We start from the raw sequence: 111,517 nt of genomic DNA, 5'->3' as shown, positions 1-111,517 counted from the left end.
AGCCGCCGTTGCCGTAGGCCCGGCCGTCGTCACCGAGGGTGATGGTCAGGTGGCTGTAATCCATCAACGGACGTTCGCCGATCCACTCCAGAATGTAGCTGCGGTTGTGTTGCAATTGCACCGGCTCGGCGGCGCAGCCCAGCAGGCTGGCGCCAACCATCGCGGACAGAGCGAGGCGTTTCATCACGCAGGCTCCTGGCATTTCGGGCACAGGTGCTTCTCGCTGACCGTGGACCAGCCCAATTCGGCAATCCGAGCAGTGGCAGCAGGCTTTTCAGCCTTGTTGCCCAGCTTGGCGTCGACCGCGAACTCGAAGCTCAGCTCTTTGGCGCAGCTGTCGCAGTTGACTTTCCAGGTGTGGATCGCCAGTTCACCGAACACCGGACCACTGGCCACCGCGACCCATTGGCCGGGCGGGTTGATCAAGTGGCGAACCGTTTCGACGGTCAGGCGCATGGACAAGTCCTTGGCGCCTTTCAGGGTCACTACCAGCACGTCGTTGTTACGAATCGAGCCGCCGTTGCCGGTGACTTGATAACGCCCCGGCACAAGGGCGCGGCATTCGGTGAGGGTGTGTTGCGGGTTCATCAGGCTATAGCGGAAATCGTGTTCGACCATGGGTCCTCCAAATATGCGCGGCATGCTAGCACGGACATCAGCGCAGCATGGAGCGGGCGTATGACCTTCGATCTGGTTCAGTCAGCCGTTACCAGATTCGCAGGCGCGCCTGCTGCCCAGGCGGCGATGTTCTGCAGGGTAGTCGCGGCAATCGCGCCTAGGGCTTCGCGGGTGAGGAAGGCCTGGTGAGCGGTGATGATCACGTTCGGAAAGGTCAGCAGCCGCGCCAGCACATCGTCCTGCAGCGGCAGGTCGGAACGGTCCTCGAAGAACAGCTGCGCCTCCTCTTCATACACATCCAGCCCCAGATAACCCAGTTGACCGTCCTTCAACGCGTCGATCAGCGCCGGCGTGTCCACCAGGCCACCGCGGCCGGTGTTGATCAGCATCGCACCCGCTTGCATATGCGCCAGGGACTCGCGATTGATCAAGTGTTTGCTTTGTTCGTTGAGCGGGCAGTGCAGGCTGATGATCTGCGACTCGGCCAGCAGTTGCGGCAGGCTCAGGTAACGGGCGCCGAGCGCTTCGACTTGCGGGTTGGGGAAAGGGTCGTACGCCAGCAATTGGCAGCCAAAGCCGTTCATGATTTTCGCGAAGGTCGCGCCGATCTGCCCGGTGCCGACCACGCCGACGGTCTTGCCCACAAGGTCGAAGCCGGTCAGCCCGTGCAGGCTGAAATCCCCTTCGCGCGTGCGGTTGTAGGCGCGGTGCAGGCGTCGGTTTAGCGCCAGGATCAGCGCCACCGCATGTTCCGCCACTGCGTGGGGCGAGTAGGCCGGGACGCGCACAATCGCCAGCCCCAAACGTTTTGCCACTGCCAGGTCGACATGGTTGTAGCCAGCCGAACGCAGGGCGATCAGGCGTGTGCCGCCCGCGGCCAGGCGTTCGAGCACCGGCGCACTGAGGTCATCATTAATGAAGGCACAGACCACGTCGTGATGCTCCGCCAGCGCCACCGTATCAAGGCTCAGTCGCGCTGATTGAAAGTGCAGTTCAATGCCGGCGGGCAGGTCGGCACTCAGAAAACTGTCGCGATCGTAGGTCTGGCTACTGAAAAGAATCGTACGCATGCGGTCCTCCTGGAAAATTTCACGCTTTTCACGCTTTTCACGCTTTTCACGCTTTTGTAGCAGCTGGCGAAGCCTGCGTTCGGCGACGTAGTCGTCGTAAATCCGGCAAACGCGGTTTACCTGAAAGACCGTAGCGCCTGATTTTACGACGACTACGTCGCCGAACGCAGGCTTCGCCAGCTGCTACAGAGTCCGGTGAGCTTAGCGCTGATGGTGGTCGGCGCCATTGCGTTGCATCAGGCATTTATACGGGCATGGGCGGCCAGGCGATTGATGGCCCGGTCGAGGTCTTCCAGCGCGCTGGGGGCTTTGGGGTCCTGTTGCTTGAGCAGGGTTTCGCTGCGCTGGCAGGCGGCGCGCAGTTGCGGGACGCCGCAATAACGGGTCGCGCCGTGCAGGCGATGGACGCGCTCGATCAGGGCGTTGTGGTCGTTGTTTTCCCGGGCGAAGCGAATCGCCTCGCGATCGGCTTCCAGCGACGCCAGCAGCATCGCCAGCATGTCCGCTGCCAGATCAGCCTTGCCGGCAGCGAGACGCAAACCTTCTTCGTGATCGAGCACCTGCAACTCATGACCGCCACCGTGGCTGTCGCTGGAGCGCTCCGGCCCATGATTGCGCAGCGCCAGGCCGGTCCACTTCAGCACCACTTGGGCCAGTTGCCGTTCGCTGATCGGTTTGGTCAGGTAATCGTCCATGCCGCTTTGCAGCAGCGCGCGTTTTTCGTTGGCCATGGCGTGAGCGGTGAGGGCAACGATCGGCAGCGGCGTGCAATGCCGTTCACTTTCCCACTGGCGAATCGCTTCGGTGCTTTGCCGCCCGTCCATGCCGGGCATCTGAACATCCATCAGCACCAGGTCGAAGGTTTCGGTCTGCACCGCCTTGACCGCCGCGTAGCCGCTTTCCACCGCGAGGACTTTGGCGCCCAAGTCTTCGAGCAGGGTTTGCACCAGCAGCAGGTTGGCCGGGTTGTCGTCGACACACAGCACTTTTGGCGCGCGGCTGGACACCGGTTCGCCGGGTTCGCTGCGGTGCTGACGCGGGTTGACCAGGTCGGACAAGGCCCGCCGCAGCTTGCGGGTACAGGCCGGTTTGGCCTGGAGCTGGCTGTGCGGGTTGGGCACCGAGAGGTGGAACAGCGTCTGTTCGGTGGTCGGGCACAACACCAGCACCTTGCAGCCCAGGTGTTCGAGGTCCCAGATGTGCTGGTTGAGGCGCTCGGGTGGCATGTCGTTGCTGGTGATGCCGAGCACCGCCAGGTCGATCGCCTGATCGGTCTGATGCGCGCCGGTCACGCCATTGGTCAGGCTTTCCAAGGTATTGAACGGAGTGACTTCGAGGCCACAGTCTTCCAGTTGATGCTGCAATGCCTGGCGGGCCAGTTCGTGGTTCTCCAGCACGGCCACGCGACGCCCGAGCAACGGCGGACCGGGCAGGTCTTCGGCGTCGTCGCGGGTTTTGGGCAGGCTCAGGCTGATCCAGAATTCCGAGCCTTCGCCCGGCGTACTGTCGACACCGATCTCGCCGCCCATCTGTTCGATCAGGCGTTTGGAAATCACCAGCCCCAGACCGGTGCCACCCGGTTGCCGGGACAGCGAGTTGTCCGCCTGGCTGAAGGCCTGGAACAAGGCGCGCACGTCCTGGTTCGACAGCCCGATGCCGGTGTCCTGGATGCTGATGCGCAGTTGCACGCTGTCTTCGTGCTCTTCCTCAAGCATGGCGCGGGCGACGATGGTGCCTTCGCGGGTGAACTTGATCGCATTGCTGACCAGGTTGGTGAGGATCTGCTTGAGCCGTAGCGGATCGCCTACCAATGACAGCGGCGTATCGCGATAAACCAGGCTCACCAGCTCCAGTTGCTTGGCGTGGGCGGCCGGGGCGAGGATGGTCAGCGTGTCCTGGAGCAGGTCGCGCAAGTTGAACGGGATATTGTCGAGCACCAGTTTGCCGGCCTCGATTTTCGAGAAGTCGAGAATCTCGTTGATGATTCCCAGCAGGCTGTCGGCGGATTTTTCGATAGTGCCCAGATAGTCGAGCTGGCGCGGGGTCAGTTCGCTTTTTTGCAGCAGATGCGTGAAGCCGAGAATGCCATTGAGCGGCGTGCGGATTTCATGGCTCATGTTGGCCAGGAACTCGGATTTGATCCGGCTGGCTTCAAGGGCTTCCTTGCGCGCCAGGTCCAGTTCGATGTTCTGGATCTCGATGGTTTCCAGGTTCTGGCGCACGTCTTCGGTGGCCTGGTCGATGCTGTGTTGCAATTCTTCCTGCGCGTTCTGCAGGGTGCCGGCCATGCGGTTGATGCCGGACGCCAGTGTGTCCAGCTCCTGGCTGCCGAGGGGCGGCAGGCGGGTTTCCAGATGACCGTCCTTGAGTTGCGCTACCGCTTGCTTGATCTGGCTCAGCGGCCGATTGATGCTCCGGCCCATGCGCAACGCCAGCAGCGCCGCACCGGCCAGGCCTGCGCCGATCAGCAACAGGCTGGCGAACAGGCTGCGGTAACCGCGCAGCAGCATGCCGTTGTGGGACAGTTCGAGCTCGACCCAGCCCAGCAGGCGATCGGCTTCGTCGGGAATCAGGTCGCCGGCCAGATTGCGGTGCTTGCCGAACACCGGCAGCAAGTAACGCGTCGCGTCATTGCCGCTGCGGCGCAGCATCTGCGCACCGTTGCCGACCGGCGCCTGATTGAGCATGGTCGGCCCGGCATGGGCCAACAAAGAGCGGTCGGGGGCGAGGAACGAAACGGCGCGAACGTCCGATTGTTCCAGCGATTGGGTGGCAATGCGTTCCAAAAGCTCGGTGTTCTTGTGGCCCATGGCCGGGGCCACCAGCGGCGCCAGTTGTTCGGCGATCATCTCGCCACGCTGCATGAGCTGGGTTTGCAGGTCGGATTGCTGCATCCAGGTGAAATAACCGCCCAGAACCAAGGCCATCAGGCTGGTCGGCAACAGGGTCAGCAATAACACGCGGCCTTTAATTCCAAGTTTTTTGAGCACGCATCTCTCCTGCATCCAGCGATTTAACGACCTGCACGTACGTCCAGCACGCGCCATTTGCGCAGTGTAGCGATTTGCAGGCGGGCAATCTTCGTAAAATTGATGTCGGCATTCGTCGGCTGGATCAACACTTTTACCTTACGGGCAAACCTTGTGTTGCCCGCAGCGAGGCAATCTTTAATAATCGCCAACTGAGAATTATTTGCAGATAGTCATGACTCCCATCACTGCTGGCCATCCTCGTATCCTGTCTATAGAAGACGACCTCGTACTCGGTGCTTATGTTCATGAGCATCTGGGACGTTGCGGTTTTCAGGTGACGTGGTGCCAGAACGGACTGGAAGGCTTGACCATCGCTCGCCAGCAAGCTTTCGACGTGGTGCTGATGGATATTCTGCTGCCGGGCCTGGATGGGCTGAACGTACTGACGCAGTTGCGCCAGAGCCATTCCACCCCGGTGGTACTGATGTCGGCGCTCGGTGCCGAGGCGGATCGCATCAGTGGTTTTCGCCTGGGCGCCGATGATTACCTGCCCAAGCCCTTCAGCATGGTCGAGTTGCGGGTGCGCATCGAAGCGATCCTGCGACGGGTCGCGCTCGACCGCCGGCCAGCGCCGGCACCGATTACCCCTTCGGCGGACAGCCTGCGTTTCGACGATGAATGCTGTGATGTCTTTTACGGCGAACACGCCGCCGGCCTGACCCGCAGCGAATACCGGCTGCTGGAAACGCTGAACCGCAATGGCGATGAAGTCCTGAGCAAAGCCTTCCTCTACCAGCATGTGCTGCAGCGCGGTTACGCGCCCCATGACCGCAGCCTCGACATGCACATCAGTCAGATCCGCCGCAAGCTCAAGGCTGTCGGCTACCTCGAGCGCGAAGTGCGCACGGTGTGGGGCAAGGGTTACGTATTGAGTGCTGTCGATGAAGTGGACTGAGCTGCCGGGCAGGCATTCGCTGTTCTGGAAACTGGCGTGTTTGTTGGTGGCGTTCTGTCTGCTGATGATCTGGCTCAGTTGGTCCTGGGGCCGCTACATGGAAAAGAAAAACCTGTTCCTGTCCGACGAGGCACGGGGCACGCTGATGCGCTACGCCGCCGAGGCGGAGCAGGCGTGGAATAAGCGCCAGAGTGCAGGCGTCGATGAATGGTTGCACGGCGTGGGCCATCGCGAGTCGACATGGGTCGGTGTGATTGGCGGCGATTTGCAGTCATTGAGCAGTTACCCGCTGACGGAAAAAGAAACCCGGCGCCTGACCTTTTTGCGCGGTCTGGATTGGCCGACGAGTCGCCATACCAAAGGATTGCCATGGTTGAGAGTGCCTTTCCCCAAGGATCCGTCCGCTGGCAGTCTGGTGATCGAACTGCCCCAGCGTTTCGTGCCCGGCCGTTACCGGGTGATCTGGCGGGTGATCACCAACGGGGTGATTCCCGGCTTGTTCACCTTGCTGCTGTGCGTCGGACTGTATCGGTTGCTGGTTGTGCCTTTGAACAGTCTGCGCGAACAGGCCAATGCCTGGCGTGCCGACCAGTTGAACGTGCGGTTGTCGAGCCGTATCACCAATCGCCCGGATGAGTTGGGTGAACTGGGTCGAGCCTTCGATCACATGTCCGAGCGTCTGCAAAGCACAGTGGCCCTGCAACAACAACTGCTGCGCGACTTGTCCCACGAACTGCGCACGCCACTGAGTCGCCTGCGGGTGGCCAGCGAAAGCGAGCAGGGGCTGACGCAATTGCGCGAACGCATTGGCCGAGAGGTCGATGGCATGCAGCGACTGGTCGAAGACACCCTGCAACTGGCCTGGCTCGACACCGAGCGCACTCGGTTGCCCGACGAATCGATCCAGGTTCAGGCGTTGTGGGAAATGCTCACGGAAAATGCCTGCTATGAAAGTGGCTGGCCGGCGAGCCAGTTGCAGTGCGCGGTGGATTCTTCCTGCTGGGTGCGCGGCCATCTCAATACGTTGGCTCAAGCGCTGGAAAACATCCTGCGCAATGCCATTCGTCATTCACCGCAGGGCGGCGTTGTGCGTTTGGGTGGGCGGCGCGATGGCGACTTCTGGCACGTGTGGCTGGAGGATGAGGGTGGCGGGGTGGCTGATGAAGATCTGGAACGGATCTTCTCGCCGTTCATCCGACTCGACGGATCGCGGCCGGGGGATGGTGGATTTGGCTTGGGGTTGAGCATTGCGAGGAATGCGGTGCAGCGGCAGGGTGGGCTGCTTTGGGCTGAGAATTCTGGGGCGGGGTTGCGGCTGAATATGCGGTTGGTGGCGGATGACGGTGGAGTCAGTGACGACGCTATCGCGAGCAGGCTCACTCCCACATTGGATGGGTGTCGGCCGCAAATGGTGTGATCACCCCCCTAACCCTGTAGGAGCGAGCCTGCTCGCGATGAGGCCCTCCCAGCTACAACCGTTCTAACTTTGCCGGAGCGTTCCCGTTATTTTGTACGACCTTTCCTAAAGGTCATTGCCGACACCTTAAGCCTGATTTGACGGAATAGACTCGCGTTTTCCTTCGTCCTCCAGGAGTTCGGCATGACTGCACCCAGCGTCCCCGGCAGCACAACCGAAGACCGTTTCAATGAAGTGCTTGCGCTGATTCAAAGTGCCAAGCAGCAGGCCATGCAGGCGGTGAATACCCAGTTGATCGAGCTGTATTGGCAGGTGGGTGCTTACATCAGTCGCAAGCTGGAAAAAGCCGAATGGGGCGATTCTGTGGTCAGCCAGTTGGCCGAGCATCTGGCTCAGACTCAACCGGGGTTGCGTGGGTTTACCCGCCCCAATCTGTTTCGCATGCGTCAATTCTACGAAACTTATCGCGGCGACGAGAAAGTCTCACCGCTGGTGAGACAAATATCCTGGACTCATAATCTAGTCATCTTCAGCCTGGGCAAACTGCCGGAGGAGCGGGAGTTCTACCTGCGTATGGCAGTTAAGGAAAAATGGTCGAAGCGTGAACTGGAGCGTCAGTTCAAAGCTGCACTGTTCGAGCGAAGCGTGACCCAACCAGCAAAAGCCTCTGCAGTGCTGAGACAAACTCACCCTGAGGCACTGAACGTGTTCCGCGACGCCTATATGCTCGAGTTTCTCGACTTGCCCTCCGGCCATGGCGAAACCGATCTGCATAAAGGGTTGCTGGCGCGCCTCAAGGAGTTTCTGATCGAACTGGGTCGCGACTTTTGTTTTGTCGGCTCTGAACACCCGATGCAAGTCGGCGGGCGTGATTTCGCCCTGGATCTGCTGTTCTTCCACCGTGGGCTCAACTGCCTGGTGGCCATTGAGCTTAAGGTCGGCCGTTTTGAGCCGGAGTATTTGGGCAAGCTGAACTTCTATCTGGAAGCGCTGGATCGCAAAGAGCGCAAACCCCACGAAAACCCGGCCATTGGTGTGTTGCTGTGTGCCAGCAAGGATGACGAGGTGGTCGAGTACGCCCTTAACCGCAGCTTGTCGCCAGCGCTGATCGCTGAATACCAGGTGCAGCTACCGGACAAACAGTTGTTGCAAGCCAAGTTGCATGAGTTCTATGCATTGAATGTCGCGCAAGGCGAAGAGTACTGATCCAGCCCCTTATTCCCATAAACCATAAGCACCGTACTTTGCGTGATATGGCCTTCGAAGGTTTGCCGGTATGATAGGCGCCCCCGCAGTCTGGATTGCGAATACGCCATGACCTTGCAGTACCCAACCATCGCCGATTGCGTCGGCAACACTCCGCTGGTCCGTTTGCAGCGCCTGCCTGGCGCCACCAGCAATACCCTTTTGCTCAAGCTCGAAGGGAATAACCCGGCGGGTTCGGTCAAGGACCGTCCGGCGCTGTCGATGATCACCCGCGCTGAATTGCGCGGGCAGATCCACGTCGGCGATACGCTGATCGAAGCGACCTCGGGTAACACCGGGATCGCCCTGGCGATGGCCGCCGCGATCAAGGGTTACAAGATGATCCTGATCATGCCGGACAACTCCAGCGCCGAGCGTAAAGCCGCGATGACGGCGTATGGCGCCGAGCTGATTTTGGTGACCCAGGAAGAGGGCATGGAAGGCGCCCGCGACCTCGCCCAGCGCATGGAAGCCGAAGGCCGCGGCAAGGTGCTGGATCAGTTCGCCAACGGGGACAACCCCGAAGCGCACTACACCACCACCGGCCCGGAAATCTGGCGTCAGACCGAAGGCACCATCACCCATTTCGTCAGCTCCATGGGCACCACCGGTACCATCATGGGCGTCTCGCGCTACTTGAAAGAGCAGAACGAGAGCGTGCAGATCATCGGTCTGCAACCAATGGAAGGCTCGGCGATCCCGGGCATTCGTCGCTGGCCGCAGGAATACCTGCCGAAGATCTACCAGGCCGAGCGCGTGGACCGGATCGTCGACATGGCGCAAAGCGAAGCCGAAGACGTGACCCGTCGTCTGGCCCGCGAAGAAGGCATCTTCTGCGGCGTGTCCTCAGGCGGTGCGGTGGCAGCGATGCTGCGCCTGTCCAAAGAAGTTGAAAACGCGGTGATCGTCGCGATCATCTGCGACCGTGGCGACCGTTACTTGTCGACCGGCATTTTCGACGCGCCCAACTGATGGCCAAGCAAGAGAGAGGCCTGCGCTTCCAGCCCACCGGCGGCAGCAAGGCCCCGCAAATTCCGACTGGCAAAAAGCAGCGCTTGAGTATCGAGCGCCTGGCTAATGACGGTCGCGGTATCGCGTTTTTTGAAGGTCGCACCTGGTTCGTCATCGGTGCATTGGCCGGTGAAGAAGTCGAAGCACGCGTGTTGGGTGCCCACGGCAAAGTGGTCGAGGCGCGCACTGAGCGGGTGTTCCAGGCCAGCGAACTGCGCCGCCCGGCACCATGTCCGCATGCCGGTCGCTGTGGCGGTTGCAGCGTGCAACATTTGCCGCACAACGAACAACTCGCCCTGAAACAGCGCATGCTCGCCGAGCAATTGTCCAAGGTCGCCGGTGTTGAACCCGAAGAGTGGGCCGCGCCGTTGAGCGGTGCGGAATTCGGTTATCGGCGTCGCGCCCGAGTGGCGGTGCGCTGGGACATGAAGGCGAAAAAACTCGAAGTCGGTTTCCGCGCCGCTGGCAGTCAGGACATCGTTGCGATCAACGAATGCACGGTGCTGGTACAGCCCTTGCAACCAATCATGACCCGCTTGCCGGAAATGCTTCGGCGCTTGAGCAAACCTCAGGCGCTGGGGCATGTGGAGTTGTTCAGCGGTTCGTCGTTGGCGGTGCTGCTGCGGCACATGGCGCCGCTGTCCGACGCCGACATGACGATCCTCAAGGATTTCTGCGCGTTCCATGAAGCCCAGTTGTGGCTGCACGGTGACGGTGAACCGCAACCGGTCGAGGCTGACCAGTCGTTGGGTTATCGACTGGAACAGTGGGATTTGGACCTGGCATACCGACCGGGAGATTTCATCCAGGTCAACGCCGGGGTCAACGAAACGATGATCGCCCAGGCGTTGGAGTGGCTGAAGCCGACGGCGGATGAACGCGTTCTCGATCTATTCTGTGGCTTGGGTAACTTTGCCTTGCCGCTGGCCAAGGTCGTTCGCGAAGTGGTGGCGGTGGAAGGTGTGCAGGCGATGGTCGAGCGGGCAGCCGCGAACGCTGCTAGCAACAATCTTCATAATGCGCAGTTTTTTCAGGCCGATTTATCCCAGCCTTTGACCGATGCCGAATGGGCGCGCGAAGGCTTTTGTGCGGTACTCTTGGACCCACCGCGTGACGGTGCTTTCGAGGCAGTGCGCAAGCTTGCGTCCCTGGGCGCCAAACGGTTGGTGTATGTGTCGTGCAATCCGGCAACGCTGGCGCGCGATACGGTCGAATTGATCAAGCAGGGCTACCGGTTAAAACGTGCCGGGATTCTCGATATGTTTCCTCAGACGGCACATGTCGAGGCCATGGCGTTATTTGAAGCGAGCTAGGACGGCTCGTCTGGTCCGACTGGCCCGCCCGTGCAGCCGCGTATTAGCCCTTACGTGGGCACACGGGCAACGAAGGTCAGCGATTTGACGCATTGAATCTGCGTCGTAGGGAAGGTAAGCAAGATGGTACAGGTGAGAGCACACCAGCCGATCAACACCGACGGCAGTATCAATCTCGAGGCTTGGCTCGATCATGCGGTCAGTGTCGATCCGGCACTGGATCGCGAAGCCTTGAAGGAAGCGTGCGAGTTTGCTCGTGCGTCTGAACAACAAGCCAATGCGGCGAAAAACCTGTGGTCCGAAGGGACCTCGAGTTTCCGTACGGGCCTTGAGATCGCCGAGATTCTCGCCGACCTCAAACTCGATCAGGATTCGTTGGTGGCCGCGATCCTGTATCGCGGCGTGCGCGAAGGCCAGATCGAGTTGCCGGCGATCAGCCAGCGCTTCGGCCCGGTGGTCGCCAAACTCATCGACGGCGTGTTGCGCATGGCGGCGATCAGCGCCAGCCTCAGCCCCCGCCAATCCCTGGTGCTGGGCACGCAGGGCCAGGTTGAAAACCTGCGCAAGATGCTGGTCGCCATGGTCGACGACGTTCGCGTTGCGCTGATCAAACTGGCCGAACGCACCTGCGCCATCCGTGCGGTGAAAACCGCCGATGACGAAAAACGCAACCGCGTCGCCCGTGAAGTCTTCGACATCTACGCACCTTTGGCTCATCGTCTCGGTATCGGTCACATCAAGTGGGAACTGGAGGATTTGTCCTTCCGCTACCTTGAGCCCGATCAGTACAAGCAGATCGCCAAGTTGCTCCACGAGCGACGTCTGGATCGCGAGCGCTTCATCAGCGATGTGATGAGCCAGTTGAAGAATGAGCTGACCGCCACCGGCGTCGATGCCGACATCAGCGGCCGGGCCAAACACATCTATTCGATCTGGCGCAAAATGCAGCGCAAGGGTCTGGAATTCAGCCAGATCTACGATGTGCGCGCCGTTCGCGTGCTGGTGCCGGAAATGCGCGATTGCTACACCGCGCTCGGTATCGTCCACACCCTGTGGCGGCACATCCCGAAAGAATTTGACGACTACATCGCCAACCCGAAAGAGAACGGCTATCGCTCGCTGCACACCGCAGTGATCGGCCCCGAGGGCAAGGTGCTGGAAGTGCAGATCCGCACCCATGCCATGCACGAAGAAGCCGAACTGGGCGTGTGCGCGCACTGGAAGTACAAGGGCACCGACGTCAAGTCCGGCTCCAACCACTACGAAGAGAAAATCTCCTGGCTGCGTCAGGTCCTCGAGTGGCATGAAGAGTTGGGCGATATCGGCGGCCTGGCTGAACAGCTGCGGGTCGATATCGAGCCGGACCGGGTCTACATCTTTACCCCGGACGGTCACGCCATCGACTTGCCGAAGGGCGCGACGCCACTGGACTTCGCCTACCGCGTACACACCGAAATCGGTCACAACTGCCGTGGCGCGAAGATCAACGGGCGCATCGTGCCGCTCAACTACAGCCTGCAAACCGGTGAACAGGTCGAGATCATCACCAGCAAGCACGGCACCCCGAGCCGCGACTGGCTGAACCCGAACCTGGGTTACATCACCACCTCGCGGGCGCGGGCGAAGATCGTTCACTGGTTCAAGTTGCAGGCGCGCGACCAGAACGTCGCCGCTGGTAAAACCTTGCTGGAGCGTGAACTCAGTCGCCTCGGTCTGCCAGCAGTGGATTTCGACAAGCTGGCCGAAAAGGCCAACATGAAGGTGGCCGAAGACATGTTCGCCGCGTTGGGCGCAGGCGATTTGCGTCTGGCGCAACTGGTGAACCTGGCGCAACAACTGGTCGAGCCGGAACGGGGAAACGAACAGCTGGAACTGATTCCGCGCAAGGCCACCGGCTACAAACCGGGCAAGCGCGGCGACATCCAGATCCAGGGCGTCGGCAACCTCATGACCCAGATGGCCGGCTGCTGCCAGCCGCTGCCGGGGGATGCGATCGTCGGTTACATCACCGTGGGCCGCGGCGTGAGCATTCACCGTCAGGACTGCGCCTCGGTGCTGCAACTGGGCAGCCGCGAACCCGAGCGGATCATCCAGGTCAGCTGGGGGCCGGTGCCGGTACTCACCTATCCGGTGGACATCATCATCCGCGCCTACGACCGGTCCGGCCTGCTGCGTGACGTTTCGCAAGTGCTGCTCAACGAGCGGATCAACGTGCTGGCGGTCAACACCCGCTCGAACAAAGAGGACAACACCGCGTTGATGTCCCTGACCATCGAGATTCCGGGGCTGGATGCATTGGGACGGTTGCTGGGGCGGATTTCCCAGTTGCCGAACATCATCGAAACCCGCCGTAACCGGACGCCTTGAAGATGACCAATGTGGTAGCGAGCCTGCTCGCGATGGCGGTATTTCAGTCGACATCTGTGTTGTCTGCCAGTCCGCTATCATCGCGAGCTGGCTCGCTCCCACAGGTTTTTGTGATGAGACATGATTGATGTACAGCCTTGAAGACTTGCTGCACCTGATGAGCCGTCTGCGCGACCCGCAATATGGCTGCCCGTGGGACATCAAGCAAACCTACGAAACCATCGTCCCGCACACCCTTGAAGAAGCCTACGAAGTCGCCGACGCCATCGAGCGCGGTGACTTCGATCACTTGCAGGGTGAGTTGGGGGATTTGCTGTTCCAGGTGGTTTATTACAGCCAGCTGGCGCGGGAAGAAGGGCGCTTCGAATTCGCCGGCGTCATCGACAGCATCACCCGCAAATTGATTCGTCGTCATCCGCACGTGTTTCCTACCGGTGATCTGTACGCGCCGCTGGATGTTCCGCGGCTGAATGAAGATCAGGTCAAGCAGCGCTGGGAAGAGATCAAGGCCGAAGAGCGCGCCGAGAAATCATCCACGCCAATGCAGCTGTCCTTGCTTGACGACGTACCCGCAGCACTGCCGGCATTGTCCCGTTCGGCGAAGCTGCAGAAGCGCGCGGGGCAGGTCGGGTTCGACTGGCCGGACGCCTTGCCGGTGCTCGACAAAGTGCGCGAAGAGCTCGATGAAGTGCTCGAAGCCATGGCCGACAATGACTCGGCAGCGATTGCCGATGAAGTCGGTGATTTGTTGTTTTCCGTGGTCAATCTGGCGCGTCATCTCAAGGTCGATCCCGAAACTGCACTGCGTGGCGCCAACAGCAAGTTCGAAAGACGCTTCCGTTTTATCGAACAGGCATTGCGCGACACCCACCGTCCCATAGAAGATTGCACCCTCGAAGAGTTGGACGCCTTGTGGGGCGAAGCCAAACGTCAGGAAAAGAATTTGCCCAGCTGCGGTTGAGCAGTTGCCTAAGTGAGTAATAAGCACCATGAGCATTTCCCTTCGCGACCAGTTGCTCAAAGCAGGGCTGGTCAACCAGAAGCAGGCCAAACAGGTCGGCAAAGAGAAGCAGAAACAGCAGCGTCTGGCCCACAAAGGTCAGATCGAACTTGATGACTCGCAGCAGCGGGCGGCTCAGGAAGCCATGGCCGAGAAGGTCAAGCGCGATCAGGAGCTGAACCGTCAGCAACAGGAGAAGGCCGAGGCCAAGGCTCGCGCAGCCCAGGTCAAACAGTTGATCGAAGTCTCGCGTCTGCCGAAGCTGACGACCGAGGACTACTACAACTTCGTCGACGACAAGAAGGTCAAGCGCATCTGCGTCAACACGCTGATGCGCAACAAGCTCAGCAGCGGTTCGCTGGCCATCGTGCACCATGCCGGCGGTTATGAAGTGATCCCGCGTGAGGCGGCCCTGAAGATCCAGGAGCGCGATCCACAGCGTATCGTGCAGATGAACGTGAAGACCGAAGAAGTCGCTGCCGAAGACGATCCGTACGCGGCCTATCAGATCCCGGACGATCTGATGTGGTAAGTCGATAAAGGCTGCAACAACGACAAACCCCGCTCATGGCGGGGTTTGTCGTTTTTAATGCTGTCATTGCTTATGCGGATTGGAGCGCTCGTTGCTGCTCCAGTTTTTCCAGCTCGGCCTTGTAGCTGTGGGCATCGGTTTCGGAGTGGAACATCCCCACCAGCATGTCTTGTTGATGCACGTCCCAGATCCGGAGACCGGCGGCTATGCCTTCGTGGGATTTATGTGAATCGTCGCGTTCAGTTACTTTTACAGTCATCTGCTAGCTCCAATCTCTGTTATCTGCAGCAAGGCGTGTGCAGGACTCCGTTATAGGTTTGGTTAGCCTGCTAAGTAAATGGCCGAGTCTGGTAACGGTTTTTTGCAAAATCAGAGAAAATCCTGCAGCCCTTGAAACACGTGGCATTTGGTCGCAGGCCGCTGGGTTTCATGACAAAAGCTTCATGTTCGCATTGACGAAAATGTCTGGCTTCACACAAAACCTGTGGGAGTGAGCCTGCTCGCGATAGCGGTCTCATTCATACAGAAATGTTGAATGTGGTGCCGTCATCGCGAGCAGGCTCGCTCCCACAGGATTGCGGTGTTCAATCTTTCAGGCACAAAAAAACGCCCCGAACCAGTCGGGGCGTTTTTGTGTGCAGCTTAGAAGGGCGGGGTATTACTTACCGGCCCAGCGCTTCAGTACCAGCGTGGCATTGGTGCCACCGAAGCCGAAGCTGTTGCTCATCACGGTGTTGATGGTGGCGTCTTCACGAGTCTTGGTCAGGATCGGCATGTCAGCCACTTCCGGGTCCAGTTCGTCGATGTTGGCGGAACCCGCCATGAAGTTGCCTTCCATCATCAGCATGCAGTAGATCGCTTCGTGAACGCCGGCGGCGCCCAGGGAGTGACCCGACAGGCTCTTGGTGGAGCTGATGGCCGGAGCCTTGTCACCGAACACTTCACGCACACCTTTCATTTCCATGACGTCGCCGACCGGAGTCGAGGTGCCGTGGGTGTTCAGGTAGTCGATCGGAGCGTCAACGGTGGACATGGCCATCTGCATGCAGCGGATGGCGCCTTCGCCGCTTGGAGCGACCATGTCGTAGCCGTCGGAGGTCGCGCCGTAGCCAACGATTTCCGCGTAGATCTTCGCGCCACGGGCCAGAGCGTGTTCCAGCTCTTCGACCACGACCATGCCGCCACCGCCGGCGATGACGAAACCGTCACGCTTGGCGTCGTAGGCACGGGAAGCTTTTTCCGGGGTTTCGTTGTACTGGCTGGACAGTGCGCCCATGGCGTCGAACAGGAACGATTGGCTCCAATGCTCTTCTTCACCGCCACCGGCGAACACGATGTCCTGCTTGCCCATCTGGATCTGTTCCATGGCGTTACCGATGCAGTGAGCACTGGTGGCGCAGGCAGATGCGATGGAGTAGTTCAGGCCCTTGATCTTGAACGGCGTGGCCAGGCAAGCGGAAACGGTGCTGCTCATGGTCCGCGTTACACGGTATGGGCCAACGCGTTTCACGCCTTTCTCGCGCAGGATGTCCAGCGCTTCCATCTGGTTCAGCGTGGAGGCACCACCGGAACCGGCGATCAGGCCGGTACGCGGATTGGAGACTTGCTCATCGGTCAGACCGGAGTCGGCGATGGCGTCTTTCATGGCCAGGTAGGCGTAAGCCGCCGCGTGGCCGACGAAGCGAAAGATCTTGCGATCGATCAGCTCTTCGAGGGGAAGGTCAATGGAGCCGGAAACCTGGCTACGCAGACCCATTTCGGCATATTCCGGGTTGAACCGGATGCCAGGGCGGCTTGCACGCAGGTTAGCGGAGACGGTCTCTTTGTCATTGCCCAGGCACGAAACGATGCCCAGACCAGTGATAACGACGCGGCGCATGCGGATAACCCTTAGAAGTTGTCAGTGGAGGTGAAAACGCCGACCCGAAGGCCTTCGGCGGTGTAGATCTCGCGGCCGTCGACGCTGACCGAACCATCGGCGATGGCCAGGTTCAGCTTGCCTTTCAGTACACGCTTGATCTGAATGTTATAGGTTACTTTCTTGGCGGTCGGCAGAACCTGACCAAAGAATTTCACTTCGCCCGAACCCAGGGCGCGACCGCGGCCCGGCAGACCTTGCCAGCCGAGGAAGAAACCGACCAGTTGCCACATGGCGTCGAGGCCCAGGCAGCCTGGCATCACCGGATCGCCTTCGAAATGGCAGGCGAAGAACCACAGGTCCGGAGTGATATCCAGCTCGGCGACCAATTCACCTTTGCCGTACTTGCCACCCTCGGCGCTGATATGGGTGATGCGATCCACCATCAACATGTTCGGGGCGGGCAGTTGTGCGTTACCTGGGCCGAACAGCTCACCGCGACTGCAGCGCAGCAGGTCTTCCCGAGTAAAGGCGTTTTGTTGGGTCATGCGAGCTCCTCAATAGTCCCATGCGGCAGGTGGGGCAAATCTTCCCGGCCGATCGAAGCGTTCATGCCTCGAGTCAGCAGCCTACTCATAGACTATTGCGTTGTGGTGAAAGTCACAGCACCAAGGACATGAATGTACACTTGTGCACTGAAATTATTATTCAAGCCCCTTTTCGGGCCTGTTCGGGTGCCTAAGACTGCCGCACTTTCGCCTTTCACGCCAGTCGCAGATAGCCGAAAGGCCTGCACTACTGCACCCAGCGCTGCAGAATTTGCTGCAAATCTGTGCGTTTGAAGGGCTTGGCCAGGTAATCGTTCATTCCCGCCGATAAACAGGCTTCGCGGTCGCCCTGCAAGGCGTTGGCGGTCAGCGCGATGATCGGCAAGTCTGTGCAGCCGGGTAATTGGCGAATCTGTCGGGTGGCCTCGTAGCCGTCGATGATCGGTAGCCGGCAATCCATCAGAATTGCTTCGAAAATCAGACTCTCCGCACTGCGCACGGCCTGCGCGCCATCGGTGACGACGCTGACAGTAAAGCCCAGACTGCGCAACATTGCTTCGATGACCGTCTGATTGACCGGATTGTCTTCCACCAGCAACACGTTGCGCCCTTCGCCATCACCGCTGCCCGTCGGTGTACGTGGCGCCAGCACGGGTGGCGTCTGTTTATAGAGCGCCAGCGGGATTTCCAGGGTGAATACCGAGCCGCGACCTTCCTCGCTCTGGGCGCGCAACGTGCCGCCCATGCGTTCAGCCAGCGTGCGAGCAATCGGCAGGCCCAGCCCGGTGCCACCGTATCGCCTGGAAATAGAGCTGTCGGCCTGTTGGAAGGCGTTGAACATCAATTCCAGGCTTTCAGCCGAGATCCCAATCCCGCTGTCGCGCACAGTGCAGGTGAACCACAGCAGTTCGTGGTCCAGCGATTGCCATTGCGGTTCGATGCTGACGCGGCCCTGTTCGGTGAATTTCAGTGCATTGCCGATCAGGTTGACCAGGATCTGCCGGATCCGCGTCGGGTCGCCCTGCACCTGCAACGCGCGCATGTCGTCCGGGATCGACAGCGCCAGGTCGAGCCCGCGTTGCGCTGCGCTGTGCGAGAACGACTGGGCACAACTGCCGATCAGGTCTGCGAGGTTGAATGGAATGTGCTCCAGCTCCAGTTCCGAACGCTCGATGCGCGAGAAATCGAGAATGTCGTTGATGACTTTGAGCAGGTGTTCGGTGGACTCCGAGGCGAGCGCCGCGTATTCGACCTGCTCCTCGGTCATCTCGGTGGTTTCCAGCAGTTGCAGCATGCCCAGCACGCCATTCATCGGCGTGCGCAGTTCGTGGCTCATCATCGCTAGGAAATCGGATTTGGCGTTGTTGGCCTTTTCCGCTTCCTCGCGCGTCTGGATCAACTGCGCCATCGCTTGATGCTGTTCGCGGCTGGCTTGTTCGAGCCCGTTGGCGAGGTTGTTGATGTGTTGCGACAGCGCGCCCAGTTCAGTGTCGTCGACGATCGGAAGCGGGGTTTTGTAGTCGCCGTCCTGAATCGCCTTGACCGCGTTGCCGATGTCGCGGATCGGTTGCGACAGGCTGCCGGCCAGGCGCCGGGCCAGCAGAAAGGTGAACAGCAGGGCGAACAGCGCCAGGATCCCGGCCTTGAGCAGGATTTCCTGTTGACGCTGGCTGAAGGCGTCATTGGACAGGCCGACGATCACCCGACCCAGATAATCCTCGGTGGGCGCCGCGTTGGCGACGCGGCTGCCCTGCAGGAAATCATTGTGCAGCTGGATGCGTTGCAGCCGCACGGGGGCCTGGAACACTTCGACCTGGTGTGAGCGGTTGTGAGTTTGCGACGGTTGCTCGACGTACACCAGAATCCGGTTGGCGCTGTCCTGGACTTCCAGAAAGCGCACATTGGGCGTGGCCAGGGTCGCCTTGAGCAAACTGTCGAGCACCTCGTTGTTGCCCGAGATCACCCCGTATTCGGTAGCCGGCGCCAGTTGGTTGGCGATCAGTTGCCCGGTGTGATTGAGCTCCTGACGCAGGTCCTGGATCCGCACGAAGGTAAAGAAGCTGATCAACAGCAACGTCAGCAACAGGGCAGGGCCGAGGCTGATGATTTGTGTGCGGGTGTTGATGTCCCAACGGCGACGGAAGGTCATGGGCGATTTTCTCCTTCGGCCAACTGTGTTGCGACAGACGCGTCGTCCATCTGTTCAATACCTAATGAACGAGCCACTTGCGCGTTACTCAAGACTTTGAAGCGTTGCGGGTAGTGCGCGCGAGGCCAGGTGGCCGGTGGCCGGTCGAGCAGTTCGTCGAGCATTGCCAGCCAATCGCTCTGATCGCTGTAGGTGCTGGCCAGGCTCCCGGCCCTGACGAACCCGGCGTTAGGTCCGATCAGCGCCATTTGCCGTGCATAGCTGCTGAGCAACAGGTTTTTCACGGTTTTCGGGTTGTACAGGTCGGGATCGTCGAGGCCCAGCAACACGTCGCTGTTCTTCAGCAAGTTCTGCAACGGCCGACTGTCGTTGGTGTTGTCCCAGCGCTCGGTGACCACCTCAAGGCCCAGGGAGTGGGCGGCCTGATGCAATTCCTGCAAAAGGAATTCGCTGTGGCTGTCAAAGAGCACGCCGACCCGTTTGACCTGCGGCAGCAGCAATCGGGTAAGGCGCAATTGGCGGTCCAGCGGCGGGTCGCTCCAGAGTAGGCTGAGGCGCGGGGGCAGGGTGGTCCCCAGACGCTGGCGGGCTTGCAGGCGGCTGATGCGCAGCACCAGCGTCGCCGGGCCTTGGGCGTCTTGCAGACGCCAGTCGAGGCTCGGCAGATCGAGCAGAATCAAACGGGTCCCGGCGGGCAGCTTGCCTGGCGCCGGCAGACTGGCCAGCGGCTGGAAGCGCACGTTATCGGCAGACCGCAAGGTGCTCAGGGCCTGGGTGAAGGATTGCATGGCCGGGCTGTCCTCCGCCCCGGTCAGCAAAATGTCCGCGGCGCTGGCCGGCAGGCTGCTCAGCAGTCCGGTAAACACCAGGCACAACCCGGCCAGCAGGCGGCCAAGGATTGGCGTTTTGCGTGACGGGCTACACAGCACCTTAGAACGCCAACTCTGCGCTGAAGTAAAGCACTCGGCGCTCGTCGTAGTTGTTGTCGAGGAAGGTTGTGGGCTGGTTGTCGAGGCGTTGCTGGAGCACCCCGGCCAGTTCCAGGCTGGCCTTGCCCAGGCCGATGCGTTTGGCGATGCGCGTGTCGACCCGTTCGAAGCGGTAGCCGTTCAGGGCATCGTCCCCATAGTAGAAGAGCGCGCTGTTCCAGCCATGGCCCCAGGTGCGCAGCCAACCGGCGGAACCGCTGTTTCGCGCGGTTTGTTGTGCATCCTGAGGGTTGCTCGCCTCGGCATCGACGTAGGCATAGGTCAGACGCAGGCGATCGGCGCTGCTGATTTGCCAGTCGAGTTGGGTTTCTGCCCCGGAGAAGCGTGCGCTGTTCGAGTTGCTGGCGATGTACTGATTGTTGCGCAACGGTTCGCTGATCATCCCGGTGATTTCGTCGTAGAACAGTTTTACATCGACCGCCAGCCCCGCTTCGGCAAAGTAGCCGTTGTAGCCCAGCTCCCGGGAGCGCATGTGTTCCTGTTCGAGGTCGCCGGGGCCACGGGTCTTGACGAAATAACGGGCACTGGACTGGCCATAGGCGCCGGGGCGCAGGCTCTTCACCTGATAGCTCCAGTTGACGTTGTTCTCGAACATGTCCGGCGAGCGGATGGCTTCCGAGTACACCGCGCGCAGGCCATGGCGCGGGTTGATCAGGTAGTTGACCGCCACCCGCGGGGTGAGCGAACTGCCGATCAATTGCGTGTCTTCGAACATCGCACCACCCTGCAGCAACCAATGCTCGGTGGCGCGCCACTCGAGTTGGCCGAACGCCCGCCAGGTGGTGTCGTCGAGGGTGCCATTGAAGTAGGTCTCGGAATTTGCCCGGTCGTAACGATAGTTCATGCCGCTGACCAGCCGCAGACTGTCGGACAGGCTGAGGGTGTCCTGCAATTCAAGGTCGTAGCGCGATTCCCGGGTGCTCTGGTCAATATCGCCACAGAGGGTTTGCCGGGCGCCGTTGCGCCATTGGTCGAGCACTTGATTGGCCAGTGCGCGCTGGGTCGGATCACCTGCGGGTGCGCCGGGACCGGTGTAGCGCTCCATGTTGCGCGCCAGGCGTTCGGTGTAATTCGGGTTGAGCTGCCAGAGTTCGGTCAACTGCGGGCTGAACGAAACCTCGGCATCGCAGGCACGCCAGGTCTGCTGGCGATCCCAGTGCTGTGCCGAGCCCTGAACGTAAAGGCTGTGATCGGGATTGATGTCGAGGTTCCAGCGCAGCGAACCGGCATAGTCCTTGGCGATGACGTCGGAATTGTTCCCGGCATCGGTAATCCCAGAGAAGACCGGGCGGTAGGTATACGGCCGCTGGTTGCTCCCCTCTTTGGCATTCAATTGCCAGTCGATACTCTGGTTTTCCGTGAGCGTCTGGCTGACGGCGAGGTTGAAGCGGTTCAAGCGGCGGCTGTCGCGGTAATCGGTGCCGTTGCGGTCCGAGTCGAAGCCGTTGTCTTGCTGGCCGGACAGCGACAGGCGCAAGTCGCCGCCGTCCCAGCCCACGCCCTGGCTGGCGTAAAAGTCGTCGATGCCGCGCTGCCCACGGCTGACTTTCATCCGCGTGCCGTGGCTGTCGGCCGGGTTACGCGTGAGGATATTGACCACCGCCATCAGCGCATTGGCGCCATAGCTGACGGTGTTCGGGCCACGAAAAACTTCGATGCGTTCGATGTCTTCCAGGGCCACCGGAATGTCACTCCAGTCCACCGTGGCCAGGCCTGCGCGGTATACCGAGCGGCCGTCGATCAACACTTGCAGGCGTCGCGCTTCGCTCGCATTGGTGCCGTGATAGTTCACCGCCGCCTGGTTGCCGTTGATGTTGCCGACCATCATTCCCGGTACCAGTCGCAGCAACTCGCTGATGTCCCGGGCGCCACTGGCGTTGATCAGTTCGCTGTCGATCACCGTCATGCTTCCCGGTACCGCGGCCGGCGACTGCTTGAGCCGCGTGGCGGTCAATACTTGCGGCAGCGGCTCGCTGTCGAGGAACAAGTCGTCGGCCAGCAATGGCGAACTGAAGAGCAGTGCCAGTACCAACGGCGAGCGCGGTGATGGAGAGCCAAACGACACAACACATCCTTGATAGCGAACAATTGGCGCGCATGTTAACTGAGCGCAATGACTTTTCCAGTCACGTTGTGGGCATTTTCCTCGGTTTTCTTAGTCTTCTTCCTACAAGTGTCGGTAATTGATGTGGGGGCTGGCCGCCACTGGGGCGCTCCGTATAATGCCGACATCGCCACTGGTATGGATTAACGGATTGCATATGACTGAACAGCGCCCAATTGCGGTCCTGGGAGGCGGAAGTTTTGGTACCGCCGTGGCTAATCTGCTGGCCGAGAACGGGCATCAGGTCCGGCTGTGGATGCGTGACCCCGAACAGGCCGAGGCCATTCGGGTCAATCGCGAGAACCCGCGTTACCTCAAAGGCATCAAGATTCTGCCGGCCGTGGAAGCGGTCACCGACCTGCTGGCCACCCTGCAAGCCTGCGACCTGTGCTTCGTCGCACTGCCGTCCAGCGCGCTGCGCTCGGTATTGATGCCGCACGCCGAAGTTTTGAACGGCAAATTGTTGGTGAGCCTAACCAAAGGCATCGAAGCCCACACCTTCAAACTGATGAGCGAAATCCTCGAAGAGATCGCCCCGCAAGCGCGCATCGGCGTGCTGTCCGGGCCGAACCTGGCCCGTGAAATCGCCGAGCATGCGCTGACCGCCACGGTGGTCGCCAGCGAAGATGAAGAACTCTGCCAACGGGTCCAGGAAGCGCTGCACGGCAAGACCTTTCGCGTATACGCCAGCGCCGACCGCTATGGCGTGGAGCTGGGCGGGGCGTTGAAAAACGTCTACGCGATCATTGCCGGCATGGCCGTGGCGATGGGCATGGGCGAAAACACCAAGAGCATGCTGATCACCCGGGCGTTGGCGGAAATGACCCGCTTTGCGGTGAATCAGGGCGCCAACCCGATGACCTTCCTCGGTTTGGCGGGCGTGGGCGATCTGATCGTCACCTGCTCGTCGCCCAAAAGCCGTAACTACCAGGTCGGGTTCGCCCTCGGCCAGGGCCTGAGCCTTGAAGAAGCGGTGACGCGCCTGGGCGAAGTCGCTGAAGGGGTGAACACCCTCAAGGTACTCAAGACCAAGGCTCAGGAGGTGGGCGTGTACATGCCGCTGGTCGCCGGGCTGCATGCCATCCTGTTCGAAGGGCGCACGCTGGAGCAGGTGATCGGTCTACTGATGCGTGCCGAGCCGAAAACCGACGTCGACTTTATTTCCACCAGTGGTTTCAACTGAGCATCAGGGAGAGCGAGACATGAACGATCCGAAAACAGAGGACAAGTACGAATCCATCCTGCTGCGGGTGTTGTGGATGATCGTCTATGTGCTGGTCTGGCAAGTGGCGCAGTTCATCCTTGGCGCCGTGGTGCTGGTGCAGTTGATCTATCGTTTGATATATGGCGCCCCGAGCGCCAGCCTGATGAACTTCGGCGACAGCCTGAGCCAGTTCCTGGCGCAGATCGGTCGATTCGGCAGTTTCCACAGTGACCAGAAACCGTGGCCGTTCGCCGACTGGCCGACGCCGCGTACACCGGAAGGTGAAGCGCCGCACACTGTGGCGCCGGCACCACACCCGGCCCGAGATGAGGAGCCCAAGCTATGAAACTCTGGATACTGCGTCATGGTGAAGCCGAGCCACACGGCAAGCGTCCTGATTCGGAGCGGGCACTGACTGCCCATGGTCGTGAAGAAGTGCTGCGCACTGCCGCCGAGTTGGCCGGCCAGCCGCTCACCGCCATTTACGCCAGTCCTTTCCTGCGAGCGCAGGAGACTGCGGAAATTGTGCGCACGGCGCTGAATTTCGCACCGGAGATCCGCACGGTCGATTGGCTGACCCCGGATACCGACCCGGACAAGGTGGCAGAACAGCTGGTGTCGGTGAGTAACGTCCTGCTGGTCAGTCACAATCCGCTGGTGGGCAATTTGCTGAGCTATCTGCAGCACGGCGCCGGCTATCCACCGGAAAAAGTCAGTACCGCCGGCTTGGCCGAGCTTGAGCACAACGAACTACTGATCGGGTCGATGAAGCTTAACGGCATCAAACATCCTTGAAAGTCAAAAGACCGCAGCCTGTAGGAGCCGCCGAAGGCTGCGGTCTTTTGATCTGGCTCTCCCCTCAAATAATTTAACCAAGCACTTGCTTGGTTGACTACGCTTGCTCCAGACCAAAAATAAAGGAGCGAGTCGCATGCCTGCTGCTTTTCGTTTGCCGCTGGACGTTTTCTACGAGCGTGAGGCCCGTCATCCCCGCCAGCGCTTTCTGGTCCAGCCCACGGGCGGTGGCCAGGTCGAAACCCTGAGCTGGGGCGACGTCGGGCATCAGGCGCGCTGCGCTGCGCATTGGTTGCGCGCGCGCGAACTGCCCCAAGGCAGCCACATCGCCCTGATTTCGAAAAACTGCGCGCACTGGATCATCGCCGACCTGGCGATCTGGATGGCCGGGCACGTGTCGGTGCCGCTCTACCCGAACCTCACCGCCGAGACCGTGGCCCAGGTCCTTGAACACTCCGAAGCGGCGCTGGCGTTCATCGGCAAACTCGATGACTGGCCCGGCATGTCTCGCGGAGTCAGTGCCGACCTGCCGACCATCAGTCTGCCATTGCATCCGCCTGGAACGTTCGACTACAGCTGGGCCGACCTGCAAAAGAGTTCACCGATCCAGGACGATCCCAAGCCGTCCGGCGACCAGTTGGCGACCATCATTTACACCTCCGGCACCACCGGCATGCCCAAAGGCGTGATGCACAGTTTCGCCAACCTGGGGTTTGCCACCACTCGCGGCACGCAGTTGTTTGGCTTGAATGAGTCGGATCGGTTGCTGTCCTACCTGCCGCTGTGCCATGTCGCCGAACGGATGTTCGTCGAACTGGCGTCGATCTATACCGGACAAACGGTGTTTTTTGCCGAGAGCCTCGACACCTTCCTCACCGATTTGCGCCGTGCTCGACCGACCGCGCTGTTCGGCGTACCGAGGATCTGGACCAAATTCCAGATGGGCGTGTACAGCAAGATCCCGGCAAAGCGCCTCGACTTCCTGCTCGGGCTGCCGATTATCGGCAAGCGGGTCGGCCACAAAATCCTGGTCGGGCTCGGGCTGGATGCCTTGCACATCGCCTTGTCCGGCGCCGCGCCCGTGCCGCAGACCTTGCTGCTGTGGTACCGCAAGCTGGGGCTGGATGTGCTGGAGGTGTACGGCATGACCGAAAGCTGTGGTTATTCGCACATTTGCCTGCCGGGCCAGAACAAACCCGGCTGGATCGGCAAGCCCTGCCCGGAGGTCGAGGTGCGGATCGCCGAGTCGGGCGAGGTCATGGTGCGCAGCGGCGCGACCATGCTCGGGTATTTCAAGGAACCCGAGAAAACCGCCGACACCATCACTGAAGACGGCTTCCTGCGCACCGGTGACAAGGGCGAAGAGGACGCCGAAGGCAACCTGCGCCTGACCGGGCGACTGAAGGAAATCTTCAAGACCAGCAAAGGCAAATACGTCGCCCCGGCACCGATCGAGAATCGTCTGGCGGAGCATTCGCGCATCGAGCAAGTGTGCGTGGTGGGCGATGGCCTGAGCGCGCCGCTGGGGTTGTGCGTGCTCTCGGCGGTCGGGCAACAGGACGCCAGCGGAACGGCGCGGGCGGGCCTGCATTCAAGCCTGGAAAAACTTCTGGAAGAGGTCAACGGCGTCCTCGACAAACACGAACGCTTGCATCGATTGGTGGTGGTCAAGGACAGCTGGGCGGTGGAAAACGGTTTTCTGACGCCGACCCTGAAGATCAAGCGCAACGTGATCGAAGCCGCCTACGGTGCCCGCTTCGAAGAATGGAGCGAGCGCAGTGAAGCGGTGCTGTGGCAGGATTGAGTCACGAATAAAACCTACAAAGGAAAGTAACTATGAGTTTGTGGCGTACTACTCCCAGCATCGAACATTTGAACGAAACCCGGAAAAATACCATCGGTGAAGTGCTGGATATTCGCTTCGAAGCCTTCGACGACGAGTCCCTGACCGCGAGCATGGTCATCGACCATCGCACTCACCAGCCTTACGGCTTGCTGCACGGCGGCGCCTCGGTGGTGCTGGCCGAAACGGTCGGCTCGATGGCCAGTTACCTGTGCATCGACGCCAGCAAGTTTTACTGCGTGGGCCTGGAAATCAACGCCAACCATTTGCGCGGCTTGCGCAGTGGGCGGGTCACGGCGGTGGCCAAGCCAATTCACATTGGTCGCACGACGCATGTCTGGGATATCCGTTTGACCAGCGATGAGGGCAAGGCCAGTTGTGTGTCGCGGTTGACCATGGCGGTGGTGCCATTGGGTGAGAATCCACCCTCCCGCTGAAACGCTTTCCATGTAGCAGCCGAACGCCGCCTCCTTGACCGGACTGTCATCATTCATGGCACTTACGGTCATTGCTGTAGGACGTCGTCTTACGGACAATCAACCCTCGTTTTCGTTGATGGATCACCGGTATGTCGCAACAGATATTTTTCGCCCACGCCAACGGGTTTCCCTCGGGCACCTACGGCAAGTTATTCGCGGCGCTGGCGCCCGAGTACCAGGTGACGCATCTGCAGCAGCACGCCCACGACCCGCGTTTTCCGGCGGATGACAACTGGTACAACCTGGTCGACGAGTTGATTCATCACCTCGAGCAACAACCGGAACCGGTGTGGGGCGTAGGCCATTCCTTCGGTGGCGTGTTGCATCTGCACGCGGCGTTGCGGTGCCCCGAGCTCTATCGCGGCGTGGTGATGCTTGATTCGCCGGTGCTGACCCGCGCTGATCAATGGGTGATCCGCGCTGCCAAACGCTTCGGTTTCATCGATCGACTCACCCCGGCCGGCCGTACGTTGGGACGGCGGGAAGAGTTCACCGATCTGGAAGCGGCTCGACACTATTTCGCGGGCAAAACCCTGTTTCGCGGCTTCGACCCGGAATGCTTCGACGCTTACCTGCAACATGGCTTGCACAAGGTGGGCGACCGGTTGCGCCTGCGCTTCGACCCGGCCACGGAAATCAGTATCTACCGCGGCGTGCCGCACACCAGTCCCGGCCGCACACGGCAACTGAAAGTGCCGCTGGCGGTGGTTCGCGGGCACAAGAGCCGGGTGGTGATGCGTCATCACGCAAGCCTCGTGGGGCGCTTGCCGCTGGGCGAGTCCCTGACCATGCCTGGCGGCCACATGTTTCCCCTCGAACGTCCCCAGGACACGGCCACGCTGCTGAAGAACCTGCTCAGCCGGTGGGACGGTCGCCACCAACAGGATTGCGCATGAGCAATGTCGTTGAAGAAGTTCGCCTGAGCCTGCCGCACATCGAGTTGGCGGCGCATTTGTTTGGCCCCGAAGACGGCATGCCGGTGATCGCCTTGCATGGCTGGCTGGACAACGCCAACAGCTTCGCCCGGCTGGCGCCGAAGCTCAAAGGCTTGCGCATCATCGCACTGGACATGGCCGGTCACGGTCATTCCGGGCATCGGCCGAGCGGTGCCGGTTACGCGCTGTGGGACTATGCCCATGACGTGTTGCAAGTGGCTGAGCAATTGGGCTGGAAGCGCTTTGGGCTGCTGGGGCATTCCATGGGCGCGATCGTTTCGCTGGTGCTGGCCGGTTCGTTACCGCAACGCGTGACCCATCTGGCGTTGATCGACGGCGTCATTCCTCCTACAGACAAGGGCGAAAACGCTGCCGAACGGATGGGCATGGCCTTGCAAGCGCAGCTGGATTTGCGCGAGAAGCGCAAACCGGTCTACCACACCCTCGACCGGGCCATCGAGGCGCGCATGAAAGGCTTGGTCGCTGTCAGTCGCGAAGCCGCAGAACTGCTGGCCCAACGTGGATTGATGCCGGTGCCGGGCGGTTATACCTGGCGCACCGATAACCGCCTGACCCTACCATCGCCGCTGCGTCTGACCTCTGAACAGGCGATGGCCTTCGTCCAGCGGGTCAGTTGTCCTGCAAAACTGCTGGTGGCTGCCGACGGCATGCTCGCCAAACATCCCGAGTTGCTGGAGCGTCTACCCTTTAGCCGGGAACAGCTGCCTGGCGGCCATCATTTGCACCTGAATGACGAACCCGGTGCCGAGCTTGTCGCAGACTGTTTCAATCGGTTCTTCGCCGTTCCTTGACTTGCGCCGGGCAACTGTCGAGGCTGGGCGGGTTGAAATGGGAGACAACCATGATAGATCTCTACACCGCTGCGACCCCGAATGGCCACAAGGTCTCTATCGTGCTCGAGGAACTCGGCCTGCCCTACACGGTGCACGCCTTGAGTTTCGACAAAAAGGAACAGAAGTCCGAGGGCTTCCTCAAGATCAATCCCAATGGCCGGATTCCGGCGATTGTCGATCGCGCCAACGGCGATTTCGCCGTGTTCGAATCCGGTGCGATCCTGATTTACCTGGCGGAACTGAGCGGCAAACTGCTGCCAAAAGACCCCAAGGGGCGTTCAGTGGCATTGCAATGGCTGATGTTCCAGATGGGGGGGATCGGCCCGATGCAAGGTCAGGCCAACGTGTTTTTCCGTTACTTCCCCGAGAAGCTCCAGGGCGCCATCGATCGCTATCAGCATGAAACCCGCCGCCTCTATGAAGTGCTCGACACGCGTCTGCAAGCCGTGGAGTTTCTGGCCGGTGAATACAGCATTGCCGACATCGCCACTTATCCGTGGGTCCGTGGCCATGAATGGTCGGGTGTAGAGGTCGAAGGTTTGCCGGCCCTGCAGCGCTGGATGGCAACCATGGAGGCGCGTCCGGCGGTACAGCGCGGTTTGCTGGTGCCTGAGCGCATCGATGACGCCAGTATCATCAAGGGTGCCCAGGCCATGCTGATCCGATGAGTCTATCCATGCGTTCATTCAGTCTGCTGGCGCTGTGTTGCTTCAGTCCGCTGTTATTTGCCGCCGATGTCCCGGGCAGTCAGGACCTGCCGGTCGTGCCGCGTATGGCCGATGCGCAGATCGTTGACTATCGTCCGGTCGCCGAACTCGAGCGGATCTATCCACTGGGCTCAATCCGCAAAATCAGCGGCCAGTTGCGCTTTGACGGCCAGGTGGCTGCCCGAGGGCAAGCCACTTCGGTAACCTACGAGTTGCCACCGGAGCATTCCTCCACCGAGGCCTTCACCGCCGCTCGTGAAGCCTTGCAGAAGCAGGATGCCCAGTTGCTGTTCTGGTGCCAGGCCCGAGATTGCGGCGAAAGCAGCCTGTGGGCCAATGATGTCTTCGGCAATGCCAAGCTTTATGGTGCCGATGATCAGCAAGCCTATTTGCTGTTGCGCCTGGCGGCCCCGCAGGACAACACGCTGGTAGCGCTTTACAGCATCACGCGCGGCAATCGCAAAGCTTATCTGCACGTCGAACAGTTTGACGCCGCCGCGCCGCTGGGCGATTTGCTGCCGACTTCTGCAACCTTGCTGCGAGAGCTCAAAAGCACCGGTGAACTCGATTTCCCCAAACTGACCGGCGATCCTGACGAAACCTGGCTGCGCCTGATCTCGCGCGGGTTGAATCTGGACACCACATTGCGGGTCAGTATTTCCGGGCCGAAGGCTGAAGCCTGGCGTCAGGCACTGATCGGGCAGGGTGTGCGTACCGCCAGGATGGAAGCGGGTAGTGTCGAAGGTGCTGGCTTGCACATCCAACTGTTGCGATAAGCTTTATCCGGCGAACGCACACGCTGCGTTCGCCTACTCTTTTGCGGACTGACTTTTTTCGAGATTTAGATGATCAATAACGATCGGCTGTTGGTGCAGATCCTGCTCCTGGTGCTGTTTGGCGCGAGCTTCTGGGTGATGGCGCCGTTCTGGTCGGCGCTTTTCTGGGGCGCGGTGCTGGCGTTTGCCAGTTGGCCGCTGATGCGTTTGCTCACGCGGTTGCTCAATGGTCGCGAATCTCTGGCGGCCGCGGTGCTGACGCTGGGCTGGATGTTGCTGGTGGCGTTGCCGTTGGTCTGGCTGGGGTTCAACCTCGCGGACCATGTGCGTGATGCCACGGCGCTCATCAAGGATGTGCAGGTCGACGGACTGCCGGAAGCGCCGACCTGGCTGGGTAGTATTCCCCTAGTGGGCGAGCGGCTGGTGGGGCTCTGGAACAGCATCGATCAACAAGGCGCGGCGATGATGCTGGCGGTCAAGCCTTATCTGGGCCAGGTCGGCAATTGGCTGCTGGCGCGCAGTGCACAAATTGGCGGCGGGATACTTGAGCTGACGTTGAGTATCGTCTTCGTGTTCTTTTTCTACCGTGACGGGCCGCGTCTGGCGGCATTTGTTCACGGGTTGCTGGAACGTCTGATTGGTGACCGTGCCGGGTATTACATTGAGTTGGTGGCAGGCACAGTGCAGCGGGTAGTGAACGGCGTGATCGGGACGGCGGCGGCCCAGGCGGTTCTGGCGTTGATCGGGTTTTTGATTGCTGGGGTTCCCGGGGCGCTGGTGCTGGGGATCGTCACGTTTTTGTTGAGCCTGATTCCAATGGGGCCGCCACTGGTGTGGATTCCGGCCACGGCCTGGCTGGCCTGGAAGGGCGAGTACGGGATGGCGGTGTTTCTCGGGGTTTGGGGGATGTTCATCATCAGCGGCGTCGACAACGTGCTCAAGCCGTACCTGATCAGCCGGGGCGGTAATTTGCCGCTGGTGATTGTCCTGCTCGGGGTGTTTGGCGGGCTGATTGCCTTCGGGTTTATTGGCTTGTTCATCGGCCCGACGTTGTTGGCGGTGGCCTACAGCCTGCTGAACGACTGGAGCAAGAGTCAGGCTCGGGTCGAGGATCGCCGACCTTGAGATCAGGCCCACAGAACCTGCGCCATTGCTGTCGCTATCCTGCGTTCGGTAACGCTCTGACTCGACACAATGGGGGCAAGGGCTAGTCTTGCTTGAGCCGCCTCGACGAATTACCGATCATCGGGTCCCGCAGAGGCGCTGGTTCCGCTACAATGCGCGCCGATTTCGACCTGCCTGAGAGCCCACTCATGTCCGCCTGCCAGACTCCTATCATCGTCGCCCTGGATTTTCCCACTCGTGACGCCGCACTGAAGCTGGCCGATCAGTTGGACCCGAAGCTGTGCCGGGTCAAAGTCGGTAAAGAACTGTTCACCAGCTGTGCTTCGGAAATCGTTGGCACCTTGCGTGACAAGGGCTTCGAAGTGTTCCTGGACCTCAAGTTCCATGACATCCCGAACACCACCGCCATGGCCGTCAAGGCGGCTGCGGAGATGGGCGTGTGGATGGTCAATGTGCACTGCTCCGGTGGTTTGCGCATGATGGCCGCGTGCCGCGAAGTGCTTGACCAGCGCACCGGTCCGAAACCCTTGCTGATCGGCGTGACCGTGCTGACCAGCATGGAGCGTGAAGACCTGGCGGGTATCGGTCTGGATATCGAGCCGCAGGAGCAAGTGTTGCGCCTGGCCGCGTTGGCGGAAAAAGCCGGGCTGGACGGTCTGGTGTGTTCGGCCCTGGAAGCCCAGGCCCTGAAATCGGCGCACCCGTCGTTGCAACTGGTCACTCCGGGGATTCGTCCCGCGGGCAGCGCCCAGGACGATCAGCGCCGCATTCTGACGCCGCGTCAGGCGCTGGATGCCGGTTCCGATTACCTGGTGATCGGCCGTCCGATCAGCCAGGCCGCGGATCCGGCCAAGGCGTTGGCTGCCGTAGTGGCCGAACTCGCTTAACCAAACGCTGAAGATCCCATGTGGGAGCGAGCCTGCTCGCGATGAGGGAGTGTCAGTCGACATCAATGTTGGCTGATCCACCGCTATCGCGAGCAGGCTCGCTCCCACATTTGTTTGGGGTTAAACCTTCAACACCAACTTCCCGAAATTCTCGCCGCTGAACAATTTCATCAGCGTCTCCGGGAACGTCTCCAGTCCTTCAACAATATCTTCCTTGCTCTTGAGTTGCCCCTTGGCCATCCAACCGGCCATTTCCTGTCCGGCTGCGGCGAACTGCGCGGCATAGTCCATCACCACAAATCCTTCCATCCGCGCGCGGTTGACCAGCAGCGACAGGTAGTTGGCCGGGCCTTTGACCGCTTCCTTGTTGTTGTACTGGCTGATGGCGCCACAGATCACCACCCGGGCCTTCATGGCCAGGCGACTCAACACCGCGTCGAGGATATCGCCGCCGACGTTATCGAAATACACATCGACACCTTTCGGGCATTCGCGCTTGAGACCGGCCTGGACGTCTTCGTTTTTGTAATCGATGGCGCCGTCAAAACCCAGTTCGTCGATCAGGAACCGGCACTTGTCCGCGCCCCCGGCAATGCCGATTACCCGGCAACCTTTGATCTTGGCGATCTGCCCGGCAATGCTGCCCACTGCACCGGCCGCGCCCGACAGCACCACGGTGTCGCCAGCCTTCGGCGCGCCGACATCGAGCAGGGCGAAATAGGCGGTCATCCCGGTCATGCCCAGCGCCGACAGATAGCGCGGCAGAGGCGCCAGTTTCGGATCGACCTTGTAGAAACCTCGTGGCTCGCCTAGGAAGTAATCTTGCACACCCAAGGCACCATTGACGTAGTCCCCGACTGCGAAGCCCGGATTATTCGACGCAACGACTTTGCCTACGCCCAATGCGCGCATCACTTCGCCGATACCGACCGGCGGGATGTAGGACTTGCCCTCGTTCATCCAGCCACGCATGGCCGGGTCCAGGGACAGGTATTCGTTTTTGACCAGGATCTGACCCGCAGCCGGTTCGCCGACCGGTACTTCCTGATAGGTGAAGGTCTCGCGGGTCGCCGCGCCCACCGGACGTTTGGCGAGCAGGAACTGGCGATTGATCTGGGTAGTCATGACAGGCACTCAAGATGAATGAAGACTTGTTGATAGACCTTCATGAACGATGCCGCAAGTTTGGCTGATGCGGCGAATGCACATCGATCCAGTGCAGTGATAGTCGCCCCGGCGGTTTTATCACTGGCACTCATGGACACCCAACCGGCCTTTTGATAGTGCTGCCGCGCCGCAGGTCCTTGTGGCTAGATTGCCAACACGCAATCCCCCGCATCTTCTCTTCGAGGACATAACAATGAGCATGACGTTTACTGGCCGGGTCGCCGTTGTGACGGGCGCTGCCAATGGCATTGGCCGCGCGACCGCCCAGGCATTTGCCGCTGAAGGCTTGAAAGTGGTAGTGGCCGACCTGGACGTGGCGGGTGGTGAGGACACCGTGGCGCTGATTCGTACTGCTGGCGGTGAAGCCACCTTCGTGCGCTGCAACGTAACGCAGGAGAGCGAGGTAAAAAATCTGATGGACGAGGTGGTCAATACCTACGGCCGTCTCGACTACGCCTTCAACAATGCCGGCATCGAGATCGAGAAAGGCAAACTGGCCGAAGGTACGGTCGACGAGTTCGACGCGATCATGGGCGTCAACGTCAAAGGCGTCTGGTTGTGTATGAAGTACCAGTTGCCATTACTGCTGGCCCAGGGCGGCGGTGCGATCGTCAACACCGCATCGGTAGCCGGCCTCGGGGCTGCGCCGAAGATGAGTATTTACGCGGCGTCGAAACATGCAGTGATCGGCCTGACCAAATCGGCAGCCATCGAATACGCCAAGAAAAAGATTCGGGTGAACGCGGTGTGTCCGGCAGTCATCGACACCGACATGTTCCGCCGTGCCTATGAAGCCGACCCGAAGAAAGGCGAGTTCGCCAATGCGATGCACCCGGTCGGGCGCATCGGCAAGGTCGAGGAAATCGCCAGCGCGGTGCTGTACCTGTGCAGCGACGGCGCAGCGTTCACCACAGGGCATTCGCTTGCGGTGGACGGTGGTGTTACGGCGTTCTGAATACAGGCAGTGAAACGTAGGAAAAAACCCGCATGTGTGCGGGTTTTTTTTCGGTTCCTTAAAGGGGGCGGACAATGTGTTTCAAATGGTTAGAACCGAGGGTTTTGGCGGTTTTGTCGCACAACTGATCGACCGCTCTTGTGATTAACTGTTTCCCGCAAAACGGACAGGAGTTTGCTTGCTCATGGAGTTGAGAATCGATCGACAGGCATTGGTGCCGGTCGTACAGCAAATCGTCGACGCGCTAGCCTGCTGGCTGTGCCGTGGCGAGGTGCCACCGGGGACGCGTTTGCCTTCTGTGCGGCAAATCGCCCGGATCAATTTGCTCAGTCAGTCCAGCGTCGCTGAGGCCTGTGAGCGTCTGGTGGCTCAAGGGGTGCTGGCTCCGCGTCATGGCGCCGGTTTCATTGTTGCCATCCCAGCGTTGGCCGCCCAGGGGCAACAGGATTGTCCCTGGTTCGAGGGGGCAGAAAGGACACAGGGCGGCACCTCGGGCCGACTCAAGCTGGGATGTGGCGGACTGCCCGAGAGCTGGCGTGAAACTGACGACCTGAGCTACGCGATCCGCCAGGTCAGTCGCACCGACATGGCCGGCCTGTTCAACTACAGCACGCCGCTGGGCCTGCCAGCCTTGCGTCTGCAGATCCACAAACGCCTGAAACAGCTGGATATCGTGGTGGAGGAAAGCCGAATCCTGACAACGGCGGGGGCCAGTCAGGGGCTGGACCTGATCGTGCGGACCTTGTTCAAGCCGGGTGATTGCGTGGTGGTGGAAAGTCCCGGTTATTGCTTGCTGTTCGACCTGCTCAAATTGCACGGGGTCAACATGATCGAGGTCCCGCGAACCCCGCGCGGGCCGGACATTGACGCGCTCGAGGCGCTGCTGGTCCAGTACCGGCCCTGCGGGATCTTTATCAATAGCTTCTATCAAAATCCCACTGGCAGCAGCCTGGCGCCGGTGGTGGCGCAACGGGTTGTGCAACTGGCCAAAGCCCATGGCCTTCTGGTAATCGAAGACGACGTCTATGCGGATTTGCACAGCGGCCCCGGTACGCGCCTCGCTGCGTTGGGTATCGATGACAACGTGATCTACGTCGGCAGCTACTCCAAAACCCTCAGCAGTTCGTTGCGGGTCGGTTTTGTAGTGGCCGGCGCCGGGGTTATATCGCGGCTGGCCGAGGTCAAGATGATCAGCAGCATGGGCGCTTCACGGTTTTGCGAGTCGGTGCTGGCAAGCCTTTTGGCCAGCGGTGCCTACGGCAAACTGGTCCAGCGCCAGCGCCAGCGTTTAAGCAATGACAGGGAAGCTGCGCTGCAAGTGCTGGAAGACGCCGAATGGGAGGTTTTCGGCAAACCGGCCGGGGGATTGTTCATCTGGGCGCGATCACGGATGTCCGACTACGCTCAGGTGCGCAAACAAGCCCAGCGCTTCGGTGTCCTGTTGTCTTCTGCGACGGCATTCAGTCCCGCCGCAGAGGCCGGTGACTGGCAGCGTATCAATGTGGCCTATGCCTGTGATCCGCGAGCGCGAGCGTTTTTTAAGGCCACCGCTCTGGATCGACCTCAAGCGTTCTGAAAACGACGCAAGCGTAGCTTTTTGCCATTATTCAGACGCCAGAGACTTGTGTTGATACAGGCCCGTTGCGAATCTGCGTCAACAGACTATGTCAGGGGACTAAGTGCAATGATTTCGGCCGTGCAAGGACGTTTTGCCAACCTCGGTATGGCGAAAAAACTGGGTGTCGGTTTTGTACTGGTGCTGCTGTTGACCGCCTTGGTGGCGGCCATCGGCGTTTGGTCACTGCAAACCATCAGCCAGCGCTTCGACGGGCTCAAGCAGATGTCGTCGCTCAACAGCGGTTTGCTCAAGGTGAGACTGCTCGAGCAGGAATACGCTTTGCACGGCAACCCGAAAACCGCTGATGCGCTACGCAAGGGCGTTGACGGCTTGATCGCCCTGGCAACCCAACTGAAAGCGGCGTCTGCGGCCAACGTGCCGGTGATGAATGATGTGGAGCAGTCGTTGGGGGCTTATCGCAAGGCCTTCGACGAGTTCGTCTCGCTCAGCCAGGGCAAGGACCTGGCGCTGGAGATGGCCAGTTGGTCGGTGTCCAGCGTGGCCAATAACCTCGACGTGCTGCAGGCCGGGCTGGCCGATGACGGCGCTTATACCTTGAAGGAATCCGAAGGCAAGGACGGAGGGCAGTTCATCGAACAGGCCAATCAAGTCAGCCAGGTGTCGCGGTTGATGTTGCAGGCCATGAACGAAGCGCGCGTGCGCCTGGACCTGAGTCGCAAAGGCGATGACAGCGCAGGGCAGGGCAAGATCGAGCAGGCCGACCAGGCGCTGACCCAGGCCGAGCAGTTGAAAACCACGGTCAAGGATGAGGGTTACCAGACGGTCCTCAATGAAGTGGTCGGGCACATTGGCGGATTCAGCGAAAAACTCGCCGAATACACCGGCCTGCTGGCGCAGGAAAAAACCGTCTATGAGCAACTCCATCAGCGCGCTGCTCAGGTGATGGAGCGGGTGGACCAGGCCTATGTCGCCGAAGACCAGTCGATGCAGGCGGAGCTGAAAAAGAATTCTATGCTGATCATCGGTTCCTCGGCGCTGGCGCTGCTGGTCGGGCTGATTGCGGCCTGGGTGATTACCCGGTTGATCGTGGCACCGCTGCGCAGCGTGATCCGGGTTGCTCAACAGATTGCCTCTGGCGATTTGAGTGCAACGGTTGAAGTGACCCGTCGTGATGAGATCGGGCAGTTGATGCAGGCCATGCAGCAGATGGGCGCAGGGCTCAGCAGTATTGTCAGCGGTTTGCAGGCGGGTATCGAGCAGTTGGCCAGTTCAGCGCAGTCGCTGTCGGCGGTGACCGAGCAGACCAATCTTGAAGTCAGCAGCCAGAAGGAAGAAACCGAACAGGTTGCTACTGCGATGAACCAGATGACCGCCACCGTGCACGACGTTGCGCGTAATGCTGAGGAGGCCGCTCAGGCAGCGCAGACGGCAGACGACAAGGTTGAAAGTGGCCAGCAGGTGGTGCGCCAGAGCATGGCGCGGATCGAACAGTTGGCGGATTCAGCCACCTCGGCCAGTTCGAGCATCGAAAGCTTGAGTGCCGAAATCCAGAACATCGGTACGGTGCTGAGCGTCATCAAGAGTGTGGCCGAGCAAACCAACCTGTTGGCCCTCAACGCCGCGATCGAAGCGGCTCGAGCCGGCGAGCAGGGCAGGGGCTTTGCGGTCGTCGCCGATGAAGTGCGGGCCTTGGCCAAGCGTACCCAGCAATCGACCGAGGAGATTGAACGACTGGTGAGCGCCTTGCGTTCGGCGGCTCAGTCTTCTGTTCAGCAGATTCAGAACAGCGGCGAACTGGTGAAGCTGGCGGTGAGTGATGCGTTGCAGACGGAGAGTGCGCTGGGGAGTATTGCAGCGGCGGTGTCTTTGATTCAGCAGATGAACCAGCAGATCGCAGCAGCTGCCGAGGAGCAGAGTTCGGTGGCGGAGGAGATCAATCGCAGTGTCACGAGTATTCGCGCCAGTGCGGATCAGTCTTCGTTGGCGATGCAGGGGAATGCGGCTTCCAGTATCGAGTTGGCGCAGTTGGGGGTTGAGTTGAAGGGGATGGTGGGGCACTTTCGGCTCTGAGGCGAGCTAACGCTCGGCCTGTTGAGCGGTGAGGGGCGGCGGGTGTATGCCGCTCTGCTTTTGGCTCTGTAGGAGCAAAGCTTGCTCGCGATGGCGGCCTTGCGGTTGTACATCGTCCAATTGTGGGAGCGAGCCTGCTCGCGATGGCGACCGATAGTCGACCTTACTGTCGCGGCTGTACCCGTCCATCAAACTCAACGCAAAAAAAAGCCACCTGCTCAGGTGGCTTTTCTTCTTTCTGTGATCAGTCGTAGATCACTTTTTTCTTCCAGTCTGCATCGGCCTCGACGTCTTTGAGGCCTTCGGTCAGCTGGTTCACTTCGCCTTCTACCGGGGCGATGTTGTCCATGACTTGTGCGTTGGCGCGAGCCAGGAGTTTTTCCAGGTATTCCAGCTGTTCGGCATAGACCTTGGGTTCTTGTTGTTTGCGCAGGTATTGCACGCCGCGTTCGAATGCCAGGCGGGCCTGGCCGGGCTGGTTCTGTTGCAGGGCGTGCTGGCCGAGGTTGTTGAAGAATTCAATGTGCAGCAGGACCAGGATGTGGCGAACTTCGCGGATCCAGCGTTTGGCTTCGTTGGTCGGCAAGAAGCCGTCCTGGGCGGCGCGGGTGATTTGGCCGTGCAGGGCTTCGAGCAGGAAACGTACGTCTTTGGCTTTGGCTTCGGTCTGGATCGGTGCCGGCGGGTTGTTGACCGGGATCGATTCACCCTGGCCGACCAGGGCGCTCAGTTCGCCAATCCGTGCCTTGAGGTTGGCGTTGGTTTTTTCCAGAGTGAGCAGGCGTTGGCAGACGTTCAATTCCAGGCGGGTCAATAGCAATTTGAGGCCCGGTGTCATCAATTGGCCGGGAAAGGTCTCGGTGATTTCGCCGCAACGACGCAGACGATCGTTGAGCTCAACTTTGGCGCGGGCCTTTTCCAGCTTATTGTTTTCCACCACATGGTTCATGTAGCCAATGGCGATCAATAGTGCGATCCCGGCTACGACTAGCAGGGTGATCATGAGTGGTGTCACCGGTAAGACCTCTTTATGGGGTTCGCGTGCGAGTGTAGTGGCTTGGCATTGAGGCGCATAGCGCCGCTCGGCGAGTTGAATCGGCTACTGCACTGTCTGTATCGGCCGCGTTCCTGCTTATATAAGTAATAGCGTGCGAGGTGCACATTGCCATCATCTTTGGCGTGGGTGGACTATAACGTCTTGGCGGGTGTCAGAATATAGGCGTCAAACCCCGAGCGACGGAAAAGCCCGATTAGTGTCTCAAAGCAGGGCGAAGTCATTGATTTAAATAAATTTATATCTGGGGGTTGACGACCCCTCAATCCATCCATAGAATGCGCGCCACTTACAGCGTAAAGCACACAGCGAAACGCGGTAGGCAGTGAATGTTGTACGTGTGTCCCCTTCGTCTAGTGGCCTAGGACACCGCCCTTTCACGGCGGTAACAGGGGTTCGAGTCCCCTAGGGGACGCCATATGCGGGAATAGCTCAGTTGGTAGAGCACGACCTTGCCAAGGTCGGGGTCGCGAGTTCGAGTCTCGTTTCCCGCTCCAATTTTAAACAGCGTTGCTTTCGGGCAGGGCTGAGTGAAACCAGAACCAGCATCTTCGGATGCGGATTTGGGCACTGAAATACACACCATGTGTTTCAGTTAGCGTGTCCCCTTCGTCTAGTGGCCTAGGACACCGCCCTTTCACGGCGGTAACAGGGGTTCGAGTCCCCTAGGGGACGCCATTTGCGGGAATAGCTCAGTTGGTAGAGCACGACCTTGCCAAGGTCGGGGTCGCGAGTTCGAGTCTCGTTTCCCGCTCCATATTTAACAAAAACGCCGCTCAATGAGCGGCGTTTTTGTGTGCGCGTATAAAAACGCCTCAACCGCTAAGGCTTTGCACCAGGCTTTCGAGCGCTTCAGTGGTTTTTTCATCTTGCGCCATTTGCGCAGATGCAGTTGCTCTGAGTTGGCGTGCCAAGCGGTATTCGCTGGGCGTGCAGTTTGCGAACTGCTTGAAGGCACGAGCGAAATAGGAAGGATCCTTGAATCCGGCCTCATAGCCGATGCTGGTAATAGGCATCTGGCTGTTGTCGAGTAGTTCTTTGGCGAAGTTCATGCGTTTGTTCAAGATGTAATCCGTGAAGCCAAGGCCATTGGCTTCCTTGAACAGACGGCTGAAGCGAAAGGTCGTCATGCCGCAGCGCTGCGCCAAATCCCTCTGGTCAATGCTGTCCCGAAAGTGCTGCTCGATGTACAGCATGATGCTGCTCAGGGCCTGATGTTTTTGGTGTCCGGAGGTCAGCCGGATGCTGTCCGGCAGGGTCGGGGAGTGGTCGATCAGCTGTGTCTTGCGGTGGTCGATAACATTCCGGCGCAGCTCGCAGAGCTGAACTACAGCAGTCAGGTAGCGATTCCTCTCACTGACCGAGAGGGGGAGCACTATGTATTCCCAGACGCTGGAACGCATGGCCCAGACGGCCAGTTCTTCCGAGTGCTGCACGGTGAACATGGTGATCGGGATGGCCGGTGCGCTGCGTTTGATGTCCAGCAACAGCCTCAGGCCTGGTGTATCGGGGCGATCGAAATGGATGCAGATCATGTCTGCGTTTACCCCGATGGGCAGCACGGAGTTTTTCGCCAGTTTGCCGTCGCAGGTACCCTCGAACTGCGCGATGAGTTCTTTCGTGGATCGATCATGAGTCAGATCGAACCATAGGAGCGTTGGCCTTCTGGTCAAGTTGGACGTCATGTCTCTACTCTTGGATTCTTAGTGACTCGCTAAGCAGTATCGTCAATGTGCCATCACTTTGCAGATTTAATCTCGATAGGAAAGACGAGTTTTAGTTCTGTTCGTTCTATGGGGGCCTGGAAAGCGACTGTTTGCTTGTGTGTCTTCGATGAGCACGGGTTGAACCGCTTATCGCTTGTGAATCAATGAAAATCGCATTTGCCCTGCCATGCCCTGTTTACCCCTCCCGTTACTTCTGCAAAGGCTAATTATCCCTATTTGGCCGCTCCGCAAAAAAGTCCTAGCGATGTGCAAAATCCTCCTAACGGCTATGCCTTCACCCTGACTAAGGTTGCATCAGGCAGGACAGAAAGTACTGCTTCCAGAAAAAAACATTCGAGTGAGGTGGGCAAAATGAACATGCAAACAATCAAGGCTTCGGTAATGAAGTTCGTCAAAGACGAAGACGGCCTGACCATCGTGGAATACGCGGTGGCCGGTGGTTTGATTACGGTGGCTGTCGCCGCAATGTTCGTGAAACTTGGGGGCGCGGTGAATACCCAAATCACAGGACTGTGCGCTGCGGTCAAAGGTGCTGCTTGCTGATAACGGTAATTTCCATTGGCTGACATGGCGATGCCCATGGAGTAGACAGCTGCTTCTATTTTGCTGATGAGGCTGCCGGACTACTTACTTAATGGGCTTCGCGTTTTCTCTAGCAAAGTATGTTCTGAGCGGTTTGACCGCTAGAACGGGAGTACATCATGACTCTGCAAACAATCAAGGCTTCGGTACTGAAGTTCGTCAAAGATGAAAACGGCCTGACCATCGTGGAGTACGCGGTGGCGGGTGGGCTGATTACGGTCGCTGTTGCCGCCATGTTCGTGAAACTTGGAGGCGAGGTGAATACCCAAATCACATCGCTGTGTAAGGCCGCCAATAGCAACGTTGCGTGCTAACGACTAATCCCAGTAGGGAGACACGCCATGTCCACGGAACTGATGGTATCGACTGTTTTACTGATAGGACTTTTGGGCGTGGCGGTGGTGAGTGATCTGCGTCGCCACCGTATTCCCAACATGCTGGTCCTGTTGGGACTTGCCCTGGGATTGGTCGGTCAAATGTATTCAAGTGGTGTCAGCGGATTGGGTGACAGCCTGCTGGGTATCCTGATCTGTTTTGGGCTGTTTCTGCCGATGTACGCCTTGGGGGGCATGGCCGCCGGCGACGTCAAGTTGATGGCCATGGTCGGCAGTTTTCTACCCATCCATTTCGCGTTGTGGGCTGCCTTTTTCAGCCTGATCGCCGGTGGCGTGTGCGGTCTTTTGATCGTACTGGTTCGAGGTCAATTGCTTCAGACCCTGGAGCGCTATTGGTTGATTCTAAGAGCGCACGCCTATTATGCGCCGACTTCAGATGAAGTAGCCGGCAAGCCTTTCCCTTATTCGATTGCAATCCTGATCGGGACTTTAAACAGCGTCTACTGGCAACTCGTTGCCGGTGGATTGGGAGCTTAGTCATGCACGTCATCGTCGATAGTGATGCCTACCCCTGCGACCGGGAGGCGGTGCAACGACTGGCACCTCAGCCCTGCACTATTCGCGAGACGGGTCTGACCGACAGTTTTCTCGGTGAGTTGGTGTGCAAACATTTGTTTGATGCCGGTGTGCTGGACATGTCGCGGCTGGTGGAACGCCTGGCGCTGACCGGCGCGGTACTTGAAGAGGTCCTGGCGTTTCTGCGCAAGGATGGTCGTGTCGAAGTGCTTGGCCAGGGGAGCCAAACGGGCGGGCAGATGTTGCGTTATGGCTTGACCGAGCGCGGTCGCAGTGCCGCCCGCGATGCCCTGTCGCGCAGCGGCTATATCGGTGCGGCGCCCTTCCCGGTGAGCACCTACCGGTCCCTGATCAAACTTCAAACCATTCACCATGGTCGCATCAACGCCAACGATATGCGCAATGCCCTCGCGGGTGTGGTGCTCACGGAAGGGATGCTCGATCAGTTGGGGGTGGCGATGAACTCCGGGCGCGCGATCATGATTTATGGCCCTGCGGGTACTGGCAAGACCTATGTCAGCAGTCGGCTGATTCGTCTGTTTGCCGAAGCCATCTGGGTGCCTCACGCCATCGTCATCAACGAATCGGTGATCGAGATTTATGACCCGCAGGTGCATCAGCGTCTGAATGACAACAGTCAAATGAACAATCTGATGCTCAACGAAGGGATCGACCGTCGACTGCTGTGCTGCAAACGCCCGATCGTCATTACCGGCGGTGAATTGAGCATGGAGCAACTGGACGTTCGCTATGACCCTTCCACCCGTCAATACCAGGCGGCCTTGCAGCTCAAGGCCAGTAATGGCCTGTTCATCATCGATGACATGGGACGCCAGCGCATGGCACCCGCCGAGCTGTTGAATCGCTGGATCGTCCCGATGGAAGAGAAGCGTGACTTCATCAACCTGGGCGGCGGCCGGCATTGCGAACTGCCGTTCGATCTGATTCTGGTGTTTTCCACCAACCTCAATCCTCTGGAGCTGGCCGATGAGGCCTTTCTTCGCCGGATTGGCTACAAGCTGCAGTTTGGTTACCTGAAGCCTGAGGAGTACGAAAAGATCTGGCGTCAGGAAAGCGAGCGCCTGGGCATTCCTTTTGACCAGCTGCTGGTGCGGTATGTGCTGCAAAGGCTCTATGCCAGTGAAGGCATGCCCCTGGTGCCTTGCCATCCCCGCGATCTCCTGAACATGGCCCTCGATCGTCAGCGTTATATGGGCGGTTCCGGATCACTGTCACCGCAAGATTTGGAATGGGCCTGGCACAACTACTTCGTCCAGCTCAACTTTCTTTGATACGGAGATACTGACATGAGCTCTCGTACTCTTACCCTGATAGGCGTTTCCCTGGTCATGGGCCTTGGCGCTGCATGGATGGCCGACTCCTGGCTGAGCGCACGACTCAGCGCCAGCCCGGATGACAACCTTCGAAGCGTGGTGGTCGCCACGGTAGAGATTCCATTCGGGCAGATGGTCGAAGCCCAGCAGGTCACGACCGTACGCATGCCCAGGGACACGGTCCCGGACGACGCCTTCGACTCCAGCGAAAAAGCAGTGGGCAAGATCGCTACGTTCGACATTTTGCAGGGCGACATTGTGCGCGGAGCACGTCTGAGTGAGCACCTGGGTGGCAGCACTCTGGCCTCTTTGATTGACCCCGACAAACGCGCCATATCGGTACGGGTGGACGATGTGGTCGGTGTCGGCGGATTCCTGTTGCCGGGTAATCGGGTCGATGTACTGGCGACTAAAACCACCGGTGCCGGCAGTAACAGTGCCGTGTCCAGAACCATCCTCGAGAACTTGCGGGTATTGGCGGTGGATCAGACGGCGGGTACCGACAAGACCCAACCCGTGGTGGTACGCGCAGTGACGCTGGAGATGTCGGCCTCTGAAGCGGAAGCACTGGTCACGGCGCAGACGGAAGGCAAGTTGCAACTGGCGCTGCGTAACCCACTGAACCTGGAGAAGAAAATCGCAGCCGTTGCGCCTGTTGTGCCAGCCGTGGCGGTGGCCGCCGTCGCGGCGCCAAAACGCGTGGTACAGCGCCGCAGTAGCGAGGGTGGCGGGGCTATTACCGTTATCCGCGGGACCGAAGCCAGTGTAGTCAAACGTTGACAGGGCGGTAGTGGTGCCCAGGCACCAGGTATTGGCGGAGCCGATCCGGATCAGTATCGGCAAACGAGGGCTTGATGATGAATATTCGTGTTCAGCGGCCGTTCACTTCGACGCCAAGGCGCCAGGAAGGATCGGTGAGTGTATTGATGGTGATGGTGTTGGCGGTGATTGGCATGGTAGCGGCGCTGGCTTTGGACGGCGGGCATATGATGCTGAACAAAACGCGCTTGCAGAATGCGGTGGACGCCGCCGCGCTGAGTGGTGCCAAAACCCTGAGTCAGGTGGAGGGTGGCAGCAATATTGCCAGCACGACGCGCGCCGCCGCGCTCAATACGCTGATACAGAACGCCAATGCCACGGGCAACAACGAATTGGCCACGGCTGTCGGCGGCAACGCAGGCACATTTGCAGTGGTGGAACTGGCCGCGAGCGTCTATGGCCCTTTCTCCTATCCCGGGCCTTCGGATGCCAAGTACGTTCGGGTATCGGTGCCGAACTATAGCCTGACGGGATTTTTCTGGAACTTCGCTCAGGTGTTCGGCGCTGGCGGCCTGGGGGCCAAAGCGGTGGCGGCGATCGCTACCGCGGGACCCAGCCCTACCAGTCCTTGTGATCTCTCACCTTTGATGGTCTGTGGCGACCCGACTCAATACGACCCGGACGCTGGCATGTTCTGGGGCTTCCAGTTTGGTGATTTGAAGGTATTGAAGACCGCTGCCGGCAATTCGTCGCCCATTGGCCCAGGCAACTTTCAGTTGCTCGATTTTGGCTCGGGCGGCAGTACCGTCAGGGAGGACCTGGCCGGAGGCGGCAGCGTCTGCCGCACGGCGGGGGACACTGTCCAGACCGCCCCCGGCAACAAAGTCGGCCCTACCTCTCAAGGCCTGAATACGCGCTTCGGCATCTACAACGGCCCGGTCAGTGCCTCGGACTATCCGCCGGACCTTGTGACCACGTCCAGCAACCCCGCAATCACGTACGACGACTCAGTCTCCCCGCCACAAGCGAAGTACCAGGGGCAAGTCGTCACCTCGAGCAACGGCAATCTCACCGCGGGCAGCAACGCGATATTTGACTACAACGACTGGCGTGCGAGCACTGCCGCGTGTGTGGCAGGGGCCAGTGGCTGTCAGAGCAATGGAGTGTTCGAGCGCCGGATGATGAAAATCGTGGTGGGCAACTGCACCGGGATGCAGGGCGGTTCAACCTCTATCCCCGTCCTGGGTTTCGGCTGCTATTACGTGGTGCAGCCAATGGATGGCGGTGGTGGGGACGCGCAGATCTTCGGACAGTTCGTGAAGGAGTGCGAAGGCGACAACGTGGCAGGTCCTTCGCCGTCAACCGATTCCGGGCCGCAGATCATCCAGCTCTACAAAACCTATCTCGGCAGCGGCACTGGCATTCCGAGCACTGACTCGTAGGAGGCGTCATGAGACTTCACGGGTTTAAACATTCGAAGCGCCAGCAAGGTCTGGCCATGGTGGAATTCACCCTCGTCCTGCCGGTGTTGCTGTTGCTGTTGCTGGCCTTCGGTGAGTTCGGTCGCATGCTCTATCAATACAACGTGCTGCTACAGGCCAGCCGCGATGCCGACCGTTTCGTTGCTAGCCGGGCCTGGGATTCGACGCTTGGTAAGGTCGCTCTGAGCAATACGCTACTGACCCAGACGAAAAACGTTGCGGTCTATGGTGTGCCTGCCAATACCGGGACCGCGGTAGTGTCAGGGCTGACGACTGGCAACGTGGACGTCGCCGCAGTGGGTATCGACCATGTGCGGGTCACCATCACTTACACGTTCTGTCCAGTGATTGGCGGTGGCAATTGCGGCGGCTCGCTTCCCGGTTTCTTTGGTACTCAGATTGCGCTGAGCATTCCGCTGGTTGCCACTACCGTGATGAGGGCACTGTGATGAAAAGAAAACACATGCGCGGTACCTACACGGTGGAGTTCGCCTTCATTGGCCTGCTGATGTTCACGCTGTTGTTCGGCGTGTTGGAAATGGGCCGCCTGTACTTCACGGTCAATGCACTGGATGAAGCCGTACGGCGTGGTACTCGCCTGGCGTCGGTGTGCAATATCAGCGATCCGGTGGTTCTGCGGCGGGCGATCTTCAATGCCGCGACCGATGCAGGTACGAGCCAACTGATCGGCAATCTGGCCACCACCCACCTGACGCTGACTTATCTGGACGTCAATGGTGCTCTGGTGGCCAACCCCGCTGACCTGGTCAGCGTCAATGGTTTTCGTGCCATCCGCTATGTCCAGTTGAGTCTGCAAAACTTCGTTTTCAATCTGTTTATTCCCGGGTTCGCCGTGCCCATTACCTTGCCTGCATTCAGGGCAACGTTGCCACGCGAAAGCCTCGGGCGTCATTCCGATTCCGGGGAGATCACACCATGCTGAATACCAAGGAAACTCCAGTCTCTACCTCGACCGGCAAAGCCGGGCTACGGTTGCTGATCAGCAGCCGTGATGCCACGTCGTTGCGCGACCTGCAAGGCGTCTGCCAACGCATGCCCAGCCTGGAGGTGAGTACGCGGCTGGTGAGCAACGGGCATGTCGACCCGCTCTACGGTCTGGACCGGATGCCCGATCTGCTGCTGTTGCGCGTTAGCCACCTGTGGCGTGAAGAGCTGTCGGCGTTGTTGCAGCGTCCGGCCCATGAGCGTCCGCCGATGTTGGTGTGCGGACTGCTGAGCGAACAGGAAGCTATGCGCCTGGCGATGCAGGCCGGCGCCCGGGACGTGCTGCCGGAGCCCATCGCCGAGACCGAACTGGCCGCCGCCTTGAATCGTCTGGTCACGGAAGTTCGGACCGGCAGTGGGGCAGAAGGAAAACTGATCGCCGTAATGAGCGCCAAGGGCGGCTCTGGCGGAACCCTGCTGGCCTGCAACCTGGCTCAGCAACTCAGCATCATGGGTGGCAGTACCCTGTTGCTGGACATGGACCTGCAATTTGGCAGCGTGACGCATTATCTGGATGTAGCGCAGACGCACAGCCATTTGGAGGTGTTGCACCAGATCGATGGGATGGACAGCGTCGCGTTACGCGGTTTTTGCAGTCACTTCAGCCCGACCTTGCATGTGCTGGGCGGTCGGGCCGGTGAGCTGTGTTTGCCGCAGGATACCCAACCTGAGCAACTCGACACCCTGTTGCAGTTGGCCCGCGCCAGCTATGGCTGGGTGGTGATCGACCTGCCGCGGCAAATCGATCACCTCACCGGCTCTGTGCTGGAGCAGGTGGATCGGGTGTACGTGGTGGTGCAACAGAGCGTCAGCCATCTGCGCGATGCCAGCTCCCTGGTGCGGATTCTTCGCGAAGACCTGGGCGTGCGTGGGGATCAATTGCAGATAGTGGTCAACCGCTATGACAAGGCGGCAGCGGTCAGCCTCAAAGATATCGGCGAGGCGCTGCGCTGCACCAATGTGTCGAAGTTACCCAACGACTTCAATCTGGTCAGCCAGAGTCAGAACACTGGCGTGCCGTTGGGGCTGCATGCGCCGAGGGCGGCGATCACGGCTGCACTGCGCAACATGACCGAGGACCTGATCGGTCAACAGGTGGCCGGCAACCAAGGCTTGCTCAAACGTGCCTTCAACCGTTTTTTCGGGGGATGACCCATGATCAGCGACTTTCGTAACCGCTTGCGCAAACAGTCCGGTAAACCCGCCGCTGCCCAACTGGGCGACGACCTGTTGGATCCGGTAGAGGAAATAATGGCCTGGGAGCGTGCAGCGCCGGACGTTCTTTACGAAACCAGAAGCCAGGTCACCCCGGTGGAGGCGGAATGGCGGGAAAAGATCTACCAACAGTTGCTCAAGGTCATGGACCTGTCCTTGCTGGATTCCCTTGAGCAGGCCGAGGCTACTCGGCAGATTCGCGATATTTGCCAGCGTCTGCTCGATGAACATACAGCACCGGTGAGTACCGCCAGCCGCCAGTTGATCATCAAGCAGATCACCGACGAGGTGCTCGGTCTGGGGCCTCTGGAACCGCTGCTGGCCGATCACACGGTGTCCGACATTTTGGTCAACCGGCATGACTCAGTGTATGTCGAGCGCTTCGGCAAGCTGCAACGCACCGATGTGCGCTTTCGCGATGATCAGCATTTGCTGAACATCATTGACCGCATCGTCTCCAGCCTGGGTCGGCGTATCGACGAGTCTTCGCCGTTGGTGGATGCGCGGCTCAAGGACGGTTCGCGGGTCAACGCGATTATTCCGCCGCTGGCCATCGACGGCCCGAGCATGTCGATCCGGCGTTTTTCCGTGGATCTGCTCAATACCGATAGCCTTATCCAGGTGGGGGCGTTAAACCCGGCCATTGCCCTGCTGCTCAAGGCGATTGTCCGCGGGCGCTTGAACGTGCTGATTTCCGGCGGTACCGGCAGCGGCAAGACCACCATGCTCAATGTGCTGTCCAGTTTCATCCCGCACAACGAGCGGATCGTTACCATCGAAGACTCAGCCGAACTGCAGTTGCAACAGCCCCACGTGGTACGCCTGGAAACCCGGCCTTCGAATATCGAGGGGCGTGGCGAGGTGAGCCAGCGGGAGTTGGTGCGCAACAGCTTGCGGATGCGTCCGGACCGCATTGTGATCGGCGAAGTGCGCGGCGCCGAGGCGCTGGACATGCTGACGGCGATGAACACCGGTCATGACGGCTCGTTGACCACGATCCACGCCAACACCGCACGCGATGCGCTGGGGCGGATCGAGAACATGGTGTCGATGACCGGGGCGACCTTCCCGATCAAGGCCATGCGCCAGCAAATCGCTTCGGCCATCGGAGTGGTCATCCAGCTGGAACGCCAGGAGGACGGCAAGCGTCGCCTGGTCAGTGTGCAGGAGATCAACGGCATGGAGGGCGAGATCATCACCATGACCGAAATCTTCTCCTTCGTCCGCCAGGGCATTGGTGAAAACGGCGAAGTACTGGGTGATTTTCGGCCCAGCGGCATGATCCCCGCCTTCCGCGATGTGCTGGCCAAGCGCGGTATCGAGTTGCCGCTGACGATGTTCAGGCCCGAGTGGATGGAGGCGCGGCAGTCATGAACAATATTCCTGGTGAGTTCATTCTGATGTTCCTGGGCATGGTGTTTATCGCTGTGTTCCTCCTGTCCCAGGGTGTGGTGGTGCCGGTGTTCGGCGAGGCCGGCAAGATGCGCAAACGCATCCGCGGCCGTTTGCATGTGCTGGAGAAAGCCAACAATCAGCCCAACATGCAAACGGTGTTGCGGCAGAAATACCTGACGCGCTTATCGCCACTGGAGGCCATGCTTGAGCAGTTGCCTTTTATGGCGAACCTGACACAGCTGATCGAGCAGTCCGGTCATGAATATCGTGCTTATCGGGTGCTGTTGCTTGGGCTGTTCCTGGGCGCCTGTGCAGGCGTCTCGATCCTGATGATCTCGTCAGTCTGGTGGATGGCGCTGCTGGCGGGCTTCGGAGTGTTCTGGGTACCCCTGCTGAAAATTTCGCGTGACCGTGGCAAACGCTTCGCTGCGTTTGAGGAAGGCCTGCCGGATGCACTGGATGCCATGTGCCGTGCCCTGCGCGCCGGACACCCGTTCAACGAAACCCTGCGCCTGGTCGCCGAAGAGCACAAGGGGCCGGTTGCACATGAGTTCGGTCTGGCCTTCGCCGACATCAACTATGGCAACGATGTACGCCGCGCCATGCTTGGTCTGCTGGAGCGTATGCCGAGCATGACGGTGATGATGCTGGTGACCTCGATCCTCATCCATCGCGAGACAGGCGGTAATCTGACCGAGGTGCTGGAGCGTCTGAGTCGGCTGATTCGCGGGCGCTTTCGCTTTCAGCGCAAGATCAAGACCCTGTCGGCGGAAGGGCGGATGTCGGCCTGGGTGTTGGTGGCGATTCCCTTCCTGCTGGCGATCGCTATCGTCGTCACCAGCCCCAGTTACTTGCCTGTGCTGCTCAATGATCCCATAGGCCATAAGCTGATCATCGGGGCGTTCTGCGCCATGTTGCTCGGGATTTTCTGGATACGCAAAATCATCCGGATTCAGGTTTAAGTGGTATTCGCTACCGGGAGGTAGAGATCATGGACTTTTTGCTCGGGTTGTTCAGTCGGGTCACGGGGAACGAGGAGCTGGGGCGCCTGTTGTTCATCGGCTCGATCGGTTTGAGTACAGTGCTTGCGGTCGTCGCTGTGATCTTGCTGATGATGGGGCTTCAAGATCCGGTGCAGCGTCGTCTGGCGCTGATCAAGCGTGGTCATTTAGGCAACACCGCAGGGCAGGAGGCTCCGGGTAATCTGCAACTGTTGCTGGAACGGGTCGGACAGCGCTTTGCCTCGGCCGAATCTGCTCAGACGTCCGTCACCCAGACCCTGTTGATACATGCGGGGTACCGTTCCTCGTCGGCGGTGCAGATGTACTGGGCCGTGCGCTTGATGTTGCCGCTGTTACTGATCGGTGTTGCGTTGCTGCTGTTGCCGATAATTCCCAAGATGTCCCTGATCATGGGGCTGCTGCTGGTGGTCATGGTGGCCGGTATCGGCTGGTTGGTGCCAGGGCTCTATGTCTCCAAGCGCAAGCAGTTGCGACAAGGTCGGTTGCGTGCCGCGTTTCCGGATGCGCTGGATCTGATGGTGGTGTGCGTGGAGTCGGGCCTGGCCCTGCCCGCGACCATCGAGCGGGTGGCTGAGGAGATGTCGGTCAGTCAGGTCGAGCTGGCTGAAGAACTGGCCCTGGTCAATGCGCAAATCCGCGCGGGCATTTCCAGTACCGAGGCGCTCAAGCAACTGGCCCTGCGCACGGGTCTGGATGATGTACAAGGATTGGTCAGCCTGTTGGCGCAGAGCATCCGCTTTGGTACCAGCGTGGCCGATACCCTGCGTATCTATGCCGACGAGTTCCGTGACCGGCGTATGCAGGCCGCCGAAGAGATGGGAGCGAAAATCGGCACCAAGCTGATATTCCCACTGATTTTCTGTCTGTGGCCGAGCTTCTTTCTGGTCGCTATCGGCCCTGCCATGATCGGGGTGTTTAGAGCATTCGGGTGAAGTAAACGGCCGGAGGCTGTCGAGCGCGATGGCCTTGCCCCCAAGCCTGATCTGCACTTTCCTGTCATAGATCTACACATTTCCCGCAGGCTGCGATCTTTTGATTTTTCTGGCAGGCAATTCGTTGCCTGGTCCTCTGAATCAAATGATCGCAGCCTGCGTCAGTTCCGGGGTAATCCGGCCAGGGTTGAAAAATGTATAGAGACCACTGCTTTCCTGCACACGACATTAAGCCCGGCTTTGCAGCCAGGCTACTCCGGACGATGCCAGAGGCTGATCATCCATTGACATGCCTCAGTTGCCGCTAGTGATCTCTCCCGCTACATCCTGGTCATAAAACTCCGGAATCGGGTAGTTGAAGCTATTCAGCCAGCGCTGCATGGCCAGGTCACGTTCAGTGGCCGAAGCGGTTTGCAGGTGAGGGGAGGCAACCACACCGCGAATCTGCAGTTGCAACCACTGCTCGGTGCCTTGTTGATACGGCGAAGAGGGGCCCGGCTCAATGGCCCAGGCAGTGGTGGACAGGCACGCCATGCACACGATCAAAAGTCTTTTGGTCTTCATCTCGACTCCTCGTACGTTCTACTTGATCGCACTGGAAGAGGCATCGGCTACCTCGGTCCGGCGATTCCTCTCGGAAGCCACCACTTTGTTGGCGGAGGCCTTGAGTTTTTCCGCGCGGGCCTGAGCCTCGGCAAATTGCTTGGGGCTCAAGTCGGCGCGGGTCACGAGTTCGGAAGCCGCCTTCCAGTTGTCCTGGTAGATCAGCAACGTCACCATATTGAGTGCCGCCAGTGTGTTTGCCTGCTTGAGTTCCATGGCGGTCATGAACTCAAAACGCGCTTCCGGGATCCGTCGCTGATTGAGGTAGACGACCCCCAGGTCATTGCGCATCTTGTCGTCGGTGGGGGCCATCTTCACCGCACGCTCAAGGTGAAGGGTCGCGGCGGCGTTATCATTTCTGGCTGCGGCCAACTGGCCCAGACCATGTTCCCCATCAGCCGCCAGGCAGGTGCGAAGCAAGCTTTCGTACAACGGCGCCGCCTCGCTACGCCCCATCAAGCGCAACACCCGGGCCTTGCGCAGGCGAACCTGGACCAGACTGTCAGGCAATCCTTCCAGATTCGCCAGGCTGGCATACAAACGACCTTCGTTGGCCATGTTGTCGGCCAGGCTCAGGGCCAGCTCTTGCTCCGAAGCGGGCTTGGCACATTCAGGTGGCCGCGAAGTCACGCCGTTGGACGCACAGCCCGCGAGCATCAATGTCGCTGTAATTGCAATGACTGCTTTCATCGAATGTCCTCTGGCTACAACACGTTGAACCCTTGGCCATTGGCAATAAGGCTGGCCCGGCAAGCGTTCAAGGTCACCGTTACGAGTGAGGGCGAGACACGTCTTGTTCAGGTCATGGCTCATTGCGAGAGCCCGCTCATACTGTCGAAGTCGCCACGTTCGAGGAAGAACATGCGGTAGAAGTTCGGGTCGTAATTACGCAGTTGCTCTCCTGGCAACGACGGCAGTTTTGCGTTGACAGCCAGTGGCTGGACCAGGTGAGGGGTGACGATCATCAACAGTTCACGCTCTTCACGGTTGATGGAGTTGTCGCGAAAGAACGCCCCCAGAATCGGGATATCACCCAACCCCGGAAACTTGTTTATCTGAGAACTGTTGCGGGTGCTGATCAGGCCGCTGATGACGAAGCTTTCGCCATCGGCCAGGGAGATGCTGGTGTCGGTACGGCGTATGGTCAGCGCCGGAACGATGGTGCCGGCGATGCTTACAGCGTTGGTGAAGTCCAGTTCACTGACTTCTGGTGCCACCTTCAGCGCGATGCGGTTTTTCCCGATGATGGTCGGTGTCAGGGTCAGGCGGATCCCGAATTCCTTGTACTCGATGGACACGTTATCGCTGCCTGAACTGGGCACCGGAATCGGCACTTCACCACCCGCCAGGAAGCTCGCACTCTGCCCACTGAGCGCTACCAGGCTTGGTCGTGCCAGGGTGTAGGCGAAACCGCTGCCTTCCAGCGCGTTGATCGACACTAGCGTATCGCTGGACAAAAAGGAGAGGTTGAACATGTCGTTGTTCACCGGCAACGACGGCCTGACAATGCCGTCGATGGTGGGCAAGGTTCTCGGCGAGCCGAACAGGAAGTTGCCCTGGCGACCAAAAATCGAGGCATTGGCTTCCTTGAGTTTGGTCCGGCTGACTTCAACGAAGCGGATGTCGGTTTGCACCTGGATCGGTAATAGCGGGTCTTCGGAAGGTATGGTCGAGACGCTGGTCAGCGCCGCGGTGGCCTTACCCTTGACGAACACCATGCTTTGGCGCGGCGTTTTCGAACAGGCGGTCCAGACCATCAGACTGGTGGTCCCCGGTGCAACGCCCGTGAGTATGAACGCGTTGTCGCCACTGTTGGCACTGGATTGCACGTCGGCAATTTTCGGGTCACCCACCGCCAGTTGTGTTACCGGAACGGGGCTGCGCAGTTCACTTTGCAGCCCCTGGCCGACCTCATACGTTGTCGGCCAATTGTCCAGTTGCGAACAATTGTTCGGTGCGGCTTGAGCCGCATTCACGCTGAGGCCCATCCAGAACAGGCCATGGAAAATTCGCTTGAAAGCGGGCACGGGACGAAGGCTCATTTAATACATCCTCACTGGATAGGCCATCTTTAGGCTGACTGATTTGTCCGGATCACTTCACGGGGACCGGACTATCCCCCCCAATGCGTCAGGCCACCTGTCCATGGCCTTGGTGTTTCCTTACGTGCTACAGACGAGCGGGTGCAATTCGCTGATCTGCCTGGACCGCGAGCGACCTTTGCTAAAACGGTTTTTAATGATCCGGTTCTCTGGACTGCCCGCCAGAGTGAACTTTGCGGCTATGGACGAGACTGTCCGCCGACCTGGCTCCCCCGGAAAGTAATCGGCAATGTAGGTACAAAGCCGCAAAGCGCCTGACAGGATCATAGAAAGGTAACTCCTTTTGCCAATTCACCATCTGATCACTGAAGCTAACGTGAAAACTCGAGCCGTTATGACTTCTTATTGCTTGACGTTAGTTCAATCAAACCAAAGTGCCATGATTTTAGAAAAAACCATGGGGGCAAAGACTGGAGAAAGGCGGGCGGGCGAATGGTGCGGGCAGGGGCGTAGCGCAGTGCGATTGCCTGATATTGACGGGGATGCTGAATGTCTAGTCAGCGGGGTAAGGCACGGAACGTTGTGACGCAGAATCTTGCGTACGGCGGTGTGAGAGGGCGGCTGTGAAGCCGCCTCCTGCTCGATTCGCGTGTATTTACATCGACAAAATCAACCGACCAGCAAACAGGATCAGGATCACCCCCATGCTCCGCTCGAACCAGTGCCCCAAGCGCAAGAACAGCAATCGCACTCTGCTGCTTGAAAAGAACAGCGCGACGATCACAAACCACAGCGCATTGACAAAACACATCCACATTCCGTAAAGCGCCTGGATCTTCATCGGCGTTGTGGCGCTGATGATAGTGGTGAAGATTGCCAGGAAAAACAGAGTGGCTTTCGGGTTGGTCGCGTTGGTCAGGAAGCCGGTGGTAAATGCCTTCCACAACGTTTGTTCTACAACCGGTTCATCAGGCTTATCGCCTTCCAGTACGGTCTTGGGCTTGCTGCGCAACAGGCTGACACCGAGGTACAAAATGTAAGCGCCACCCACAACCTTGGCCGCCGTCAGCAGCCAGGGTGTCGTGTGCATCAGCGCGCCGACCCCGAACAAGGTGTAAAGCACGTGCACGGAAATGCCCGCGCCGATGCCCAGTGCCGTGCAAATCCCGACCAGTCGGCCGAAACGCACGCTTTGCCGGATAGTCACTGCGAAGTCCGGTCCGGGTGCAACCACGGCCAGAAAGTGAATAGTCGCCAGCGCCAGAAACTCGCCCAGGTAATTCGAAAGCATCTCAACTCCAAAAAGTAAGGGGTGAAGCATTGCCGCGATAGCCGACAAAGAACGAAAGGCTCAAGCGCGGATCAGCCACACCCGGAGTCACCGAATGCATGCAGCGCGAGTTGAACATGATGAAATCACCCGGCTCGGGAAGAATCTCCAGGGTCGGCGTCCCGAGCAGAGCCGGGTCGATGCCATAACTGTCGCCACGCATTTCGTCGAACTGGTCCGGGGAGATGTCGTGGTCCCACATCTGCAGGGCACCGCCCTCGAGGGGCATGTTCAGGTAAACATTGCAGGCGAACTGCGCTTCCAGGCTTTTGGCCTGATAGCTGTCCGGGGCGTCCTTGGCGAAAATGTCGTGGTGGGCCAGAAAGCAGATCCCGGGTTTCACCACCCGGGACAGCCCCACATACATCTTGCGACCGTAGAGATTTTCCAGATGCGCACCCGCCGGCCAGGACTCATCGAGCATGCAGCGCAGGGTGTCGACGGGGGACGAATAGGGCGCACAGCGGTTGCGTAATTCCGCAATGTTGCGGGTGGCGCGTTCAAAATAATCTTCGATCAGCAGCGGCTGGTTTTCCGCTTCATAAAACGCCATGCCGATGCGACCGATGCTCGGCGCATTGATATAGCCTTCGAAGCCCGGGGCGAGGATCTTGTCGCCGATCTGAATCGCCAGCGGTTTGGGCAACAAACCTTTGACGCGGATGGCGAGGATCTCTTCATTGGCCAGTTTTTTTATGCACGTCTCATCGAGACGCTCGACGTCAAGCATCATGTCTTAGGTCCATCTATCAAATAGTCAACAGAACCCGCGACCGCAGGTTCCTCCGGCGTCAGGCGATGACAGGAACGGCATCGCCCACATGCTCAATCCACGCTGTAGTGGACAGACAGCGTTCCCTTCTTCAGTGAAAGGGAAGCGATCGTGACCGTGCCCAAATCCTTCAGGCTGCGTACATGGGTGCCACCGCAGCCATAGGCGGGCAGATCACCGAAACCGATTTCCCGGGCGCCTTCACGCATCGATGTCAGGCGCGGCAGATCATTGGCGATCCACTGCTCGATGCCGTGCTGAATCATCTCGGCATCAACCTCTTTTGCCGACTCTGCCGGTTTGAATTGCACGCGTCCTTCGCCCGGCCAGTGATGAGCCTTGATCGGCATCCAGCCCATGGCCTGGACGAAGTGGCCGATCAGATGACCGGCGGAATGCATACGTGAATTGAACTGACGGCGTTGTTCGTCGACCCGAATCTGAGTCATGCCTGGTTTTACCGGATGGTCGACGAAATGAATGATCCGGTCCGGATCCTGAACAACCCGCAGGACCCGGCTTTCGCCAATCCAGCCGGTGTCAAAGGGCTGTCCACCGCCCTGGGGGTGAAACAACGTGGCGCGCAGCACCACGGCAAATTCGTTCTCGTGGGGCGTGCAATCCAGGACTTCCACATTGGCCTTGAGGTCATCACTATGGAAAAAGAGGCGAAGCGTCATATTCCATGCCCTTATTAACAATTCTATTTTTTATTATATGAAGCGTGGAATTGCGTGATAATCCGTTCAAACATCAAAGGACTGTTGCGCTGTGAGCATAAATCTTCCACTACCGCTGCTCGGTGAAATGGCGATTTTCGTCAAGGTTGTCGAGACCGGCAGCTTCTCTGAGGCTGCTCGCCAGTTGGGTTCTTCACCTTCGGCGGTCAGCCGCAGCATTTCGCGTCTGGAAAAGGCGCTCGCCACTCGTTTGCTGCAGCGAACCACGCGCAAGCTGCGTTTGAGCGACGGTGGCGAAGAGGTGTTCAAGCGTTGCCAGGAAATGGTCAGCGCCGCCAAATCGGTGATGGAAATCAGCGGCCAATTCACCCATGAAGCGGAAGGACTGGTGCGCGTCAGTGTGCCGAAGGCGGTGGGGCGTTTCGTGATTCATCCGCATATGCCGGAATTCTTGCGTCGCTATCCCAAAGTGGATGTGGAGCTGTTGCTTGAGGACCGCCAGGTGGATTTGATCGACGACAACGTTGATCTGGCGATTCGTATTACAGATCGGCCACCTGCCGGACTGGTCGGGCGGCAATTGCTCACCATCGATCATTTGCTCTGTGCGACGCCGCAATACCTGGCCAAACACGGCACACCGACCCATCCCCACGACTTGCTCAACCACAGCTGCATCTACCTGGGCGAAACCCCGAGCGATGCACGTTGGAAATTCAAGAAAGGCACCAAGGCTGTCACCGTTGGCGTGCGCGGACGGTATGCGGCCAATCACACCGGCGTGCGCTTGGGCGCGGTGTTGCAGCACATCGGGATTGGCAGCCTGCCGTACTTCACCGCGCGTTATGCGCTGGAGCAGGGGCTGATCGTGCAGGTGCTGCCGGACTGGACCTTTCTGGCGTCATACCACGGCGGTGCCTGGTTGTTGCATTCGCCGACTCGTTATCTGCCACCGAAATTACGGGTGCTGATCGACTATCTGGTGGAATGCCTGGAGAAGGAGCCGACCCTGGGCAAGCCGGGTAAGCCAAATGCATTGGGCAAGGGCGCGGCAGAGTATGAGTTGCCCGAGAGTGATGGGTTGCTTTGACAGACGCCTTCGCGGGCAAGTCGAAGGGGCCCGATCAGCCACTGCATCACTCGAAGCAAGGCACAAAAAAGGCCCGCATGAATCACCATGCGGGCCTTTTGCATTTCTGAGCGAGGATCAGTGCTTGCTGTCGTCTTTCGACATCGCCAGCAGCTGTTTTTCCTGGTTCCAGTCGAAAGGTTCGTCGTTTTGTTCAGCTTCGAAACGACGTTCTTCCAGCGCCTGATACAAGTCGATTTCATCGTCGGGCATGTAATGCAGGCAGTCACCGGCGAAGTACCACAACAGGTCGCGCGGGACCAGGTGGGCGATTTGCGGGTAGCGGGTGATCACCTGGCACAGAATGTCCTGGCCCAGGTATTGGCTTTCGATCGGGTCGACCGGCAGCAACGCACGCAGTTCGTCGAAGCGCTCCAGGAACAAGGCATGGCTTTCTTCGGGAACCTGTTCGGCCTCACCTACGGCGACCAGGATGCTGCGCAGGTGGTCGAGCAAGACAAGATGATCGGCAACGACATTGGACACGAGATAAGTCCTCAAGAGCAAAACGGGCGCGGGAGTATAAAGCGCCCGCGTCCATTTTTACAGGTAGAAGGCACAGGGTCAGCGGAATCAGCGGACCTTTCCTTCACCCAGTGTCAGTTCAACTTTGTCGAAATCATCGACATCAATCACCTTGCGCCGGGCAGCTTCGGCGTCACGCAGGGTCTGCGCTTCCCTGGGTTGCAACACGCCAGCTTCAAGCGCTGCATCGATGACGTGTTCCCCGGCGACCGGTTTGACCTGGCCGCTTTTGAGCGCGACATGCAGCTTTTTGCGCAGCGGTTGCGCGGCATTCAGCAGGTTGCACGCCTGTTGCAGGGCGCCGACCGGGTCATCAGTGGATTGCGGCCGGTAGCAACCACCGAGTAACTCTTCCAGGGTCGGATCACCCTTGGCGCGGCCGATCACCGCCGCCACTTCGGCGCCGAGTTTGTCCGATGGCCCTTTGTGACGACGACCGAACGGAAACACGATCACCCGCAACAGGCAACCCAACACCTTGTTCGGGAAGTTGCTCAGCAGTTCATCCAGCGCTCGTTCCGACTGCCCCAGGCTTTCTTCCATGGCCCAGGTAAACAGAGGAGCCATGTGCTGCGGTGAATCGAGGTCGTGGTAACGCTTGAGTGCGGCGGAGGCGAGGTACATGTTGCTGAGCACATCCCCCAGACGTGCCGACAGACGTTCGCGTCGTTTCAATTCGCCGCCCAGCAGCATCATGCTCAGGTCGGCGAGCAGGGCGAACGCAGCAGCCTGGCGATTGAGGGCGCGGAAGTAACCCTGGCTGAGCTTGTCGCCTGGCGCGTGTTCAAAGTGACCGAAACCAAGGTTCAGCACCAGCGTGCTGGCGGCGTTGCTCACGGCGAAACCGATGTGTTTGAGCAGCAGGCCATCAAATTCGGTGAGGGCCTGGTCTTTGTCTTCACGACTGGCGAGAGCCATTTCCTTAAGTACGAAGGGATGGCAGCGAATCGCACCCTGACCGAAGATCATCAAGTTGCGCGAGAGTATGTTCGCGCCTTCCACCGTGATGAAAATCGGCGCGCCGTTCCAGCTGCGACCGAGGTAGTTGTTCGGCCCCATGATGATCGCCTTGCCGCCATGAACATCCATGGCGTGGCTGATGCACTCGCGGCCGCGTTCGGTGAGGTGGTACTTGAGAATCGCTGACAGCACCGATGGCTTCTCGCCCAAATCCACCGCATTAGCGGTGAGCATCCGTGCCGCGTCCATCATCCAGGCGTTGCCGCCGATGCGCGCCATCGCTTCCTGAATACCTTCGAAGGCCGACAGAGGAACATTGAATTGTTCACGGACTTGAGCGTACTGGCCGGTCACCAGACTGGTGAACTTGGCGGCGCCAGTGCCGACCGCTGGCAACGAAATCGAACGCCCAACCGACAGGCAGTTCATCAGCATCATCCAGCCTTTGCCGAGCATTTCCCGGCCGCCGATGAGGAACTCCAGCGGTACGAACACATCTTTGCCGGAGTTCGGGCCGTTCATGAATGACGCGCCCAACGGCAGGTGGCGGCGGCCGATTTCGACACCGGCGATATCGGTCGGGATCAACGCCAGGCTGATCCCCAGGTCTTCCTCCTCACCCAATAGGTGATCCGGGTCGTAGGCCTTGAACGCGAGGCCGAGCAGGGTGGCGACCGGACCCAGTGTGATGTAACGCTTTTCCCAGTTCAGGCGCAGGCCCAGGGTTTCCTTGCCTTCCCATTCACCTTTGCAGATCACCCCGGTGTCGGGCATCGAGCCGGCGTCAGAACCGGCCAGTGGTCCGGTCAGTGCGAAGCACGGTATTTCATCGCCGCGAGCCAGTCGTGGCAGGTAGTGGTTGCGTTGCTCGTCGGTGCCGTAATGCAACAGCAATTCGGCCGGGCCGAGGGAGTTGGGGACCATCACGGTAGAGGCAAGGTCGCCGCTGCGGGTCGCCAGTTTCATCGCCACCTGGGAGTGGGCATAGGCGGAGAAACCTTTGCCGCCGAACTCCTTGGGAATGATCAGGGCGAAGAAGCCGTTTTCCTTGATGTAGGCCCAAGCTTCGGGAGGCAGGTCCATGTCTTGACCGATCTGCCAGTCGCTGACCATGGCGCAGAGTTCTTCGGTCGGGCCGTCGATAAAGGCCTGTTCCTCTTCGCTCAGCTGCGCTTTTGGATAGGCCAGCAGTGTGTTCCAGTCCGGGCGACCGCTGAACAGTTCGCCATCCCACCACACCGTTCCGGCATCGATCGCATCGCGTTCGGTTTGCGACATCGGTGGCAGGGTTTTCTGGAACCAGCTGAACATCGGCGCGCTGAAGTATTTGCGGCGCAGGTCGGGCAACAACAAGGGCGCTGCGACAGCCGCGATCAATATCCACAGAACCAGCAGTAACCAGCCAGGTGCGCGGCTGAAAGCACCCATCGCCACCACGTAAACGGCAACGACGCACAGGGCGGGCAGCGGGGCGATGCGACGGTGGGCTAAATACGCAATCCCGACAACCAGAACCAGTATCCACAACAGCAGCATATTTAATCCTCCGTGAAACCAGGGCAAAAGCAACCTTCAGAGCTTAGACGGCATCCGTAAAACAGGGTGGTCAGAGCGATGTGATTGAAATCGTGGGAAACCTTCGATGAGTTTTGTAGGACCCGGTTGGCACCAGGACGCGCAAATCGTTCGATGGGCGGGCGGCAAAGCGTCCATGTTTGGCCGAAACGTCGTTATCTCTGTGCTGAACGTGTCGCTAGACTCGTGGCTTCCCCCAGGAGATTGTTCTCATGCACGAGTATCTGAGTCCCGGCCGCTTCATCGATAGTGACCACTCGTCGGTGGTGGAGTTCGCCGAAAAACATCGCGGCAACAGTCGCGATCCTCTAGAGCAGGCGATCAATCTCTATTACGCCGTGCGCGAAGCCGTGCGTTACAACCCTTATACCTTCAGTCGCGACCCGAATACGTTGCGCGGCAGTTATGCGCTGGCAGCGGGGGAGAGTTATTGCGTACCCAAAGCCACGTTGTTGGCAGGTGCCGCCCGGCATTGCGGGATTCCCGCGCGGATCGGCCTGGCGGATGTGCGCAATCATTTGTCGACGCCGCGGTTGTTCGAGTTGCTCAAGAGCGATGTGTTCGCCATGCACGGTTATACAGAGCTTCACCTGAACGGCCGCTGGGTCAAAGCCACGCCAGCGTTCAATCAGGGCTTGTGTGAATTGTTCAATGTCGCGCCGCTGGAATTCGACGGCATCAACGACAGCGTTTTCCATCCGTTCAATCGCGACGGCGAGCTATTGATGGAATACCTGATTGACCACGGCCAGTTCAGCGACGTGCCTGAAGCGTTCTTTTTCGAACACCTGGAAAAGTGCTATCCGCATCTGTTCAGCGACCAATCGCCCGTGCTGCTGGGTGACATGCAGGGCGATTTGAGTCGCGCCTGATCCGGCGTATGCTGCCTGCGCATTCATCCATAAAGAGGCGGTCATGCTGAAGATCTGGGGTCGGAAAAACTCGTCGAATGTCAGGAAACCTTTGTGGGCCGCCGAGGAACTGGGCCTGGCTTATGAAGCCATCGATGCCGGCGGCGCCTTTGGTGTCGTCGATACGCCGCAGTACCGCGCGATGAACCCCAATGGCCGCGTGCCGGTGATTGAAGACGAGGGTTTCGTACTGTGGGAATCCAACGCCATCGTGCGTTACCTGATGGCTCGCCACGCCAACGGCACGGCCTGGTATCCAGAGGATCTGCAGGCCCGCGCTTCTGCCGACAAGTGGATGGACTGGACCACTTCAAATTTTGCCGGGCCGTTCCGCACAGTGTTCTGGGGCGTATTGCGTACCCCGGCAGACCAGCAGGACTGGCCTGCAATCAACGCCGCGATCAAGGAGTGCGATGGCCTGCTGGCCATGGCCGACCAGACGCTGGCAACCCAACCGTACCTGTCCGGCAATGAGATCGGCATGGGCGACATTCCTCTGGGCAGTTTCATTTATGCCTGGTTCGAGATGCCGATCGAGCGCGCACCGCAGCCTCATCTGCAAGCCTGGTATGCACGCCTGAAACAGCGTCCGGCGTATCAGAAAGCGGTTATGACCGCGTTGACTTAATACTCACTATCGACACGCTTGACTGTACTTGTGTGGCGGTGACAAGCACCATTGCGCTCGTGCGCCGTGGTTGTAATAGTCGCCGCCCGCCCTTATTTGTCCCTTTCTTCCCTTCTTGGTGCGTAAATCCGATATGAGTTCCGCTCTGTCCATCCGGCAGCTAACCAAAACCTACGGCAACGGTTTCCAGGCCTTGAGTGGTATCGATCTGGACGTCGCCGAAGGTGACTTTTTCGCCTTGCTCGGCCCCAACGGCGCCGGCAAATCCACGACCATCGGCATTCTCTCGACCCTGGTGAACAAGACCAGCGGGACGGTAAATGTTTTCGGTCACGACCTGGACAAGAATCCTGCGCAGCTCAAGCGCTGCATCGGCGTGGTGCCCCAGGAATTCAACTTCAACCAGTTCGAAAAAACCTTCGACATCGTGGTGACCCAGGCCGGTTATTACGGCATTCCGCCGAAAATCGCCAAGGAACGCGCCGAGCAGTACCTGACCCAACTGGGTCTGTGGGACAAGCGCGATACGCCGTCGCGTTCACTGTCCGGCGGCATGAAGCGTCGACTGATGATTGCCCGTGCGCTGGTTCACGAACCGCGCCTGTTGATCCTCGACGAACCGACGGCGGGTGTGGACATCGAACTGCGTCGTTCGATGTGGACGTTCCTCACCGAGCTGAACAAGAAAGGCATCACCATCATCCTCACCACCCACTACCTGGAAGAGGCTGAGCAGTTGTGCCGCAACATCGGCATCATCGATCACGGCACCATCGTCGAGAACACCAGCATGAAACAGTTGCTCAGCCAACTGCATGTGGAAACGTTCCTGCTCGACCTCAAAAACACGCTGCAAACTGCGCCGCAGTTGCTCGGTTACCCAACCAAGCTGCTCGACAGCCACACCCTTGAAGTTCAGGTCGACAAGGCCATGGGCATCACTGCGCTGTTCACCCAATTGGCGCAGCAGAACATCGAAGTGTTGAGCCTGCGTAACAAAACCAATCGCCTCGAGGAGTTGTTCGTGTCCCTGGTGGAGAAAAATCTGTCGAAGGTGGCGGTATGAGTTCCGAGCTGCAACCCAACCTCGTTGCCCTCAACACCATCGTTTACCGAGAGGTCAGGCGCTTTACCCGGATCTGGCCGCAGACGCTGCTGCCGCCAGCCATCACCATGGTTCTGTACTTCGTGATCTTCGGCAATCTGATCGGCCGGCAGATCGGTGACATGGGTGGTTTCACCTACATGGAGTACATCGTGCCGGGGCTGATCATGATGTCGGTGATCACCAACTCCTACGGCAACGTGGTCTCGAGTTTCTTCGGCAGCAAGTTCCAGCGTTCCATCGAAGAATTGATGGTGTCGCCGGTGTCGCCGCATACGATTCTGATCGGCTACACCCTGGGCGGTGTGCTGCGCGGCTTGATGGTCGGGCTCATCGTGACGTTGCTGTCGCTGTTCTTCACCGAGTTGCAGGTGCATCACCTGGGCGTGACCATTCTGGTGGTGGTGCTGACGGCGACGATCTTCTCGCTGCTGGGCTTCATCAACGCCGTGTTTGCGCGAAACTTCGATGACATCTCGATCATCCCGACGTTTGTGCTGACACCGCTGACCTACCTGGGCGGGGTGTTCTACTCGATTTCCTTGCTGCCGCCGTTCTGGCAGACCGTGTCGCTGGCCAACCCGGTGCTGCACATGGTCAACGCCTTCCGTTACGGCATTCTTGGCGTTTCGGACATCAGAATCAGCGTGGCGATCACCTTCATGCTGATCGCGACCGTTGTGCTGTACATCGGTTGCGCACGGCTGCTGGTCAGTGGTCGCGGGATGCGTACCTGATCGAGACCGCGTCGTCTGCTTCGCGAGCAAGCCCCGACACCGCAAAAAAAAACGGCCTCCCACTGTGGAGGCCGTTTTGCGTTTACTGCATCCGTTTTTTCTGACGCCGCCGCCACTGCCTTCCGACCCACCAGCGCCAGTACATCATGGTCAGGCAATACGCGAGCGCGCCGAGCACCAGTCCCGTCACCACCGAGCCGAGCAAGAACGGCTGCCAAAGCGTCGAGAGTTCGCCGCTGATCCATTCCCAGGTCAGCTCGTCCGGCAAATGGCGGGTGGGAACGTCCATCAGCCAGGCACCGGTCTGGTAAGTGCAGAAGAACACCGCCGGCATGGTGATTGGATTGGTCAGCCAGACCAGGCTCACCGCAATCGGCATGTTGCCGCGCACCATGATGGCGAGAATGGCGGCGAGCAGCATCTGCAAGGGAATCGGCAGGAACGCCGCGAACAGGCCAACAGCCATGGCCCGTGCGACGGAGTGGCGGTTGAGGTGCCAGAGGTTCGGGTCATGCAGCAGGGTGCCGAGAAAGCGTAAGGACTTGTGTTCCCTGATGCTGACCGGGTCTGGCATGTAACGTTTGAATAAGCGCCGGGGCATAAGGCTTCTCGGTCGGTTAAGGCGGCAAGTATGTCTGGATTCTATGAACTGCCCATTCAGACTTTGTGACAATTAATAACGATGGCGGTGCGATAGCCGGCTATGCCTAAGAGGTGACTCTCAAGGACGGGCGTATGCGCACAGGGATGATGGCGCTGGCGTTGGGTCTGTTGATCCTGCGTTTTTTACCGGTATTACCGCCGGTCTGGTTATTGATGTTGCTACCGGTCATCGGTTTGATGTTGCTGCCGTTTCGCAGCTATCCACTGGCTTTTTTCCTGTTCGGCTTCAGCTGGGCGGGCGCGAATGCACAGTGGGCGCTGGATGATCGGCTGCCGATGAGCCTTGATGGCGAAACCCGTTGGGTCGAAGGCCGGGTGACGGGATTGCCCCAGAACAATGAGGCCGTCGTGCGTTTCGAGTTGGCGGACGCCCGGTCGCGACACGGCAAGGTGCCGCAACTGATGCGCCTGGCCTGGTATGACGGGTCGCCGGTCAACAGCGGCGAGCATTGGCGACTGGCGGTCAAGTTGAAGCGTCCTGCGGGGCTGCTCAACCCCCATGCCTTCGACTACGACGCCTGGCTGTTGGCGCAACGCATCGGTGCAACCGGGACGGTCAAGGCTGGCGAACGGCTCAAGGAAACCCGATGGGCCTGGCGCGACGGCGTCCGTCAGCGCTTGCAGTCCGTGGATGCCCAGGGGCGAACGGGAGCGCTGACGGCGTTGGTGCTGGGGGATGGCGCCGGGCTGAGTCGCGAAGACTGGCAGGTGCTGCAAGACACCGGCACCGTCCATCTGTTGGTGATTTCCGGCCAACACATCGGGTTGTTGGCAGGGCTGGTGTACCTGTTGATCGCCGCGCTGGCCCGCTATGGCCTATGGCCGAAACGCTTGCCTTGGCTGCCGTGGGCCTGTGGGCTCGCATTCGCGGCCGCTCTCGGTTACGGGCTGCTGGCCGGTTTCGAGGTGCCGGTGCGGCGGGCCTGCGTGATGATCGGCCTGGTGCTGTTGTGGCGCCTGCGATTTCGTCATCTCGGCGCCTGGTGGCCGTTGTTGCTGGCGCTCGACGGTGTTTTGCTGCTGGATCCGCTGGCGAGTCTGCAACCGGGTTTCTGGCTGTCGTTCGCGGCAGTGGCGGTGTTGATCTTCACCTTCGGGGGGCGTCTGGGCCCATGGCGTTGGTGGCAAACCTGGACCCGCGCCCAATGGCTGATCGCGATTGGCCTGTGCCCGTTGCTGCTGGTGCTCGGGTTGCCGATCAGTCTCAGCGGGCCGGTGGCCAATTTGCTCGCGGTGCCGTGGATCAGCCTGGTCGTGCTGCCCGTGGCCTTGCTGGGCACGTTGTTTTTACCCCTTCCTTATGTGGGCGAAGGGTTGCTGTGGCTGGCAGGAGGTCTGATTGACCTCTTGTTCAAGGGCTTGACGCTGATGGCCGGGTACGTGCCCGCGTGGGTGCCGATGGCCATCCCGTTGTGGATTTGGGCAGTCGGCACACTTGGGTCGCTTCTACTATTAATGCCTCGGGGGGTGCCGTTTCGCGCGTTGGGTTGGCCGATGCTGCTGTTGCTGGTTTTTCCGCCCCGGCAAGTCTTGCCTGAAGGCATTGCCGAAGTCTGGCAGCTGGACGTCGGCCAGGGTTTGGCGATCCTGGTGCGCACCCGTCATCACACACTGTTGTATGACACTGGGCCACGATTCGGCGATTTCGACCTGGGCGAGCGGGTGGTGCTGCCGGCATTACGCAAGCTGGGCGTGGAGGGGCTCGATTTGATGTTGATCAGCCATGCCGACGCCGATCATGCAGGCGGCGCCCGGGCCGTGGCCGATGGTCTGCCGGTAAAACGGGTGGTCAGTGGCGATCCCCAGGCGCTGCCGACGGAGTTACAGGCGCAGGGCTGCGAGAGCGGCAAGCAATGGGTCTGGGATGATGTCAGGTTCCAGCTCTGGCAATGGCCTTCGGCCAGCGAGAGCAATCAAAAATCCTGTGTCCTTCAAATTGAAGCCAATGGTGAGCGTCTGTTATTGACCGGTGATATAGACGCCGCCGCCGAGCGGGCACTGCTCGACAGTCCACTGGCCGTCACCACTGACTGGTTGCAGGCACCGCATCACGGCAGTCGTAGTTCGTCTTCAATGGCGTTGCTTAGCGGGCTGCAACCCAAAGCAGTGTTGATCTCCCGCGGTCACGGCAATTCATTCGGTCATCCCCATCCTACGGTCGTCGCGCGTTATCAAAAGCGCGGCCTGTCGATTTATGACAGCGCCGAGCAGGGTGCCATCCGTCTGCAACTGGGACGTTTCAAACCGCCGTGGACGATGCGTCAAGAACGGCGCTTCTGGCGCTCTGCGCACTGAACCGGGGTTGTTAAACCCCGAGCGGTTGCGACATCACGGTCTTCGGTGCGCTCAGCCCCTATGTTAGAGTGGCGCACTTTTTCGAGGGGGCTGTCACTGTGTGGGAATTAGTCAAATCCGGCGGCTGGATGATGCTGCCGATCATTTTGAGTTCCATCGCGGCCATGGCAATCGTCGCCGAGCGTCTCTGGACCCTGCGAGCCAGCCGTGTGACCCCGGAGCATTTGCTCGGGCAAGTCTGGGTGTGGATCAAGGACAAGCAACTCAATAAAGAAAAACTCAAGGAATTGCGCGCCAACTCGCCGTTGGGCGAAATCCTCGCCGCTGGCCTGGCGAACTCCAAGCATGGTCGCGAGATCATGAAAGAGTGCATCGAAGAGGCTGCCGCACGGGTCATCCACGAGCTTGAACGCTACATCAATGCGTTGGGCACCATTGCTGCCATGGCCCCGTTACTGGGTCTGCTGGGGACGGTGCTGGGCATGATCGACATTTTCAGCGCGTTCATGGGCACGGGCATGGGCACCAATGCTGCAGTGCTGGCTGGCGGTATTTCCAAAGCGCTGATCACCACGGCGGCGGGCCTGATGGTCGGTATCCCGGCCGTATTCTTCCATCGATTCCTGCAACGCCGGATCGATGAACTGGTGGTGGGCATGGAGCAGGAAGCGATCAAACTGGTCGAGGTGGTACAGGGTGACCGTGATGTTGACCTGAATGGGGGCAAAGCGTGAAATTCCGCCGCAAACCGCGGGAAACGGTAGACATCAACCTCGCGTCTCTGATCGACGTGGTGTTTATCCTGCTGCTGTTTTTCGTCGTGACCACCACCTTTACCCGAGAAACCCAGTTGCGCGTGGATCTGCCGGAAGCAGTCAGCGGTTCGCCGGCCGAAGACCAGCAGGTCAAACACCTGGACGTTGCCATCAGTGCCGAAGGCGCCATCTCGGTGAATAATCAGGTCTTGCCCAAGAACGACCTGGCGACCCTGATGGACGCACTGCAGAAAGAATCCAGTGGCGACACCAACTTGCCGCTGTCCATCAGCGCCGACGGCAAGGCCCAGCATCAGTCCGTCATCACAGCTATGGACGCCGCCGGTAAACTCGGTTTCAGCCACCTGCGCATGACCACAGTCGAGGCGGCGCCGCCCGCGCCCTGATGGCCATGTCCGATCGCTTGCTCGCCGCGTGGTACCAGGGTCATCCGGCCCTGAAGCTGTTGCAGCCGCTGGAGTGGCTGTATCGGCGCGTGGTCATGAACAAGCGCAAGCGTTTTCTGGCGGGAGAGGGCGATATCTATCAACCGCCCGTGCCGCTGATCGTCGTGGGTAACATTACCGTCGGTGGCACCGGCAAGACGCCGCTGATTCTGTGGATGATCCAGCACTGCCAGCGCAGCGGTTTGCGGGTCGGGGTGGTCAGTCGAGGTTATGGCGCCAAGCCACCGCACTTGCCGTGGCGAGTCGAGGCGGATCAAAGCGCCGATATCGCTGGTGACGAACCGCTGTTGATCGTCCAGCGCACCGGCGTCCCGTTGATGATCGACCCGGACCGCAGCAGTGCCGTCAAAGCGCTGCTGGCGAATGAGCCATTGGACCTGATCCTGTCCGACGACGGCATGCAGCATTACCGTCTGGCCCGCGACCTTGAACTGGTGCTGATCGACGCCGCCCGCGGCCTGGGCAACCAGCGTTGCCTGCCCGCCGGGCCGTTGCGTGAGCCGGCCGAGCGTCTGCAAAGTGTCGACGCAGTGCTCTACAACGGTGCCGCTGCCGATCGCGACGGCGGTTTCGCCTTCCAGCTTCAACCCACCGAATTGATCAATCTGCGCAGCGGCGAGCGGCGTCCCCTCGACCACTTCCCCGCGGGCCAGGCGCTGCACGCCGTGGCCGGGATCGGCAATCCGCAGCGTTTCTTCACAACCCTCGAAACGCTACACTGGCAACCGGTGCCGCATGCGTTTGCCGACCACGCCGAATACAGCGTGCAAGCCTTGAATTTCACACCGTCATTGCCGTTGGTGATGACCGAAAAGGACGCGGTGAAGTGCCGTGCCTTCGCCGCCGCCGATTGGTGGTACCTGGCGGTCGATGCTGCGCCATCGCCGGCCTTCGTGGCCTGGTTCGATACGCAGCTGATGCGCCTGTTGCCGGCTCGTCTTTTGCCTTAAATCCGTTTTTATCCAGGGAATGCTCATGGACACCAAATTGCTCGATATCCTCGCTTGCCCGGTCTGCAAAGGCCCGCTCAAGCTCAGTGCCGACAAAACCGAGCTGATCAGCAAGGGCGCAGGCCTGGCTTACCCGATTCGCGACGGCATCCCGGTGATGCTCGAAACCGAAGCTCGCACCCTGACCACCGACGAGCGTCTGGATAAATGACCACAGCCTTTACCGTTGTCATTCCATCGCGCTACGCCTCCACTCGCTTGCCAGGCAAGCCGCTGTTGCTGATCGCCGGCAAGCCGATGATCCAGCACGTCTGGGAACAGGCGAGCAAAAGCAGTGCGCAACGCGTGGTGGTGGCCACTGACGATGCGCGCATCGTCGAGGCCTGCAAAGGGTTTGGCGCTGAAGTGGTGCTGACCCGCGAAGATCACAATTCCGGCACCGACCGTTTGGCCGAAGTCGCCGCGAAACTGGGTCTGACGCCCGACGCCATTGTGGTCAACGTCCAGGGTGACGAACCGCTGATCCCGCCGAGCGTGATCGACCAGGTGGCTGCCAACCTGGCCGCCCACACCGAAGCGCGCATGGCCACGCTGGCCGAGCCGATCGAAGATGTGGAAACCCTGTTCAATCCCAATGTGGTCAAGGTTGTCAGCGACCTTAATGGCCTGGCACTGACCTTCAGTCGTGCCACGTTGCCGTGGGCCCGGGACGCGTTCGCCAAAAGCCGCGAGCAATTGCCGGAAGGCGTGCCCTATCGCCGCCACATCGGCATCTATGCCTACCGCGCCGGTTTCCTGCATGACTTTGTCAGCTGGGGACCTTGCTGGCTGGAAAATACTGAATCCCTGGAACAGCTGCGTGCCCTGTGGCATGGCGTGCGGATTCACGTCGCCGACGCGCTGATCGCACCGCCGACCGGCGTCGATACCATCGAAGACCTTGAGCGCGTTCGTCGCCTGCTGGAGGCCTGATGCGGGTTTTGTTTGTCTGCCTGGGCAACATCTGCCGTTCACCCACGGCCGAAGGCGTGTTGCGACACAAACTGCGCGAGGCGGGGCTGGCCGATCAAATCGAAGTCGCCTCCGCGGGTACCGGTGACTGGCACGTCGGCAAGGCGCCGGACAAGCGCAGCCAGGCGGCAGCCAGGCTGCGCGGTTATGACCTGTCCGCCCAGCGCGCACAGCAAGTGTCCCGCGCCGATTTCGCCACCTACGACCTGATTCTGGCGATGGACCACAGCAACCTGCGCAACCTCGAGGCCATGCAACCGGCCAAGGGCAAAGCCGAGCTGGACCTGTTTTTGCGTCGCTACCAGTCGGAAATCGATGAAGTGCCGGATCCGTACTACGACGGTGACCAAGGTTTTGAACAGGTGCTGGACCTGATCGAGCGCGCCAGTGATTTGCTGGTGATCGAATTGAAGGGACGGCTATGAGTTTGCTGGTCCAACCCCGGGTTTCGCTCAAGCCGTTCAACACCTTCGGCGTCGACGTTCAGGCCCGGCTGTTTGCCGAAGCCCATAGCGATGCCGACGTGCGTGAAGCCCTGGCTTATGCGGCGGAACATGACGTGCCGTTGCTGGTGATTGGCGGTGGCAGCAACCTGCTGCTGACGGCCGATATCCAGTCGCTGGTGCTGCGCATGGCCACCCGCGGGATTCGCATCCTGAGCGATGACGGCAGCAAAGTCGTGATCGAAGCCGAGGCCGGCGAGCCTTGGCATCCGTTCGTGCAACACACCCTGGCGCTGGGGTTGTCGGGGCTGGAGAACCTCAGCCTGATCCCCGGCACTGTCGGTGCGGCACCGATGCAGAACATCGGCGCCTACGGCGTGGAGATCAAGGACGTGTTCGCCGGCCTGACCGCGCTGGATCGCCAGACCGGCGACTTGCGGGATTTCACTCTGGAAGAATGTAACTTCGCCTACCGCGACAGCCTGTTCAAACAGGAACCGGGGCGTTGGTTGATCCTGCGGGTTCGTTTCATCCTGGACCGCGCCGCGCACCTGCATCTGGAGTACGGCCCGGTGCGTCAGCGCCTGACCGAACAAGGTATCGATCATCCGACCGCCACCGATGTCAGCCAGGCGATTTGCAGCATCCGCAATGAAAAGCTTCCGGACCCGGCAGTGCTCGGCAATGCCGGCAGCTTCTTCAAGAATCCTTTGGTGCCGGCGGCGCTTGTCGCGCAACTCAAAGGTGAATACCCGGATTTGGTGGCCTACTCGCAACCCGACGGGCAGATGAAACTGGCGGCGGGCTGGCTGATCGAGCGGGCTGGCTGGAAAGGTTTCCGTGACGCCGATGCCGGCGTGCATAAATTGCAGGCGTTGGTGCTGGTCAACTACGGCAACGCGACCGGCCTGCAATTGCTGAACCTGGCGCAACGCATTCAGAAAGACATTTCAGAACGTTTTCATGTCGATCTGGAAATGGAGCCCAATCGGTATTGAGGCTACGCTTTCAAGACTGATCTCAAAGCCCTGCACACGTTTAACGGTGCAGGGCTTTTTTGTTAATGCTGGGTTAACTTAGCCACCTAACGATGCAAACGTTTGCTCCACCAAAGGCCCGATGCAGACGCTACCGTCCGCATAAGAGAGCCCATTTAGCCTGAGCCGATCTGCGTGATGCCAACCGCCAACCTTTGGCGGCAGATTGCTCGACCCCATAACCGATAACTATGCGGGCGTGCCCATGATTACCCTGAAGCTCAATGGTCAAGACCATCAACTCGACGTCACCGAGGACATGCCGCTGCTCTGGGCAATCCGCGACGTGGCCGGTTACAACGGCACCAAATTCGGCTGCGGCATGGGCCTGTGCGGCGCGTGCACCATCCATATCGACGGCGCCCCGGCGCGCAGTTGCATCACGCCGATCGGTTCGGTGGTCGGCCAGAACGTCACTACAATCGAAAACCTGCACGCCGATCCGGTCGGGCAAGTCGTCCAGCAAGCCTGGCTCGACACCGCCGTCGCCCAGTGCGGTTTCTGTCAGGGCGGGCAGATCATGTCCGCCACGGCGCTGCTCAAGACCCACCCGAACCCCAGCGACGAACAGATCGAAGAGGCAATGGTCGGCAATATTTGCCGCTGCGGCACGTACAACCGCATCAAAACCGCCATCCGCCAGGCATCCACTCACCTGAAGGAGGCCAAGGCATGAGTCAGTTACCGAATGATTTCGCGCTGAGCAACTTCAGTCGCCGCGGTTTCCTCAAAGGCGTTGGTGCCACCAGTGCATTGGTTTTAGCGGCGAGCTGGGGCTGGCAAGACGCTTTCGCCGCCGAGAAAGACAAGAAATTCGGCGCCGATGGCATGCCCAACGGCTGGATCGATGATCCCAAGGTGTACGTCAGCATCGCCGCTGACGGCAAGGTGACCGTGGTCTGCAACCGCTCGGAAATGGGCCAGGGTGTGCGCACCAGCCTGACGATGGTGGTGGCCGATGAACTGGAAGCCGACTGGGCGATGATGAAGGTGCAACAGGCGCCGGGCGATGAAGTGCGCTTCGGCAACCAGGACACCGATGGCTCGCGCAGCATGCGCCACTGGTACGAGCCGATGCGTCGCTGCGGTGCTGCCGCGCGGACCATGCTTGAACAAGCCGCTGCCGAACAGTGGAAAGTGCCGGTCGGCGAATGCCATGCGCAACTGCATAAAGTCATCCATAAACCGACCGGCCGTGAATTGGGTTACGGCGCCTTGGCCGCCGCTGCCGGTGCGTTGGCAGTGCCGGCGCGTGACAGCCTGCGACTCAAGCAACCGTCGGAATTCCGCTACATCGGCAAGGAAGGCGCCAAGGCCATCGACGGTGTCGACATCGTCAACGGTCGCGCCATTTACGGTGCAGACGTGCATTTCGACGGCATGCTCTACGCCACCATTGCGCGCCCTGCGGTGTACGGCGGCAAGGTCAAGTCCGTCGACTCCAGCGCCGCGATGAAAGTCCCGGGCGTGATCAAGGTCATTCAGATCGAAAATCGGCCACTGCCGCTGGAGTTTCAACCGCTGGGCGGCGTGGCCGTGGTCGCCAGTAATACCTGGGCGGCGATCAAGGGCCGCGAAGCGCTGAAAATCGAGTGGGACGATGGCCCCAACGCCAGTTACGACTCGATCGCCTACCGCAAGGAAATTGAGGCAGCCTCCCTCAAACCCGGCAAAGTGGTGCGCAATACCGGCAATATCGACGAAGCCATGAGCAGTGCCGACAACACCGTCGAGGCCTCCTATTACCTGCCGCATCTCACGCAAGCACCCATGGAGCCGATGGTCGCCATCGCCCGCTTCAAGGACGGTGTGTGCGAAGCCTGGGCCCCAAGCCAGGCCCCCCAAGTCACTCGCGAACGTATTGGCGAGCGCCTCGGCATTCCGTTCGATAACGTCACCTTCAACGTCACCTTGCTGGGCGGCGGTTTCGGGCGTAAATCCAAACCGGACTTCATCATCGAAGCAGCCATCCTCGCCAAGGAGTTCCCCGGCAAGGCCGTGCGGGTGCAATGGACCCGTGAAGACGACATCCACTGCTCCTATTTCCACACGGTATCCGCCGAGTACCTGAAAGCCAGCCTGAACAAGGACGGCCTGCCGTCCGGCTGGTTGCACCGCACCGTGGCGCCGAGCATCACCGCGCTGTTCGCGCCGGGCATGAACCACGAGGCGGCCTTCGAACTGGGCATGGGTTTCACCAACATGGCTTACGCGATTCCGAACGTGCGCCTGGAAAACCCCGAAGCGACGGTCCATACCCGGGTCGGCTGGTATCGCTCGGTGTCGAACATTCCACACGGCTTTGCGATTCAAAGCTTTGTCGATGAACTGGCGCACAAGGCCGGCCAGGATCCGCTCAAGTACCAGATCAAATTGCTTGGTCCGGACCGGCAGATTGATCCGCGCACCTTGAGTGAAGAGTGGAACTACGGCGAATCCCCCGAGCGTTATCCGATCGACACCGCGCGGATGCGCACGGTACTGGAAACCGCAGCCAAAGCCGCCGGTTGGGGCCGTGAGTTGCCCAAGGGCCGAGGCCTGGGCCTGGCGGTGCATTACAGCTTCGTGACTTATGTGGCGGCGGTGATCGAGGTCGAAGTCAAAGACGACGGCACGCTGATCGTGCACAAGGCTGACATCGCGGTGGATTGCGGACCGCAGATCAACCCCGAGCGGATTCGCTCGCAGTTCGAAGGCGCCTGTGTCATGGGCCTGGGCAACGCGGTGCTGGGGGAAATCAGCTTCAAGGACGGCAAGGTCCAGCAGGACAACTTCCACATGTACGAAGTGGCGCGCATGTCCCTGGCGCCGAAGGAAGTTGCGGTGCATCTGGTCACACCACCAGGCAATGTGCCATTGGGCGGGGTCGGTGAACCTGGCGTGCCGCCGATTGCGCCGGCGCTGTGCAATGCAATCTTTGCCGCCACCGGCAAACGCATCCGCAACCTGCCGGTTCGCTATCAGCTGCAAGGTTGGCAGAAGGCGCAAGCCTGATGGACAGCGTCGATCTGAACGTCCTGCGCAGCGTGCTCGAATGGCGCCGCGCCGGTCAGCGGGTGGTGTTGTACAGCGTGGTCCAGACCTGGGGCACCGCGCCGCGGGCACCTGGCGCCATGCTGGCCTTGCGTGAAGATGGCGTGGTGATTGGTTCGGTGTCCGGTGGTTGTGTCGAAGACGATTTGATTGCCCGCCTGCACGACGGTCGTATTCCTGCCGATGGGCCGCCGGTGCGGTTGATCACTTACGGCGTCACCCATGAGGAGGCGGCACGCTTCGGTTTGCCGTGCGGCGGCACCTTGCGCCTGACCGAGGAGCGGGTCGGCGATCCGGCTTGGGTTGCCGAGTTGCTGGCGCGCTGCGAGGCGCATGAAATCGTGGCTCGCTCGCTCAGTGTCGAGACGGGTGAAGTCACGCTGCAACCGGCTGACAAGACTGATGTGCTGACGTTCGATGGCAAGACATTGCGGGCCATTTACGGTCCGCGTTGGCGGCTGTTGCTGATCGGTGCGGGGCAGTTGTCCCGGTATGTCGCCGAGATGGCGCGGCTGCTGGATTTCGAAGTGCTGATCTGCGATCCGCGTACCGAGTTCGTTTATGGCTGGGAACAGCAGCACGGGCGCTTTGTTTCGGGCATGCCCGATGAAGCGGTGCTCAGCATCCAGACTGACGAGCGCACCGCCATTGTCGCCCTGACCCACGATCCTCGCCTCGATGACATGGCCTTGCTCACCGCTTTGGACTCCAAGGCGTTTTATGTCGGTGCGCTGGGGTCGCGGGTCAACAGCTTGAAGCGCCGGGACAATCTGGCTCAGCTAGGCTTGTCACAAGAGGCTATCGCTCGGTTGCACGGCCCGATCGGTTTGCACATTGGCAGCCACACGCCGGCGGAAATCGCCTTGTCGCTGCTGGCCGAAATCGTCGCGATCAAGAACGGTGTCGAGCTCAAGCAGAAGAAGCTGTTGCAGGAGGTGGTATGAGCGAACCCATCGGCGTCGTTGTGCTGGCAGCAGGGCAGGGCCGTCGGTTTCGACAGGAGGCCGGTGTCGAGCGGGACAAGCTGGTAGCGGATTGCACGGGGCGCGACGGCGCTGTGCATTCGGTGATCGAGCAAGTGCTGGTGAATTTGCCGGCGTCCCTTGAGAAGCGCGTCCTGGTGACCACTGTGGATCGACCGCAGGTGACCCGCATGGCCAAGGCTTATGGTTGCGAAATCGTGCTGATTGAATCGACCGGCATGGGCGACAGCATCGCGGCCGGGGTAGCGGCCTGTCCGCAGCTCGGTGGCTGGCTGATCGTGCTGGGGGATATGCCGTTCATCCTTCCATCGAGTATTGAGCAGGTGGTGGCGGGGATTGCTGATGACGCCGTCAGTGTTCCGGTGCATCAAGACGAGTATGGGCATCCGGTGGGATTTGGGCGCAGCTTTGGTGCCGCGTTGATGGCGTTGTCCGGTGATCGAGGCGCCAAGGCGTTGTTTGCGCAGGCCCGGGTGGTCGAGGTAGCCGTGGACGATCCCGGGGTGTTGTGGGATGTGGATGTGCCAGAGAAGTTGACCTTCAAGTAGCCTTGGAACAGATTCCCTGTGGAAGCGAGCCTGCTCGCGATAGCGTTGGATCAGCGTACATAAATATCGAATGTTAAACCGCCATCGCGAGCTGGCTCACTCCCACAGAGGGGGATGTTCATGGACATAAAAAAGCCCCGCCTGGATCACCAGGCGGGGCTTTTTATTAGCCGATGGAATCAGACGAGAGGTTTAGGCTCGTGTTCTTTTTCCAGGGCTTGTTCGTGTTGCTCTACCGCTTCCTGAACGGAGCGCGGTGCTTCGTCGATCGCCGATGCGGCAGGTTCAGCAGCAGCGACTTCAGCAGCCGGGGCAGGTGCTGCCTCGACGACTTCAGCGACAACCGGTGCTGGTTCGGCAGCAGCCGGAGCAGCAGCGGCAGCCAGTTCGGCTTCCTTCTGCAGACGCTCCTCTTCACGCTTGCGGCGACGCACTTCACGTGGGTCGTTCGGCGCACGGCCACTTGGCGTCAGGGCGCTGACAGGGGCGGCGTCGACTTGCGGTGCGGCCACTTCGGCAACAACCGGTGCTTCAACCACTGGAGCAGGCTCTGCAGCAGCAACCACTGGCTCGGACACCATGGCTTCGGCTTCCGGCGCTTCGGCGACAGGTGGCTCGGCAACCCAGTTGAACGCCGTTTGCTCTTCGCGAACTTCACGGACAGCTTCGGTTACTGTTTCGCTGGCTGTTTCGGCAACCGGTTCTGCGCTAACCACTGGCTCAGCGGCAGCTTCAACGACAGGCTGTGCTTCACGAACCGGAGCCACTTCGATTTCCGGAGCAGCGGTGGCTTCGACCGGAGTCGTTGCTTCAACCACTGGCGCTTCCACTGGAGCAGTTTCCAGGGTGGCGGCAGTCGCGCGTTCGGCTTGCTCGTTAGCCTGTGCTTCGGCTGGAGCGCTGATCACGGTGCTGGCAACAGCTGCGGTAACAGCCAGGCCGGCGGCCAGATCGGCAGCGCTTGGGGCTTCGCTGGTTTCAGCCGCTTCGTTACCTTCGGCGGACTCGGATTCTTCCGAACCTTCGATCACATTACCGTTGGCATCGCGCTGACGCTCACGACGGTTGCTGCGACGACGCTGGCCACGGGAGCGGCGGCGTGGACGATCGCCTTCGGCGCCATCCTGACCGTCTTCCTGCGGTTGCTCTTCGTTGGTAACCAGTTCTTCTTCAGCTACTGCGGCGGCGGCTTGCTCGGCACGTGGCTGACGTTCTTCACGCGGTGGGCGTGGAGCACGTTCTTCACGTGGCTGGCGGGCTGGACGCTCTTCAGCGGTAACAGCGGCGGCCGGAGCGGCATCCAGAGGCTCGCGCAGTTCACGGACCGGACGCTCTTCACGATCGCCACGTGGCTTGCGATCTTCGCGAGGAGCGCGCGGTGCACGTTCTTCACGCGGGGCGCGTGGTGCGCGCTCTTCACGTGGAGCGCGTTCTTCGCGGGCGACTGCTACTGCTGGCGTTTCTTCGCGGGCTTCGCGGGGCTCACGCGGTGCGCGTTCTTCACGCGGTGCACGTTCCTCGCGAGGCTTGCGTTCTTCATCGCGGCGACCATTACGGTTGCGGCTCTGCTGACGGCCGTTGCGACGCTCTTCGTTGCGGGCCGGACGCTCGGTGGTCGCCGGTTTTTCAACCACCACCGGAGCAGCAGGCTCTTCCTTGGTCGCGAACAGGCTGACCAGCGACTTCACCAGGCCTTTGAACAGGCTTGGCTCTGGCGCGGCGGCCGGTGCGGCAACAGGTGGGGCAGCGACGACTTCGGTCGGAACCGGAGCGTTGGCGCGAGCCGGAGCCGTCTTGACCGCGGCTTCCTGGCGAACCAGGGTGCGGGTCGCAGCGGCTGGCTGGACTTCTTCGACTTCGGCAGCGGCAGCAGCGATTTCGTAGCTGGACTGGCCGACCGCGGCTTCCGGGCTGTCATCGCGCAAACGCTGCACTTCGAAGTGCGGCGTTTCGAGGTGATCGTTCGGCAGAATGACGATGCGGGCGCGGGTGCGCAGTTCGATCTTGGTGATCGAGTTGCGTTTCTCGTTGAGCAGGAACGCGGCGACCGGGATCGGCACCTGGGCGCGAACTTCGGCGGTGCGGTCTTTCAGAGCTTCTTCTTCGATCAGGCGCAGGATCGCCAGCGAAAGCGATTCAACATCACGGATGATGCCGGTGCCGTTGCAACGCGGGCAAACGATGCCGCTGCTTTCGCCCAGGGATGGACGCAGGCGCTGACGGGACATTTCCAGCAGGCCGAAGCGCGAGATGCGACCGACTTGCACGCGAGCGCGGTCGGCTTCCAGGCATTCGCGGACTTTCTCTTCCACGGCGCGCTGGTTCTTGGCAGGGGTCATGTCGATGAAGTCGATGACGATCAGGCCGCCGATGTCGCGCAAGCGCAACTGACGGGCGATTTCTTCGGCGGCTTCAAGGTTGGTCTGCAGAGCGGTTTCTTCGATGTCGCTGCCTTTGGTGGCGCGCGCCGAGTTGATGTCGATGGACACCAGGGCTTCGGTCGGATCGATAACGATGGAGCCACCGGAAGGCAGTTCAACGACGCGCTGGAAAGCGGTCTCGATCTGGCTTTCGATCTGGAAACGGTTGAACAGCGGAACGCTGTCTTCGTACAGCTTGATCTTGCTGGCGTACTGCGGCATCACCTGGCGAATGAAGGTCAGGGCTTCGTCCTGTGCTTCAACGCTGTCGATCAGCACTTCGCCGATGTCCTGGCGCAGGTAATCGCGGATGGCGCGGATGATCACGTTGCTTTCCTGGTAGATCAGGAACGGCGCGGAGCGATCCAGCGAGGCTTCTTTGATGGCGGTCCACAGTTGCAGCAGGTAGTCGAGGTCCCACTGCATTTCTTCGCTGCTGCGGCCAAGGCCGGCAGTGCGAACGATCAGACCCATGTCGGCTGGGGCAACCAGGCCGTTCAGGGCTTCACGCAGTTCGTTGCGCTCTTCACCTTCGATGCGACGGGAAATACCGCCGGCACGCGGGTTGTTCGGCATCAGAACCAGGTAACGACCGGCCAGGCTGATGAAAGTGGTCAGGGCTGCGCCCTTGTTGCCACGTTCTTCTTTTTCGACCTGAACGATGACTTCCTGGCCTTCGCTCAGGACGTCCTTGATGTTGACGCGGCCTTCGGGGGCTTTCTTGAAGTATTCGCGGGAGATTTCTTTGAGGGGCAGGAAGCCGTGGCGCTCAGAGCCGAAATCGACAAAGGCAGCCTCCAGGCTTGGTTCGATGCGAGTAATCCGGCCTTTATAGATGTTGGCCTTTTTCTGCTCGCGTGCACCGGATTCGATGTCCAGGTCGTAGAGGCGTTGGCCATCTACCAGTGCAACGCGCAACTCTTCGGGTTGAGTTGCGTTAATCAGCATTCTTTTCATGTAGTACCGTCGGTTTCCGGGCTGCCGGAAACGGCGTTCGGCACACACGACTTCTCATGGTCGGTGTCAGGTGCGTCAGGAGTGGTTGGACACTCCAGTGTCTAGCGAACCCCGACCAATTGGGCCGGCATCGCGACGTACGCGTCCTGCTTGCTGTGGCTACTTAAGCACTCAGTCAGGAGGAGGAATCAACCAGCGGCTGTGGACGAGATGAAGCGTCTTGATAAAGCCTATTGCTACACAGTCCAGCGGTTGTGCATCTCCACCCTACACGTATCCCTGATAATTCGGGTGCTGCCGCGCGCAGAATCCGCAGCGGGTTGGCATTTACCGTGAGCTCCGAAAGGGGAGGTCACGCATCATGGCTAATTTAGGCGTTGTTTCCGCAGCGTTCGCTCGGGTTTGTTCGTAGCTGACTGCACTTTGTGAACTGGCCATGAATATTTGCTCGCAAGGCGAGTGAAAACTCTGCTTTGCGGCATGCTTCAGGCCTCATGTCACCTGCGCTCGTTACAACTGCAAACTCTACCGTTTCGTAGCGAAAGCCTCGTAGGACGGCCTCTCGTCCTCGTGAATTGCGTTGGTCAGGGCCGGTTTTTGACCGTTAGTCCGCTGTCCAGGCCACTTTTGGCGGCGTTCGCGACTATAGCAGCAATGATTAAGTGCTTCAATTCCATAAAAAATTGTTATCATCCGCGCCATGACGACTACAGCCCCTTCGACCCCAGCCGTACAACTGCTGGAGGTCTCGCCGGAATATGCCGGCCAACGAATTGACAACTTCCTTCTCGCTCGGCTCAAAGGCGTGCCCAAGACCTTGATTTACCGCATTTTGCGCAAAGGCGAAGTGCGAGTGAACAAAGGTCGGATCAAGCCCGAATACAAGCTGCAGGCGGGCGATATCGTGCGCGTGCCGCCGGTTCGCGTGCCTGAGCGCGACGAACCGGTACCGCTGGCACAAGGCCTGCTACAGCGCCTCGAAGCCTCGATTGTGTTCGAGGACAAGGCGTTGATCGTGATCAACAAGCCTTGCGGCATTGCGGTCCACGGTGGCAGCGGACTGACTTACGGGGTGATCGAAGCCTTTCGTCAGTTGCGTCCCGATTGCAAGGAGCTCGAATTGGTTCACCGTCTCGACCGTGACACCTCCGGCCTGCTGATGATCGCCAAGAAGCGCAGCATGCTGCGTCACTTGCACACGGCATTGCGTGGCGATGGCGTCGACAAGCGCTACATGGCGCTGGTTCGCGGCAACTGGGCGGCCTCGATCAAGCAAGTCCGGGCGTCGCTGGGCAAGAGCAATCTGCGCTCCGGCGAGCGTATGGTCGAAGTTGACGAGGAGGAGGGCAAAGAGTCCGTGACCGTGTTCAAGGTCCTGCGTCGTTTTGGCGACTTCGCTACCCTGATCGAAGCCAGGCCGATCACTGGCCGGACTCACCAGATCCGCGTTCACACCTTGCACGCCGGGCATTGCATTGCCGGTGACACCAAGTACGGCGATGAAGGCTTCAGCAAAGAGATTCGTGACCTGGGCGGCAAGCGCCTGTTCCTGCACGCCTACCTGCTGACTGTGCCGCTGCCGGATGGCGGTGAGCTGAAGTTGCAGGCGCCAGTCGACGAGATGTGGGCCAAAACTGTGGAGCGCCTGAGTGCACCCATCTGACTGCAAGCTGCTGATTTTCGATTGGGACGGCACGCTCGCCGACTCCATTGGTCGGATTGTCGAGTCGATGCATGTCGCATCCGAGCGCTCCGGTTTTCAGTTGCGCGATGATTTTGCTGTCAAGGGGATCATCGGTCTGGGCTTGCCGGAGGCGATTCGTACGTTGTATCCGGAAATCGGCGACGACGAATTGGTGGCCTTCCGTCAGCACTATGCTGATCACTACATCGCCTCGGAAGCCGTGCCTTCGCCGTTGTTCGAAGGGGTGGTCGAGTCGATGGAGGCGTTCCGTGCAGAGGGTTATCACTTGGCGGTCGCGACCGGCAAGGCTCGTCGCGGGCTGGATCGGGTGTTGAAGTCTCACGGTTGGGAAGATTATTTCGACATTACCCGCGCGGCCGACGAAACCGCCAGCAAGCCCCATCCGCTGATGCTCGAGCAGATCCTCGCTCACTGTGAGGTTCGCCCGGAGCAGGCGTTGATGGTGGGGGACTCGTCCTTTGACTTGCAGATGGCGCGCAATGCGGGCATGGATTCGGTGGCCGTCAGCTACGGCGCGCAATCGATCGAAGCGTTGAAATTATTCGGGCCGACACTGGCCATTGATCGTTTTTCAGAATTGCATGCCTGGCTGAGTCAGCGGGTTTAACAGGTTTTTGCTGGGGTAAATGTCATGACCGACGAATGGAAAGCGCCCGCCAAGGCAAGCGTAGAGAGCGGTGACGAGAAAAGCTGGAAGCTGCTGGAAAAGACCATGCTGGCCAGCGTGCAGGAGCAGCGCCGGTCCCGTCGCTGGGGGATTTTCTTCAAGCTGCTGACTTTTGTGTACCTGTTTGGCGCGTTGGTCCTGTTCACGCCCCTGATGGACATGGAGAAAGCCGCCACCCTCAGTGGCAACTACACCGCGCTGATCGACGTGACCGGCATGATCGCCGACAAGGAACCTGCCAGCGCTGACAACATCGTCGGCAGCCTGCGTGCAGCGTTCGAAGACAAGAAGGTCAAGGGTGTCATCCTGCGAATCAACAGTCCGGGTGGCAGTCCGGTGCAGTCAGGCTACGTCTATGACGAAATCCGTCGTTTGCGCGGCCTGCATCCGGACACCAAGCTTTACGCGGTGATCTCGGATTTGGGTGCTTCCGGTGCTTACTACATCGCCAGTGCGGCGGATCAGATCTATGCCGACAAGGCGAGCCTGGTGGGTTCCATTGGTGTGACCGCAGCCGGTTATGGCTTTGTCGGGACCATGGAGAAGCTGGGTGTCGAGCGTCGTACTTACACCTCGGGCGAGCACAAATCGTTCCTTGATCCGTTCCAGCCGCAGAAGCCTGAAGAAACCCGGTTCTGGCAGGGTGTGCTCGATACCACTCATCAGCAGTTCATCAGCAGCGTCAAGAAAGGTCGTGGCGACCGTCTCAAGGACAAGGAACATCCAGAGTTGTTCTCCGGGTTGGTCTGGTCGGGCGAGCAAGCGCTGCCGCTGGGTCTGATCGATGGTTTGGGGAATGCCAGTTCGGTGGCACGTGACGTGATCGGCGAGAAAGAGCTGGTGGATTTCACCGTTCAGGAATCGCCGTTCGACCGCTTCTCGAAAAAACTCGGTGCCAGTGTGGCTGAGCATCTGGCGATGTGGATGGGCTTCCAGGGGACTTCGTTGCGCTGATCGCCTTCGGCATAAAAAACCGGCCCAAGTGGCCGGTTTTTTAATGTCTGCACGATCCCTGTAGCAGCTGGCGAAGCCTGCGTTCGAGTGCGCAGCGCTCGCCAAACGATGCGCCGCAACCTTTCAGATAGACCGTGCAATCCGGATTTGCGAGCGCTGCGCACTCGAACGCAGGCTTCGCCAGCTGCTACACAATTGCGGTGTTCAGTAGGTTGCGCGCACGCAGGCTTCGTCAGCTACAGGGTGGTCAGGGGATTTGCACACCTTCGGCCAGCAACATGTCCACCAGGCGAATCAAGGGCAGGCCGATCAGGCTGGTAGCGTCAGGGCCTTCGGTGCTTTGAAACAGGCTCACCCCCAAACCTTCGGCTTTGAAGCTGCCAGCGCAGTCGTAGGGCTGTTCGGCGCGCAGGTAGCGTTCGATGCGTGCCTGATCGAGCGAGCGCATGTGTACGGTGAACGGCACGCAGTCGACCTGGCATTCACCCGTCTGGCTGTTGAGCAGGGCCAGGCCGGTAAGGAAGGTCACGCTGGCACCGCTAGACGCCAGCAATTGTTCGCGGGCCTTTTCGAAGGTGTGCGGTTTGCCGATAATCCGCTCGCCGAGCACCGCAACCTGGTCGGAGCCGATAATCAAGTGGGCGGGGTGACTGCTGGCCAGCGCGCGTGCTTTTTCCTTGGCAAGACGCTTTACCAGCTCGACGGCAGGCTCACCCGATCGGTGGCTTTCGTCGATATCCGGCGAGCTGCAGGTGAACGGCAGCTGCAGGCGGGCCAGCAATTCCCGGCGATAAACCGAGCTTGAAGCGAGTAATAAAGGCAGCATGCGCATCTCCAAAAGGCAGGCGCGAATTCTAACGGAGGCTTGCAAGTGACGGACAGGGCTGAATTTCCTTTGACATGGCTGGGGGCATCCCTATAATGCTGCGCCTATGTTGAATGACCCGATTCCACCTCACGTTGACCCGCGCAAATTGGCTGATCGTGGCACCACCCTTCAAGGTGAACTGCTGCTGGCCGATTTGGAGAGACTCTGCGACCCGCTTTCCGACACTGTCGGTACGGTGCAGGCTAAATTCGTTTTTGAACGAGATGAACGTAAGTCTGTGGTAATCCACAGTTTTATCGACACCGAAGTCAAAATGGTTTGCCAGCGTTGTCTTGAGCTGGTCACCCTGCCGATCCATAGCGAATGCAGTTATGCTGTGGTGAAGGAGGGTGCGAATACCCAGTCGTTGCCGAAAGGTTATGACGTGCTGGAACTGGGCGAAGATCCATTGGATCTGCAGTCACTGATCGAGGAGGAGCTTCTGCTCGCCTTGCCCATTGTGCCTGCTCATCATCCGGAAGAATGCCAGCAGCCGGCGGGTCTCGATGAGCCCGAACCGAGCGAGGACGAGGTAACGCGGTCCAACCCGTTCAGTGTATTGGCGCAGTTAAAGCGTGACCCAAACGTTTAGGAGTTAATCAATTATGGCTGTTCAGCAGAACAAAAAATCCCGCTCTGCCCGTGACATGCGTCGTTCGCACGACGCCCTGACGGCAAGCACTCTGTCTGTAGAAAAAACCACCGGTGAAATTCACCTGCGTCACCACGTATCGCCAGAAGGCGTATACCGTGGCCGTAAAGTGATCGACAAGGGCGCTGACGAGTAATCACTTGTCTGCTCAAGTCATCGCGATTGACGCAATGGGCGGGGACTTCGGTCCCCGCAGCATTGTTCAGGCCAGCCTTGCTTGCCTGTCTGCTACGCCCTCGCTGCACCTGACCCTCGTCGGTCAACCCTCCCTTCTTGAAGAATTGCTCTCTGGCCAATCGGCTGTGGATCGCTCGCGCCTGTCGATCGTGCCGGCGTCCGAAGTCATCACCATGGACGAAAAGCCTGCCCAGGCCCTGCGCGGCAAGCCCGACTCGTCGATGCGCGTGGCGCTGGAATTGCTGCGAGACGGCAAGGTGCAGGCCTGTGTCAGCGCCGGCAATACCGGTGCGCTGATGGCGTTGTCGCGGTTTGTGCTCAAGACCTTGCCGGGCATTGATCGGCCGGCAATGGTGGCGGCGATTCCGACGCAGAAGGGTTATTGCCAGTTGCTCGACCTGGGTGCCAATGTCGATTGCAGTGCCGAGCATCTATTGCAGTTCGCTGTGATGGGGTCGGTGGCGGCGGAAACCCTGGGCATTGTTCGTCCGCGAGTGGCGCTGTTGAACATTGGTACTGAAGACATCAAGGGTAATCAGCAGGTCAAGCTGGCTGCAACATTGTTGCAAAGTGCTCGTGGTATCAACTACATCGGTTTTGTCGAGGGTGACGGTGTGTACCGTGGCGAGGCGGATGTGGTGGTGTGTGACGGTTTTGTCGGCAATATCCTGCTCAAGTCCAGCGAAGGCCTGGCGACCATGATTGCCGCGCGCATCGAAGCCTTGTTCAAGAAAAATCTTGCGTCGAAAGTGGTCGGTGCTCTGGCTTTGCCGCTGATGAAACGCTTGCAAGCTGATCTGGCGCCTGCGCGGCATAACGGCGCAAGTTTCCTCGGTTTGCAGGGGATTGTGGTGAAAAGCCATGGTTCGGCGGGGGTTCAGGGCTTCCAGAGTGCGATTCAGCGTGCCTTGATCGAGATTCAGGAAAACCTGCCGGAACGCATTCACGGTCGTCTTGAGGATTTGTTGCTTTAGGCGTTTTCGTCGGACAATGCTTAAATGTGACCGCTCAGTTCAATTTGCCATCCAACTGTCAGTTTCTTGCGTCCCTCCTGCGGGACGTCAATTATCCGACGACAAGATCATTAGGGGCTTGTTACATGTCTGCTTCCCTCGCATTCGTCTTTCCGGGACAGGGTTCGCAGTCCCTCGGCATGCTGGCCGAGTTGGGCGCACAACATCCGGTTGTCCTCGAAACATTCAAAGAAGCTTCCGATGCTCTGGGTTACGACCTGTGGGTACTGACCCAGCAAGGGCCGGAAGAGCAACTCAATCAAACCGATAAAACCCAGCCGGCCATTCTGACCGCCTCGATTGCCTTGTGGCGTCTGTGGCTGGCTGAAGGCGGTGCGCGTCCGGCTTATGTTGCCGGGCACAGTCTGGGCGAATACAGTGCTCTGGTCGCTGCGGGCAGCCTGAGCCTGGGCGACGCGGTCAAGCTGGTTGAACGCCGTGGTCAGTTGATGCAGGAAGCCGTGCCGGCCGGGCAAGGTGGCATGGCCGCCATTCTCGGTCTGGACGATGCGGATGTGCTGGCAGCCTGTGCCGAAGCGGCGCAAGGCGAAGTGGTGAGTGCGGTCAACTTCAACTCGCCAGGCCAGGTAGTCATCGCCGGTGCCAAGGCTGCGGTCGAGCGCGCCATCGAAGGCTGCAAGGCTCGTGGTGCCAAGCGCGCCATGCCGTTGCCGGTCAGCGTGCCGTCTCATTGCGAGTTGATGCGTCCGGCGGCCGAGCGTTTTGCCGAGTCGATCGCAGCGATCGATTGGCAGGCGCCGCAGATTCCGCTGGTTCAGAACGTCAGCGCCAGTGTGCCGGCCGATCTGGAAACCCTCAAGCGCGATCTGCTCGAGCAGCTCTACAAGCCTGTACGCTGGGTCGAATCGGTTCAGGCGCTGGCCGCCAAAGGTGCTACCCAGTTGGTCGAGTGCGGCCCGGGCAAAGTGCTGGCTGGCCTGAACAAGCGTTGCGCCGAAGGCGTGTCGACATCCAACCTCAATACCCCCGACGCCTTCGCTGCCGCTCGCGCAGCGTTGGCCTGAATCAGGAGAAGCCTGCATGAGTCTGCAAGGTAAAGTTGCACTGGTCACTGGCGCGAGCCGCGGTATCGGCCAGGCTATCGCCCTGGAATTGGGTCGTCAGGGCGCCATCGTTATCGGCACTGCGACGTCTGCCTCGGGTGCCGAGCGCATTGCGGCAACCCTGGCGGAAAACGGGATTCAAGGCACTGGCCTGGAACTCAATGTCACCAGCGACGAATCCGTTGCGGCAGTACTGGCGAGCATTACATCGCAGTTCGGTGCGCCGGCGATCCTGGTCAACAATGCCGGTATCACCCGCGATAATCTGATAATGCGGATGAAAAATGACGAATGGCATGATGTCGTCGATACCAACCTGAACAGTCTGTTTCGCCTGTCCAAGGGCGTTTTGCGCGGCATGACCAAAGCCCGTTGGGGACGAATTATCAGTATTGGCTCGGTTGTGGGTGCCATGGGCAACGCAGGCCAAGTAAACTACGCAGCCGCCAAGGCCGGTCTGGAAGGTTTCAGTCGTTCCCTGGCGCGTGAAGTCGGTTCGCGTTCGATTACGGTAAACTCGGTGGCCCCTGGGTTCATCGACACCGATATGACCCGCGAATTGCCTGAGGCACAGCGTGAAGCCTTGCAGACGCAGATTCCGCTGGGCCGTCTGGGGCAAGCTCAAGAGATCGCGTCTGTGGTCGCTTTTCTTGCATCCGACGGTGCGGCTTACGTTACTGGGGCTACAATCCCGGTGAACGGCGGGATGTACATGAGTTAAATGTGACGGATTGCTTCAAAAAAATGTCATACGAGCTGTCTAAAATCCGTTATAAAGCTGCAATCTATTTATAGGCAGAGGGTCGTCGGGTTTGAGGAGTGAAGCTTTCAGTTGAAAAACTGAAAAGTCTTTCTATACACTTACCCACTGGCCAGCTGCCTGAATTTGTCCATTAGGAGTGAAAACAAGGTATGAGCACCATCGAAGAGCGCGTCAAGAAAATCGTTGCTGAGCAACTGGGCGTTAAAGAAGAAGAAGTGGTCAACACTGCTTCCTTCGTTGAAGACCTGGGTGCCGACTCCCTTGACACCGTTGAGCTGGTGATGGCTCTGGAAGAGGAATTCGAGACCGAAATCCCTGACGAAGAAGCTGAGAAGATCACTACTGTACAAGCCGCAATCGATTACGTTACTAACCACCAGGCTTAATAGCTTGTAATCGTTGCTTGCTGTCATGGAAAAACCGCACTGCCATCACGGCGTGCGGTTTTTTCTTTAGGCCTGATGCAAAGTCGTCATTTGAAAAAAGGAGAGTGCTGTGTCGCGTAGACGCGTCGTAGTCACCGGTATGGGTATGTTGTCGCCACTGGGCACGGATGTGCCGAGCAGTTGGCAGGGCATTCTGGCTGGCCGCAGTGGCATTGGTCTGATCGAACACACCGACCTTTCTGCCTATTCCACCCGTTTTGGCGGCTCGGTAAAGGGCTTCAATGTCGAGGAATACCTGTCGGTCAAGGAAGCTCGCAAGCTCGACCTGTTCATTCAGTACGGTCTGGCCGCAGGTTTTCAGGCAGTTCGTAACGCCGGTCTGGAAGTCACCGACGCCAACCGTGAGCGCATCGGCGTGGCCATGGGTTCGGGTATCGGCGGACTGACCAATATCGAAGAAACCAGCCGCACGCTGCATGATTCCGGCCCACGACGGATTTCTCCGTTTTTCGTGCCTGGCTCGATCATCAATATGATTTCCGGTTTCCTGTCCATCCATCTGGGCGCACAGGGACCTAACTACGCCATCGCCACCGCATGTACCACCGGTACGCACTGCATCGGCATGGCTGCACGCAACATCATGTACGACGAAGCCGACGTGATGATTGCCGGCGGCGCTGAAATGGCCGCTTGCGGTCTGGGCATGGGCGGCTTCGGGGCCTCCCGCGCATTGTCGACCCGCAACGACGAACCGACCCGTGCCAGCCGTCCATGGGACAAGGGCCGTGATGGCTTCGTGTTGTCCGACGGTGCCGGCGCTCTGGTTCTGGAAGAACTGGAACACGCCAAGGCCCGCGGCGCGACGATCTACGCCGAGCTGATCGGCTTTGGCACCAGTGGCGATGCCTACCACATGACTTCGCCACCAGCGGATGGCGCGGGTGCTGCACGCTGCATCACCAATGCGCTGCGCGATGCCAGGATCAACGGCGATCAGGTTCAGTACATCAACGCCCACGGCACCTCGACGTCGGCGGGCGACCTTGCCGAAGCCTGTGCGATCAAGTCGGTATTCGGCGATCACGCTTACAAGCTGGCAGTCAGTTCGACCAAGTCCATGACCGGTCACCTGTTGGGTGCGGCGGGCGCGGTCGAGGCGATTTTCAGTGTGCTGGCGATCAACAGCCAGGTAGCGCCGCCGACCATCAACCTTGATGAGCCGGACGAAGGTTGCGACCTCGATTTCGTACCGCATACCGCGCGCAATATGGATATCGACGTGGTGCTGTCCAACTCCTTCGGGTTTGGCGGTACCAACGGCTCGCTGGTGTTCCGTCGGTTCGCTGACTGATGGACAGCTGGGTCGACGGTCAGCCGGCTGACGCTTTGTCGCTGAAGGATCGCGGCCTGGCTTACGGTGATGGTCTGTTCGAGACCATCGCTGTACACAACGGCAGCCCGGTGCTGCTGGATCGGCATCTAGTGCGCTTGGTCAAGGGTTGTCAGCGGTTGGCAATCAATCTCGATCATCCGGCTGTCTGCACAGAGTTACTGACCTACGCCCAAGCGTTGGGCGAAGGTGTGCTCAAGCTCATCGTCACCCGTGGCGAAAGCGCCCGCGGCTATGCGCCCGATCCTTCGGCCCAGGCGCGCCGCATCATGCTCGGCAACCCTCCTGCGGTTTATCCTGTTGCCCATGCGGAGCAGGGCGTTCGCCTGTTTCCCTGTGCGACGCGGCTTTCCAAACAGCCTCTGCTCGCCGGACTCAAGCATCTGAACCGTCTTGAGCAGGTCATCGCCCGCTCCGAATGGCAAGACACCGATCATGCCGAAGGCTTGATGCTCGATCAGGCCGGACGTGTCATTGAAGGCGTGTTCAGCAATCTGTTCCTGATTCGCGATGGCGTGCTGATCACGGCTGATTTGAAGCGCTGCGGCGTGGCTGGTGTGATGCGTGCCGAATTATTGTTTCAAGCCGAGTCATTGGGGATCGCCACACAAATCACCGATATCACCCTCGATCAGCTGCAATGGGCTGATGAAGTCTTTGTCTGCAACAGCGTGTATGGCGTTTGGCCGGTGCGCGCCTATGCCGCACTAAGCTGGCCGGTTGGGCCGCTCACCCGTAAACTCCAAACCATTGCCCGCGCGCTACTGGATGCTTGATACGTGAGACGTAAATTGTTGCTGCTGCTGGAAACCGGACTGGTTCTGGCGGGGCTGTGTCTGGGCGCTTCTGCCTGGAAAATTCATTCGGCGCTGGAACAGCCGCTGAACATCACCCAGGAAGAGCTGCTGGAAGTGCCCAAAGGCACGACACCGACCCGCACTTTCTATCGACTCGAAGCCGATGGCGTCATCAAGGACGCTTTCTGGCTGCGGGTCTATTGGCGTTTCAATCTCGCCAAACAACCGTTGCACAAGGGCGAGTACCGCATGCGGCCCGGCATGACCGTCGAAGGCCTGATTGACCTGTGGAAACGCGGGGAAATGGTTCAGTACAGCCTGACGCTGGTCGAAGGCTGGAATTTTCATCAGGTCCGCGCTGCTCTGGCCAAGGATGAAAAACTCGAAAAGACCCTCGACGGTTTGAGTGATAGCGAGGTGATGGACAAACTCGGCCACAGCGGGATTTTTCCGGAAGGGCGATTCTTCCCTGACACCTATCGCTTCGTGCGCGGCATGACCGATGTCGAACTGCTGAAAAAAGCCTACGACCGCCTCGACGAAGTCCTCGCCAAGGAATGGAGCCAGCGCGCCGCTGACGTGCCGTACACCGAGCCCTATCAGGCACTGATCATGGCCTCGCTGGTGGAGAAGGAAACCGGCGTGCCGCAGGAGCGCGGGCAAATCGCTGGCGTGTTTGTGCGGCGCATGGAAATGGGCATGTTGTTGCAGACTGATCCAACCGTGATCTACGGCCTCGGTGATCGTTACAACGGCAAATTGACTCGTGCCCACCTCAAGGAACCGACGCCGTACAACACCTACGTGATTTCGGGACTGCCGCCGACCCCGATCGCCATGGTCGGCCGCGAAGCGATTCATGCAGCGCTGAATCCGGTGCCGGGCAATAGCCTCTATTTCGTTGCGCGTGGTGATGGCAGCCACGTGTTCTCCGATGATCTGGACGCGCACAATAACGCTGTGCGGGAGTTCCAGATCAAGCGCCGTGCAGACTACCGCTCCAGCCCGGCGCCGACCACGGCGCCAGAGGCGATGGATGAGCAGGCACCGATTCCGGCTGCTTCACCCGACACAGTCCTCGAGGCTGTGCCGCAAGTGTCGCCGCAAGAGCCTGCTCAGGCGGCGCCACCAGAATCGCAAGCGCCTGAGCCTTCGCCATCACCGGAGCCGGCGCAAGAACCCGCTCAAGAACCCGCAGCTGCCCCCGCGCCCGAACCGGATGCAGCCGCGCCGCAAAGCCCGCAATGACCCTGACTAAGGACTGCCTGTGACTGGCTTGTTTATTACCCTGGAAGGCCCGGAAGGGGCCGGCAAGAGCACTAATCGCGAATACCTGGCCGAGCGCCTGCGCGCCGCGGGTATCGAGGTCGTGCTGACTCGCGAACCAGGCGGTACGCCGTTGGCCGAACGAATCCGCGAAGTGCTGCTGGCGCCGGTTGACGAAGTCATGAACCCCGACACCGAGTTGCTGTTGGTGTTCGCCGCGCGAGCCCAGCATCTGGCCGAGGTGATTCGCCCGGCACTGGCCCGCGGTGCGGTGGTCCTGTGTGATCGCTTTACCGATTCGACCTATGCCTATCAGGGTGGCGGCCGCGGCCTGTCGCTGGAGCGCATCGCGACGCTGGAAGCCTTCGTGCAGGGCGATCTGCGCCCGGACCTGACGTTGATTTTCGATCTGCCGGTGGAAGTGGGCCTGGCCCGCGCCAGCGCTCGCGGTCGTCTGGATCGTTTCGAGCTCGAAGGCCGAACCTTTTTTGATGCGGTGCGCAGTGCTTTCCTCAAGCGTGCTGAGGCGGATCCTGCGCGTTATGTCCTGGTCGATGCCGCCCAGCCGCTGACGCAGGTTCAGCAGGCGCTGGATGCCTTGCTGCCGCGTCTGCTGGAGTTGACCCGTGGCTGAAGCCTATCCGTGGCAGGACAGCCTCTGGCAGCAGTTGGCCGGTCGCAAGCAACATGCCCACGCTTATCTGCTGCATGGCCCGGCCGGGATCGGCAAACGCGCGCTCGCCGAGCGCTTGATGGCCAGTTTGCTGTGCCAGCGCCCGAGCCCCGCCCACGATGCTTGCGGCGAATGCAAATCCTGTCTGTTGCTCAAGGCCGGCAGTCACCCCGACAACTACATTCTGGAACCGGAAGAAGCCGATAAGGCGATCAAGGTCGATCAGGTTCGTGATCTGGTCAGCTTCGTGGTTCAGACCGCGCAGATGGGCGGTCGCAAGGTAGTGCTGATCGAGCCGGCGGAGTCGATGAACGTCAACGCCGCCAACGCCTTGCTCAAAAGTCTTGAAGAACCCTCCGGTGATACCGTGTTGCTGCTGATCAGTCACCAGGCCAGTCGTTTGCTGCCGACGATCAAGAGCCGCTGTCAGCAGCAGGCCTGTCCGCTGCCGAGCGAAGCCATGAGTTTGGCCTGGCTGGCGAAGGCTTTACCGGACTGCTCGGAAGAAGAACGCATCGAGTTGCTGACGCTGGCTGCCGGTTCGCCACTGGCCGCCGTCAACTTGCAGGCCCAGGGCGTGCGCGAGCAGCGGGCGCTGGTGGTCGATGGCGTGAAGAAATTGCTCAAGCAGCAACAGTCACCGACGCAACTGGCCGAAGGCTGGAATGCGATTCCGCTGTTGCTGTTGTTCGACTGGTTCTGCGACTGGTCGAGCCTGATCCTGCGCTATCAGCTGACTCAGGATGAAGAAGGCCTGGGACTGACGGACATGCGCAAGGTGATTCAGTACCTGGCGCAGAAAGCCGGCCAGGACAAAGTCCTGAATATCCAGGACTGGATCCTCGCCCAGCGCCAGAAAGTGATGAGCAAAGCCAACCTCAACCGGGTGTTGTTGCTGGAGGCGCTGTTGGTGCAATGGGTAGGTTTGCCTACCCAGAAGTGACCGTCTGTGCCTAGAATCTGAGCATCAGCAACGGAGGTCAGCATGAATGAACTCGTCAATCCGGGGCCGCGCAACGGCATTTTGTCCCTGACGATCAAGGACAAGTCCGTGCTTTACGCGGCCTACATGCCGTTCATCAAGAATGGTGGCCTGTTTATCCCGACCAACAAGAGTTACAAGTTGGGCGACGAGGTATTCATGCTGTTGAGCGTGATGGACGAGCCGGAGAAGATTCCGGTCGCCGGCAAGGTCACCTGGATCACCCCAAAAGGTGCGCAGGGTAACCGGGCCGCCGGGGTCGGCGTACAATTCAACGATGGCGACAATACCGCGCGCAGTCGAATCGAAACCCATCTGGCCGGAGCCCTCAAGTCCGACCGTCCCACTCATACGATGTAAGTTGCAGCCCTTTTATGCTCGTAGATTCCCATTGCCACCTTGATCGCCTTGACCTTGCCGCCCACGACGGCTCCCTGGATGCTGCACTGGATGCGGCCCGTCTGCGCGGGGTAGGGCACTTTCTGTGTATTGGCGTCAGCGTCGAGAATGCCGCCGACGTCAAAGCCCTGGCCGAACGTTACGACGACGTCGATTGTTCAGTTGGCGTGCATCCGCTGGACGTGCAACCGGGCGCCGCGCCAGCATTGGACTGGCTGTTGCGCGAGCTCAATCACCCGCGTGTGGTCGCGATCGGTGAAACGGGCCTGGATTATCACTACGAACCGGAAGCGGCAGAGTTGCAGCAGGCGTCGTTTCGCCTGCATCTGCAAGCGGCACAGCAGACGGGCAAACCGGTGATCATCCACACCCGTGGTGCCCGCGCCGATACGTTGAACCTCCTGCGTGAAGCGGCGCTGCCCCAGGCGGGCGTGCTGCATTGTTTCACCGAAGACTGGGACATGGCCAAAGCGGCGCTGGACATGGGGTATTACATTTCCTTGTCCGGGATTGTCACTTTCCGCAATGCCGACGCCCTGCGTGACGTAGCCAGCAAGGTGCCCGCTGATCGTTTGCTGGTGGAAACCGACTCGCCTTACCTGGCGCCGATCCCTCATCGCGGCAAGCCGAACCTGCCGCAGTACGTGCGCGACGTAGCGGAATTTCTGGCAATGTTGCGAGGGGAGCCCTACGAGCGGTTTGCCGAGCAAACCACCGAGAACTTCAAGCGCCTGTTTCCGTTGGCACATGTGAAAGGCTAAATCGCAGGCAAAAAAAACCCGGGTTCTGGGGGGTGAATCCGGGTTAAGACCATTAGGAGTAAAACAAAGGCACGCGGTCCGTTGGTACCTATATCGGCGCAACACTTGGGGGAGATGTCCCGCCGACAGTTGAAGTATTGATCAGTATCGCGCCGAGTCCAGTTTAGCGGCGTCGGTTTTTAAACAAATTTGGAATACGGGCGCTTCGGTTGAGTTCTCATTAATCTGCGAGACTGGCGGAATTCACCAAGAAACACATATATGGTTGGATGATCCGTGCATTTTTGCGCAAGTTAGGCATAATACGCGGCTTCGAATTTTGACCCCTACAGACCTTTTCTTATGCATAAAGAACCTCGTAAGGTCCGTGAGTTTCGTCGCCGCGAGCAAGAAATTCTCGATACCGCGCTCAAGCTGTTCCTCGATCAAGGTGAAGACAGTGTCACCGTCGAGATGATTGCTGATGCCGTCGGTATCGGCAAAGGCACGATCTACAAGCACTTCAAATCCAAGGCCGAAATCTATCTGCGCCTGATGCTCGATTACGAGCGCGATTTGAACGAGCTGTTGCATTCGGCCGATGTCGACAAGGACAAGGAAGCCCTGTCCCGGGCCTACTTCGAATTCCGCATGCGCGACCCTCAACGCTATCGGTTGTTCGATCGCCTGGAAGAAAAGGTGGTCAAGGGCAACCAGGTGCCGGAGATGGTCGAGGAGCTGCACAAGATCCGCGCCTCGAACTTCGAACGTCTGACCCTGCTGATCAAGGGCCGGATCAGCGAAGGCAAACTCGAAGACGTACCGCCTTACTTCCATTACTGCGCATCCTGGGCGCTGGTGCACGGCGCCGTGGCGCTGTATCACTCGCCGTTCTGGAGCAATGTGCTAGAAGATCAGGAAGGTTTCTTCCAGTTCCTGATGGACATCGGCGTGCGCATGGGCAACAAACGCAAGCGCGATACCGACACTCCGAGCAGCTGAACCATTCAGTTGCCTTATTGCGCCATGATTTCGCTACGTGGCGCAGTACCGCAGGAATATACTCAGGCATAGGACTTGCCAAAACTTGATTTGTGAGTCAAGTTTTAGCGGTCCGAATATTCTTCCGCCGGAGTAGTCCATGATCGTTGACCGTCAAGGCAGGCGTTTTCGCAATTTGCGAATCAGTCTGACTTCAGCCTGTAATTACGCTTGTACCTACTGCGTGCCCAACGGCAAACGGTTGGTCGCTGCGCAGGATGAATTGTCGGCCGAGGCCATGGCGCGTGGCGTGGCCTATCTGATTGAAGCTGCCGGCATTGAGCGTTTGCGCATCACCGGCGGCGAGCCGCTGGTCAGCCCCAAACTCGAAACCTTCATGACCGCTGTCGGGCAGATGGGCCTGGCGGACATCAGCCTGACCACCAACGGTCAGCTGCTGGCGAAAAAGCTGCCACTGCTGGTGGATGCCGGCATTCGTCGCATAAACGTTTCCCTCGATACCCTGGATGCGAGCGCTTTTCGCAGCATTGCCCGTGGCGGCGATCTGGCGACTGTGCTCGACGGTATGGATCAAGCCAGCGCCGCCGGCTTGAAGATCAAGGTCAATATGGTGCCGCTGCGTGGGCAGAACCTCGATCAAGTGATGCCGCTACTCGATTACTGTCTGGAGCGCGGCTATGAGCTTCGCTTCATCGAGTTGATGCGCATGGGCCACCTGGCCAGCGACTCCAATGCTTTCCTGCAGCAGTTTGTCAGCCTTCAGCAGTTGCTGAGCCTGATCGGCGAGCGCTACGAATACCTGCAGGCCGATGCGCCGGTAGATGCCACCGCCGTGCGTTATGAAATTCCGGGGCAGGGCTACTTCGGCGTTATCGCCAACGAAAGCGTTCCTTTCTGCCGCACCTGTTCGCGGCTGCGTCTGTCCTCCACGGGCTGGCTGCATGGCTGCCTGTCGTCGAGCAACCGCCACTATGTCGGCGACCTGCTGGACAAGCCCCGTCATCAAGCGTTGCCCGCCTTACAGAGACTCCTGGTGAAAGCCTTGGGCGATAAGCAGGAAGTGGCGTTCTCCGGTGGCGCGACCATCATGAAAATCATCGGCGGCTGAACCCGATCCCTGTAGCAGCAGCCTCGCAGGCTCGACAGCTGCTACAAACCGAATGCGTCCTTCGACAGCTGCAACGAGATTGTGTTTCTCCCGAGCTGGCGCGGAAGCTGCATCCCATGGCCATTCGCCGGTTTTCCGTCACCGGCCTCTGGAGGGTAGGATGCGTAGCCTGGTTTTGCTGCTGGCCGTTTTGGCGCTTGGTGGCTGCATGAATGTCAGCGATCTGGCTGAAGGGACTCGCTACCACATGAGCGACGCGGGGCTGCTCGACCATAGCGACAGCCGCCGGGTGAATAACCTGCGCATCCAGCCGGACTCTTTCGTCTATATCGCCCAGGGCGCCTTTGTGCCGCCAGGCAGTACTGCCTACCCACGACCTAACGTGATTGCCGAAGTCGCCTTCGATGGCTTTGTCGAATACTTCCCCATGGTCCGCCGCGCCCGTGCCCCGGAAGGTCTTGATCAAGCCATGGGCGAAGCCCGTGCCGCCGGTGCCCATTACCTGCTCTATACCCGGTTCGCCAAGTCTGATGACCGTATCGGCAACTCGGACGAGTGGCTCGATCAGGAAGCCCTGGATCGCCTCGGTATCGATGGTGGCGTGATTCAGATCATGTTGATCGAGACCAGCACCCAGTATTTGATTGATACTGCACGTATCAAGAGTCGTGGCGGTTTACTGACGTTCCACGACAAAAAGCCAGAAGACCTGATGGGCCCGCCGCTGGAACAATATGCGCGCAGCCTACTGGGGCTCAGCGACCAGTAATTCAAAGGAGAACGCCATGAGTGGCCCGCAAAAAGCCAACGACCTGTTGGGGCAAATCCCCAAAACCAAAGGCTTGCCGCCGGTCCACCTGTGGAACCCCGATTTCTGCGGCGACATCGACATGCGTATCGCCCGTGACGGCACCTGGTACTACCTGGGCACGCCGATCGGGCGCAAGCCGATGGTCAAGCTGTTCTCCACCATCATCCGCCGCGATGGTGACGATTACTTCCTTATCACCCCGGTCGAGAAGGTTGGCATCAAGGTCGACGATGCGCCCTTCGTGGCGATTGCCGTGGATGTCGAAGGCGAGGGTGAAACCCAGGTCCTGCGCTTCACCACCAATGTTGACGAGACCGCCGAGGCCGGTCCCGAGCACCCCATGCGTGTGGTGATCGACCCGGTCACGCAAGAACCTGCGCCCTACGTGCATGTGCGCACCAACCTCGAAGCTCTGATCCACCGCAACGTGTTCTACCAACTGGTGGAGCTGGCCGTCACCCGTGAGATCGACGGGCAACGCTGGTTAGGCGTGTGGAGCGCTGGCGAGTTCTTCCCCATCGGGCTTGAGCCGTAAACAGAAAAAAACTGTGCATGCTTGATGTGTGTTGGCGCTGAAAATTCAAATTGACACCCAATCGTATGATGATTAGCGTAGACACCTATCGCGAACGGCTTTTTGCCGTCCCTGAATCGAGGTGTCCATGTCCAGCAGTTTTCATGCGTCGACGGTCGATTGGCTGGGTTGCTGGATCGCCACGGGGCAGGTCAAACCCGGTGAGACGCTCAAGGTCGAGGCCGACCTGGGCGAGCAGCTCGGTGTCAGCCGCACCGTAATCCGCGAAGCCATCAAAACCCTGGTCGCCAAGGGCATGCTCGAAGTCGGGCCCAAGGTCGGCACGCGGGTGTTGCCGGTGCGCCGCTGGAACCTCTTCGATCCGCAAGTCGTAGGCTGGCTGTCGCGCAGCGGCTTGCCGGAAAACTTCGTCGACGACTTGCTCGACCTGCGCCGCACCATCGAACCCATGGCCGTACGCTGGGCTTGCGAGCGCGCTACCGTCGAGCAGGTTCACGCCATCCTTCAGGCTTACAACGCATTGGAGCGGGCAGTGGACAGCGGTATCGATTACAACCGTGCCGACCAGTTCTTCCACGAGTGCATCCTCGCTGCCAGCCACAATCAATTTATCGAACAAATGGTCCCGGCCCTCGGCGCGCTGCTGGCGGTGTCCTTCGAAGTGTCCGCCGCCGACCCGGACGAACTGCGCCGCACGCTGCCGATTCACAAAGACATGGCTGAGGCCATCGCCGCCCGGGATGCCGCGCGGGGAGTCTGGGCCTGCATGACCCTGATCGATAATGCCGACCTGGCCATCAAGCGCTTCTACCCGCAAGTCATGGCTGACAAGAAGGCCAGCTGACAATACAAAACCCTGTGGGAGTGAGCCTGCTCGCGATGGGGGCATTACATTCAGCATCAATGTTGACTGTTACACCGCTATCGTCGGAACGCCGCCCGGAGAAGGCTCGCTCCCACAAAAAAACAAGAACAACGCAGGAGGTTTCATGGAATGGACCGCGGTTACCGAGCACCGGGCACGATTGGGCGAAAGTCCGTTTTGGGATGCGCCGACCCAGGCGCTGTACTGGGTTGATATCGCCGGTCAACAGGCGCTGCGGCTGATCGGCGCCAACGTGCAGATCTGGCAGATGCCCGAGCATGTGTCCGCCTTCATTCCCTGCGAAAGCGGCGATGCGCTGGTGACGTTGAACAGCGGCGTGTATCGCCTCGATCTGGATTCCCCCGGCCTGGAGCCACGATTGACCTTGCTCTGCGTCGCCGATCCGCAACCCGGCAATCGCGCCAATGAAGCCCGATGCGATGCTCAGGGCCGGCTCTGGCTCGGCACCATGCAGAACAACATTGGCGAGCAGGGTGAAGATGTGCCCATCGTCCGGCGTTCCGGTGGCCTGTTTCGCATCGATCGAGATGCTCGGGTCACGCCGTTGCTTCGAGGGTTGGGCATCCCTAACACATTGCTGTGGAGCGACGACGGGACCACCGTCTATTTCGGTGACAGCCTCGACAACACGCTCTACCAGTACTTCATCCGCACCGACGGCAGCCTCGACCCGGCCCACATCTGGTTCGGGCCGTATGAGCGCGGCGAGCCGGATGGCTCGGCAATGGATGCCGAAGGTTATATCTGGAACGCCCGCTGGAATGGCAGCTGTGTGCTCAGGCTGACCCCGGACGGGCAGGTCGATCGCGTGATTGAACTGCCCGTCAGCCGTCCCACCAGTTGCGTATTCGGCGGTGAAGACTTCAAAACCCTGTACATCACCAGCGCTGCGAGCCCGCTCAATCATCCGTTGGACGGGGCGTTGCTGTCGGTTCGAGTCGATGTGCCCGGAAAGGCCTGCACACGGTTTGTGGGGTAAATCCCAAAATATGGGATGTAAAATTATATATTGAGATTATTTGGCGGTCGGGTTTATAGTCGGCTCCATCAGTTACACGCACTCACACTTAAAAAAACAAAACAGGTGAAGTGATGCAGCGATTTTCCAAAAAGCCTTTTGACCGGACATCGACAGATGCCCGGTTTTTGTCGTGCCTTCAAAAAGGAGTCTTGATCCATGGCTGAACCTCTTTCCTTGCCACCAGTGCCCGAACCACCAAAGGGTGAGCGCCTGAAAAACAAGGTGGTGCTGCTGACCGGTGCTGCGCAGGGCATTGGCGAGGCGATTGTCGCGACCTTCGCTTCCCAGCAGGCCAAGCTGATCATCAGCGATATCCAGGGTGAGAAAGTCGAAAAAGTCGCGGCTCAATGGCGGGACAAAGGCTTTGATGTGCAGGCAATCAAGGCTGACGTTTCCAACCAGCAAGACCTGCACGCCATGGCCGGACTGGCGATCGAGCTGCACGGTCGCATCGATGTGCTGGTCAACTGCGCCGGGGTCAACGTGTTCCGCGATCCGCTGGAAATGACCGAGGAAGACTGGCGTCGTTGCTTCGCCATCGACCTCGATGGCGCCTGGTACGGTTGCAAAGCGGTGCTGCCGCAGATGATCGAGCAAGGCATTGGCAGCATCATCAACATCGCCTCGACCCATTCCACTCACATCATTCCCGGTTGCTTCCCGTACCCGGTGGCCAAGCACGGTTTGCTCGGCCTGACCCGCGCCCTGGGCATCGAGTACGCGCCGAAGGGCATTCGCGTCAACGCCATCGCGCCGGGTTACATCGAAACCCAATTGAACGTCGATTACTGGAACGGTTTTGCCGACCCGCATGCCGAGCGACAGCGCGCGTTCGATCTGCACCCGCCACGTCGTATCGGTCAGCCGATCGAAGTCGCCATGACCGCCGTTTTCCTGGCCAGCGATGAAGCGCCGTTCATCAATGCCTCGTGCATCACCATCGATGGCGGTCGCTCGGTCATGTACCACGACTGAGTCAATCGGATTTCAGGCGCGGAACTACGCCTGAAATACAATCATCATACGATATGACTATTAGCTGCACAGTTTGATTGGCTTTCAAATAACGCTCAAAAAAAATAACAAGGAGTCAGCTTATGAATCGTCGTCGTGGGATCCGTTCCCTGTGCTGTGCCGCTTTGGCGGTCACCGCGGTCAGCCTGAGCAGTTCGTTGCTGGCGGCCGAGGAAGTGAAGATCGGTTTTCTGGTCAAGCAGGCGGAAGAGCCCTGGTTCCAGACCGAATGGGCATTTGCCGAAAAGGCCGGGAAAGAGAGGGGCTTCACCGTCATCAAGATCGCCGTGCCGGATGGCGAGAAAACCCTCTCGGCCATTGACAGCCTCGCCGCCAACGGCGCCAAGGGCTTTGTGATCTGCCCGCCAGACGTGTCCCTGGGCCCGGCGATCATGGCCAAGGCCAAGCTCAACGGTTTGAAAGTCATCGCCGTCGATGACCGCTTCGTCGATGCCAGCGGCAAGTTCATGGAAGACGTTCCGTACCTCGGCATGGCCGCGTTCGAAGTCGGCCAGAAACAGGGCAACGCCATGGCCACTGAAGCGAAGAAACGTGGCTGGGACTGGAAAGATACCTACGCGGTGATCAACACCTTCAACGAACTCGACACCGGCAAGAAACGCACCGACGGTTCGGTCAAAGCGCTGGAAGACGCCGGCATGCCGAAAGACCACATCCTGTTCTCGGCGCTGAAAACCCTCGACGTACCCGGCAGCATGGACGCCACCAATTCGGCACTGGTGAAACTGCCGAGCGCGGCGAAAAACCTGATCATCGGCGGCATGAACGACAACACCGTGCTGGGCGGCGTGCGCGCCACCGAGAGCGCCGGTTTTGCCGCGGCCAACGTGATCGGCATCGGCATCAACGGCACTGACGCCATTGGCGAATTGAAGAAGGCCAACAGCGGCTTCTTCGGCTCGATGCTGCCGAGCCCGCACATCGAGGGCTACAACACCGCCAGCATGATGTACGAGTGGGTCACCACCGGCAAAGAACCGCCGAAGTACACCGCGATGGACGACGTAACGCTGATCACTCGCGAGAACTTCAAGCAGGAACTGGAAAAGATCGGCCTCTGGAACTGAGGCGCGGTTGATTTCATCGGTGGCCCTGGCGACGGGGCTGCCTGATCTGTGTGAAGAGGTGGGTTATGCACGCGCAATCAAAAATACAACAACACAATACCGGCGGCAGCTTGCGCTTCAACGGGATCGGCAAGACCTTTCCCGGGGTGAAGGCGCTGGATGGCATCAGCTTCGTCGCCCATCCGGGCCAGGTTCACGCCTTGATGGGCGAGAACGGCGCCGGCAAATCGACCCTGCTGAAAATCCTCGGCGGGGCTTACACCCCCAGCAGCGGCGATCTGCAGATCGGCGAACAGGTGATGGTCTTCAAGTCCACCGCCGACAGCATCGGCAGTGGCGTCGCCGTGATCCATCAAGAGCTGCACCTGGTCCCGGAAATGACCGTGGCAGAGAACCTGTTCCTTGGTCATCTGCCGGCCAGTTTCGGCCTGATCAATCGCGGTGCGTTGCGGCAACAGGCATTGGCCTGTCTCAAAGGCCTGGCCGATGAAATCGATCCGCAAGAGAAAGTAGGGCGCCTGTCCCTCGGTCAGCGGCAACTGGTGGAAATCGCCAAGGCCTTGTCCCGTGGTGCGCATGTGATCGCGTTTGACGAACCGACCAGCAGCCTGTCAGCGCGTGAAATCGATCGGTTGATGGCGATCATCGGTCGCCTGCGCGACGAAGGCAAAGTGGTGCTTTATGTCTCCCATCGCATGGAAGAAGTGTTCCGCATCTGCAACGCGGTGACGGTGTTCAAGGATGGCCGCTTCGTGCGCACGTTCGAAGACATGAGCGAACTGACTCACGATCAGTTGGTGACCTGCATGGTCGGTCGCGACATTCAGGACATCTACGATTACCGCCACCGTCAGCGTGGCGCGGTGGCGCTCAAGGTCGACGGTTTGCTGGGGCCGGGTTTGCGTGAGCCGGTGAGTTTCGAGGTGCACAAAGGCGAGATTCTCGGGCTGTTCGGTTTGGTCGGCGCCGGTCGCACCGAGCTGTTCCGCATGCTCAGCGGGCTTGAGCGCAACACCGCCGGACGCCTGGAATTGCGCGGTCATGAACTGAAGCTGCGTTCACCCCGCGATGCGATTGCCGCGGGGATTCTGCTATGCCCCGAGGACCGCAAGAAAGAGGGGATTCTGCCGCTCGCCAGCGTCGCCGAAAACATCAACATCAGCGCCCGCGGCACCCACACCACCTTCGGCTGCCTGTTGCGCGGCTTGTGGGAGAAGGACAACGCCGACAAGCAGATCAAGGCGCTGAAAGTGAAGACGCCCAACGCGGCGCAGAAAATCATGTACCTGTCCGGCGGCAATCAGCAGAAGGCCATTCTCGGCCGCTGGTTGTCGATGCCGATGAAAGTGCTGCTGCTCGACGAACCGACTCGCGGCATCGACATCGGCGCCAAAGCCGAGATCTACCAGATCATCCACAACCTGGCCGCCAGCGGCATCGCGGTGATCGTGGTCTCCAGCGACCTGATGGAAGTGATGGGTATTTCCGACCGCATCCTGGTGCTCTGCGAAGGCGCGATGCGCGGCGAGTTGTCTCGCGCAGAGGCCAATGAATCCAACCTGCTGCAACTGGCTTTGCCGCGCCAACGCGCTGACGGCGTGGCGAACTGAGAGGTGACTATGACAATTCAAAACAACGCTTTGCCCACCCAGCGCAAACCTCTGGATCTGCGGCGCTTTCTCGATGACTGGGTGATGCTGCTGGCGGCCGTCGGGATCTTCGTGCTCTGCACCTTGCTGATCGACAACTTCCTCTCACCACTGAACATGCGCGGCCTGGGCCTGGCGATTTCGACGACAGGGATTGCCGCTTGCACCATGTTGTATTGCCTGGCGTCCGGGCATTTCGATTTGTCGGTGGGCTCGGTGATTGCCTGCGCCGGCGTGGTTGCAGCGGTGGTGATGCGCGACACCGACAGCGTGTTTCTCGGTGTGGTGGCGGCGCTGTTCATGGGGCTGATCGTCGGGTTGATCAACGGCATCGTGATCGCCAAGCTGCGGGTCAATGCGTTGATTACCACGCTGGCGACCATGCAGATCGTTCGCGGCCTGGCTTACATCTTCGCCAACGGCAAAGCGGTCGGCGTGTCGCAGGAGCAGTTCTTCGTCTTCGGTAATGGCCAGTTGTTGGGTGTGCCGGTGCCGATCCTGATCACCATCGTCTGCTTTCTGTTTTTCGGCTGGCTGCTGAATTACACCACCTACGGGCGCAACACCATGGCCATCGGCGGCAACCAGGAAGCGGCGTTGCTGGCCGGGGTGAACGTTGACCGGACCAAGATCATTATCTTTGCCGTGCACGGGTTGATCGGGGCGTTGGCCGGGGTGATCCTGGCGTCGCGCATGACGTCCGGCCAGCCGATGATTGGCCAGGGTTTTGAGCTGACGGTGATCTCGGCGTGCGTGTTGGGCGGGGTGTCGTTGAGCGGCGGGATCGGCATGATCCGGCATGTGATTGCCGGGGTGCTGATTCTGGCGATCATCGAGAATGCGATGAACCTGAAGAATATTGATACCTTCTACCAGTATGTGATTCGCGGTTCGATCTTGCTGCTGGCCGTAGTGATCGACCGCCTCAAACAACGCTAACCCCCCGCTAACTGATCGTTCCCACGCTCCGCGTGGGAATGCCTCAATGGACGCTCCGCGTCCGCTTCGGCAGGACGCGGAGCGTCCCGGGCTGCATTCCCACGCGGAGCGTGGGAACGATCATGTGTAATTCCTTCCGTCATTTCCCCTAAATATTCCTTGCTCGCCCCAGCCCGTTTCGAGTATCTCTTTGTACATGATTAGACAGGTACGATTTGACAAGAAACAACGGGTGGTCGACGAACTCATCCGGCGCATCGAAAGCGGCCTCATGGAGGACGGTTTTCTGTTGCCGGGCGAGCATCAATTGGCTCAAGAATTCAAAGTCAGCCGCGGCACGCTGCGCGAAGCCCTGGCTGAGTTGAAACGGCGCAACTACATCGCGACGCAAAGCGGGGTGGGCTCCATCGTCACCTTCGACGGCGTGGTGCTCGATCAACGCAGCGGCTGGGCCCAGGCCCTGGCCGACAGCGGGGCGCTGATCAATACCGAAGTGCTGCGGCTGGAGGCGGTCACCCGTCCTGACCTGTTGCCGCGTTTCGGCACCGACCAATTCATCACCCTCGACCGTCGCCGTCGTTCCAACGAAGGCAAGCTGGTCTCCCTTGAACGCTCATTGATGCCCGCCACCGGAGGCCTGGAAAGCCTGCCGCGGGTCGGCCTTATCGACAACTCCCTGACCATCACCCTGGCCGCCTACGGCTATATCGGCGAGCGCGGCGATCAATGGATCGGCGCCGAACCGTTGAACGCCGAAGACGCCGAACTGCTCGGTCGTCCGGAGGGCACGGTGTTCCTCAAGGCGTTGCGCACCACCTACGACCGGAAAAACCGCTTCATGGAACAGGTCGAAAGCTTGCTCGACCCGGTGCATTTTCGCCTGCACCTGCAGTTTGGAGAGTCAAAGTGACCGAGCTCAATCGTGCATTGGGCGCGTTCTATGGACTGGCCCTGGGCGATGCGCTGGGCATGCCGACCCAATCCCTGAGCCGTGCCGAGATCAAGGTGCGCTTCGGCGAAATCACTGGCCTGGAAGACGCAGGCCCCGATCAACCGATCGCCGCCAACATGCTCAAAGGCTCGATCACCGATGACACCGAACAGGCGATTCTGGTTGGCCAACTGCTGGTTGAGGGAGAGGGCCGGATCGAACCGGCGCTGCTCGCCCAACGGCTGATCGAATGGGAAGCGGCGATGCAGGCCAAGGGCTCGCAAGACTTGCTCGGCCCTTCGACCAAACGTGCCATCGAGATGATCCTCGCCGGCCACTCGCCGGAAGAAGCGGGGCGCTACGGCACCACCAATGGCGCGGCGATGCGCATCACGCCGGTGGGGATTGCGGCGGATGTCGCCAAGCCTGAGCAATTCATCAACGCTGTCGTGCAGGCTTGCCAGGTCACCCACAACACCACGCTGGGCATTTCCAGCGCGGCGGCAGTAGCGGCGGTGGTCTCGGCCGGTATCAACGGCATGGACCTGGGCGAAGCATTGAACCTCGGCCAGCAAATCGCTCTGCAAGCTGAATGCCACGGTAACTGGGTGGCGGGCGGACGCATCGCCTCGCGCATCAGTTGGGCGCGGACCATCAGTGTCGACAGCGACAAGGCACTGCTGGCGGATTTGATGTACGACGTGATCGGTACATCTGTGGCTTCACAGGAATCGGTGGTGGTCTCGTTTGCCCTGGCCCAGCAAGTGGCCATTGGTGAAATGAACGCGTTCGAAGCGCTGTGCATGGCCGCGAGCCTTGGCGGCGACACGGACACCATCGCGGCGATTCTCGGCGCCATGCTTGGGGCCTGCCTGGGTCTTGAGAGCTGGCCGGCGGCGATGATCGACAAGGTCAAAGCTGTCAATGACCTGGAGCTGGAACCGTTGGTGCAGGGGCTCTTGGCCTTGCGTTGACAGCACTGGCGCCATCGCGAGCAGGCTCGCTCCCACAGGGATAGTGCAAACCTTGAGGTACACGCCGTACCTGTGGGAGTGAGCCTGCTCGCGATGAGCGCGCCGCCTGCTTGATTTGATAACCCGCAACGGAAAGCACAAACACGGCCAGGACCGCCGAAATGTTATGTCGTCTTCCGCAATTGCCCACAACCACAACAAAGGCAACAGGAGCATTTCACATGAGTTCATCGAACACCGGGCAAAGTGCCGGGCAACTGGAAACCCGAGGCATCGAGCCGGTGCCGGAAGCGGAGTGCAACGGTTATCCGTTGCAGCTGTTCTGGGTCTGGTTTGCGGCCAACATCTCCATCCTCGGCCTGCCGCTGGGCGCAACCCTTGTAGCCTTTCGCGGCTTGGCGATCTGGCAGGCGATCATCGTCGCGATCCTCGGCGCCGCCGGTTCCTTCGCGGTGGTCGGGATCATCTCCATTGCCGGTCGCCGTGGTCGCGCCCCGAGCCTGACGTTGTCGCGAGCGATTTTCGGTGTACGCGGCAACATCGGCCCGACCCTGGTCTCGCTGATGTCGCGTCTGGGCTGGGAAACCGTCAACACCACCACCGCCGCGTTCGTGTTGCTGTCGCTGTGCTCGATCCTGTTCGGCTCGCCGGTGGAAGCCAAAAGCGCACCCGTGCTGACGTTGATCTTCATTGCGATTTTCGTGCTGCTGACCCTCTCGGTGTCGGGTCTCGGTCACGCCACCTTGCTGGTGATCCAGAAGTGGGCAACCTACGTGTTCGGTGCGCTGAACATTCTGGTCGGCGGCTTTCTCTGCGCCACCATCGACTGGAGCGCGGTGTTCAACGCCACGCCGGCACCGTTGAGCGCAATGATCATCGGCATCGGCACCATGGCCGCCGGCACCGGGATCGGTTGGGCCAACGCTGGTGCCGACATGTCGCGCTACCAGCACCGCAGCGTCAAAGCCGTGCGCCTGGTGGCGTCGGCAGCGTTTGGTGCGGGGATTCCGCTGGTGCTGCTGATCACCCTCGGCGGCCTGCTGTCAGTGGGCAACAATGACCTGGCCTCGGCCACCGACCCGATCATCGCGATCCGCGACATGCTGCCGACCTGGATGGCCGTGCCGTACCTGATCACCGCGTTCGGCGGGTTGCTGCTGTCGAACAACCTGTCGGTGTACTCGGCCGGTTTGACCACGCTGACCCTTGGCCTGAAGGTCAAACGTGTTTACGCGGTGGTCGTCGATATCGTTGCGATTTTTGCCGGTTCAATCTATTTCATGCTGATCGCCGACAGTTTCTACGGCCCGTTCATTACTTTCATTTCACTGCTGGCGGTGCCGATCACCGCGTGGGTCGGGATCTTCGTCGTTGACCTGATCCATCGTCATTACTACAGCCCCAAAGACCTGCTGGACGTCAGCCCGAGCAGCGCTTACTGGTACAGCGGCGGTGTCGAGTGGCGCGCCTTTGGTGCGTGGGCGCTGGCAATCGTGCTGGGCTTCAGTTTCACCACCATAGGCACGACCGAACAAACCGTGTGGTTCCGCGGCTTCCTGTCCGACTCCTGGCTGGGTCATAACGGCCTCGGCTGGATCGTGACGTTCCTGGTGGCCGGTGGCATTTACTGTGTACTCGGCGGCGCCAAGGATCGTCGCGCCGCGTTAGTTGAGAATGCTCATGCCTAGATTGCTGCACACCGGCCAGGTCATGATCGACCTGGTCATGGCCGTGGATAAACTGCCGCATTCGGGCGGTGACGTGCTGGCGCAATCTGCCAGTTTCGAGGCTGGCGGCGGCTTCAATGTGATGGCTGCTGCCCAGCGCAATGGCTTGCCGGTGGTTTACCTCGGTCGTCACGGCACCGGGCGTTTTGGTGATCTGGCGCGTGAAGCGATGAAGGCTGAAGGCATTCGGATTGGCATCACTCACCGCGCCGAACGGGATACGGGATTGTGCGTCGCGTTGACCGAAGCCTCGGCGGAGCGCAGTTTCATTTCCTATATCGGTGCCGAAGGTGAGCTGACGGCCGAGGATCTGGCCAGCGTGCCGGCCGAGGCGGGTGACTATGTCTACGTCAGCGGCTACAGCCTGCTGCATGGCGGCAAAGCCCAGGCGCTGGTGGATTGGGTGCTGGATTTGCCGCGAGGGATCAACGTGGTGTTCGATCCGGGCCCGCTGGTGGATTCGCCGGATGAGCCGTTGATGCAAGCCTTGCTGGCGCGCATCGATCTGTGGACCAGCAACAGCGTCGAGGCGCTGAAGTTTACTGGTGCGTCGGACATTGTCGAAGCCTTGAACCGGTTGGCCGATCATCTGCCGGCCAACGTGTTGATAGTGGTGCGTGACGGCCCGCAGGGGTGCTGGATCAACCAGCGTGGAGACTGCCAGCACGTGCCGGGATTCAAGGTCGAGGCGGTGGACAGCAATGGCGCGGGGGATGCGCATGCCGGGGTATTTGTGGCTGGGTTGGCGCAAGGATTGGTACCGTTTGAAGCAGCACGGCGGGCCAATGCGGCGGCGGCATTGGCGGTGACTCGATGGGGGCCGGCGACTTCGCCGGGGTCGGCTGAGGTGTATGCGTTAATCAGCCGGACGTTCGGTGCCTGATCGGCCGCCATCGTCGGAACGCCGCCCGGAGCAGGCTCGCTCCTACAGGGGGTTTGTGTCGTTCACAGATCCAGTGTGGGAGTGAGCCTGCTCGCGATGGGGCCATCCAATTCAACAAAAAACCCTGACCTTACCCAGCCTTGCGCAACGCCTCGATCAACTCCTGCTTGCGCATGCTCGATCTACCCGGAATCTTCTTCGCCCGGGCTTCTTTCATCAAGCTGTCGACGGTCTGGGTTTCGCGCGAAGCCTTGCTGTTACGCGAATGACCTTCACGGCTGGCCACCGCACGACGAGCTGATTCCTGGCGATCTTCGGCCTTGGCACTCGCCAGTTTCTTGCGTCCGGACCCACCTTTGCGCTCACCGCCTCCCGACTGCTTGTTGACGGTCGCCCAGGCCCGGGCTTCGGCTTCTTCTTTCGAGACACCTTTGTTCTCGTAGCTTTCTTCGATGTGTTCGGCCTTGCGTTTCTGCTCGGCGGTGTATTTGTCTTTGCTTCCACGAGGCATGGGATTTCTCCTGCTGCTTGTAGAGTCTGTCAAACGGTCGCAGCCGCGCACGACTGCGATCTGATTCGTCTTGCTAAACGTCCAGCTTGCGGGCCACTTCAACCCCTGCGGCACTAAGCTTGATCGGTAGATTCAAAGAATGCTCACCCTCTTCGTTGCAGATCACATGACCATGCTGGATCAATCCACGATCCTGCAGCGTGGCGAGGGTGCTGGCCACGACTCTCTCCCCCCGGTAATTGTCCAGGACCTCCTTGCCCAAACCGTTTGGATGGGCATGCAGCAGACGGGTCAGGACTTCTTTCTCAAGGTTTTTATCAACGTTCATGGTTACCTCTTGATGGGTGTGGATAGGTCCATTTAATAGAGTCCTTACCTGAGTTGGTCCGCCCCCGATTTGGATTGGTGCCTGATGAACGACGAACGGTCTAGGTCTGCTGCAACACTTTGCGGGTAACGGCTCGGCGCCAGGCCAGCCGGCCGACGCTGATCAGCCAATTCAGTACAGCAACCGCCAACACCGTGAGCAACAGCGTCGCCATCCCATGTTCCACGATGATTTTCCCGGCCAGCAACGGAAAGCCAAACACGCCGATAAAGTAGGACAGGCTGAACAGCAGCAAGGATTGCGCGGTGGTGCCGTTCGGCGTCTCGTTGGCCGCCAGGCCGTTGATCACCGAATAGGTCAGCCCGTAACCGACCCCGAGCATCACCGCCGCCAGCACGTAGCTGAATCCGTCGTCGACGACAAACCCGAACATCAGGATCGAACCCATCATCAAGCCCGACAGCAGGCAGGACGCCCGGAACGGGTCGCGCTTGACCACGAAACCGGCGATCAGCATGCGGCTGCTGATCGCAGCGCCCATGAAACCGAGGAAGAACAGTGAATAGTCGAGTGAACGCGCGGCAGCGTAGCTGGTTTGAAAACTCGACAGACCGCCGAAAACGCAACCGCCAAGCCCGACCATGATGATCGGGAATACCGCTTTGGACGACAGCACTTGCGCCGCTGCCCGCCAGGAAATTCGCGACACCGCTGCCGAGTGGGCCGGCGCTTTTTTCAGCTGCGAATCCAACCGCCAGAACAGTAATACGCCGATCAGGCTGGCCAGTGCCGCGAGGTAAAACGCCGCGGTCACCGGATACCCGAGGGCACTGGCGGCGCGGCCTAACAAGGGGCCGCTGCCGATCCCGGTCATCATGCTGCCCGACAACAGGGCAAAGTATTTCGCGCGTTGGGCAGGCGTTACCAGACTCGCCACGATGATCGGCCCGAGGGTGTAGAACACGCCCCAACCCAGCCCCAGCAATAGCCCGAAAAACAACAGCAGATTGCCGAAGCCTGGCGCCAGGGCAAAGCCCAGGCTGGCGGCCACCAGCAGAATGCCGAACAGCGCAATCGAGCGCGCCGCGCCGAGCAAATCGGACAAGTGGCCGGAGACGATCACCGCTGCAAACGTACTGAGCATCGCCGCCGAAATCACACTGCCGGCATCGTGCTCGTTACCGCCGCGGGCACCGATCAACAGCGACAGCAAAAAGGTCGAGCCATAGGACAGCGACAGCAAATAGCTGGCCAGGCAAAACAGGCCGAACAACCTGCTGGAGACTTGGGGTGTTGCGCTAGGCATGACGCAGTTCCTTGACCCGATAGAAGAGAGCTTCATCTATCTATCACGCAAGGCGTCGATGTTAGGTCTGAGGTTATTGATTTCAGGGTTAGTGTTGGCCGGAGTAAGGCCTTCAGCAGACGCCGATTTCTTCCTTGAACAGCTCCATGAAGCCCTTCAGGCGCTCGTGACGAATATGCGCCAGAGTTTGGCCGGTGGTCGTCTGGAACCCATCCGCCAGGTGCAGCAGTTTGGTCTGGAAATGGTCGAGGCAAAAACGTTTGTCATCGTATTCCCGGTCCTTCGCCTCGGGATCCTCTGGGTCGTACAAAGCGCTACCTATACGTCCGGCGATGTAAAAGGTCCGCGCCACGCCGAGCATGCCGAGGGAATCGAGGCGGTCGGCGTCCTGGATGATTTTCGCTTCGAGCGTGGTTGGCGCGATGTTGGCGGAAAAACTGTGCGCTTCGATGGCATGGGCAACTGCGCTGACTTTTGCGTCTGGCCAGGCCATGTCCACCAACAATTTCGATGCCTTCCCGGCGGCCAGCCGCGACGCCTGAGAACGCAGCGGTGAGTTCTTCTCTACCGCCACGCAATCATGCAAAAGCACGGCCGCGAGCAGCACCTCAAGATCGCCACCTTCTTCAGCGTGAAGCGTACGCACGTTGTGCCAGACCCGCTGCAAGTGCGAAAGATCATGGGCACCATCTTCCGACGGCTCCAGCGCGTGGGGCAGCAGTTGTGCAGCGAGAAGTTGCAGTGGCGCGAAAGCATCAGTGTTCATAAACATCCTGTTAAGCAGCGACATAACCCTGTAGCAGCT

Annotated in this window: 109 protein-coding genes, 4 tRNA genes and 1 pseudogene (1 of these 114 cut by a window edge); 86 read left to right on the top strand and 28 right to left on the bottom strand. The window is 59.7% G+C overall.

What is annotated here, in order from left to right; translation table 11 throughout:
- From ACQ4OB_RS16995 to ACQ4OB_RS16980, 4 genes are all read right to left on the bottom strand, one after another.
- Positions 1-184, bottom strand: partial view of an META domain-containing protein gene (locus ACQ4OB_RS16995; RefSeq protein ID WP_074879130.1) — the beginning only. The gene continues 221 nt to the left of window position 1, outside the view; only the first 184 of its 405 coding nucleotides appear in the window; its start codon is at positions 182-184; its stop codon lies off the left edge, out of view.
- Positions 184-618, bottom strand: a complete 435-nt coding sequence (locus ACQ4OB_RS16990; RefSeq protein WP_074879128.1) for a hypothetical protein — start codon at positions 616-618, stop codon at positions 184-186. The genes ACQ4OB_RS16995 and ACQ4OB_RS16990 overlap by 1 nt, the downstream gene beginning before the upstream one ends.
- Positions 619-695: 77 nt before the next feature.
- Positions 696-1,688 carry a 2-hydroxyacid dehydrogenase gene (locus ACQ4OB_RS16985; RefSeq protein WP_430956086.1) on the bottom strand — a complete coding sequence of 331 codons (993 nt, stop codon included), beginning with the start codon at positions 1,686-1,688 and terminating at the stop codon, positions 696-698.
- Between the two features lie 236 nt (positions 1,689-1,924).
- Complete coding sequence (locus ACQ4OB_RS16980; RefSeq protein ID WP_430956085.1) at positions 1,925-4,678, bottom strand: response regulator; 2,754 nt, start codon at positions 4,676-4,678, stop codon at positions 1,925-1,927.
- Positions 4,679-4,892: 214 nt separating this feature from the next.
- On the opposite strand from ACQ4OB_RS16980, the gene ACQ4OB_RS16975 reads away from it, so the two are divergent.
- The 8 genes from ACQ4OB_RS16975 to ACQ4OB_RS16940 all read left to right on the top strand — a co-directional run bounded on the left by ACQ4OB_RS16975 (position 4,893) and on the right by ACQ4OB_RS16940 (position 14,500).
- A complete protein-coding gene (locus ACQ4OB_RS16975; protein ID WP_430956084.1) occupies positions 4,893-5,615 on the top strand; it encodes a response regulator transcription factor in 723 nt (240 codons plus the stop codon).
- A complete protein-coding gene (locus ACQ4OB_RS16970; RefSeq protein WP_430956083.1) occupies positions 5,602-7,032 on the top strand; it encodes a histidine kinase sensor domain-containing protein in 1,431 nt (476 codons plus the stop codon). The genes ACQ4OB_RS16975 and ACQ4OB_RS16970 overlap by 14 nt, the downstream gene beginning before the upstream one ends.
- A gap of 183 nt (positions 7,033-7,215) precedes the next feature.
- The gene (locus ACQ4OB_RS16965; RefSeq protein ID WP_430956082.1) at positions 7,216-8,238 is read left to right on the top strand and encodes a PDDEXK nuclease domain-containing protein; all 1,023 of its coding nucleotides are present in this window, start codon (positions 7,216-7,218) and stop codon (positions 8,236-8,238) included.
- Between the two features lie 108 nt (positions 8,239-8,346).
- A complete protein-coding gene (cysM, locus tag ACQ4OB_RS16960) occupies positions 8,347-9,249 on the top strand; it encodes a cysteine synthase CysM (protein WP_008148007.1) in 903 nt (300 codons plus the stop codon).
- Positions 9,249-10,601, top strand: coding sequence for a 23S rRNA (uracil(1939)-C(5))-methyltransferase RlmD (gene rlmD / locus ACQ4OB_RS16955; protein ID WP_430956081.1), 1,353 nt, complete (start codon positions 9,249-9,251; stop codon positions 10,599-10,601). Before cysM ends, rlmD begins: the two co-directional genes overlap by 1 nt.
- Before the next feature lie 123 nt (positions 10,602-10,724).
- Entirely contained in the window at positions 10,725-12,968 is a 2,244-nt protein-coding gene (gene relA, locus ACQ4OB_RS16950) for a GTP diphosphokinase (RefSeq protein ID WP_430956080.1), read from the top strand.
- 127 nt (positions 12,969-13,095) lie between these two features.
- Entirely contained in the window at positions 13,096-13,929 is an 834-nt protein-coding gene (gene mazG / locus ACQ4OB_RS16945; protein WP_074879113.1) for a nucleoside triphosphate pyrophosphohydrolase, read from the top strand.
- Between the two features lie 28 nt (positions 13,930-13,957).
- Positions 13,958-14,500, top strand: a complete 543-nt coding sequence (locus tag ACQ4OB_RS16940; RefSeq protein ID WP_008148015.1) for a DUF2058 domain-containing protein — start codon at positions 13,958-13,960, stop codon at positions 14,498-14,500.
- Between the two features lie 70 nt (positions 14,501-14,570).
- Here the strand turns inward: ACQ4OB_RS16940 and ACQ4OB_RS16935 are convergent, their stop codons facing one another.
- The 6 genes from ACQ4OB_RS16935 to ACQ4OB_RS16910 all read right to left on the bottom strand — a co-directional run bounded on the left by ACQ4OB_RS16935 (position 14,571) and on the right by ACQ4OB_RS16910 (position 22,109).
- A complete protein-coding gene (locus ACQ4OB_RS16935; protein ID WP_430956079.1) occupies positions 14,571-14,759 on the bottom strand; it encodes a hypothetical protein in 189 nt (62 codons plus the stop codon).
- A 399-nt stretch (positions 14,760-15,158) separates the two neighbouring features.
- Entirely contained in the window at positions 15,159-16,379 is a 1,221-nt protein-coding gene (fabB, locus tag ACQ4OB_RS16930) for a beta-ketoacyl-ACP synthase I (protein ID WP_074879109.1), read from the bottom strand.
- 11 nt (positions 16,380-16,390) lie between these two features.
- A complete protein-coding gene (gene fabA, locus ACQ4OB_RS16925) occupies positions 16,391-16,906 on the bottom strand; it encodes a 3-hydroxyacyl-[acyl-carrier-protein] dehydratase FabA (RefSeq protein WP_008148022.1) in 516 nt (171 codons plus the stop codon).
- A gap of 247 nt (positions 16,907-17,153) precedes the next feature.
- Entirely contained in the window at positions 17,154-19,055 is a 1,902-nt protein-coding gene (locus ACQ4OB_RS16920) for an ATP-binding protein (protein WP_430956078.1), read from the bottom strand.
- A complete protein-coding gene (locus tag ACQ4OB_RS16915) occupies positions 19,052-19,984 on the bottom strand; it encodes an ABC transporter substrate-binding protein (RefSeq protein WP_430956077.1) in 933 nt (310 codons plus the stop codon). The genes ACQ4OB_RS16920 and ACQ4OB_RS16915 overlap by 4 nt, the downstream gene beginning before the upstream one ends.
- A gap of 1 nt (position 19,985) precedes the next feature.
- Positions 19,986-22,109, bottom strand: coding sequence for a TonB-dependent receptor plug domain-containing protein (locus tag ACQ4OB_RS16910; RefSeq protein WP_430956076.1), 2,124 nt, complete (start codon positions 22,107-22,109; stop codon positions 19,986-19,988).
- 196 nt (positions 22,110-22,305) lie between these two features.
- On the opposite strand from ACQ4OB_RS16910, the gene ACQ4OB_RS16905 reads away from it, so the two are divergent.
- The 11 genes from ACQ4OB_RS16905 (at position 22,306) to pyrF (ending at position 31,753) form a co-directional block, all read left to right on the top strand.
- Positions 22,306-23,331, top strand: a complete 1,026-nt coding sequence (locus ACQ4OB_RS16905; protein ID WP_074879101.1) for an NAD(P)H-dependent glycerol-3-phosphate dehydrogenase — start codon at positions 22,306-22,308, stop codon at positions 23,329-23,331.
- A 19-nt stretch (positions 23,332-23,350) separates the two neighbouring features.
- Complete coding sequence (locus ACQ4OB_RS16900; protein ID WP_008148033.1) at positions 23,351-23,698, top strand: DUF4389 domain-containing protein; 348 nt, start codon at positions 23,351-23,353, stop codon at positions 23,696-23,698.
- A complete protein-coding gene (sixA, locus tag ACQ4OB_RS16895; protein ID WP_074879099.1) occupies positions 23,695-24,147 on the top strand; it encodes a phosphohistidine phosphatase SixA in 453 nt (150 codons plus the stop codon). Before ACQ4OB_RS16900 ends, sixA begins: the two co-directional genes overlap by 4 nt.
- A gap of 136 nt (positions 24,148-24,283) precedes the next feature.
- Positions 24,284-25,951 (top strand): AMP-binding protein, encoded by a 1,668-nt coding sequence (locus ACQ4OB_RS16890; RefSeq protein ID WP_430956075.1) that lies wholly within the window; start codon positions 24,284-24,286, stop codon positions 25,949-25,951.
- A gap of 32 nt (positions 25,952-25,983) precedes the next feature.
- Entirely contained in the window at positions 25,984-26,427 is a 444-nt protein-coding gene (locus ACQ4OB_RS16885; RefSeq protein WP_430956074.1) for a hotdog fold thioesterase, read from the top strand.
- A 131-nt stretch (positions 26,428-26,558) separates the two neighbouring features.
- Positions 26,559-27,365, top strand: a complete 807-nt coding sequence (locus ACQ4OB_RS16880) for an alpha/beta fold hydrolase (protein ID WP_074879092.1) — start codon at positions 26,559-26,561, stop codon at positions 27,363-27,365.
- On the top strand, positions 27,362-28,216 hold the full coding sequence (locus ACQ4OB_RS16875; RefSeq protein ID WP_074879090.1) for an alpha/beta hydrolase: 855 nt from the start codon (positions 27,362-27,364) through the stop codon (positions 28,214-28,216). The genes ACQ4OB_RS16880 and ACQ4OB_RS16875 overlap by 4 nt, the downstream gene beginning before the upstream one ends.
- A 50-nt stretch (positions 28,217-28,266) precedes the next feature.
- Positions 28,267-28,926, top strand: a complete 660-nt coding sequence (locus ACQ4OB_RS16870; protein WP_074879088.1) for a glutathione S-transferase family protein — start codon at positions 28,267-28,269, stop codon at positions 28,924-28,926.
- An 8-nt stretch (positions 28,927-28,934) separates the two neighbouring features.
- On the top strand, positions 28,935-29,741 hold the full coding sequence (locus ACQ4OB_RS16865) for a DUF4892 domain-containing protein (protein WP_074879086.1): 807 nt from the start codon (positions 28,935-28,937) through the stop codon (positions 29,739-29,741).
- 69 nt (positions 29,742-29,810) lie between these two features.
- Complete coding sequence (locus ACQ4OB_RS16860; protein WP_074879084.1) at positions 29,811-30,866, top strand: AI-2E family transporter; 1,056 nt, start codon at positions 29,811-29,813, stop codon at positions 30,864-30,866.
- 188 nt (positions 30,867-31,054) lie between these two features.
- Positions 31,055-31,753, top strand: a complete 699-nt coding sequence (gene pyrF, locus ACQ4OB_RS16855) for an orotidine-5'-phosphate decarboxylase (RefSeq protein WP_162493961.1) — start codon at positions 31,055-31,057, stop codon at positions 31,751-31,753.
- 120 nt (positions 31,754-31,873) lie between these two features.
- On the opposite strand, the gene ACQ4OB_RS16850 is transcribed toward pyrF, so the two are convergent.
- Positions 31,874-32,878, bottom strand: coding sequence for an NADP-dependent oxidoreductase (locus ACQ4OB_RS16850; RefSeq protein WP_074879081.1), 1,005 nt, complete (start codon positions 32,876-32,878; stop codon positions 31,874-31,876).
- Positions 32,879-33,113: 235 nt separating this feature from the next.
- Here ACQ4OB_RS16850 and ACQ4OB_RS16845 point away from each other — a divergent pair, with 235 nt between their 5' ends.
- From ACQ4OB_RS16845 to ACQ4OB_RS16830, 4 genes and pseudogenes are all read left to right on the top strand, one after another.
- Positions 33,114-33,875, top strand: a complete 762-nt coding sequence (locus ACQ4OB_RS16845) for an SDR family oxidoreductase (RefSeq protein WP_430956073.1) — start codon at positions 33,114-33,116, stop codon at positions 33,873-33,875.
- A gap of 184 nt (positions 33,876-34,059) precedes the next feature.
- Complete coding sequence (locus tag ACQ4OB_RS16840) at positions 34,060-35,451, top strand: PLP-dependent aminotransferase family protein (protein ID WP_102616255.1); 1,392 nt, start codon at positions 34,060-34,062, stop codon at positions 35,449-35,451.
- A gap of 108 nt (positions 35,452-35,559) precedes the next feature.
- Positions 35,560-36,663: pseudogene (locus tag ACQ4OB_RS16835) on the top strand (HAMP domain-containing protein); the annotation flags it as partial.
- On the top strand, positions 36,643-37,524 hold the full coding sequence (locus ACQ4OB_RS16830) for a methyl-accepting chemotaxis protein (RefSeq protein WP_371916929.1): 882 nt from the start codon (positions 36,643-36,645) through the stop codon (positions 37,522-37,524). The pseudogene ACQ4OB_RS16835 and the gene ACQ4OB_RS16830, both read left to right, overlap by 21 nt.
- A gap of 244 nt (positions 37,525-37,768) precedes the next feature.
- On the opposite strand, the gene ACQ4OB_RS16825 is transcribed toward ACQ4OB_RS16830, so the two are convergent.
- Complete coding sequence (locus tag ACQ4OB_RS16825; RefSeq protein WP_173860493.1) at positions 37,769-38,527, bottom strand: hypothetical protein; 759 nt, start codon at positions 38,525-38,527, stop codon at positions 37,769-37,771.
- Positions 38,528-38,920: 393 nt separating this feature from the next.
- Between ACQ4OB_RS16825 and ACQ4OB_RS16820 the strand changes: the two genes are divergently transcribed.
- The 4 genes from ACQ4OB_RS16820 to ACQ4OB_RS16805 all read left to right on the top strand — a co-directional run bounded on the left by ACQ4OB_RS16820 (position 38,921) and on the right by ACQ4OB_RS16805 (position 39,335).
- Positions 38,921-38,996: transfer RNA gene (locus tag ACQ4OB_RS16820), tRNA-Glu, on the top strand.
- Positions 38,997-38,999: 3 nt separating this feature from the next.
- Positions 39,000-39,075: transfer RNA gene (locus ACQ4OB_RS16815), tRNA-Gly, on the top strand.
- Positions 39,076-39,180: 105 nt separating this feature from the next.
- Positions 39,181-39,256: transfer RNA gene (locus ACQ4OB_RS16810), tRNA-Glu, on the top strand.
- Between the two features lie 3 nt (positions 39,257-39,259).
- Positions 39,260-39,335: transfer RNA gene (locus ACQ4OB_RS16805), tRNA-Gly, on the top strand.
- A gap of 58 nt (positions 39,336-39,393) precedes the next feature.
- On the opposite strand, the gene ACQ4OB_RS16800 is transcribed toward ACQ4OB_RS16805, so the two are convergent.
- Positions 39,394-40,263, bottom strand: a complete 870-nt coding sequence (locus tag ACQ4OB_RS16800) for a helix-turn-helix transcriptional regulator (RefSeq protein ID WP_074879071.1) — start codon at positions 40,261-40,263, stop codon at positions 39,394-39,396.
- A 393-nt stretch (positions 40,264-40,656) separates the two neighbouring features.
- On the opposite strand from ACQ4OB_RS16800, the gene ACQ4OB_RS16795 reads away from it, so the two are divergent.
- From ACQ4OB_RS16795 to ACQ4OB_RS16740, 12 genes are all read left to right on the top strand, one after another.
- Positions 40,657-40,848, top strand: a complete 192-nt coding sequence (locus tag ACQ4OB_RS16795; protein ID WP_074879069.1) for a Flp family type IVb pilin — start codon at positions 40,657-40,659, stop codon at positions 40,846-40,848.
- 158 nt (positions 40,849-41,006) lie between these two features.
- Complete coding sequence (locus tag ACQ4OB_RS16790) at positions 41,007-41,201, top strand: Flp family type IVb pilin (protein WP_046049035.1); 195 nt, start codon at positions 41,007-41,009, stop codon at positions 41,199-41,201.
- Positions 41,202-41,228: 27 nt separating this feature from the next.
- Positions 41,229-41,759: an A24 family peptidase gene (locus ACQ4OB_RS16785; RefSeq protein ID WP_074879067.1), complete on the top strand. Its 531-nt coding sequence runs from the start codon at positions 41,229-41,231 to the stop codon at positions 41,757-41,759.
- A gap of 2 nt (positions 41,760-41,761) precedes the next feature.
- A complete protein-coding gene (locus ACQ4OB_RS16780; protein WP_076028254.1) occupies positions 41,762-43,090 on the top strand; it encodes an AAA family ATPase in 1,329 nt (442 codons plus the stop codon).
- A gap of 15 nt (positions 43,091-43,105) precedes the next feature.
- Positions 43,106-43,912 carry a Flp pilus assembly protein CpaB gene (gene cpaB / locus ACQ4OB_RS16775; RefSeq protein WP_074879063.1) on the top strand — a complete coding sequence of 269 codons (807 nt, stop codon included), beginning with the start codon at positions 43,106-43,108 and terminating at the stop codon, positions 43,910-43,912.
- A gap of 74 nt (positions 43,913-43,986) precedes the next feature.
- Complete coding sequence (locus ACQ4OB_RS16770) at positions 43,987-45,333, top strand: TadE/TadG family type IV pilus assembly protein (protein WP_074879061.1); 1,347 nt, start codon at positions 43,987-43,989, stop codon at positions 45,331-45,333.
- A gap of 8 nt (positions 45,334-45,341) precedes the next feature.
- Entirely contained in the window at positions 45,342-45,821 is a 480-nt protein-coding gene (locus ACQ4OB_RS16765) for a TadE/TadG family type IV pilus assembly protein (protein ID WP_074879059.1), read from the top strand.
- Positions 45,821-46,315: a TadE/TadG family type IV pilus assembly protein gene (locus tag ACQ4OB_RS16760; RefSeq protein WP_074879057.1), complete on the top strand. Its 495-nt coding sequence runs from the start codon at positions 45,821-45,823 to the stop codon at positions 46,313-46,315. The genes ACQ4OB_RS16765 and ACQ4OB_RS16760 overlap by 1 nt, the downstream gene beginning before the upstream one ends.
- Positions 46,309-47,529, top strand: a complete 1,221-nt coding sequence (locus ACQ4OB_RS16755; RefSeq protein WP_074879056.1) for an AAA family ATPase — start codon at positions 46,309-46,311, stop codon at positions 47,527-47,529. Before ACQ4OB_RS16760 ends, ACQ4OB_RS16755 begins: the two co-directional genes overlap by 7 nt.
- A gap of 3 nt (positions 47,530-47,532) precedes the next feature.
- On the top strand, positions 47,533-48,966 hold the full coding sequence (locus ACQ4OB_RS16750) for a CpaF family protein (protein WP_074879054.1): 1,434 nt from the start codon (positions 47,533-47,535) through the stop codon (positions 48,964-48,966).
- Positions 48,963-49,949: a type II secretion system F family protein gene (locus ACQ4OB_RS16745; protein WP_430956072.1), complete on the top strand. Its 987-nt coding sequence runs from the start codon at positions 48,963-48,965 to the stop codon at positions 49,947-49,949. The genes ACQ4OB_RS16750 and ACQ4OB_RS16745 overlap by 4 nt, the downstream gene beginning before the upstream one ends.
- Positions 49,950-49,978: 29 nt before the next feature.
- Positions 49,979-50,941 carry a type II secretion system F family protein gene (locus ACQ4OB_RS16740; RefSeq protein ID WP_074879050.1) on the top strand — a complete coding sequence of 321 codons (963 nt, stop codon included), beginning with the start codon at positions 49,979-49,981 and terminating at the stop codon, positions 50,939-50,941.
- Positions 50,942-51,235: 294 nt separating this feature from the next.
- On the opposite strand, the gene ACQ4OB_RS16735 is transcribed toward ACQ4OB_RS16740, so the two are convergent.
- From ACQ4OB_RS16735 to ACQ4OB_RS16710, 6 genes are all read right to left on the bottom strand, one after another.
- Complete coding sequence (locus ACQ4OB_RS16735; RefSeq protein WP_076028245.1) at positions 51,236-51,505, bottom strand: DUF3613 domain-containing protein; 270 nt, start codon at positions 51,503-51,505, stop codon at positions 51,236-51,238.
- An 18-nt stretch (positions 51,506-51,523) separates the two neighbouring features.
- Entirely contained in the window at positions 51,524-52,234 is a 711-nt protein-coding gene (locus ACQ4OB_RS16730) for a hypothetical protein (protein WP_074879046.1), read from the bottom strand.
- Positions 52,235-52,353: 119 nt separating this feature from the next.
- Complete coding sequence (locus tag ACQ4OB_RS16725; RefSeq protein ID WP_074879044.1) at positions 52,354-53,586, bottom strand: type II and III secretion system protein family protein; 1,233 nt, start codon at positions 53,584-53,586, stop codon at positions 52,354-52,356.
- A 655-nt stretch (positions 53,587-54,241) separates the two neighbouring features.
- Positions 54,242-54,877: a LysE family translocator gene (locus tag ACQ4OB_RS16720; RefSeq protein WP_074879039.1), complete on the bottom strand. Its 636-nt coding sequence runs from the start codon at positions 54,875-54,877 to the stop codon at positions 54,242-54,244.
- A 1-nt stretch (position 54,878) separates the two neighbouring features.
- Positions 54,879-55,649 (bottom strand): 2OG-Fe(II) oxygenase, encoded by a 771-nt coding sequence (locus ACQ4OB_RS16715; RefSeq protein WP_074879036.1) that lies wholly within the window; start codon positions 55,647-55,649, stop codon positions 54,879-54,881.
- Between the two features lie 92 nt (positions 55,650-55,741).
- On the bottom strand, positions 55,742-56,368 hold the full coding sequence (locus tag ACQ4OB_RS16710) for a hypothetical protein (RefSeq protein WP_074879034.1): 627 nt from the start codon (positions 56,366-56,368) through the stop codon (positions 55,742-55,744).
- A 91-nt stretch (positions 56,369-56,459) separates the two neighbouring features.
- Here ACQ4OB_RS16710 and ACQ4OB_RS16705 point away from each other — a divergent pair, with 91 nt between their 5' ends.
- The gene (locus ACQ4OB_RS16705) at positions 56,460-57,458 is read left to right on the top strand and encodes a LysR family transcriptional regulator (protein WP_102614843.1); all 999 of its coding nucleotides are present in this window, start codon (positions 56,460-56,462) and stop codon (positions 57,456-57,458) included.
- 117 nt (positions 57,459-57,575) lie between these two features.
- Here ACQ4OB_RS16705 and ACQ4OB_RS16700 read toward each other — a convergent pair whose 3' ends face one another.
- Positions 57,576-57,983 carry a PA2817 family protein gene (locus tag ACQ4OB_RS16700; RefSeq protein WP_008152400.1) on the bottom strand — a complete coding sequence of 136 codons (408 nt, stop codon included), beginning with the start codon at positions 57,981-57,983 and terminating at the stop codon, positions 57,576-57,578.
- 87 nt (positions 57,984-58,070) lie between these two features.
- Complete coding sequence (locus ACQ4OB_RS16695) at positions 58,071-60,518, bottom strand: acyl-CoA dehydrogenase (protein WP_074879030.1); 2,448 nt, start codon at positions 60,516-60,518, stop codon at positions 58,071-58,073.
- Between the two features lie 251 nt (positions 60,519-60,769).
- Here ACQ4OB_RS16695 and ACQ4OB_RS16690 point away from each other — a divergent pair, with 251 nt between their 5' ends.
- The 4 genes from ACQ4OB_RS16690 to ACQ4OB_RS16675 all read left to right on the top strand — a co-directional run bounded on the left by ACQ4OB_RS16690 (position 60,770) and on the right by ACQ4OB_RS16675 (position 63,938).
- Positions 60,770-61,429 carry a transglutaminase-like domain-containing protein gene (locus tag ACQ4OB_RS16690; RefSeq protein ID WP_430956071.1) on the top strand — a complete coding sequence of 220 codons (660 nt, stop codon included), beginning with the start codon at positions 60,770-60,772 and terminating at the stop codon, positions 61,427-61,429.
- 43 nt (positions 61,430-61,472) lie between these two features.
- Positions 61,473-62,096, top strand: a complete 624-nt coding sequence (locus tag ACQ4OB_RS16685; protein ID WP_074879026.1) for a glutathione S-transferase family protein — start codon at positions 61,473-61,475, stop codon at positions 62,094-62,096.
- A 133-nt stretch (positions 62,097-62,229) separates the two neighbouring features.
- Complete coding sequence (locus tag ACQ4OB_RS16680; protein WP_074879024.1) at positions 62,230-63,162, top strand: ABC transporter ATP-binding protein; 933 nt, start codon at positions 62,230-62,232, stop codon at positions 63,160-63,162.
- Entirely contained in the window at positions 63,159-63,938 is a 780-nt protein-coding gene (locus tag ACQ4OB_RS16675) for an ABC transporter permease (RefSeq protein WP_074879022.1), read from the top strand. Before ACQ4OB_RS16680 ends, ACQ4OB_RS16675 begins: the two co-directional genes overlap by 4 nt.
- A gap of 82 nt (positions 63,939-64,020) precedes the next feature.
- Here the strand turns inward: ACQ4OB_RS16675 and ACQ4OB_RS16670 are convergent, their stop codons facing one another.
- Positions 64,021-64,539: a DUF2062 domain-containing protein gene (locus ACQ4OB_RS16670; protein ID WP_074879019.1), complete on the bottom strand. Its 519-nt coding sequence runs from the start codon at positions 64,537-64,539 to the stop codon at positions 64,021-64,023.
- Between the two features lie 134 nt (positions 64,540-64,673).
- On the opposite strand from ACQ4OB_RS16670, the gene ACQ4OB_RS16665 reads away from it, so the two are divergent.
- The 12 genes from ACQ4OB_RS16665 to ACQ4OB_RS16610 all read left to right on the top strand — a co-directional run bounded on the left by ACQ4OB_RS16665 (position 64,674) and on the right by ACQ4OB_RS16610 (position 76,123).
- The gene (locus ACQ4OB_RS16665) at positions 64,674-66,896 is read left to right on the top strand and encodes a DNA internalization-related competence protein ComEC/Rec2 (RefSeq protein WP_430956070.1); all 2,223 of its coding nucleotides are present in this window, start codon (positions 64,674-64,676) and stop codon (positions 66,894-66,896) included.
- A 98-nt stretch (positions 66,897-66,994) separates the two neighbouring features.
- Positions 66,995-67,630: a MotA/TolQ/ExbB proton channel family protein gene (locus tag ACQ4OB_RS16660; RefSeq protein ID WP_046054381.1), complete on the top strand. Its 636-nt coding sequence runs from the start codon at positions 66,995-66,997 to the stop codon at positions 67,628-67,630.
- A complete protein-coding gene (locus ACQ4OB_RS16655; RefSeq protein ID WP_074879013.1) occupies positions 67,627-68,058 on the top strand; it encodes an ExbD/TolR family protein in 432 nt (143 codons plus the stop codon). Before ACQ4OB_RS16660 ends, ACQ4OB_RS16655 begins: the two co-directional genes overlap by 4 nt.
- The gene (gene lpxK, locus ACQ4OB_RS16650; protein WP_430956069.1) at positions 68,058-69,068 is read left to right on the top strand and encodes a tetraacyldisaccharide 4'-kinase; all 1,011 of its coding nucleotides are present in this window, start codon (positions 68,058-68,060) and stop codon (positions 69,066-69,068) included. Before ACQ4OB_RS16655 ends, lpxK begins: the two co-directional genes overlap by 1 nt.
- Before the next feature lie 25 nt (positions 69,069-69,093).
- Positions 69,094-69,279: a Trm112 family protein gene (locus ACQ4OB_RS16645; RefSeq protein WP_007945752.1), complete on the top strand. Its 186-nt coding sequence runs from the start codon at positions 69,094-69,096 to the stop codon at positions 69,277-69,279.
- A complete protein-coding gene (gene kdsB / locus ACQ4OB_RS16640; RefSeq protein WP_430956068.1) occupies positions 69,276-70,040 on the top strand; it encodes a 3-deoxy-manno-octulosonate cytidylyltransferase in 765 nt (254 codons plus the stop codon). Before ACQ4OB_RS16645 ends, kdsB begins: the two co-directional genes overlap by 4 nt.
- On the top strand, positions 70,040-70,504 hold the full coding sequence (locus ACQ4OB_RS16635) for a low molecular weight protein-tyrosine-phosphatase (protein ID WP_074879007.1): 465 nt from the start codon (positions 70,040-70,042) through the stop codon (positions 70,502-70,504). Before kdsB ends, ACQ4OB_RS16635 begins: the two co-directional genes overlap by 1 nt.
- Positions 70,501-71,520 (top strand): UDP-N-acetylmuramate dehydrogenase, encoded by a 1,020-nt coding sequence (gene murB / locus ACQ4OB_RS16630; RefSeq protein ID WP_430956067.1) that lies wholly within the window; start codon positions 70,501-70,503, stop codon positions 71,518-71,520. Before ACQ4OB_RS16635 ends, murB begins: the two co-directional genes overlap by 4 nt.
- A gap of 244 nt (positions 71,521-71,764) precedes the next feature.
- Positions 71,765-72,235, top strand: a complete 471-nt coding sequence (locus tag ACQ4OB_RS16625; protein ID WP_074879003.1) for a (2Fe-2S)-binding protein — start codon at positions 71,765-71,767, stop codon at positions 72,233-72,235.
- Positions 72,232-74,553: a molybdopterin cofactor-binding domain-containing protein gene (locus ACQ4OB_RS16620; RefSeq protein WP_430956066.1), complete on the top strand. Its 2,322-nt coding sequence runs from the start codon at positions 72,232-72,234 to the stop codon at positions 74,551-74,553. Before ACQ4OB_RS16625 ends, ACQ4OB_RS16620 begins: the two co-directional genes overlap by 4 nt.
- The gene (locus ACQ4OB_RS16615) at positions 74,553-75,536 is read left to right on the top strand and encodes an XdhC family protein (protein ID WP_430956065.1); all 984 of its coding nucleotides are present in this window, start codon (positions 74,553-74,555) and stop codon (positions 75,534-75,536) included. The genes ACQ4OB_RS16620 and ACQ4OB_RS16615 overlap by 1 nt, the downstream gene beginning before the upstream one ends.
- Positions 75,533-76,123, top strand: coding sequence for a nucleotidyltransferase family protein (locus ACQ4OB_RS16610; RefSeq protein ID WP_430956064.1), 591 nt, complete (start codon positions 75,533-75,535; stop codon positions 76,121-76,123). The genes ACQ4OB_RS16615 and ACQ4OB_RS16610 overlap by 4 nt, the downstream gene beginning before the upstream one ends.
- Before the next feature lie 179 nt (positions 76,124-76,302).
- Here the strand turns inward: ACQ4OB_RS16610 and rne are convergent, their stop codons facing one another.
- Complete coding sequence (gene rne, locus ACQ4OB_RS16605; RefSeq protein WP_430956063.1) at positions 76,303-79,500, bottom strand: ribonuclease E; 3,198 nt, start codon at positions 79,498-79,500, stop codon at positions 76,303-76,305.
- 700 nt (positions 79,501-80,200) lie between these two features.
- On the opposite strand from rne, the gene rluC reads away from it, so the two are divergent.
- Genes rluC through ACQ4OB_RS16590 form a run of 3 tightly spaced genes read left to right on the top strand, consistent with a single transcriptional unit; the run spans position 80,201 to position 82,826 of the window.
- The gene (gene rluC, locus ACQ4OB_RS16600; protein ID WP_074878993.1) at positions 80,201-81,163 is read left to right on the top strand and encodes a 23S rRNA pseudouridine(955/2504/2580) synthase RluC; all 963 of its coding nucleotides are present in this window, start codon (positions 80,201-80,203) and stop codon (positions 81,161-81,163) included.
- Positions 81,150-81,812, top strand: a complete 663-nt coding sequence (locus ACQ4OB_RS16595; RefSeq protein WP_102614833.1) for an HAD-IA family hydrolase — start codon at positions 81,150-81,152, stop codon at positions 81,810-81,812. The genes rluC and ACQ4OB_RS16595 overlap by 14 nt, the downstream gene beginning before the upstream one ends.
- Before the next feature lie 24 nt (positions 81,813-81,836).
- A complete protein-coding gene (locus ACQ4OB_RS16590; RefSeq protein ID WP_430956062.1) occupies positions 81,837-82,826 on the top strand; it encodes a S49 family peptidase in 990 nt (329 codons plus the stop codon).
- A 247-nt stretch (positions 82,827-83,073) separates the two neighbouring features.
- Here ACQ4OB_RS16590 and ACQ4OB_RS16585 read toward each other — a convergent pair whose 3' ends face one another.
- A complete protein-coding gene (locus ACQ4OB_RS16585) occupies positions 83,074-83,652 on the bottom strand; it encodes a Maf family protein (RefSeq protein ID WP_430956061.1) in 579 nt (192 codons plus the stop codon).
- A 106-nt stretch (positions 83,653-83,758) separates the two neighbouring features.
- On the opposite strand from ACQ4OB_RS16585, the gene ACQ4OB_RS16580 reads away from it, so the two are divergent.
- The 27 genes from ACQ4OB_RS16580 to ACQ4OB_RS16450 all read left to right on the top strand — a co-directional run bounded on the left by ACQ4OB_RS16580 (position 83,759) and on the right by ACQ4OB_RS16450 (position 108,567).
- Positions 83,759-84,286 (top strand): YceD family protein, encoded by a 528-nt coding sequence (locus ACQ4OB_RS16580; protein WP_004371317.1) that lies wholly within the window; start codon positions 83,759-83,761, stop codon positions 84,284-84,286.
- 13 nt (positions 84,287-84,299) lie between these two features.
- Entirely contained in the window at positions 84,300-84,482 is a 183-nt protein-coding gene (gene rpmF, locus ACQ4OB_RS16575; protein WP_008152339.1) for a 50S ribosomal protein L32, read from the top strand.
- Positions 84,483-84,486: 4 nt separating this feature from the next.
- Positions 84,487-85,497 carry a phosphate acyltransferase PlsX gene (gene plsX / locus ACQ4OB_RS16570; RefSeq protein WP_074878985.1) on the top strand — a complete coding sequence of 337 codons (1,011 nt, stop codon included), beginning with the start codon at positions 84,487-84,489 and terminating at the stop codon, positions 85,495-85,497.
- A 125-nt stretch (positions 85,498-85,622) separates the two neighbouring features.
- Positions 85,623-86,561, top strand: a complete 939-nt coding sequence (gene fabD, locus ACQ4OB_RS16565; RefSeq protein WP_074878982.1) for an ACP S-malonyltransferase — start codon at positions 85,623-85,625, stop codon at positions 86,559-86,561.
- 16 nt (positions 86,562-86,577) lie between these two features.
- Positions 86,578-87,321 (top strand): 3-oxoacyl-ACP reductase FabG, encoded by a 744-nt coding sequence (gene fabG / locus ACQ4OB_RS16560; protein WP_074878980.1) that lies wholly within the window; start codon positions 86,578-86,580, stop codon positions 87,319-87,321.
- A 191-nt stretch (positions 87,322-87,512) separates the two neighbouring features.
- Positions 87,513-87,749 (top strand): acyl carrier protein, encoded by a 237-nt coding sequence (acpP, locus tag ACQ4OB_RS16555; protein WP_003442511.1) that lies wholly within the window; start codon positions 87,513-87,515, stop codon positions 87,747-87,749.
- Positions 87,750-87,858: 109 nt separating this feature from the next.
- Positions 87,859-89,103 carry a beta-ketoacyl-ACP synthase II gene (gene fabF, locus ACQ4OB_RS16550; RefSeq protein ID WP_008152330.1) on the top strand — a complete coding sequence of 415 codons (1,245 nt, stop codon included), beginning with the start codon at positions 87,859-87,861 and terminating at the stop codon, positions 89,101-89,103.
- Entirely contained in the window at positions 89,103-89,918 is an 816-nt protein-coding gene (gene pabC, locus ACQ4OB_RS16545; RefSeq protein WP_074878978.1) for an aminodeoxychorismate lyase, read from the top strand. The genes fabF and pabC overlap by 1 nt, the downstream gene beginning before the upstream one ends.
- A 3-nt stretch (positions 89,919-89,921) precedes the next feature.
- Positions 89,922-91,187: an endolytic transglycosylase MltG gene (gene mltG / locus ACQ4OB_RS16540; RefSeq protein ID WP_102614831.1), complete on the top strand. Its 1,266-nt coding sequence runs from the start codon at positions 89,922-89,924 to the stop codon at positions 91,185-91,187.
- Between the two features lie 19 nt (positions 91,188-91,206).
- Complete coding sequence (gene tmk / locus ACQ4OB_RS16535) at positions 91,207-91,839, top strand: dTMP kinase (RefSeq protein ID WP_102614830.1); 633 nt, start codon at positions 91,207-91,209, stop codon at positions 91,837-91,839.
- Positions 91,832-92,821 carry a DNA polymerase III subunit delta' gene (locus tag ACQ4OB_RS16530; protein ID WP_430956060.1) on the top strand — a complete coding sequence of 330 codons (990 nt, stop codon included), beginning with the start codon at positions 91,832-91,834 and terminating at the stop codon, positions 92,819-92,821. The genes tmk and ACQ4OB_RS16530 overlap by 8 nt, the downstream gene beginning before the upstream one ends.
- Positions 92,822-92,863: 42 nt before the next feature.
- On the top strand, positions 92,864-93,220 hold the full coding sequence (locus tag ACQ4OB_RS16525; RefSeq protein ID WP_074878972.1) for a PilZ domain-containing protein: 357 nt from the start codon (positions 92,864-92,866) through the stop codon (positions 93,218-93,220).
- 14 nt (positions 93,221-93,234) lie between these two features.
- On the top strand, positions 93,235-94,020 hold the full coding sequence (locus ACQ4OB_RS16520) for a TatD family hydrolase (protein WP_074878970.1): 786 nt from the start codon (positions 93,235-93,237) through the stop codon (positions 94,018-94,020).
- A 342-nt stretch (positions 94,021-94,362) separates the two neighbouring features.
- Positions 94,363-95,001: a TetR/AcrR family transcriptional regulator gene (locus ACQ4OB_RS16515; RefSeq protein ID WP_008152317.1), complete on the top strand. Its 639-nt coding sequence runs from the start codon at positions 94,363-94,365 to the stop codon at positions 94,999-95,001.
- A 139-nt stretch (positions 95,002-95,140) separates the two neighbouring features.
- A complete protein-coding gene (locus ACQ4OB_RS16510) occupies positions 95,141-96,109 on the top strand; it encodes a GTP 3',8-cyclase MoaA (protein WP_074878968.1) in 969 nt (322 codons plus the stop codon).
- 160 nt (positions 96,110-96,269) lie between these two features.
- Positions 96,270-96,878, top strand: coding sequence for a DUF4823 domain-containing protein (locus tag ACQ4OB_RS16505; protein WP_074878966.1), 609 nt, complete (start codon positions 96,270-96,272; stop codon positions 96,876-96,878).
- Between the two features lie 16 nt (positions 96,879-96,894).
- Complete coding sequence (locus tag ACQ4OB_RS16500; RefSeq protein WP_008152312.1) at positions 96,895-97,455, top strand: DUF1285 domain-containing protein; 561 nt, start codon at positions 96,895-96,897, stop codon at positions 97,453-97,455.
- 127 nt (positions 97,456-97,582) lie between these two features.
- The gene (locus ACQ4OB_RS16495) at positions 97,583-98,299 is read left to right on the top strand and encodes a FadR/GntR family transcriptional regulator (RefSeq protein ID WP_008152308.1); all 717 of its coding nucleotides are present in this window, start codon (positions 97,583-97,585) and stop codon (positions 98,297-98,299) included.
- A 145-nt stretch (positions 98,300-98,444) separates the two neighbouring features.
- The gene (locus tag ACQ4OB_RS16490; protein WP_430956059.1) at positions 98,445-99,320 is read left to right on the top strand and encodes an SMP-30/gluconolactonase/LRE family protein; all 876 of its coding nucleotides are present in this window, start codon (positions 98,445-98,447) and stop codon (positions 99,318-99,320) included.
- Between the two features lie 198 nt (positions 99,321-99,518).
- On the top strand, positions 99,519-100,337 hold the full coding sequence (locus ACQ4OB_RS16485) for an SDR family oxidoreductase (protein ID WP_074878963.1): 819 nt from the start codon (positions 99,519-99,521) through the stop codon (positions 100,335-100,337).
- A gap of 122 nt (positions 100,338-100,459) precedes the next feature.
- A complete protein-coding gene (locus ACQ4OB_RS16480; protein ID WP_430956058.1) occupies positions 100,460-101,464 on the top strand; it encodes a substrate-binding domain-containing protein in 1,005 nt (334 codons plus the stop codon).
- A 65-nt stretch (positions 101,465-101,529) separates the two neighbouring features.
- The gene (araG, locus tag ACQ4OB_RS16475; protein WP_430956057.1) at positions 101,530-103,074 is read left to right on the top strand and encodes an L-arabinose ABC transporter ATP-binding protein AraG; all 1,545 of its coding nucleotides are present in this window, start codon (positions 101,530-101,532) and stop codon (positions 103,072-103,074) included.
- Positions 103,075-103,083: 9 nt separating this feature from the next.
- On the top strand, positions 103,084-104,052 hold the full coding sequence (gene araH, locus ACQ4OB_RS16470; RefSeq protein ID WP_033056977.1) for an L-arabinose ABC transporter permease AraH: 969 nt from the start codon (positions 103,084-103,086) through the stop codon (positions 104,050-104,052).
- Positions 104,053-104,248: 196 nt separating this feature from the next.
- Entirely contained in the window at positions 104,249-104,962 is a 714-nt protein-coding gene (locus ACQ4OB_RS16465) for a GntR family transcriptional regulator (protein ID WP_074878956.1), read from the top strand.
- Positions 104,959-105,957: an ADP-ribosylglycohydrolase family protein gene (locus ACQ4OB_RS16460; protein WP_430956056.1), complete on the top strand. Its 999-nt coding sequence runs from the start codon at positions 104,959-104,961 to the stop codon at positions 105,955-105,957. Before ACQ4OB_RS16465 ends, ACQ4OB_RS16460 begins: the two co-directional genes overlap by 4 nt.
- Before the next feature lie 221 nt (positions 105,958-106,178).
- Positions 106,179-107,645 carry a purine-cytosine permease family protein gene (locus tag ACQ4OB_RS16455; protein WP_430956055.1) on the top strand — a complete coding sequence of 489 codons (1,467 nt, stop codon included), beginning with the start codon at positions 106,179-106,181 and terminating at the stop codon, positions 107,643-107,645.
- Positions 107,638-108,567, top strand: a complete 930-nt coding sequence (locus ACQ4OB_RS16450) for a PfkB family carbohydrate kinase (RefSeq protein ID WP_102614857.1) — start codon at positions 107,638-107,640, stop codon at positions 108,565-108,567. Before ACQ4OB_RS16455 ends, ACQ4OB_RS16450 begins: the two co-directional genes overlap by 8 nt.
- A 130-nt stretch (positions 108,568-108,697) precedes the next feature.
- Here the strand turns inward: ACQ4OB_RS16450 and ACQ4OB_RS16445 are convergent, their stop codons facing one another.
- The 4 genes from ACQ4OB_RS16445 to ACQ4OB_RS16430 all read right to left on the bottom strand — a co-directional run bounded on the left by ACQ4OB_RS16445 (position 108,698) and on the right by ACQ4OB_RS16430 (position 111,478).
- On the bottom strand, positions 108,698-109,078 hold the full coding sequence (locus tag ACQ4OB_RS16445; protein ID WP_074878948.1) for a Rho termination factor N-terminal domain-containing protein: 381 nt from the start codon (positions 109,076-109,078) through the stop codon (positions 108,698-108,700).
- A gap of 73 nt (positions 109,079-109,151) precedes the next feature.
- Positions 109,152-109,406, bottom strand: a complete 255-nt coding sequence (locus ACQ4OB_RS16440) for a hypothetical protein (protein WP_074878946.1) — start codon at positions 109,404-109,406, stop codon at positions 109,152-109,154.
- A 100-nt stretch (positions 109,407-109,506) separates the two neighbouring features.
- Entirely contained in the window at positions 109,507-110,712 is a 1,206-nt protein-coding gene (locus ACQ4OB_RS16435) for an MFS transporter (RefSeq protein WP_430956054.1), read from the bottom strand.
- Positions 110,713-110,824: 112 nt separating this feature from the next.
- Positions 110,825-111,478 carry an HD domain-containing protein gene (locus ACQ4OB_RS16430; protein ID WP_430956053.1) on the bottom strand — a complete coding sequence of 218 codons (654 nt, stop codon included), beginning with the start codon at positions 111,476-111,478 and terminating at the stop codon, positions 110,825-110,827.
- Positions 111,479-111,517 lie beyond the last annotated feature (39 nt).

Origin of the sequence: Pseudomonas sp. ES4 (assembly GCF_050586665.1) — a bacterium.
Classification (GTDB): Bacteria; Pseudomonadota; Gammaproteobacteria; order Pseudomonadales; family Pseudomonadaceae; genus Aquipseudomonas; species Aquipseudomonas frederiksbergensis.
This window is presented reverse-complemented; position numbering and strand designations above follow the sequence as displayed.

What these genes read in the sequence shown, in the direction of transcription:
- ACQ4OB_RS16990 (WP_074879128.1), bottom strand. Translation starts at nt 618, where the DNA reads ATGGTCGAACACGATTTCCGCTATAGCCTGATGAACCCGCAACACACC.
- ACQ4OB_RS16985 (WP_430956086.1), bottom strand. Translation starts at nt 1,688, where the DNA reads ATGCGTACGATTCTTTTCAGTAGCCAGACCTACGATCGCGACAGTTTT.
- ACQ4OB_RS16975 (WP_430956084.1), top strand. Translation starts at nt 4,893, where the DNA reads ATGACTCCCATCACTGCTGGCCATCCTCGTATCCTGTCTATAGAAGAC.
- ACQ4OB_RS16970 (WP_430956083.1), top strand. Translation starts at nt 5,602, where the DNA reads ATGAAGTGGACTGAGCTGCCGGGCAGGCATTCGCTGTTCTGGAAACTG.
- ACQ4OB_RS16965 (WP_430956082.1), top strand. Translation starts at nt 7,216, where the DNA reads ATGACTGCACCCAGCGTCCCCGGCAGCACAACCGAAGACCGTTTCAAT.
- cysM (WP_008148007.1), top strand. Translation starts at nt 8,347, where the DNA reads ATGACCTTGCAGTACCCAACCATCGCCGATTGCGTCGGCAACACTCCG.
- rlmD (WP_430956081.1), top strand. Translation starts at nt 9,249, where the DNA reads ATGGCCAAGCAAGAGAGAGGCCTGCGCTTCCAGCCCACCGGCGGCAGC.
- relA (WP_430956080.1), top strand. Translation starts at nt 10,725, where the DNA reads ATGGTACAGGTGAGAGCACACCAGCCGATCAACACCGACGGCAGTATC.
- mazG (WP_074879113.1), top strand. Translation starts at nt 13,096, where the DNA reads ATGTACAGCCTTGAAGACTTGCTGCACCTGATGAGCCGTCTGCGCGAC.
- ACQ4OB_RS16940 (WP_008148015.1), top strand. Translation starts at nt 13,958, where the DNA reads ATGAGCATTTCCCTTCGCGACCAGTTGCTCAAAGCAGGGCTGGTCAAC.
- ACQ4OB_RS16935 (WP_430956079.1), bottom strand. Translation starts at nt 14,759, where the DNA reads ATGACTGTAAAAGTAACTGAACGCGACGATTCACATAAATCCCACGAA.
- fabB (WP_074879109.1), bottom strand. Translation starts at nt 16,379, where the DNA reads ATGCGCCGCGTCGTTATCACTGGTCTGGGCATCGTTTCGTGCCTGGGC.
- fabA (WP_008148022.1), bottom strand. Translation starts at nt 16,906, where the DNA reads ATGACCCAACAAAACGCCTTTACTCGGGAAGACCTGCTGCGCTGCAGT.
- ACQ4OB_RS16920 (WP_430956078.1), bottom strand. Translation starts at nt 19,055, where the DNA reads ATGACCTTCCGTCGCCGTTGGGACATCAACACCCGCACACAAATCATC.
- ACQ4OB_RS16905 (WP_074879101.1), top strand. Translation starts at nt 22,306, where the DNA reads ATGACTGAACAGCGCCCAATTGCGGTCCTGGGAGGCGGAAGTTTTGGT.
- ACQ4OB_RS16900 (WP_008148033.1), top strand. Translation starts at nt 23,351, where the DNA reads ATGAACGATCCGAAAACAGAGGACAAGTACGAATCCATCCTGCTGCGG.
- sixA (WP_074879099.1), top strand. Translation starts at nt 23,695, where the DNA reads ATGAAACTCTGGATACTGCGTCATGGTGAAGCCGAGCCACACGGCAAG.
- ACQ4OB_RS16890 (WP_430956075.1), top strand. Translation starts at nt 24,284, where the DNA reads ATGCCTGCTGCTTTTCGTTTGCCGCTGGACGTTTTCTACGAGCGTGAG.
- ACQ4OB_RS16885 (WP_430956074.1), top strand. Translation starts at nt 25,984, where the DNA reads ATGAGTTTGTGGCGTACTACTCCCAGCATCGAACATTTGAACGAAACC.
- ACQ4OB_RS16880 (WP_074879092.1), top strand. Translation starts at nt 26,559, where the DNA reads ATGTCGCAACAGATATTTTTCGCCCACGCCAACGGGTTTCCCTCGGGC.
- ACQ4OB_RS16875 (WP_074879090.1), top strand. Translation starts at nt 27,362, where the DNA reads ATGAGCAATGTCGTTGAAGAAGTTCGCCTGAGCCTGCCGCACATCGAG.
- ACQ4OB_RS16870 (WP_074879088.1), top strand. Translation starts at nt 28,267, where the DNA reads ATGATAGATCTCTACACCGCTGCGACCCCGAATGGCCACAAGGTCTCT.
- ACQ4OB_RS16865 (WP_074879086.1), top strand. Translation starts at nt 28,935, where the DNA reads ATGCGTTCATTCAGTCTGCTGGCGCTGTGTTGCTTCAGTCCGCTGTTA.
- ACQ4OB_RS16860 (WP_074879084.1), top strand. Translation starts at nt 29,811, where the DNA reads ATGATCAATAACGATCGGCTGTTGGTGCAGATCCTGCTCCTGGTGCTG.
- pyrF (WP_162493961.1), top strand. Translation starts at nt 31,055, where the DNA reads ATGTCCGCCTGCCAGACTCCTATCATCGTCGCCCTGGATTTTCCCACT.
- ACQ4OB_RS16850 (WP_074879081.1), bottom strand. Translation starts at nt 32,878, where the DNA reads ATGACTACCCAGATCAATCGCCAGTTCCTGCTCGCCAAACGTCCGGTG.
- ACQ4OB_RS16845 (WP_430956073.1), top strand. Translation starts at nt 33,114, where the DNA reads ATGAGCATGACGTTTACTGGCCGGGTCGCCGTTGTGACGGGCGCTGCC.
- ACQ4OB_RS16840 (WP_102616255.1), top strand. Translation starts at nt 34,060, where the DNA reads ATGGAGTTGAGAATCGATCGACAGGCATTGGTGCCGGTCGTACAGCAA.
- ACQ4OB_RS16830 (WP_371916929.1), top strand. Translation starts at nt 36,643, where the DNA reads ATGCAGGCCATGCAGCAGATGGGCGCAGGGCTCAGCAGTATTGTCAGC.
- ACQ4OB_RS16825 (WP_173860493.1), bottom strand. Translation starts at nt 38,527, where the DNA reads ATGATCACCCTGCTAGTCGTAGCCGGGATCGCACTATTGATCGCCATT.
- ACQ4OB_RS16800 (WP_074879071.1), bottom strand. Translation starts at nt 40,263, where the DNA reads ATGACGTCCAACTTGACCAGAAGGCCAACGCTCCTATGGTTCGATCTG.
- ACQ4OB_RS16795 (WP_074879069.1), top strand. Translation starts at nt 40,657, where the DNA reads ATGAACATGCAAACAATCAAGGCTTCGGTAATGAAGTTCGTCAAAGAC.
- ACQ4OB_RS16790 (WP_046049035.1), top strand. Translation starts at nt 41,007, where the DNA reads ATGACTCTGCAAACAATCAAGGCTTCGGTACTGAAGTTCGTCAAAGAT.
- ACQ4OB_RS16785 (WP_074879067.1), top strand. Translation starts at nt 41,229, where the DNA reads ATGTCCACGGAACTGATGGTATCGACTGTTTTACTGATAGGACTTTTG.
- ACQ4OB_RS16780 (WP_076028254.1), top strand. Translation starts at nt 41,762, where the DNA reads ATGCACGTCATCGTCGATAGTGATGCCTACCCCTGCGACCGGGAGGCG.
- cpaB (WP_074879063.1), top strand. Translation starts at nt 43,106, where the DNA reads ATGAGCTCTCGTACTCTTACCCTGATAGGCGTTTCCCTGGTCATGGGC.
- ACQ4OB_RS16770 (WP_074879061.1), top strand. Translation starts at nt 43,987, where the DNA reads ATGATGAATATTCGTGTTCAGCGGCCGTTCACTTCGACGCCAAGGCGC.
- ACQ4OB_RS16765 (WP_074879059.1), top strand. Translation starts at nt 45,342, where the DNA reads ATGAGACTTCACGGGTTTAAACATTCGAAGCGCCAGCAAGGTCTGGCC.
- ACQ4OB_RS16760 (WP_074879057.1), top strand. Translation starts at nt 45,821, where the DNA reads ATGAAAAGAAAACACATGCGCGGTACCTACACGGTGGAGTTCGCCTTC.
- ACQ4OB_RS16755 (WP_074879056.1), top strand. Translation starts at nt 46,309, where the DNA reads ATGCTGAATACCAAGGAAACTCCAGTCTCTACCTCGACCGGCAAAGCC.
- ACQ4OB_RS16750 (WP_074879054.1), top strand. Translation starts at nt 47,533, where the DNA reads ATGATCAGCGACTTTCGTAACCGCTTGCGCAAACAGTCCGGTAAACCC.
- ACQ4OB_RS16745 (WP_430956072.1), top strand. Translation starts at nt 48,963, where the DNA reads ATGAACAATATTCCTGGTGAGTTCATTCTGATGTTCCTGGGCATGGTG.
- ACQ4OB_RS16740 (WP_074879050.1), top strand. Translation starts at nt 49,979, where the DNA reads ATGGACTTTTTGCTCGGGTTGTTCAGTCGGGTCACGGGGAACGAGGAG.
- ACQ4OB_RS16735 (WP_076028245.1), bottom strand. Translation starts at nt 51,505, where the DNA reads ATGAAGACCAAAAGACTTTTGATCGTGTGCATGGCGTGCCTGTCCACC.
- ACQ4OB_RS16730 (WP_074879046.1), bottom strand. Translation starts at nt 52,234, where the DNA reads ATGAAAGCAGTCATTGCAATTACAGCGACATTGATGCTCGCGGGCTGT.
- ACQ4OB_RS16725 (WP_074879044.1), bottom strand. Translation starts at nt 53,586, where the DNA reads ATGAGCCTTCGTCCCGTGCCCGCTTTCAAGCGAATTTTCCATGGCCTG.
- ACQ4OB_RS16720 (WP_074879039.1), bottom strand. Translation starts at nt 54,877, where the DNA reads ATGCTTTCGAATTACCTGGGCGAGTTTCTGGCGCTGGCGACTATTCAC.
- ACQ4OB_RS16715 (WP_074879036.1), bottom strand. Translation starts at nt 55,649, where the DNA reads ATGATGCTTGACGTCGAGCGTCTCGATGAGACGTGCATAAAAAAACTG.
- ACQ4OB_RS16710 (WP_074879034.1), bottom strand. Translation starts at nt 56,368, where the DNA reads ATGACGCTTCGCCTCTTTTTCCATAGTGATGACCTCAAGGCCAATGTG.
- ACQ4OB_RS16695 (WP_074879030.1), bottom strand. Translation starts at nt 60,518, where the DNA reads ATGCTGCTGTTGTGGATACTGGTTCTGGTTGTCGGGATTGCGTATTTA.
- ACQ4OB_RS16690 (WP_430956071.1), top strand. Translation starts at nt 60,770, where the DNA reads ATGCACGAGTATCTGAGTCCCGGCCGCTTCATCGATAGTGACCACTCG.
- ACQ4OB_RS16685 (WP_074879026.1), top strand. Translation starts at nt 61,473, where the DNA reads ATGCTGAAGATCTGGGGTCGGAAAAACTCGTCGAATGTCAGGAAACCT.
- ACQ4OB_RS16680 (WP_074879024.1), top strand. Translation starts at nt 62,230, where the DNA reads ATGAGTTCCGCTCTGTCCATCCGGCAGCTAACCAAAACCTACGGCAAC.
- ACQ4OB_RS16675 (WP_074879022.1), top strand. Translation starts at nt 63,159, where the DNA reads ATGAGTTCCGAGCTGCAACCCAACCTCGTTGCCCTCAACACCATCGTT.
- ACQ4OB_RS16670 (WP_074879019.1), bottom strand. Translation starts at nt 64,539, where the DNA reads ATGCCCCGGCGCTTATTCAAACGTTACATGCCAGACCCGGTCAGCATC.
- ACQ4OB_RS16665 (WP_430956070.1), top strand. Translation starts at nt 64,674, where the DNA reads ATGCGCACAGGGATGATGGCGCTGGCGTTGGGTCTGTTGATCCTGCGT.
- lpxK (WP_430956069.1), top strand. Translation starts at nt 68,058, where the DNA reads ATGGCCATGTCCGATCGCTTGCTCGCCGCGTGGTACCAGGGTCATCCG.
- ACQ4OB_RS16645 (WP_007945752.1), top strand. Translation starts at nt 69,094, where the DNA reads ATGGACACCAAATTGCTCGATATCCTCGCTTGCCCGGTCTGCAAAGGC.
- kdsB (WP_430956068.1), top strand. Translation starts at nt 69,276, where the DNA reads ATGACCACAGCCTTTACCGTTGTCATTCCATCGCGCTACGCCTCCACT.
- ACQ4OB_RS16635 (WP_074879007.1), top strand. Translation starts at nt 70,040, where the DNA reads ATGCGGGTTTTGTTTGTCTGCCTGGGCAACATCTGCCGTTCACCCACG.
- murB (WP_430956067.1), top strand. Translation starts at nt 70,501, where the DNA reads ATGAGTTTGCTGGTCCAACCCCGGGTTTCGCTCAAGCCGTTCAACACC.
- ACQ4OB_RS16625 (WP_074879003.1), top strand. Translation starts at nt 71,765, where the DNA reads ATGATTACCCTGAAGCTCAATGGTCAAGACCATCAACTCGACGTCACC.
- ACQ4OB_RS16620 (WP_430956066.1), top strand. Translation starts at nt 72,232, where the DNA reads ATGAGTCAGTTACCGAATGATTTCGCGCTGAGCAACTTCAGTCGCCGC.
- ACQ4OB_RS16615 (WP_430956065.1), top strand. Translation starts at nt 74,553, where the DNA reads ATGGACAGCGTCGATCTGAACGTCCTGCGCAGCGTGCTCGAATGGCGC.
- ACQ4OB_RS16610 (WP_430956064.1), top strand. Translation starts at nt 75,533, where the DNA reads ATGAGCGAACCCATCGGCGTCGTTGTGCTGGCAGCAGGGCAGGGCCGT.
- rne (WP_430956063.1), bottom strand. Translation starts at nt 79,500, where the DNA reads ATGAAAAGAATGCTGATTAACGCAACTCAACCCGAAGAGTTGCGCGTT.
- rluC (WP_074878993.1), top strand. Translation starts at nt 80,201, where the DNA reads ATGACGACTACAGCCCCTTCGACCCCAGCCGTACAACTGCTGGAGGTC.
- ACQ4OB_RS16590 (WP_430956062.1), top strand. Translation starts at nt 81,837, where the DNA reads ATGACCGACGAATGGAAAGCGCCCGCCAAGGCAAGCGTAGAGAGCGGT.
- ACQ4OB_RS16585 (WP_430956061.1), bottom strand. Translation starts at nt 83,652, where the DNA reads ATGCTGCCTTTATTACTCGCTTCAAGCTCGGTTTATCGCCGGGAATTG.
- ACQ4OB_RS16580 (WP_004371317.1), top strand. Translation starts at nt 83,759, where the DNA reads ATGTTGAATGACCCGATTCCACCTCACGTTGACCCGCGCAAATTGGCT.
- rpmF (WP_008152339.1), top strand. Translation starts at nt 84,300, where the DNA reads ATGGCTGTTCAGCAGAACAAAAAATCCCGCTCTGCCCGTGACATGCGT.
- fabD (WP_074878982.1), top strand. Translation starts at nt 85,623, where the DNA reads ATGTCTGCTTCCCTCGCATTCGTCTTTCCGGGACAGGGTTCGCAGTCC.
- fabG (WP_074878980.1), top strand. Translation starts at nt 86,578, where the DNA reads ATGAGTCTGCAAGGTAAAGTTGCACTGGTCACTGGCGCGAGCCGCGGT.
- acpP (WP_003442511.1), top strand. Translation starts at nt 87,513, where the DNA reads ATGAGCACCATCGAAGAGCGCGTCAAGAAAATCGTTGCTGAGCAACTG.
- pabC (WP_074878978.1), top strand. Translation starts at nt 89,103, where the DNA reads ATGGACAGCTGGGTCGACGGTCAGCCGGCTGACGCTTTGTCGCTGAAG.
- ACQ4OB_RS16525 (WP_074878972.1), top strand. Translation starts at nt 92,864, where the DNA reads ATGAATGAACTCGTCAATCCGGGGCCGCGCAACGGCATTTTGTCCCTG.
- ACQ4OB_RS16520 (WP_074878970.1), top strand. Translation starts at nt 93,235, where the DNA reads ATGCTCGTAGATTCCCATTGCCACCTTGATCGCCTTGACCTTGCCGCC.
- ACQ4OB_RS16515 (WP_008152317.1), top strand. Translation starts at nt 94,363, where the DNA reads ATGCATAAAGAACCTCGTAAGGTCCGTGAGTTTCGTCGCCGCGAGCAA.
- ACQ4OB_RS16510 (WP_074878968.1), top strand. Translation starts at nt 95,141, where the DNA reads ATGATCGTTGACCGTCAAGGCAGGCGTTTTCGCAATTTGCGAATCAGT.
- ACQ4OB_RS16505 (WP_074878966.1), top strand. Translation starts at nt 96,270, where the DNA reads ATGCGTAGCCTGGTTTTGCTGCTGGCCGTTTTGGCGCTTGGTGGCTGC.
- ACQ4OB_RS16500 (WP_008152312.1), top strand. Translation starts at nt 96,895, where the DNA reads ATGAGTGGCCCGCAAAAAGCCAACGACCTGTTGGGGCAAATCCCCAAA.
- ACQ4OB_RS16495 (WP_008152308.1), top strand. Translation starts at nt 97,583, where the DNA reads ATGTCCAGCAGTTTTCATGCGTCGACGGTCGATTGGCTGGGTTGCTGG.
- ACQ4OB_RS16490 (WP_430956059.1), top strand. Translation starts at nt 98,445, where the DNA reads ATGGAATGGACCGCGGTTACCGAGCACCGGGCACGATTGGGCGAAAGT.
- ACQ4OB_RS16485 (WP_074878963.1), top strand. Translation starts at nt 99,519, where the DNA reads ATGGCTGAACCTCTTTCCTTGCCACCAGTGCCCGAACCACCAAAGGGT.
- ACQ4OB_RS16480 (WP_430956058.1), top strand. Translation starts at nt 100,460, where the DNA reads ATGAATCGTCGTCGTGGGATCCGTTCCCTGTGCTGTGCCGCTTTGGCG.
- araG (WP_430956057.1), top strand. Translation starts at nt 101,530, where the DNA reads ATGCACGCGCAATCAAAAATACAACAACACAATACCGGCGGCAGCTTG.
- araH (WP_033056977.1), top strand. Translation starts at nt 103,084, where the DNA reads ATGACAATTCAAAACAACGCTTTGCCCACCCAGCGCAAACCTCTGGAT.
- ACQ4OB_RS16465 (WP_074878956.1), top strand. Translation starts at nt 104,249, where the DNA reads ATGATTAGACAGGTACGATTTGACAAGAAACAACGGGTGGTCGACGAA.
- ACQ4OB_RS16455 (WP_430956055.1), top strand. Translation starts at nt 106,179, where the DNA reads ATGAGTTCATCGAACACCGGGCAAAGTGCCGGGCAACTGGAAACCCGA.
- ACQ4OB_RS16450 (WP_102614857.1), top strand. Translation starts at nt 107,638, where the DNA reads ATGCCTAGATTGCTGCACACCGGCCAGGTCATGATCGACCTGGTCATG.
- ACQ4OB_RS16445 (WP_074878948.1), bottom strand. Translation starts at nt 109,078, where the DNA reads ATGCCTCGTGGAAGCAAAGACAAATACACCGCCGAGCAGAAACGCAAG.
- ACQ4OB_RS16440 (WP_074878946.1), bottom strand. Translation starts at nt 109,406, where the DNA reads ATGAACGTTGATAAAAACCTTGAGAAAGAAGTCCTGACCCGTCTGCTG.
- ACQ4OB_RS16435 (WP_430956054.1), bottom strand. Translation starts at nt 110,712, where the DNA reads ATGCCTAGCGCAACACCCCAAGTCTCCAGCAGGTTGTTCGGCCTGTTT.
- ACQ4OB_RS16430 (WP_430956053.1), bottom strand. Translation starts at nt 111,478, where the DNA reads ATGAACACTGATGCTTTCGCGCCACTGCAACTTCTCGCTGCACAACTG.